Here is a 115343-nt window from a genome sequence, read left to right as displayed (position 1 = left end):
CGGTGCCTTGGTCGGGTCGGCAAAACCCTGGCTGTTGTGCCACTGGGCCAGGGCCGACAGGCGCAGTTTGAGGGTGTTGATCGACAGTACGCCGGCATGGGCCGCCAGGTAGCGCGCCACGCTGTCGCTGGTGGCCGGCAGGAAGCCGCCCCAAATGACTTCGAAGTGTTCGATGGCGGCCTGGTAGCTGCGGCGGGTGTTGTCCCGCGTGGCGGCGCGCAGATAGCGATCCAGCTCGCTCATGGGCAGAAATCCCGGCAGGTGTACGGAAAAAACCGGGCTGGAAGCGAAAAGCGCTTCTCACACGGGGTAATACCACTATATCCCATGTGAAAAATTCGGAATATCGCTTTATATTTTTTCGATTTATACTATGTATTTACATGCTACGTAACACAGTACGAAATCGTAGGAGAGAACATGGCTCGCGGCGGCGTGAACAAGGCGGTGGTGCAAACGGCACGTATGGCGATCCTCGCCCGCGGCGAATACCCCAGCATCGATGCGGTACGCATCGAAATGGGCAATACCGGCTCGAAAACCACCATCCATCGCTATCTGAAGGAGCTGGACGAAAGCGACCAGCGTCAGGCGGCCGCGGGCGAGCACCTGGATGACGAACTGACCGACCTGATCACCCGCCTCGCCCGCCGCCTGCAGGAACAGGCCCGCGAGCCGCTGGAGCTGGAACAGGCCCGCCATCGCCTGCTGGAGAACCAGTGGCAGGAGCAGTTGGGCGCCCTCACCCGCCAGTTCGAGCAGTTGCAGCAGGACTTCGAGGTGCAGGCCGCAGCCCTGGCCCAGGAGAGCGAGCAGTTGCACACCACCCGCTCGATGCTGCAGACCGAGCAGACCCGCAACGCCGGCCTGACCCAGGCCTGCAGCGACCACGAACTGCGCCTGGCGGACAAGGAAGCCCAGGTGCGCTCCCTGGAAGACAAACACCAGCACGCCCGCGACGCCCTGGAACACTTCCGCAACGCCGCCCGCGAACAGCGCGAGCAGGACCAGCGGCGCCACGAGGGGCAGTTGCAACAGGTGCAGATGGAATTGCGCCAGGCCCAGCAGAGCGCCCTGGTCCGCCAGGATGAAATCACCCAGTTGCACCGCGACAACGAGCGGCTGCTGGCGGAAAGTCGCGGCATTGCCAAAGAGGCCAGGCAGCTTGAGGAGCAACTGCACAAGGGCAGCAAGCGCGAGGAACAGTTGCAGAGCCTGATCTCGACGCGGGAAGGCGAACGTACCCTTCTCCAGGAGCGCCTGAGGGTGTCGCAGCAGGAAAACGACTCGCTCAGGCAGGGCCTGGAAGAGCAGCGGGCAACGAACAGGGAACTGGAACTCAGGCTGCGCGAGGTCGAAGCCGAACTGAGCAAGGTCCGGGAGAATGTGCGGGAAGCCGAGGCCGTACCAACCCGGACGATTGAAAAATAGGCTGTCGAATCAGTTATCCAGACAACGAACAAGGTCTGACCCGGCAATATCACCCAGGATTTCAGTGGTGTCGTACTCGACCCTGAAACTGTTTCCGTCGCAAGCCACCACCAGGACCTTGCGGGTGACGACATGGGTGACCCCCGGGGTCGATTCGAACCGCAGTTCATCCCCTACGTTGATGAACGGATCGAAGGAGATGCGCTGGGTTTTCTTCTGCTTGCCATCGGAAAAGTGGATCAGGTGAGTCTCCATGACGACCTCCTCCAGGGATGCAGGAAAGCCCCGGTCTCGCGATCGCCTGTCGATCGCCAAGTCCATTTCATGGCGTATCGACCTCGCCGGCTACTGTCAGAAATGACAGTAGCGACGAGCGGCACATGGCACCCTGCCTCATCGCTGCCGCCGGTACCGCATCAACGACACCAGAAAGAGCAGCAGCAGAATTACGTCGCCAACACCAACTCAAGCTGACTGAGCAGATACACGACCCGTTCATCCCCGTGATAAACGCTCACACGGCTCCTGACCCAACAGGAATTTGCCGGATCCGGCGTTATTTCAACACTGAACTTCAACACACTGTCAGCCCCCATCAGCTTCTCTGCCGACAACTGCGTATCCCGTACACAGAAGCGTGTTCCCATACCGTATTTTTTCCTGAGCAACTCGCCGGTAACCTGAAACGCCGTCTGCGAAATAATTGCTACCGGCCAGCACGGAAAACCGGGAAAGTGCCCGGCACATTGCTGCGCAGACAAAGGTCCCGCCAAGGCCTCCAACTGCTCATGCTGGTACATCAGGCTATAGATGGGCACCGGCCATTGATAAGGGGAACGGGAAGTAACACACCGACTGTCGTTGGCGTAGCTGCGGAAATTACGCTGAAACAATGCCGGCGAGAGAATGGCATATTCACAGATCAACTCTGCTATCGGCTCGCGGCCCCATGCCCGCGCTGAAACTTCCAGGGAGCGCTTATCGAGATTCACGACCTGGGCACTGGCGTGGAAACCTTCTTGAGCCATGGCCTGCTCAGTGCTCTTTCGTATGAAATGCGCTCTGGTTGCCAGATAATAGCCGTCAGCCCCGTTGTGCAATGCAACAGCCGCACAGCCACCCAGAATAGCCATATGCCGCCCCAACTCACCGGCTGTTATGGGGCCGACCTCATGGACAAGAGGCTGTTCGCAAGTGAACGTCCCGATCAGTGATTCCCCCTCCTGCCAAAGCGCCTGAAAGGCGAAATACGGCACTTGCAGCCTGATTCGCCGAGAGAGTTCAGCAGGATCAAAAGACCGCCTTTGCTCTTTCATACCCACGCACCCACGCCGTGTTTTCGAGAACGGATAATCGATGATCTCCTCGAACACCCAGACAGGGACAACACCGGCCCCGGGGTCGATACTCCAGGACTGGAGTTTGCAGACGGGCCTTACGCGGTCAGCCTCGCTGATCGCCTATCTGCCACTGGACCTATTTCATGGCCTCTCGGGGCCGTTCGCTACTGTCAGAAATGACAGTAGCGACGAACGGACGAGTCACTGCCTACCTCGATACAGCATCAACAGCACCAGGTACGGCCCACCCAGCAGCGTCGCCACCAGCCCCGCCGGCATCTGCTGGGGAAAGATCACCTGCCGGCCCAGCCATTCCGACACCAGCATCAGGGTCGAGCCCAGCAAGGCCGCCACCCACAACTGCTGCAATGGTTTGCGGGCACCGGCCAGGCGGGCGATATGCGGCGCCAACAGGCCGATGAAGGACAACGGCCCGACCAGCAAGGTAGCCAGGGTCGTCAGCACCCCGGCAAACAGCAGAATCAGCAGCCGTGCACGTGCCAACGGCACACCCACACTCGCCGCTGCGCCCTCCCCCAGCGACAGCGCCTGCAGCCAGCGCGAAAACAGCGGCGCCAGGCCCAGGCCGAGCAGCAGCACCACGGCGGCGGCCCAGGCCAGGCTCGGTGGGATGTAGTAGGTCGAGCCAGTCACCAGTTGCAGCATCAGCGACGCCCGGGGATCGCCGCTGGCCAATGTCGCGCTGACCATCGCCTGGAACCAGGCACTGACCGCCACGCCGATCAGCAGCAGGCGTTGCGGCGAAAAGCGGCCCCGCCCCAGCCACAGCAAGCCTGCCAGGGCCGTCAGGGAGCCGGACAGGCAGGCGGCGAACAACAGCGCCGGGGTCGGCTGGCTGACGGCGAACACCACCACGACAATGCCCAGCGCACCACCGGAACTGACCCCGAGCAGGTCGGGGCTGGCCATCGGGTTGGCGGTGGCCCGCTGCAGCAGCGTGCCGGCCAGCGCCAACAGGCCGCCGGCGGCCAGTGCCAGCACACTGTGGGGCAACTGCCAGAACAGCAGACCCCGGACCTCGGCCCAACCGGCCAGGGACCAGCCCTCGAGCCCTTGCGACACCGCCAGGGACAGAAACAGGCCGACGCTCAGCAACACCACCAGGCCCAGCCAGCGCCCCCGCGTGAAACCCGCACCGCTCGGCCAATTGGGCACCCACTGGCCGGCCATGCCGCTGCGCAGGCGCGGCAACATGGCGACCAGCAACGGCACGCCGAGCAACGAGGTGACCGTGCCGGTCGGAATCAGGTGCGCCGACAGAGCCTGGCTGGTGGAGGCCAGCAGCACGATCTGGTCGGTCGCCCAGAGAATCGCCGCGCCAATGCAGGTCGCCGCACACAGCCGTTGGTACAGGGTACGGGCGCCCAGCAGACGGCCCAGCGCCGGCGCCGCCAGGCCGAGAAAACCGATCACCCCGACCTGGGCCACCACCAGCGCGGTCAGCACCACCGCCACCAGCAGCGCCACCAGCCGAATGCGCTCGACCCTGGCCCCGAGGCTGCGCGCGGTGCTTTCGCCGCTGTCGAGCAGCGCCAGCGGCCGGCGCACCAGCCACACGGCCAGCAGCGAACCGGCCAGGCCCAGCGCCAGGTGCAGGCTGGGCTGCCAGCCGGCCTGCTCCAGGGAGCCGCCACCCCAGATCTGCAGGCCGAGCAGGAAATCGAAGTGCACCAGCGCGATCGCCAGGCTCACCGCACCGCAATAAAGATTGACCACCATCCCGCAAAGGATCACCGCCATCGGCGACAACCGCTGCGGCCAGGCCAGCGCCAGCACCAGCAGCACCGCCAGCCCACCGCCGCCGAGGGCTACCAGTTCGCGCCCGGCCGACCAGCCCTCGGGGGCATACAGGGTGTAGAGCGCCAGGGCCAGGTAGGCCCCGGGGAAAATGCCCAGGGTCATCGGCTCGGCCAGCGGATTGCGCAGCACCTGCTGGATCAGCGTACCGGCCAGCCCCAACGCGGCACCGCACAGCAGCGCCATGGCCACGCGCGGCAACAGCGACTCATGCAACAGTACCTGGGACAGGTTGTCGGGATCGGGCCTGAGCAGTGCCGACAGCCAGGGGCGCCCCCCCAGGGTCGCATTGACCTGCCACAACGCCAGCAGCGAAGCCACGGCGAACAGACCCAGGACCAGCAGCAGACAGCCGCGCGGGAGGAACGACAAACGCAAACTAGACACTTGCAGGCTCCTGATGGGCCATTTGATACAGGGCCGTTTCGACCGCCCGGGCAAAGCGCTGCTGGGACACCAGCCCACCATAGGGGGCAATCACCGGCAGCAAGGCCACCCGCCGCTCGCGCACGCAAGGCAGCGCCTGCCAGACCGGACTCTGCTCCAGCGCCGTGCGCACGCCCGGCGCCAGCGGTCCCACCAGCAACAGGTCGACCTCGGACATGGCGGCAATCCGTTGCAGCGCAACCAACGCATAGCCCGCCGAGTTGCCGGACCAACCGGCAGCCCTCACGGCATTGTTCACACCGATGCGCGACAGCACCGCATCGAACAGGCTGCCGGCGCCATACACCCGCAGGTGATGCTCATCCACCGCATCGGCGACCAGGACAGCCCTCCCCAGCAATTCCGGCCGTTGCGCCAGACGCTGCCGCAGCTCCTCCAGGCGTTGCCCGGTGGCATCGACCAGGGCCTCGCCCCGTGCAGGACAGGCGAGCAGCGCCGCCATACGCCGGGTCTCCTCCTGCAAGGCGGGATAAGGCTGCCCGGCGCCCATGTAGGCGCCAAAAGTCGCTGTCGGCGCCAGACGCTCGAGCATCGGTCTCAGACCGGCATGCCCCGGCGTCAGCAGCAGCAGGTCCGGCTGCAGCTGCTGCAACAGGGTAAAGCTGGGCTGGTACAGCAGGCCGACATCGATCACCCCGGCGGGCAACGGTGGCTCGACGATGGTCCGGCGGTACCAGTCCGGCAGCGGCAAGGCGATCGGCACCAGGCCCAGGGCCAACAGGGTCTCGGTCAACTCCCAGCTCAACGGCACGATCCGCGACGGCGCCCCCGTCGCCCGGGCTTGCCCGATGCCCGCCAGCATGGCGGCGCCTGCGACCCCTTGCAGCAGGCGCCTGCGACTGAACCCGGCGCTCATCGGGCGAACCCGATCAGGCGGCCGCTGGCGGGGTCGCTCAGCACCCCCATGGGGACCCCGTAGACCTGCTCCAGGTGGTCCTCGCGCAGCATCTGCCCGGCCGGAATCTGCAACTGCAGGCGCCCCTCGCGCAGGGCGATGATCTCGTCGCAGAAACGTGCGGCCATGTTCACGTCGTGCAGGATGATCACCGCACCCATGCCGCGTTGCCCACACAGATCGCGGACCAGTTCGAGCACCGCCAGCTGGTGGCCGATATCCAGCGCCGAGGTCGGCTCGTCGAGCAGCATGCAGCGGCAGTTCTGCGCCACCAGCATGGCGATCCAGGCACGCTGGCGCTCGCCGCCGGAAAGGCTGTCCACCGGCCGCCCGGCGTACCGGGCGACATCGGTGGCCTGCATCGCCTGCTCGACCCATTGCCGGTCCTCGGCACCAAAACGGCCGAGGGCGCCATGCCAGGGATGACGCCCCAACGCCACCAGCTCACGCACCAGCAGGCCATCGACCGCCGGCGGCTGCTGGGGCAGATAGGCAATCTGCCGGGCAAAGGCCCGCGACGACCAGCTCTGCAACGGCTGGTCGCCCAACAGCAGAGCTCCGGCACTGGCCGGGTGCTGGCGGGCCAGCAGCTTGAGCAGGGTCGACTTGCCCGAGCCGTTATGGCCGATCAGGCCATAGATGCGTCCCCGCCTGAGCGTCAGGTCCATGGGGTGCAGCAAGGTTCGGGCGCCGGCATTCACGCCGACGCCCTCCAAGCGGTACAGCGCTTCACGCTCAGGCAACACGACGGGCCTCGCAATCGCATGGGGTTCAGTCAGATTCATCGAACGAAGGGTTCCTCTGGGCTGGTGCCGGCGGCAACATCAGCAACCACCTGGCCGCTGTCGAGCTTGATGCAACGGTCGGCCAGGGTGAAATAGCGATCATCGTGGGTGATCACCAGCACCGCCTTGCCGCGGGCCTTGAGGTCCGGCAGCAGGGTCCGGTAGAACACCTCCTTGAACGCCGGGTCCTGGTCGGCCGCCCACTCGTCGAACACGTAGAAGGCCCGGTCCTCGAGCAGTGCCACCAGCAACGCCAGGCGCTTGCGCTGGCCCTGGGACAGGTTGAGCGTGCTGAAGGCGCCGTGCTCGATGCTGACCTTGTGCTCCAGTTGCAGCTCCCTGAGCAGGCGCCGGGCCTGGGGTTCCAGGTGCGGCGGCATCACCCCCAGCAGGGTATCGAACAGGAAGAAGTCGCTGAACACCGTGGAGAAGCGCTGGCGATAGGCATCGCGGTTGCCCGCCGTCACCGCCCGGCCATCGAGCTGCACGCTGCCGCCCTCGCCCTCGTACAGCCCCACCAGCAGCTTGGCCAGGGTGGTCTTGCCGCTGCCGTTGCCGCCGATCAGGTAGGTGAGCTGGCCCGGCTCGAAGGCCAGGTCGATCGGCCCAAGCATGAAGTAGCTGTTTTCCTTCTCGCGGAAATAGCGGTGCGTCAGCCCACGCAACTCGATGCGCTGGAAGTCGGCGCCCGCCTCCTGCTCACCAGCGGGTTCCAGCGGCAGTTGCTCCTGCAGCCGCGCGATCCGTTCCAGGGCGATCCGCGCCGAACCCAGGCTGGGCAAGGCCGCCAGCAGCCCCTCGATCGGCAGAATCATGTACAGGAAGATCATCGCGTAGCCGGACATCACCTGCTGGTCGACCCCATAGCTACGCGCCAGCACGAACAGGGTCAGACCGATGAAGGCGAACAGCACCAGGTTGCCCCAGCTGGAAGCGGCGCTGAACAGCACGTAGCCCAGGGTCCGCTGCACCCGCACCGACTCGATATGCGGCGCCAGCGTGTCGTCGACGAAGGCCTGCCGGCGGGCCCGATGCAGCTTGAGTTCCTTGGCACCGTCGAACAGTGCGCGAAACTGCTGGATCAGATCATCCTCGCGCTGGCGAGAACCGCGCAGGTGCCCGAGCGCCCGGCTGTTGACCAGCAGGAAGCCCGCCGCGCCGACAAGCACGGCCAGCAGGGCGAACAGCAGAATCTGCCATGACAGCCAGCCGAGGTAAGCCAGACAGCCGATGATCACCGTACTCTGCATCATGATGGTCGGCAGGTTGATGAACAGCACCACCAGCGTATCCAGGTCGCCGGTGAGCACCGCCAGCGGCCGCCCGCCGCCATAACGCTCCAGATCAGCGTAGGAGGCATTGGCGATATGGCCGATGGTGCGCAGGCGCACGCTGGCCTTGGCCCGTTGCCCCAGGTACATGAACAGGGTCTGCGAGAGCAGGCGCAAGGCCAGCACGCCGATGCCGATCAGCATGAAATGCAGGCCCAGTTCGCCCAGCTCATCGCCGCGCGCCGACAATGACTGGTTGATCAGCGCCACCAGCGCGGCACTGCCGAAACCGCTGGCGAGGCTCGCCGCCGCCGCGATCAGCAGCAGCCAGCGCGCGCCCCGCAGCAGGCTCAGCAGCAGCACGAACGGCGTGCCGGGGCTTGCCGGCCAGCGCGGCTGGCCGGTGGTGGGTGGAGGTGGGGTTCGGGTCGAAGTCATGGGCGGTCAGTACTTCACTCGCAGGGTCAGGGTCGCATTGCGCGGGTCGCCATACAGGCCGTAGTAGTTGGCCGGCACCCGCGCGTAGTAGGTACGGTCCAACAGGTTGTTCATGTTCAGTGCCAGGTCCAGGTGCTCGCTGACCTTGTAGCCGACCAGGCCATCGAGAACCGCGTAGCCGCCCTGGTAGCTGACCGCGTTGCGCGTGGTCCTGCTCTGCGCCCGTACCCCGGCGCCGATGCGCCAGTTGTCCAGCAGGCCACCGTCGAAGTGATAGGTGTTCCACAGCTTGAGCATGTGCTTGGGCTCCTCCGGGTCCTGGATGCCGTTGGAACCGGCCGCTGCCGCCCCCAGCAACTCGGTCTGCAGGTAGGTGTAGCCGGCCTGCACATCCCAGTTCGGCAGCACCTTGCCGGTGACTTCCGCCTCGAAACCACGGCTGCGGGCCTTGCCCTGGGCCAGCCAGCGTCCGGGATTGGCATCGTCGGCGATCGGCCGATTCTGGTCATCGATCTGGAACACCGCCAGCGTCGCGCCGAGCTGGCCGTCGAGGAACTCGCCCTTGAGGCCGAGTTCGGCCTGGTGCCCGGTGCGCGGCTTGAGCACCGAGCCACTGGCGGTGGTCTGGAAGGCCTGGGACGGCGTGAAGATGTCCGAATAGCTACCGTAGGCCGACAACCAGGAATTGATGCCATAGACCACCCCGGCATAGGGGGTGAACTTGTTCTGGTCGGGATCGTTGACCGTTGCCCCGTTCGATGGCAGCAAGCTCTGGCGGGAGCTTTCGTAGTGGTTCTGGCGACCACCGAGGATCAGCGACAGGTCGTCCACCGGCTTGAAGGTCACCTGGCCGTAGACACCGTACTGGCTGGTGTCGGAGGTGGTGCCGGTACGGTAGGGAATATCGCGGTTGGCCACGGTGATGTTGTCGATATCCACCACCCCGCCACTGTTGCCGCCCGATAGGCTGTGCTGGTGGCTCTCGGCGTAGTTGACGCCCAGCATCAGCTCATGGGTGCGCCCGAACAGCTCGAACGGGCCATTGACATAGGAGTCCACACCCACCCAGCGGTAGCGGTCCTGCTGGCGCTGCAGCCAATAGTTGGCGGTACGGTCGAGGTTGACCTGGCCATTGATGTAGCCGTATTTGGAGCTGATTTCCGAAGTGCGGTAGTTGACCGCCGTGCGGTTCTGCCAGCCGTTGGCGAAGTGATGTACCAGGTCGGCATAGATCTCGGTCATGTCGGTGTCGGCGTAACTCCAGTCGGTGCCGTAGAAGCCCGAGCGCTTGCCATTGACGAAGTTGCCGTTACTGAAGGTCGACAGACCATAGTCCAGACCATTGAGGTTGATCTTCTGCTGGGCCATGCCGACGGTCAGTTCGGTGTCCGGATCGAGATCGAAGGCCAGCGAACCGTAGATCAGCCCCTGCCCGGTCTTGCCGTCATCCTGGAAACCACGCTTGTCCTGGCTGCTGAAGCCGAGCCGGCCCTTGATGTTACCGCTGTCGGTCAGCGGCCCGGTGACATCCCAGGCGGTGCGATAGGTGTCCCAGGAGCCGGCCGAGATCGAGCCGGTAAGGCCGAACACGTCCTGCGGGCGCTTGCGCACCAGGTTGACCGTGCCGCCGGGATTGCCAAAGCCCTGCAGCAATCCGGCCGGACCGCGCAGCACCTCGACCCGGTCGTACAGCGCCAGGTCGAACTGCGGCAGGTATTGCAGGCCGTTGTTGGCCGGCAACCCATCGAACTGCACCTCGGCGGCATAACCGCGGGACTGGAAGTAGCTGGTGCCGTCGCCGTAGGTCACAGCGGTGATCCCGGGGGTGTTGCGCAACGCATCATCGACACTGGTCATGGCCTGATCGTCCATGCGCTGGCGGGTGATCACCGTCACCGAGGCCGGCACGTCCCTGGGCTGCGCCGGTACCTTGCCGACCGTCACCAGGGACGGTTTGTAGCTGTCCGAGCCTTCAGTCGTGGCAGCTTGCTGTGTAAGCTGATCGCCGACCACGCTGGTCTGCGGCAACTCTGTCGGGGGCGCAGCGTGGGCATGCCCGACCGCTACGGCTAGGGCCAGCGGAGCCAGCAGCAGCGGCTTGAGCGCCAGCCGGCGGGTGTCCCGGTCGATCGCCAGGGAATGATGCGCAAAACGTTCGGTCATACTGCTGCTCATGAAGGTTCGAGGCTCAAGTTATTGTAAATGCGACTGGTTTGCATTAATTTTGCCAGTCTGTTTACTGAGCTTCAGGACAACTTGTATCGATGAAAGGACAGAATTGGCGCATTTCTGCCGCTCATGAGCCTTCCGCGCAAAAAGCGGCCATCAGCCAGCACCGCGAGTTTCCCGAAGACGCCCCGCCGCTGGTGGTCCGGGCCTACGACTACGCCTCGGGTGCCAGGCAGCAGCCCCATTCCCACGCCCGTATCCAGCTGATGTATTCGCCACGTGGACTGATGCGCGTCAGCACCGAAACCGGCGCCTGGACCCTGGCACCGATGCGCGCCCTGTGGATTCCCGCCGGGGTCACCCACGAGGTGCGGATGGTCGGGGAAATCTCCATGCGCTCGGTCTATCTGGCCCCCCACGCGGTGCCCTGGTGCTGGGACGAATGCTGCGTGCTGACGGTGACGCCGCTGATGCGCGAACTGATCCTGATGCTCAACGACAACCCGGGCCTGGCCGAGACGCCGCGCCAGCAGGCCTCGGGGCTGTTGCTGCACCTGCTGGCCCAGGCCACGCGGCAGAACAACAGCCTGCCGATGCCCCTGGACCGACGCCTGCGCAAGGTCTGCGATGCCATCCTGCAAAGCCCGGACAACAACGACACCCTGGAGGAATGGGGTGAACGCATCGGTGCCAGCTCACGTACCCTGGCCCGGCGGATGAAGGAGGAGACCGGCGTGACCTTCCACCATTGGCGCCTGCAGGTGCGGGTCGACGAGGCGGTCTGCCGGCTGGTACAGGGCGTGTCGATCAACGAGGTGGCCCAGGCCCTCGGTTATCGCAGTTCCAGCGCTTTCATCTACATGTTCCGCAGCCTGCTGGGGAGCACGCCGGCGCAATATGTGGAACGGATCCTCTGCGGGGCACCGGGGGTGGTGAATGAAGAGGCCAGCGCCGAACGGGTCGGAACCGGCTCAATGGCCTTGGCAGAAACAACCCGCCAAGGCGCCGCCACCCGCTGAACACGGACAAACCGGGCTGCCCTTTCTCATGGCAGGCCAGGAAACCGCCGACTAGCCCGACCCGCCATGCCGGAGCAATCATCCAGGCTGGTTCGCTGTCGTCGACAGCACCTGTCCCACGTGGTCGCGATCTTCCAGGCCACGGTGCGCATTGCGCATTGATCGTCTGAAGTTCGCCCAGTATTCGGAAGCGCGAACGGTCGTCGATGCCCTCCTCGACCGAATACACCACACCCCCATGACGGAGACCCCAGCCGTCAGGTGGTGTCTCCGTTGCTCGCAAAGAAAAGGAGACACCATGGAAATGAAGACCTTGCTGCACGAACTTCTGGCGGCATTCGGTGCCGACCTCAAAGGCACGGAGAAACAGCTGAAGCAGTCGATCGCGGATGTAGGGAGCGAGTTTCGCGGCACCCTCAAGCGCGTCCAGACGTCACTCGGCGACAACAACAGCGGGTTGCGGACGCTGCTTGAACAACAAAGTGAGCAGATCGCCGCGCTGAATCTCAGCATCGACGACCGGTTCAACGAACTGCGCTCGTTCAGGGAAAAAACCGTTGACGGTCTTTCCGACAACGCCGGAGCGAAAGGCCATGAGCCTCTTGCACAGGGCGAGGAACCGGAGGAAGTCATCGACGAAAGAGACGTTCGGCTGGAGGCGGCCATCAGGCACCTCGACTCGAAGAGTCGACTCATCCAATGGCATCTGGGGATCATCAGCGTCGGCGTGGCCTTCCCGTTCATTCGGGGCGCGTTCGAACAGATCCTTGCGCTTTGCCAACGTTGATCCACCGTTGTGCCTCGGCCTGAGCGAGGCGGCTTGACCCTTTGCTCGCCCGCCCGGGCGAGCAAAGGTTTTCATCCCTTTACGCCTGGGCGGCGGCCAGCTTGTCTTCGGTGCGGGTGTCGAAGTCCGTGGCGTCATGCCGCTCGCGCAACTGGCTGGACAGTTCCCCGGACACGCGGTTGACCATCCGCCCGCGCTGCACGGCGGGACGGGCGTCGATGGCGTCGGCCCAGCGCCGGACGTTCGGGTAGTCCTGCACCGACAGGAACTCGGCCGCGTCATAGAGCCGGCCCTTCACCAGGCCACCGTACCAGGGCCAGATGGCGATGTCGGCGAGGGTGTAGGCGTTGCCGGCGATGTACTCGGTGACGGCCAACTGCCGTTCCAGCACATCGAGTTGGCGCTTGGTTTCCATGGCGAAGCGGTTGATCGCGTATTCGATCTTGATCGGCGCATAGGCGTAGAAGTGCCCGAAACCACCGCCCAGGTACGGCGCACTGCCCATCTGCCAGAACAGCCAGGACAGGCACTCGGCACGGGCCGCCGGTTCGGTGGGCAGGAACGCGCCAAATTTCTCCGCCAGGTACTGCAGGATCGCCCCTGACTCGAACACCCGGATCGGCTTGGCACCGCTGCGGTCCAGCAGCGCCGGGATCTTGGAGTTCGGGTTGACCTCGACGAAGCCGCTGCCGAACTGCTCGCCTTCACCGATACGGATCAGCCAGGCATCGTATTCGGCGCCCTGGTACCCGAGCGCCAGCAGTTCCTCCAGCAGGATGGTGACCTTCTGCCCGTTGGGCGTGGCCAGGGAGTACAACTGCAGCGGATGACGGCCGACCGGCAGTGCCTTGTCATGGGTCGCGCCGGCGATCGGCCGGTTGATGTTGGCGAACTTGCCTCCATTCTCGGTATCCCAGGTCCAGACCTTGGGCGGCTGGTAATCCGATGAATCACTCATGCTCGGTACTCCTTGGTTTCAATGGATGACGCGTTGGCGTGCCAGGGCTCGCGCCCCTAGCGCACCGATGAATTGTCGTTGCGACGCGAATACAGGCAGTCCTGCGCCAGGGTTGCGCGCATCTGTGTCGCCTCCTGCTCCAGCCGCTCGCACATGAAGTCGACGAACACGCGGATCTTGCGCGACAGTTGCCGGCTCGACGGCCAGACGATGCTCAACGTGTCCGGTGGAATCAGGTAGCCATGCAGCAGGCAGTACAGCGAGCCGTCGGCCAGCGCCTCGCGGGCCAGGAAGTCGGGAATGGTGCCCAGGCCGAAACCCTTGATCAGCGCCGCGCGAACCATTTCCATGTTGTTGCTGACCATCACCGTGCGGGTCCGCGGCTCGCGCGCGCCCTCCTCGCGCAGCAGCGGAAAGTCCAGCAGCTTGCCGTTCTTGTAGTAGCGAAAGCGCACCGCCAGGTGATCATCCAGCTCGGCCGGGGTCTGCGGTACGCCATGCCGCTCCAGGTAGGACGGTGCCGCGCACAGCACCGGCTGCACGCCGGGCAACGGCCGGTGCATCAGCCGCGAGTCCGGCAGCTCGCCGCTGCGGATGACCACGTCCATCCCCTCCTCGATCACATCCACCAGCTTGTCGCTGAAGTCCAGGTCCAGCTCGATATCGGGATACAGTTCCATGAAGGCGATCAACACCGTCTGGAACAGGTGATAGCTGGCCGCTGGCATGCTCACGCGCAAGCGCCCGCGCGGGATTTCGGTGGACTGCGACAGCGTCGACTGCGCATCGTCCAGGTCATCGAGGATGCGCCGGCAACGCTCCAGGAACACCCGGCCCTCGTCGGTCAGGCTGAGGCTGCGGGTCGAGCGCTGGAACAGCCGGACGCCCAGGCGCTGCTCGAGCCGGGTCACGCCCTTGCCCACCGCCGACGCCGACAACCCCAGCGCCCGGCCCGCCGCCACGAAACTGCCCAGCTCCGCCGTGCGGATGAAGGACATCAAGCCACTGAGTCGATCCATCTGCCGCCCCCATTCGATCATTTTATTCCGCTATAGACGGAATTCTTACCGTTTTTCACACGATTACCCGTTCCTTATCATCCTTGCACGTTCTGTCGACCCCGGTAAACCACCGGATAGTCGATGCAGTCACCTTTAACTGCGGGCGCCTTGACCGGCCCGACACCAGGATTTCATGTCATGTTCAACCTGCTGCTACAACAACGGCTGATACTGCTGGCGGTGTGTATCACCGCCATCACCATGCCCTTCAACTTCACCGCGCCCGCGGTCGCCCTGCCGGCCATCGGCCAGTCCTTCGGCGGCTCGCCCATGGAACTGAGCTGGATCACCAACGCCTTCATGCTCACTTTCGGCAGTTGCCTGATGCTGGCCGGCACCCTGGCCGACAGCTACGGTCGCAAGAAAATCTTCATCGGCGGCGTCAGTGCGTTCGCCCTTCTGGCCGCGATCCTGCCTTTCGCCCCCAACCTGGTCCTGTTCGATGTGCTGCGTGGCGCCCAGGGGGTGGCGGCGGCACTGGCCTTCTCCGGCGGCATGTCGGCCCTGGCCCAGGTCTTCGACGGTGCGGGTCGCATTCGCGCCTTCAGCTTCGTCGGCACCAGCTTCGGCATCGGCCTGGCCGTCGGCCCGGTCATCGCCGGCGCCATCATCGAAGCGTTCAACTGGCAACTGATGTTCCTGCTGATCACCGTACTGGCAGTCATTTCCCTGGTACTGGCCGGCCGCCACATGCCGGAGTCGCGCAACCCTGACGCCGCCGGCATCGACTGGCCTGGCGCGATCACGTTCACCTGGGCGCTGGGCATCTTTACCTTCGCCATTCTGGAAGTGCCGGAGAGCAGTTGGACCAATCCGCTGGTGCTCGGGCTGTTCGTCGTGGCCCTGCTGTCCTTCGTCGCCTTCGTGGTGATCGAAAAGCGCGTGGCGCAACCCATGCTCGACCTGAGCCTGTTCCGCTACCCACGCTTTGTCGGCGTGCAATTGCTCGCGGCCGCTCCAGCCTACTCCTTCGTGGTGCTGCTGATCCTGCTGCCGATCCGTTTCGTCGGCATCGAAGGCATGAGTGCGATCGCCGCCGGCTGGCTGCTGATCGCCCTGTCGGCCCCGCTGCTGGTACTGCCGATCGTCGCCGGCTACCTGACCCGCTGGCTGTCGCCGTCGACCCTGTCCGGCAGCGGCCTGCTGGTGTGCGCGGCCGGGCTGTACTGGCTCAGCCAGGTGCCGGTGGGCAGCAGCGCTGCCGAACTGGCCTGGCCAATGCTGGTAATCGGTGCCGGTATCAGTCTGCCCTGGGGCCTGATGGATGGCATGGCGGTCAGCGTGGTGCCCAAGGAGCGCGCCGGCATGGCCACCGGCATCTTCAGCACCACCCGGGTGGCTGGCGAAGGCGTGGCGATTGCCGTGGTCACCGCATTGCTGTCGGCCTATACCGCCAGCAACCTGGGCGTATTGGCGCAGGGCGACCTGAGCGAGGTGGTCGGGGCCGCCCAACACCTGGCCACCGGCAACCTGGCCGGTGCCGAGCAACTGCTGCCGGCGGCCGGACGTGAAGCCCTGGCGGCCGGCTACAGCGCCGCGTTCAGCAGCCTGTTGTGGGTACTGACGGTGATCACGGTGCTGACGGCCGCGGTGGTGTTCCTGTTCCTCGACCGCGGCCAGGTCGAGGACGGCGCGGCCGACGGCACGACCCTGGACCCGGCGGCCTGAGCCATCAGGCTCGGCCAACAGCCCCCAGGGTCTTCAGATAGGCACAGAACATGTCCGCCATGGCATCGGCATACACCTCGATTTCCGCCTCGGTCCGCGGGCTCTCCGAATAGGTCTTGCCCACGGAACCGAGGGTCATGCCGATCAGCTCACAGGCCAATGCCCGGGTGCTCGCCGAGGCTTCGGGCAAGGCCTCCTCAATGAACAGTTCGAAAGTCCGCCGCCCCGCCGCCCTCACCTCCCGGGCCTGGGGCGCATCGCGGTACAGCGGCGCCGCATCATTGAGCGCCACGCGCACCGCGGCCTCATCGCATTCGGAACGGACGAACGCCCGCACCAGGGTCCGTAGCCGCACCAGCGGCGGATGCGCGCGATCCTCGACAATGGCGCAGAGCATGTCGCTGGTCTGTTGCCATTCATCGCTCTGCAAACGGAAGAGGATCGCCGCCTTGTTCGGAAAGTACTGGTACACCGAACCGACGCTGACACCGGCCCGCTCGGCCACCCGCGTGGTGGTGAAGCGGCGCATGCCTTCCTTCGCCAAAACCTGAACAGCGGCCTGCAGAATCGCCGTCACCAGCTCATTGGAGCGGGCCTGCCGGGGCTGTTTGCGTGAGGTAATCCGCGGGCTTGGGCGTTCGCTCATGGGAATGGCTCGCAATGCGAATAGAAAATGTGAAGGTTCATTCGCATTATAACGGCTCACCTACCTGCACAGGAAAAGCCCATGAGCACCCTGACCCAAGCCCCGCTCGCCCCCCTGCTGGAACGCCTGTTCAGCCAGGCCGACGCGAGTTCGCCGATGAGCAGCCCGGCCTTCGCCAACGTCTCGAAGCAAGAGCGCGAGCGCCTGATGCGCAGCAAGACCGAATACCTGAGTCTCTATACACAGTTGAAGGACTTTCCGCTGGCCGTTTCCCGGGAGACCGGTAGCCTGCTCTACATGCTGGCCCGTAGCTGCGATGCCCGGAACATCGTCGAATTCGGTACCTCGTTCGGTATTTCCACCCTGCACCTGGCCGCGGCGCTGCGTGACAACGGCGGTGGACGCCTGATCAGCAGCGAGTTCGAGCCGTCCAAGGTGGAACAGGCAAGGCGCAACCTCGTGGCCGGCGGGTTGGCCGACCTGGTGGAGATCCGGCTCGGCGATGCCTTGCAGACCCTGGCGAACGACCTGCCGGAGCCTATCGACCTGGTCCTGCTCGACGGTGCCAAGGCGTTGTATCCGCAGATTCTCGCGCTGCTGGAAAGCCGCCTGAGGCCAGGGGCGCTGATCATCGCCGACAACGCCGACTACAGCCCCGAGTACCTGGAGCAGGTGCGCGGGAGCGGTTCGGGCTACCTGTCCGTGCCGTTCGCCGAGGACGTCGAGCTGTCCATGCGCCTGGGCTGACCCAGGCCGCGCCCCCATCGTTGTGGGAACCTGTACCCTGCCGTGCGTCGCCCTGATCGAGCGTATCGCCCACAGATCAGTCACAACCCTGAGCATCGCCGCTACCGAGGTGGGTAGTGGCATGCGGCAATCCCCCCGGTCATCAGGCAATCGTGCCAGGCCAATGATCTTTATCGTCAAGGAGACCCACCATGACCGTAAACATCAGCAATCTGACGATCGCGACCCCGGTCGCCACCTCCGCCACCAACCCCGCGGCCCTCGAACTCAACGGCGCACAGGCCATCGCGCAGTTCCCCAGCGTGATCCAGGTGCTGCCGGACGGATCCCTGCAGTTCAACGCCCCCACCCGGGGCGCCTCGAGCAAAAGCACCCACCGCACCCGCTGCGAATGGAAGGAATCGATCTACTGGGCGCTGACCAGCGCGACGGAACACATCAACGACCAGGAAATGACGGTGACCAAGGTCAACTCCGCACAAAAGGTCGTCGTGTCGCAAATGCACGTGAAGGGCGATGACAGCCCGGCGGTGAAGGTGTTCTGGAACAAGGGCAATATCACCCTGGGCTTTCGCCAGCGCTACAACCAGACCGACCCGGTAAACAGTACGCTGCTCAAGGGCGTTCCACTCGGAGCCAGGTTCAGGGTCAGGATCCGCGTGACGGCCCTGGGCGTGGTCAACGTGAGCGTCGAGAACAACGGCCTGTCAGGACTCTCGGGCGATCTGCAACTGGACAGCAGCTGGAATACCCAGCGATTCGACTTCCACGGCGGCGTCTACAACCAGATCGACTTCACCGACGCGACACCGGCCGATGACGGTTCGATCTGCATCATCAGCGACCTGCAGATCAGCCACCTCTAGGCTGTGTACGAAATTGTTTGAAACGCAGGTTAGGCAAGGCAAAAATCGGCGAGGAAGCGCAGTTGACTGGTTGTCAATGAGCATTCCGAGCCGATTTTTAACGCCGCATAACCAAGTTTCAAGCGATTTCGTACATAGCCTAGGTGATCGCCATTGCAGCGATGGCTAGGCCGCCGGCCCCTTCGCGGGCAAGCCCGCTCCTACGCGGCAACCGACCTGTAGGAGCGGGCCTGCCCGAGGATTCGAACCACAGGCCCGGAACCCAGCGGGCGTTATTTCGAAACGACCTGAAGAACTGTCAACTCTGACAGTAGCCACCCACGCCTTGGCAGCCCAACATGGAAGCGGATCAAGAACCTCAAGCAAAGCCGTATTGAGCCTGTGCCCCCCATGGTCCCCCGAGGACTGTTGCCATGAAGCCCACTACCTGCCTGCTACTGATGCTCTCGCTCATGCCCTGTGCCCACGCGATCGACCTGACTCCCGGCCAGACCAACGGCCGCGGCCGGATTCCCGGCGCCTATGGCAACACGCCCGGCGGCGACCCCGCCTACAACTTCCCCATGACCTTCCGTACCGGCGACGGCGACTGGGCGAGCGACCTGTCCCTGCCCGACCTGGCGCCCGCCGCAGCCCAGCTTACGGTCAGCACCGGCGCCAGCTACCCCAGCGTGCTGTCCCTGAGAAACACCGACATCGGCGTCCAGTCCATCTCCATGAACCGCGGCGATAGCCTGGCATTCCTCTACGACAGCGCCAGCCAACGCTGGAAGGTCCAGACCCATGAATACACCCCCAACACCGTCGGCGCGGTCATCCCCGACTTCACCTCGCCACGGGTCATTCGCTACAGCCTGGGCGATGGTGACTGGACCGACAACGTCACCCTGCCCGGCAATGCCGGCGACGGCAACATCGTCCTGGTCCGGTCCGATGCCACCTACTCGACCACTATTTCGCCACCGCCCGGTACCGGCGACCCCGTGGTCATGAACCGGGGCGAAAGCTACGCCTTCGTCTACCAGTACGCCAGCAATCGCTGGAACGGCACCCGCATACGCTATCTGTCCAACCCCATCGCCCAGCGCCTCAACGACAACTACAACGAGGTCAAGAACGATTGCCTGGAATACGGCAGCCGTGCGCGCCGGGGCCACTACTACTGCAGCGGGAACATCATCCGCGCCACCACCGATGGCAACTACAACCCCTGGGAGCGCCCCAGTACCGGATCGACCTCGTACTCATGGATCCGCAAGGACATCGGCACCGACCATCTCTACCGCCCCGTCGGCTTCATCCTGCGCTCGCCGCTGTATGCGGCCATCCGGGGGCTGCCGGGCATTTCCGTGGGCTGGACCTGCCTCTACCCTTTCGACGGCTGGACCAACAGCGGCAAGGACTGTGATGGCATTACCGCGCAAGTCGCCGCGGCGGCCGGCTGGCCCTTCAACCCCTCACCGGCCCCACGCCCGCCAACCGGCAACAGCGGCTACGCATTCGGCTCCTGCGACAAGCTGGGCATCACCACCCGGGAGCAATGGCTGCAGTTCTTCGCCGTCGGCCAGAACGCCCTGTGGAACCAGTGTTCCTGGAACGTCGACAGCCAGACCAGCTGGAATGCCATGCTGGCGATCCACCAATCCGACATCACCCCCTATTCCCAGATCGATCCGCAAAGCGGCATCGACGCCAGCTGGTACAAACCCGGCCACAACGAGCTGCGCCTGAACAATGCGGCCAGCAACACGACGCTGAACGCACAGGCCATCGAGGCGATCTATTTCGATGTCAACGCCCAACCCGGCTCACTCGATTCGGCCAGGAACTTCCAGCGCAAGCTGGGCCAGGCCGGCTACCCATCGGTGCCGATCGTCCAGCTGAATTTCCGCGCCGCGCCCAGCGAGCGTTTCAACTTTGCGGCCAGCGATCAGGCAGAAACCTACAATCGCGCCCAGTGCACCCAGTACATCGACTCGGCCACCTGGATCCAGCGCTACGACCCCGGCACCGGGAAAAATGAATGGACCCTGTCGGTGCTGCCCACCGAGTGCGGCAGAAACATCCAGTCGGACCAGAGCGACAAGGCCTATGCCGAACTGCTCCAGACCTACGGCAACGATCCGGCCTGGAAAAACAATGATGGCGGTGGCATGCGGCGCCAACTGATCTGTCACCTGGCGATCGCCCGCCAGAAGGCCCCGTGGAATCTGGAACCTTTCCGCCCTGACGTATCCCAGCAGGCGGCCATCGACGCGGGGTGCAATCCCGTCTCCCGGTAGCGCCGGGCACACCCTACCTATCTACCTCACGCCGGGCAGGCACGGCGCCTAGCGTAGCCGATTCGAATCACGTATCGGACCCACGCTCATGTCCAACGCCCCCACCAACCTGCCCGTTGCCCCCACCCGGCCGGAGGCCCTGTTGGCCGCCGCCAGCCAAAAATACGACTACTCCATCAGCAGCGCCGGCCACCTGCTGAACCTGATGGTCCCGACGGAGATACGCGAGGCCCTGAACAACGCGCGAACGGTCGACGAGGCCCGCGCCACGCTGTCCCGGCTGTGCCGTCAGCCGACCTTGCTGCAGGCCCTGAACGACATCAGCGGCACGCCCATCCCCTCCGGCGGGGCCGCCTGGGCCGCCCTGGCCAGCCTGGTGCGCGCCACCGGCATCAGCGCCGATTGGGCCAGGGATAACGGCCAGGCGTCGATCGCCGCCTTCATTGCGCCCGGGCTCGGCGAACAGCGGATCGACTTCCTGCAGGCCGTATTCATCCGCGTCCTGCTGACCCGGAACTACGCCGCCCCGGAGGCCCCCGCCGGCGGCGTGGGCACGCCGCCGCCCCCCCTGGAAAGCCCTGCACGGCTGGCGGACAGTGCCCAGCCAGGCGCCAACCTGGCGCTGCTCAGCGCGCTGCTGCCGGCGACCACGCCCCCACGACCACTGGCCTCGGCCCTGCTGGCGTACCTGGGGGTCTACGACCTGTCGACCCGTATCCCCACGCACTGGAGTACCGTGGAGGACTATCAGTTTCTGCGTGCCCTGCCGCACTTCCAGGCGCTGGCCGCAAGGATGGGCGACGGCACGACCGACACGCCGGTTTCGCCAGGGCAACAGGCCCACCTGCTGATCCAGGCGCTGCTGGCCACGGTGGAAGCCGACGTCAGCGACCTGTGGCCACTCGGTAGCGAATTGGGCACTGCGGATGCCGCCGCCGGCCAGGGCTGGCACATACTGCGCGACAGCGCCCTGCGCGACATCGGCCAGCAGTTGCTGGCCCGGCACAGTGTCGATGACCCGGAACAGGCGAAGTTCCTCGCCCGCCTGCTGCTGCAGCGCGAGCGCCCCGAATGGTTTCTCGAGGACGTCGAGACCATCCACAACGACTACGCCCGGGACGTGGCCTCCATCACCTGGCGCTACGTCACCCGCCTGTGCGAAGCGCTGGCGCCGCGCTCGACCCTGGGCAAGCCCCTCGGCGAAGTGGTGCGCCTGGCCGGCGCGCTGGAAAAGCTCGCCGGCGTCTGCGCGCTGGACCCGGGCACCGGCCAGGCAAGGCCCGCCGATGCCAATGAACTCGGCACCCTCAGCGGATTGCTGCTGGCCGAGTCCACCCAGGCCTGGGGCAGCGTCTGGCAGGCCAGAAACGCCGCGCAGTTGCTGGACACCCTGAACCGGGTCGAACAGAACCATCGGGGCCTGCTCGAGCACCTCGGCGCGGAAAAACCGCCGGACCTGACGAAACTGGCCAGGCAGGCCCTGCGCGCGCGCAAGGCCGACCCGGACGAACGGGTCCAGGTCACCGAACACGCGGACACCTATTTCAACTTCTCCCCCTCCCCCAATCAGGTGCTGCGCAGACCCGACCCGACCTGGACGGTGTCGGCCGTGCAGCGCTTGCTGATGAAGGATGCCGGGATTTTCGAGGAGGAGCGCGCCACGGTGGTCGGCCAGTACCAACAGCAGATCGCCCGGTACGCCAACGCGCGCCTGCCCCAGGTGGAAATACGCATCTCGCAGATCCTGCAGCAACTGGCGCCGCAAACCCTCAAGCGCCTCGACAGTGGGCGCTGGCGCGTGCACCAGCTGTCTTCGCGCAACGCCCAGCTCTATCAGGAAGGGATTTTTGCCGTGGTGGAAATGGCCCCCGAGGGCAAGCGGCCGGCCCTCTACCTGGCGGCCCGAAAGGACCCGTCCGGAGTGTTCTTCCTGCGCCCGGAAAATGTCCAGGACATGCGGAAAAAGGAACAGGGCGGCCCCCTCGACACGCTACTCAAATACAACCTGGTCGTGCACCTGGGCGGCAAGATCATCAAGGTCATCAGCGAAGCGGCCCAGGATGTGCCCGTCGAAGGGATAGGCCTGGAGCCCGGCGCCTGGCAGGACGGTAAACCGGCGGCGGACCGATCCAGCCTGCACCCCCTCGACCCCGGCAGCGCGGCCTGGCAACTGGCACGCCAGTTGGCCAAGCCCCTGTGGCTCGACCCCATGGTCTGGGAAGCCGCCCACGAGGTCGACCGCAAAGGCCGTGCCCCCTGGCAGAGCGGCGCCAGCTTCAGCCTGTGGTCGCTGATCCCGCTCTACGACTACTTCAAGAAACCCGTTGCCGAGCGCGGCGAGGAGGATCATCGCTCGGCCCTGTTCGACGTCGGCACCCTGTTCGCGCCCGGCGCCGGTCATGCCAGCCGGGCCATGTCGCTGCTGGCCCATGCGGCCTTGAGCGCCGCGCGGGCCGGCCTGCTGCGAACCCTCGGCCAGGGGCTCACGCTCAAGACCGTGATCGGCGGCCTGCAAGGGGTAATTAACGCCACCGCGTCGCCGCTGTTTCGCCAGGGCCTGCGGGCGGGTGGCCTGCAGTTGACCCAGGCCGCCGGGGAAACGCTGCTGAATATTTCTCCGGTCCCCCTGCCCAACACGCGCTGGTTCGGCAAGCGCAGCCAGCAGCTCTGGCAATGGCTGCCGGGCCTGCAACTGAGGGAAAAGGCCACGCGGCTGATCGATGAGGTGCTGACCAACCGCCTGCGGCCGGCGAACCTTGGCAACCTCAGTGCCTACGTCGTCGAGGATGGCGAAGCCCTGCTCCGTCAGGCCCGCCCGCACCGCTTCAATGGCAGCGCCAGCCTCTACCACGCCAGGGACAGCCGCAACGCCGACCGCTGGCTGATCCGCTACACGGATGACACGCGCCGCGAAAAGGTCTACGAGATCAAGGGCAACTTCAAGCCGAAAAACCACTACGTGGAGATCATCGACCCCATCAGCCGAAAAACCGTGCTGACGGTGGGCAACCAGGCCGGAACCTGGCAGCGGCTCGCGGCCAAGGGTGGCGTGCTGCCCAGCAATGGGCGCAAGATCACCTACCCGATCATCCAGCAGTGGCAGGAACTGGTCAAAATCGACAGCAGCAAGGCCACGCTGAAATTCCAGGCGCAGTTTGCCAAGTCCCACGGGCTGAAGGACAGAAGCCTGTGGGAGTACGTCTCGGTCAATGGCGAACTGGCCGATGAGGGGAAATTCCTCCAGGCCGAGGCCGCGGGCCGCACCTTCAGCCCGCCCACCGTACAGCAACTGCGGGAATGGCGGGACATGCCCGCCGCCGTCCGCCGCAAGACCTCGCAATTCCAGTTCGCCATGGACCACGGCATCCAGTTGCGCGCCCTGGCCCGCCAGGCCAGGAAAACCGGTGAACTGAACTGGCAGGGGCAATATGCCGTCGACCTGGATGAAGGCCGAATCTTCCACGCGCCCACTGCGGATGACCTCAACGCCTGGCGCAACCTGACCCCGGGCCATGCCATCCCCTGGTACGAGTTCGCCCGCGAGCACAGCATCAACCCGAAGACCTTTTCCCGCCTGATCAACCGCGGCCACAAAGCGGACGGTGCCCTGAGTGTGATGGGCGAACATTCGATCAAGCAGAAGACCGGGCAGACCTTGCGCGACGTCACCGCCGCGGATATCCAGGCCTGGCGCGACCTGTCACCGGCCGAACGCAAGCAAACCAGCCGGGAACGGTTCGCGGTGGCCCGTCACATCAACCCGAACATCCTCGGCAGGCACATCACCACACAGGGCGAACTCAAGCCACTCGGCGAGTTCCGGGTCAACCAGGCCGCCGGTATCGAATACCACGAGCCCACCGTGGAAGAGATCATCGAGTGGCGGGACCTGCCCAGGGCCGAACGCGAAAAGACCTCCCGCGACCGCTTCGCCCTCGACCGGCGCATCGACGTGCCGGGCTTCCAGATCCATGTGAAGGCCAACGGCGAGTTGACGGCGGTCGGCGAGGTCAAGATCCGGCCCGGCGATGAAACATTCCGGCCGCTCACCGCCCAGGACCTGGTCGACTGGCGCGACCTGTCGGCAGCGGAACGCAAGCAGACCAACCGGAAAAAGTTCGCCATCGCCCGCGAACTCAACCCCCGGGTATTCGCCGATGAGGCCCAGGCCTCCGGTGAACTCAAGCCTCCAGGGCAGTTTCGCGTCGACAAGGCCAATGGCGTGGAATTCCATGAGATGACCGCCGAAGAACTGGTCGCCTGGCGAGACCTGTCCAGGGCCGAACGCAAGCTGATGCCCTGGCACCGGTTCGCCCTGGAGCGCCAGATCGATCTGAAGAGCTTCCACCAGTTCAGCTACACCAACGGCAAACTCAAGGACATCGGGCTGTTCAAGGTCAACGCCGCCGCCCGGCAGCGCGCCGCCGCGCCAGACGGCCAGCCAGCGCTGCCGCCCGCCCAGGCGGCATCAGCCGAGGGACCGCCGGCCAAACGTGGCCGGTACGCGCCGAAGGCGGCGATGTCGCCGGCCGAGGCGAAAAAATACGTGGCCCACCGTGTGCTGGAGTTGCAATCGCAACTGCCGTCCTACACAAAGGACAAGACCACCATGGCCGTGGCGCTGCTGGACGACCCCGACGGTCGACAGATCACCGCCATCGCCTCCAGCAATCCCAGGGGCTACCTGCCCAAGGGGGTCACTGTGAAAAAACACGAGCACTTCGTCCGTGGCAATCTGCACGCCGAAGCCGACATCCTCGAATGGGCCGCCCAGCACCAGTACCAGGTGGCGGTGATCGGCGCCGGCCGGCCCATCTGCCGCCCCTGTGCCGAATTGATCGAAGCGGCCCAGGCCGTTCCCGCCACATCGCTGAAGAAGGTATGAACATGAACACTCGACTCGCCACGGTAGCGCCAGAACTGGTGAACTGGGCCGAAAGCCTGCCGGCAGCCCGCCGCCGAACGCTCGCCTGCGCGGTGGCGCAATGGGCCTGCGCCAGGACCGATGTGGCCGGGCTGCTGGGCGAAGGCCCGCTGCAACGCCTGCTGCAACCCGGCTACCATGCCACGGCGCAGGACCGCGCCCTGCTCGGCGCCAAGGCCGATGAACTGGACGAACAGTACTTTCGCCTCGCCGATGAAGGGGAGATTTCGGAGCAGGCCCTGGGCGGGTTCGAACAGGCCAGGGCGCTGTCCTCGCTGCTCTGCTCGTTCGATGCAGGCAACCTGCCGAGCCTCTGCGACACCCTGTACGAAGCGCAGGCGGTGACCGATGACCTGCCCGCCTTCGAGCAACTGTGTCGAAGCTACGCCATGCCATAGATACCTACCACATCCGCACGTGGCCCCGCCCCTAGTGTGTCCGATTCGAACCACGAATCGGACCACAGGCCATGCCCAATTCCCCCCAAGCCCCTCTTCCTGCCACCGCGACCCCTCGTTCGGCGCGCAACCGCCGCCTGATCATCGACCAATTGCCCACCTGGCTTTCCGGCGCCAGCCTCGAGCGGCGCCAGGCCTTCGCCGCCTGCCTCAAGCGCAGCCAGGCGTCCAAGGCCGCCCTGGCCAAACACCTCGACGGTTTCAAGAGCGTCAGGGAATTTGCCGCCCCGCTGCTGGCCCAGGCCCTGCTGAAACACTACGGCCCGGGCCTGGACGTGTACCAGGATCGGCTCAAGCACGTCCACATCCTTGCCGCCGCCACCCTCGGCAGCCCCCGCCAGGAACAGATCGTCAACCAGAGCCTGCTGCAGGCGGCGCTGCAGAATTTCGAAAGCAGCGAAACCGGCCATTTCGGTTTCGACCGCGGCTCGGCGATCCTGCGCACCAGCAGCCTGCCGCTCAAGCACGCGATCACCCCGCCGGACTTCGCCAGCCTGGCCCGCCAACTCGACCTGGGCGGCCAGTACCAGAAACACATCGAAGGCTTTCTGCTGTCTGCCGAGCCGGGTCAGCGCGCCGGCTACCGCCAGTTGTTCGAGCGCCAGCAACGCGACGAACTGGCCCTGCAGACGGAAATCGCCCGGCTGCAGGGCCAGCTGGACGAGGCCGCCTACCAGATGCTGCAGAGCCTGCTCGACCCGGATCGCACGCCCAGCTGGGACCAGCGCCCGATCAGTTGCAACACCCTGACCCTGCTCGACTTCGCCAACCCCAGCGGCAGCTACGGTGCCCTGCTCAAGGGGGTCCTGCTGATCGAACGCCAGGTGCCGTCGGGCAGCAGCGAGGCCCCCTGCGTGCTCTACCTCGCCGGTGAGCCGAAAGGGGCCGTGCGCCAATACGCCTCGCGCCAGGCCGTGCATGACGACCTGCGCGAACGCCTGCGCGACAGCCACTATCAGACCTTCTTCCGGCGCTACGTGCACGTGCGCAGCCAACCGGCGTTCTTCCAGGCGCTGGCCGAATGCCTGGCCCCCCTGGACCGCCTCACGGGCCAGCGCAAGCCGGCAACGAATGCCGACCTGCAATTGCAACTGGGCTCCCTCGGCGATGACCCGCTGGACGAATTCTGCGTGTTGCAAACCGTGAAGCGGCTCGACGACGCGCGGGTCACCGCGGTCCCCACCGACGACGAGGACCGGAAAACCCGCAACGCCCGCCTCAAGTCCCTGCTCAACTGGACCGAGAACCTGCTGTTCCTGGTTCCCGGGCTGGGCGAAGCCATGCTCGCGGTGGCCGGCGGGCAACTGCTGGTGCAGCTCTTCAACGGCATCGAGCAGTGGCGGCACCATGAGCAGGAACAGGCCGTGCTCGGTTTTCTCGGCGTGGTGCTGAACCTCGAACTGCTCGGCCTGGCGACCGCGATGCACGTCGATTTCGACGGCGCGGACTTCATCGAGGGGCTGCACCCGATCAGCCCCGAGCCCGGCAAACAGGCACTCTGGAAAGCCGACCTGGCGCCCTACGAACAGACCCTGCCCGAGCTCGGCCGGGCGCACCCCGACGCCACCGGCCTCACTCACCACCAGGGCGCCGCCTACCTGAAACTGGAAGGCCGCCACTACCGGGTCGGCCCCGACAACGGCCGCCATCGCTTCCGCCTGCGCCACCCCAACCGCGCCGAGGCCTACGCGCCGCTGCTGCGGCATAACGGCAAGGGCGCCTGGCAACTGGAATTCGAACGGCCCGAGCAATGGCAACAGCCGCAGCTGTTTGCCCGGCTGGACCCACAGGCCGCCAGCCTCGACAGCGAGTCGGCCAACCGCGTCCTGCAGGCCAGCGGCATCGACGAACACCTGCTGCGGCGCATGCACATGGACCGCCAGGCACCGCCCGCGCTGCTGCAGGACAGCCTCACCCGCTTCCGGCTCGACCAGGACCTGAGCCAGTTGATCCGGCGCCTGAGCAGTGGCGCCGCGGCCGACGGCTCGCTGAACGAGCTGCACATGGAACTGCAACTGCTCACCAGCGAACCGGTCTGGCCGCGCACCAAGGTCCTGCGCCTGCTCAACCGCCAGCGTGCGCAGATCCAGGAATACCCGGCCGGGCAGCCGCCGGAGGTCAGCCGCATCGACCTGCAATGGCCGGGCCTCGATGCCAACCGCCTGCTGAGCCACGTGCTGGAAAACCTCACCGAGGGTGAAATCCGCACCCTGCTGGACGAGGAATTCGGCGCCGGCCCGTTCAGCCTCCAGACCCGCACCGCCAACCTGCGGCGCAAGCTGGCCTCCCAGGCGAGCGTGCAGCGCCAGGCCCTGTTCACCTCGCACTACCGCTACCGGACCCAGTCGGAGCTGCCCGCGGCCGCGGTGATCCAGCGCGACTTTCCCGGGCTGTCGAGCCCCATCGCCGAAGAGCTGGCGAGCAACGCCCGCCCGCTCGAACTGCAGCAACTGCTCAACGCCCGCCGGGTACCGCTGCGCCTGGCCGAAGAGGCGCGCCACTACCTGCGCAACCAGCGCCTTACGCGTGCCGTCGAAGGGCTCTACCTCGCGTCCAGGCCCAACCCCGACAGCGACCGCCTGATCCTGCGCCTGTTGCAAAGGCTGCCCGGCTGGCCGCGGCAGGTGCGGCTGGAGATCCGCGAGCGCACCGTCAATGGCGCCCTGCTGGACAGCATCGGCGACGAGTCGGCGAGCATCCGCAAGATCCTGGTGCGCAACGGCGGCGGTTACGACACCTACGACGCCCAGGGCCAGGAACTGCACGCCGCCGACGACCTGTATGCCAGCGTCCTGCACGCCCTGCCCGATGCCGAACGCCAGGCCCTGGGCTTTCCCGGCACCCACGAGGCCGAGGGCCTGCGCCAGCGCCTGCTGCAACAGCCGCTGCCGCCGCGCCGGGAGCTGGAAAAACTGCTCGGCCTGCCGCCCATCCGCCCCGGTTACCAACCGCCCATGCGCCTGGCCGATGGCCGGCTCGGCTATCCTCTCAGTGGCAGCGGTGCCGGCGGACGGTCCCTGGGCTCACGCTCGGCGGCCTTCACCGAACTGGCCGAGCGCCTGTACCCGGATCACGCCTGGCAGGAAGTGCAAAGGTTTCTCGGCCTGCAGGGCCTGAACGAAGGCGCGGCCGTGCGCCGTCTCGAAGCGTTGGAGGCCGAATACAACACCCTCTGCGCCGAACTCGATGCCTGGTCGACGGCCGCCCCGGGGTCCATCGCCAACCAGCAGTTGCGCAGCCAATTGGCGGACAGTCTCATACGCTGCTGGCGCCGCGCCCCTTCCACCAGTTCCACCCTGGGCGGTGTCCAGTTCAACTTCCTCACCATGGGCGACCTGACGCCCCTGCCCACGCTCTCGGCGGACTTCAGCCATGTCAGCGAACTGACCCTGCTGCATGGTTTCCCGAATGCCCCGAGCAACATCGACGGGTTTCTCGCGCGCTTCCCCAGGCTCCAGCAACTGAGCATTCGCGGCGGCATCCTCCAGGAACTGCCTGCGCGCCTGGAATCGATGACGCAACTGACCCACCTGGACCTGAGCAGCAACCGCATCGTCCTCACCCCACAGGACGCCAGCCGCCTCGCCGCCCTGACCCGCCTGAGAAGCCTGAACCTGGGTCGCAACCCGGCACTGGGACGCACACCGGACTTCAGCGCGATGACCGAACTGGTCTACCTCTACCTCAACGACTGCGGGCTCGCGACCTGGCCCAGCGGTTTTGAACGACTGCACGGGCTGAACCTGCTGAACCTGCGCTCCAACCGCCTGACCCATGTACCGTCGGCGCTGCTGCGCACCAGCCAGGAAGGACAGCGGATCGCCAGGGCCCTCGACCTGTTCAACAACCCCATCGACAACCTCGATGACGTCGTCGAGTACTACGAAGAGACCGATATCGACTTCAACCTGGAGCTGCCGATCGACTCGGAGGACGATGACCTGTCACTCGACGATGAGCCCATCCACAACCCGCACCTGCCCCGCGGCCCGGTGTCCCGGGATGGGGAGGCCTGGCTGCAGGGGCTGGCGCCCCAGGAGCAGGAAGCCTTTCACAATGACTGGCTGCTGTTGGCCAATGAAGAGCCGGCGGAGCAGTCCGAGGCGTTCTTCCGGGTGATCCAGGACCTGCAAAAGTCCGCCGACTATCTGGACACCCACCTGCGCCCGCGGGTGCTGGACAAGGTCCGCCGCATGGTCCGCGCCATGGTCGCCGACACCGCGCTGCGCGAGAAGCTGCTGCTCAAGGCCAACGCCCCGGATACCCACGCCTGCGAAGACGGCATCACCGTGGTGTTCAGCGACATGGGCCTGGATGTGCTGGAACACGAGGCCTATGCCCAGCCCACCCCGCAGCAGATCGAAGCCAGCCTGCTGGAACTGGCCCGGGGCAAATCCCGCCTGAACCGGGTCAACCAGCAGGCGCGCGCGGAGATCAATCGGCGCAAGGCCGAGGGGCGCAACCCGGATGAGGCGGAAGTCTACCTGGCCTACCGCACCGGCCTGGTCGAACGGCTGAACCTGCCCTGGCAGGCCTCGACCATGCAATACGGCGAGATCGCCAACATCGACCAGGACCAGCTGGACCGGGCCTACGCCAGCATCCTCGACCTCGAACGACAGCCCCTGGACCGGGTCAGGGAAGCCTTGCGGCAAGGGTTCTGGCGGGACTACCTGGACATCCAGTACCTGCAGGAACTGGATGCGAAAAGAGCCCTGCGCGACAACAAGGGCGGCGCCCTGGATGACCTGCACAGCGCGCAACAGCGCTGGTTCGCCAGCGCCGGCCTGCCCGCGGCGGAAAAGGCCCGGCTGAAGTCGGCCATACAGGCCGCGGCCCGTATCCTCGGCATGTCGGACCAGGCGGTGTTCGCCCGCAGCATGACCGACGCCGAATACCAGGCCCTCTACGAGGCAATCGCCCGCGAATACGAAGACGAACTGGAGCGCCTCACCCAGCAGGCCCTGCAGGAACTCGAGCCGAGGGTCGCCTGACATGCCGCGCACACCTCAAGCCCCTGCCGCCTTGCCTTACGGACGCTTCATCTGGCGTCGCCTACCGGACTGGCTGAAGAACACCTCCGCCGAACAACGCGCCGACCTGCGTGAAGCCTTGCTCACCTGTTATCAATCCGCAACGCGGGCCGCCGAGTTCCTGGCCCCCCTCATGAGCCTGGATGCCTTTGCCGAACCGATCCTGGAACTGGACCTCAAGGCGGACCACCCCGAACTGCACGACATGCAACGGGCCACCCTGGACAAGACCTGGCACCGCGACAGCTTCCTCTGGCAGCCCATCTACGATGCCAGCCCCGAGCACAGCCTGCTGGAAGCCGCCCTGCTCAACTTCGAAGACTGGGAAACGCGCAGCACGGCGTTCGGCAGCGGTTCGGCCATCTACCTCACGGGCAAGGCCAAGGGCGTCAAAAGCAGCCTGCGACCCGAAGTGTTCGCCCGGCGTTGCCGCCACCTCGACCTGGGCGGCAAGTACCTGCAACACCTCAGGCAGACACTCGACGACAGCAGCGAGGCTAACAAACCCCGGCCTTCCGGCGAAAAACACCAGCTGTTCATCGACCACCAGCGCAACCGCTTCAATGCCGAGCTGCAGATGGCCTACCTGAGTGGCCACCTCAGCCTTGAGTGCACCAAGGCGCTCAAGGTCTTTCTGCTCCCTCGCAACCAGACCTTCGGCAAGCGCCTGCTGTGCCATCGGGTCAGGCTGTTGGGCCAGGTGCTGCCGGGCGTCATCCATTTCGCGGCCGACCCGGAGAATGACCGGGGCCGGTGCGCCGTGTACTTCCCCGGCCACCCCGAGTATCCCCTTCAGGAATACAGCTCGCTGCTGATGTTTCAGGTGGCACTCGTAGCCCACTTGAAAACGGCTCGCACTCGGCAGCGGATCAGCCAGCTCCTGCCGATCGATCACCAGGAACCCCTGCTGCGGGAAAAACTGAAAACTGCTCTGCACGCCTCTAGCGAAGCGCACATTCATATCGTCGACCTTTCCAGTTGGATCGAGGTGGAGCTGTTCGAGGAAATCCACCGACTGCGCCTGCTGCACCTGATGAGCGACCTGGGACGGCTGGCGCCCTCCGCGGAAGACGTGAAGGCCGCCGAGCGGGAAAAACTGCTCGACGAATTTCAGTTGGCCGGGTTGAACCTGCTGTCCAGCCTCAAGGACTCCATCCCCAGGTTCAAGCGAACCCTCTCGGACCCCTTGGACATGATCGATACGAACCTGGTCTACCAGGACATCCACACCTGGAGCAAGGCGCAACGACAGGCCGGCGCCCTGCATCTGCTCAATATCATCGAGGCCCGGGCAGGTGGCCAGGTGACCCCAGCGATGCACAGGGAAGCCCGCTCGCTGCCCGACCTGATCCCCGTTCGTGCACACGGCCATACCCGCCTCTGGAACCCCGACCCCAGTCACTACCGGGTGGCGCTGCGCCTGCCCGATGGCCAATGGCAAACCAACGCACTGGGCCTGCATGAGTGGACCAATAAATACTACCTGTTGCTCAATGACACCTATTACGAAGTCCGCTACAACGACGCCAGCGGTCATTGGCATATCGTCAGCCCGACCCAGCCGACGCTCTATTCGCCGCCGCTGCTGCACAACGGCGTCGGCGCCTGGCGAACGATACACGAGGACACCAGGCAGTGGCCCAAGTCGACGCTGCTCGCCCGCCTGTCGCCCCGGGCGGCACAATTGCCGCGACCGTTGGCCGATGCCCTGTTGCTGCTGGGACACGTCAGCCTGGAGACGTTGCAGCAACTCCATCGACACAGCCGTCGTGCCTCGCCACAGTTGCTCGACAGCCTCAAGCGCCTGTGGATCGTCAAGGAAATCGAGGGTTCCAGCCTCGATCGGGGGTCAGACAGCCACTGCGCCGAACTCTGCTCGGCAATCCGTTCGCTGCTGGTGCAACTGCTGCCGGATGCGCCTGCGCAAACCTCGCTGCGCATCAGGAAACAGAAATCACGCAAGTTCATCCAGTACCCCAAGGGCTCGCAGTGGATCGAGGTCGATGAAATACAGTGGATGCCCGAGCTGTTCGACCAGTTGTATCGACAGCTCGAGCAACCCGACACCTCACAGCAGCAGCGCCTGCGGGTCCTGTATCCCGAGCTGCCCTTGAGCTTCCTGCAGGATCTGGATTTCACCCTGGCGCTTCTGGAGCAGAGCCAACCCACGCTGCCATGCCTTGCAAGGGAGATCGAGCGGGCCCTGGAGCAGCTTCACGTTTCACGGGTATTCGAAGGCCTGCACCCGGACTGGCCCCATGCCCGGCACAGCGAACACCTGGCCTTCTCGCTGTTCGAAACCCTGGCCGGCTGGCCGGCGGATATGCGCCTTGAGTTCATGGAAGCCGAAGCCGCGCGGTGCACGCCCATCCAGGGAATCGGCACGGACAGCAGTCTGAACTACCGCCGGTTGCTGAAAAGGAACGCCCTGTACGAGATTCAGGACCGCCAGGGCAAGACCCTGGCGAGCGAACCCGATTTCTACAAGGCCCTGTGGCAGGCTCTGCCCACCCGGGCACAACGGGACCTGGGCCGGCGCAATGAGATCAGCCTGGAGGAAGACCAGACCACCACCGACCTGAAACGTGCACTGTTTCGCCAGGCCACCAGGCTGCGCGATCAGGTGCCCGCGGTGCGTGCCCTGCAACGCTTCCCGGAACCGCCGATGAGCGCTTCCGCCGCGCCCCTGCCGGTGCAGTTCGCGGTTCCCGGCCGGGTGGTCTCCGGCCTGCAGCCGGGCGACGACGGGGTCTACCGGAACCTCAATCGCCGCCCCCTCTCCAACCATGCCCACCCCTACTACATTCTCGAACGTCACCGCTATTACCCGGTGGCCTGGACACCCGAAGGCTGGCGCCTGCTCAACGCCAGCAACCCCTACGGTTTCTATCAACCGCTGCTGCAACGCCGAAGCCGATCCAACCCCAGGTGGACGCTTCATGACCCGGACCACAAGCACCGCCTGCTGGACAAGGCGCAACGCCTGCCGGTACCGACGGCCAACGACAGCGCCGACGAGCCGGCGCAAAACAGCCTGTTCACCCAGGCACAGCACAAGCGCCTGGAGACGCCCAAATCCTACCGTACCCAGCTGAATTCACCGCTGACCTACGATCGTATCGACAATGCCCGCTACCCCCTGCGGGACCTGGATGGACAGGCGCTGACCGTCATCGCGCTGCACTACTCCAGTACACCCGGCAGCGCCCAGTCCCAGGCACGAGCACAACAACTGCTGCCCTACCTCGCACAGGGGATAGAAGTGGCACGGCTGTACGAAAGAAAGCTCGGCATCAGGCGGTTCAAGGCACAGCACATGCGCTCCGCCGACGAACAGCACCTGGTCGGCCGCTTCCACGTCACGGCCCGCCGCGACCTGGCCAGCGGCGAACTGCTCGGTGTCTATGGCGGCATGCTGATTCCGCTGATCGTCTGCCAGCATCGCCTGGACCCCTTCGCCACCTGGGTCCAGTATGAGCGCTCGCTGGAACTGATCCGCTTTCGCGACGGCCAGCCACGAACGGCCCTGCCGTGCCTCAGTGGTGACAACATCCTGTCGCGGATCAACACGATCTTCGAGTACGAGGACGGTGTGCCCGCCAGGCAGGCCCGCAGTGGCTACAACGTCGAGGCCGTGGCCTTTCCCGTCGACATCCGCACCCATGACGGCTGTATCGAGAAGGACCGTTATTTCCTCACGGCACTGTTCACCAGCCAAACCGTCAAGGCGGATGAGGAACTGCGTCTGAACCACGGCTACAGCGATGAGCAGATCCGCACGCTGAACAGTGCCGAGGCGCCGCAAGCGCAGGGACTCGCCAGCCCGCCCGACGACCTCGATGTCGAGCCAGGCAGCATGCATACCTACCGCAGCCCAGGATAAGACGGCGCCTAACCTGCCCGTTCGAATCACTCAACGGGCCCGTGCCAATGACTGTACCCACTACAACCCTTACGAGCGGCGCCACCCCTGGTGCCGCCTCCCCTGCCCCCCAGTTGAACCGCCACCAGGCGTTCATCGCCAGCCGCCTGCCGGCGCCGCTCAAGCAACGGCATTCGGCCTGCCTCAAGCCGCTGCTCGACATCCCCCCCACCACCCCGGCCTGGTACAGCCAGGCCGACGCCAGCCTGCGTGGCGCCTTCGAGGCCAGCCAACTGGCGCGCTGCGCCAGCCAGCACCCGTTCGAAAGCCTGCTCGGCCAGATCACCCCACTGGCAGCCTTCGCCGCGCCGCTGCTGCAACTGGCGATCCGGCAGACCTTCAGGCTGGAGCTGGATGTGCGCGACACCTATTTCGTGCGCCGCCTGCAAACGCCGCGTCCGGCCAGGCTGGGCGGGCTGCTCGACTTCTCCGCCGGCGACCCCAAGGTCAGTGGCTGGTACTGGGATGTCACGCTGCTGGAAGCGGCGCTGCACAACTTCACCGCCGACGAAGCGGCCAAACCGCCCGCCGAAGGCGACGAGTTCATCACCCGCGACCACAGCACCGAGCAGGTGCGGATCGCCGCCTATGACCGGGAGCGCGCGCTGTCCCTGCGCCCCGAGCAGTTCGCCACGCTGTGCCGCCAGCTCGACCTGGGGCAACGCTACCAGGAACACCTGCACGCGGTACTCAACCCGGCCGATGCCACGCAAAAGGCCCAGGTCCGCCAGACCTGGACCACCCACCTGCACAACCAGTTGGCCGAGGCGGTGCACCTGGCGCGGATGCAGGCGCACATCCCGGACGATGCCTACCAGATGCTCACGCACTGGCTGGCCGGCGGCACGGACCTGCGCCTGGGCGGCCACCCGGTGCAGCCCGCGCGCCTGCGGATGCTCGGCGTCGACCTCGACGAAGTCCTGTTCCTGCGCCCCGACGCCGGCCCGTCACCGCGGCGCTGCCTGGTCTACCTGCCCAACGACGACCTGCATCCGCTGCGCCACTACGATTCCAGCACGGACTTCATGATCGACCTGCGCACGCGCCTGCACAGCGCCCGGTTCCGGCGTTTCTTCGCCGGGTTCATTGCGTTGCGCGAACAGCCGGCGTTCTTCAGCGCGCTGAAAAAACGCCTGGACCCCGGCGACCGCCATGACCTGTGGGACGACTACGCCGTCGATCCCGAACGGCGCGTGGGGCTGGACCTGATCGAACTGTACCTGCCGACGGACAGCCGCCCCTCGCTGCCAAACCTGCTCCGGGAGCAGTGCGAATCCAGGATCGAGCGCCTGCTCGGCGACGCCCGGGCCCTGGCGGTGCCCACCGACGACGAGGATCGCCAGGCACGTATCGCGCGTTTCCTCGGCTTCGCCGACGCGGCCATGGACCTGCTCAACCTGCTGGTGTTCATCCCCGGCGTCGGCCAGGTGATGCTGCTGGCCATGGGCACCCGCCTGCTGCATGAGGTCTACGCCGGCATCGAGGCCTGGGAGGCCGGGGAAACCCGCCAGGCCTGGGCCCAACTGCTCGGCGTGGTGATGAACCTGGCCTTCATCGGCAGCGCCGGCGTGGTACTGCCGCATCTGGACAGCTCGGCCTTCGTCGACGGGCTGATCCCGGTCAGCGTGCGCCAGGGCATCACCCGGCTGTGGAAACCCGACCTCGGCCCCTATCGGCACCCGCTGCAACTGCCGGCCCGCTCCCAGCCGGATCGGCTGGGCTTGCACGAGTACCTGGACCATCGCTATCTGCCGCTGGACGACGGCTACTACCAGTTGCACGCCGACCCGCGCAGGGCCGGACGCTATCGTGCCCGCCATGGCCGCGCCGAGGAACTGCTGCACCCCTACGCCCCCGAATTCCACAGCAATGGCGCCGGCGCCTGGCGCCACGCCTTCGAACGGCCCCTGGGCTGGTCCGACGCCCGCCTGTTCCAGCGCCTCGGCCCCGAAGCCGCGCGCCTCGACGCCAGCGCCGCGCAGCGTGTCCTGCACATCAGCGGCGTCGACAACGACGTGCTGCGCGCCCTGCATCACAACCGCGGGCGAACCCCCGCACTGCTCAGCGACAGCGTGACCCGCTTCGCCCTCGACCGCGAGCTGGCGCACCTGCTGCAACGCCTGGAGAACGGTGGCAACTCGGGCGGCACCCTCGACGAACTGCACATGGAGCTACAACTGCTGACCAGCGACCCGGTCTGGCCGGCCACCCGGGTCCTGCGGCTGCTCGACGATGCCGGGCGCACGCTTCAGGAATACCCGGCGGGCATCGACGCCCAGGTGCCACGGATCGAGGTGAGCTGGCCGCAGCTGGAGGCCGATGACCTGCTCCGCCAGGTGCTGGACCCGCTCGACGACAGCGAAATCCGCCTGTTGCTGCGCGAGGAGTTCGGCCAGGGCAGCACCAGCCTGGCGGCCCGGGTCGCGGCCCTGCGCCGACGCCTGGCCGGGGCTGCGCTCAAGCGCCGCCAGGACCTGTTCGAATCCCACTACCGCCACCGCACGGCCGCCAGCCGTGGCGAACCGGGGGCCGCCCTGTTGCAGCGCGATTTCCCCGGCCTGCCGGACCGCCTGGCCGAGGAGCTGGCCCGCGCCGCCGACGGCAACGAAAGCAAACGCCTGGCCGCCGGCCGGGTACCGCTGCGCCTGGCCGAGGAAGCCCGCTACCTGTTGCGCAACGTGCGCCTGGCGCGCCTGTACGAGCCGCTGTACCTCGACTCGGTCAGCCAGGCCGAGGGGTATCGCCTGGTGCTGCTGATGCTCGGCAAGTTGCCGGGCTGGTCGAGCCAGGTCCGCCTGGAGGTACGGGACCGCTTCTTCGCCGGCCCCCTGCTCGACAGCCTCGGCCCCGAGACGGCGCCGATCCGCAAGGTGCTGGTGAGAAACGGCGAACGCTACGAGGCCCATGACGATCAGGGCCAGGAACTGCACGGTGCCGACGACCTGTACGCCAGCGTGCTGCACGCCCTGCCCGATGCCCAGCGCCAGGCACTGGGTTTTCCCCATGTCGGCCAGGGCGCGCAACTGAAGCAGGCCCTGCGCGCCCTGCCGCCGCTGCCCCGCGCGGAACTGGCGCGGCACCTGTCGCTGCCGCCCATCAGGCCACGCTGGCGTTCGCCACTGCGCCTGGCCGATGGCCGGGTCGGCTACGCCCTGAGCGGCCGCGGCGCGGGCAACGGTCCGGGCACATCCCTCGTCAGCCGGCTGGCCCGCGAGCTGTACCCGAACCTGTCGCTGGCGCAGGTGGAAACCCTGCACGGCCTGCGCGACCTCGGCCAGGGCGCGGCGATCGGCCGGCTGCGCGCCCTGCAAGGCGAATACCGCACCCTGGAAAACGAGCTGGAGGCCTGGGTCGGCGAGCCCCAGGGCGCCGAGGGCAACGGCAAACTGCGTTTCGCCGTCCAGCTCAAGCGCTGCTGGCGCCACGAAACCGATCGCGCCATCGACCACGAGGGCGACCCGATCGTCCTCGACCACCAGGGCACGCGCGTGCCCGGCCATGAACTCACCCTCACCGGCTACCCGCTGGACAGCCTGCCGCTGCTGTCCGGGCGCTTCGTGCATGTCGCCGAATTGCACCTGCGTTCGATCACGCTGCAGAACTCGCCATCGCTGGAGCGGTTTCTGGGAGCGTTCCCCAACCTGCTGCGGCTGAACCTCTCGGGCAACCTGCTCACGCGCCTGCCGGCGGCCCTGGCGCACATGAGCCGGCTGACGCACCTGGAGCTGAGAAACAACCAACTGGTCATCCCCGCCGCCGGCACGAGCCCCCTGAGCCCGTTGCGCCACCTGCAAACCCTCAACCTGGAAAACAACCCGGACCTGGGCAGCCTGCCCGATCTGCGCCCGCTGGCCGCCCTGCGCTTCGTGAACCTGCGCAATACCGGCCTGCGCGAGATCCCACAGGGCTATGACCGCTTGCCCGATCTGCGCCGCCTCGACCTGCGGGACAACCGCATCAGCCAGGTTCCCGACGAAGTCTTCGGCCTGAGCGCCGCCCGCCAGCAACTCAACCTGTCGATCAACCTCGACGCCAACCTGATCCCCGCCGACCTGCATCGACGCATCGCCCGCTACCGCCAGCAGACCGGCATCGACCTGGGTCTGGAAGTGCTGCCCGAGAGTGACGACCTTTCCGAGTCGAGCAACAACTCGCGCCCGCACTCCCAGGCCAGCCAGCACCACAACCGCTGGGGCAGCGCCTCGCCGGTGCCGCGTGACAGCGCGCCCTGGCTGCCGGGCCCGGACACCGCCGAGCACGAACTGCGGCGCGACACCTGGCTGCGCCTGGCCAGCGACGATATCGAGGCCTCCGAAGCCTTCTTCAAGGTGCTGGCCGACCTGCGAAACTCCGCCGACTACCTCCAGGGCCACGGCGCCCACCGCCCGCAACTGCTCGATCGGGTCTGGCGCATGGTCAAGGCCGCCGAGCAGGACAGCAGCCTGCGCCACCGGCTGTACCTCATGGCCAACCGCGCGGTCGACACCAGCGGCAGCATGATCGAGGCCGATACCTGTGAAGACGGCATGACCGTGACCTTCGACGACATGGGCCTGGAAGTGCTGCTGCACGAGGCCCGGGCCCTGCCCCTCGAACAGCGCGAAGAGCCGTTGTTGCGGCTGGCGCGCGGCAAGGCCCGCCTGGCCCAGGTCAAGCAGCGGGCCCGCCAGGTGATCGAGGCGCGCCGCAACAGCCAGGAAGCCGTGCATGAAGCGGAAATCCACCTGGCCTTCCGCATCGGCCTGGCCGACCGGCTGGACCTGCCCTGGCAGGCCGGGAGCATGCTCTACAGCCAGGAGGCGAACGTCGACCGGGCGACACTGGAACAGGCCAGTCGGGCCATCCTGGCCGAAGAGCGCCTGCCCGGCGAAGCGGCCAGGCGCCTGCTGGAGCAGCCGTTCTGGGAAGAATACCTGCTGGAGCGCTACGGCCAGACCCGGCTCAAGGAACCCAGGGAGCAACGCGACGACATGATCGGCGCGCTCGATGACCTGCTGGACGCCCAACGCGAATGGTTCACCGGCGATGCCCTGGACCTGGCACGCAAGAACGCACTGCAACAGACCATCAGCCAGTCGGCGCGGACCCTGGGCCTGACCCAGACCGAAGCGTTCCTCCGGGCCATGAGCGACAGTGCCTACAAAAGCCACGCCGAACGTATCGCCAGGACCTACCAGCGGGCATTGGCGCAGTTGACCGAGCAACTGCGCCAACAGCACGGGCTGTGAGCCAGCGCCAGCACTATCTACCGCCCCGCCCGCGCCGGTCGCGGTAGCGTGGCCGGCATTCCAGCGGCCCCGCCCCGCCTCCGCGCGGCGTGGCCGCTCCCCCCATCAAGGTACCCTACATGCCCGATCAACCTCCCTTTTACCTGCTGTCCCAGGCCGCGGAGTTGCGCAGCACCCTCAGCGCCGAAGAACAGGCGCTGTCCATCGGCAGCGCCGAGCGCAATTGGCTGAGCAACCTGTACCTGGCGAACCAGGACGCCCGCGAGGCGCTCGATGAGCCGATGTACGTCGACAAGCTGCTCATCGTCGCTCAGGGCGCGACCACGGCGGACCTGGCCGGCAGCTTCCTGGCCAGCGGCGCCGCCGGCCACGCGGTGTTCCTCTGCACCCCGGCATTCGGCCTGGAACGCTTCGGCTCCCGCGACCTGGCCCTGGCCAAAGTACGCGAACGCCTGGCCGTCCCGGCCCAGCGCGATGAACTGCTGCGCTTCGTCCCGCTGCACATCCGCAACGCCATCGGCCTGGAGCCACTGCCGGCGCTGATCACCCGCCCGATCCATGGCATCGTCCTGGATGACCGGCGCCAGGCCATCAACACCTACCTCGACATCACCCTCAAAGACCTGCAGGACGAACTGCTGGAACTGCCCAGCCTCAAGTCCCTGCTCAATCAGTTGTTCGACAGCACCCTGGGCAAGCGCTTTCCCCAGGCCAACCTGAAGGCCCTGCGGGTGATCAGCCACCAGGCCCCCAGCGCGGCGGAATCGACCAGCGGGCTGCCGCTGCGCGCCCTCTCGACCCACTCCCTGACCGAGACCCTGCTGGAGCGCTACAACCACGGCCCGTGGCCCGGCGACCAGGTCCACGAGTTCCTCGCCCCCGGCTACACCGCGCAGGCAGCGGACACCGCGGTCTGGGAAAATACCCTGCTCACCCTCGCCGGCCAGTTGCCAGGCCACCTGCAAAGCCGGCTCAACGCCTTCTGGGACGCCCCGCTGGCTATCGGCCAGCCGCGCCGGCACTTGTTCGTCGACGCCCTGGGCAGCCGTTTTCGTGCCGAGCTGCTGCACCGGGAACAGGACCTGAATGAAATCGCCGCCGACGACTACCCGGTGCTGAGCGCCCTCTATCCGCTGGACCGCTCCCGGCTCGGCGCCGTGGCGCTGTACACCCTGATGGTCCAGTCCAGCGCCGGCTCGTACCCGCTGGCCAACGCCTTCGTGGTCCACAACCTGGGCCGCCGCTCCGCCGAATACCTGCTGTATGGAGCCGATCGGCTGCAGGCCTTCGACAGCCAGGCGGCGCTGCTGGAATCGGTGAGGACGCAACTACAGCAGCCCGGGCAAGACCCAGACTGGCACCTGGGCCTGTCGCTGCGCGAACGCGCCGAACTCCAGAGCGCGTCCCTCACCGGCGTCGCGCTGATCGCCAGTTCCCTGTCGATTTTCGATACGCTGTTCAGCCGCGTCATCAGCAAGCTGCTGGACAATGTCAGCTACGTGCTCAAGCGCTATCGCGACAGCGACGGCGCCCTGGTGCTGCCGGCGGCCTTCGACAGCGCACTGGATATCCGCGGCCTGATCTCCCTCCGGCTGCCGGCCCTGGCCACGGGCCCGCGCTGGAGCCATCGGCTGGATCTGTCACCCAGCGAAAAACCGGCGTCACAGCCGCTGATCAAAACCCTGCGGCCAACCCTGGAGACCGCCCGGCACCAACTGGCGACCCTGGAACAGCTCAAGGCCCGGCTCAGCGAGGGCCTGCAAAAACGTCCGTCACTCAAGGACTTCATCCGCGGCGAGCTGTCCAGCGCGCTGAAGCAGGCGAAACTGCACAATCTCTCGCCCGACAACCTCTACCTCAACCACTACGCCTCGGCACTGCCCGAGGTCGGCGACCCCAGCCTGCCCCCGCTGACGTCGCGGAGCGTGGTGGACCATGTGCTCGAACGCCTGACCGACGGCAGCGGCGAACCCGACCAGACCACCAGCGGCCTGTTCAGCAAAACCGCCGACGGCGGCTGGTCACGGGTGACCAACCTGGAGATCGAACCGTTCAACCGGATCGTCGCCACCCTGCTGCCGGACCTGCTCGGCCAGTACCTGCGCCGGCAACGCTCGCTCTATGGCGAGCTGTCCGGCACCCTGCACGAGGCGATCCGCAGTGGCTTGCGCCAGGAAGTGCAACTCAAGGAAATGCGCGGCGCCCTCAACGCCGGCGACCTGGACCTGCTCGACAACCTGCTCGACAGCCATCGCCGCGACGAGCGCCCGGGCCTGCACGGGTTCATCCCGGACGCCTTCGCCCTCACCTACAGACCCGACACCGCAGCCGCGCCGATCAGGCTGCACAACTGCTTCCTGCTCACCGCCCACGGCGGCCTGGACCAGGAGCACTCCGGCAGAACCCTGCTCTGGACTCCGGCCCAGGGCGCCGAAGCCTTCGACTCGCTGCACAGCGCCGACAACGAGTTGCAGCGGCGCCTGCATGACCCGGTGGAGCGCCTGTCCCTGCTGGAAAACACCACGCAAGAGCAAAGCCCCCCGCATTTGCCCATCGTCACGCCGCAGCGCGGCAACCGCCGGACCTACCCGAGCCTGGGCTTCGAGCTGATCCACAACGGCCTGCAGAACAATCGCTACAACTCACTGATCGACAAGGCGCTGGCCGACTTGAACCATGCCGTCACCTCGGATTACAAGGGTGACAACCTGCACCAGCACCTGCAAAGCTGCCTGGACAGCCACGCCACCGTGCCCATGCTCGAACGGGCGCTGCAAGCGGCGCAGAACAGCGCCACCCACCTGGCGCTGCCGCCCTGGCTCAGGAGCGCCGGCGACAGCCAGCAGTTCGCCCTGGCCGCCCTGCTCGACCGCTATCGCCAGGACGCCGCGACCACCGATGATTACCACCAGGGCATTCCCGATATCCGCGAGACCGCCCGCACCAAGCTCAAGAGCCTGCTGGCGCGGGACTTTCCCCAGGCCAGGCTGGACCCGCAGCGGATCACCGTCTGGCTGACTCCGCGCGAGGCGGCGCTGCCGCTCAGCGAACCGTTGAGCGAATTCGCCCTGCGCCATGTCGACGACATCAGGCCGCGCGCGATCAGCCTCAGCAGCGACGCAGGCAGCCTGCCCGGCACGTTGACCGACGAGCGGATCAAGGCCCTGGTGCAGGAGGCGGACATCGGCCAGCACTACGCCGCACTGCTCGAATCGCATCTGTCGCCCGAGGTGCTGCACAACGCCCATCGCCGTCCGGCGTTCAGCCGGCACAGCTTCTGGCAGGGCCTGCTGCACGCCTTCGTGCAACGGCTGCGCAACACCCTCTCGCAAAAGGCCCACGCCTACATCAAGCACCTGCTGGCCATGCCGGACGGTGTCGCGCGCCTGCCGCTCGATGGGCAGCACATCGAACTCAAGCCACTGCAACTGCAAAGTGGCGCGCAGACGCCGGCCGACCCGGTGGCCGGGTTCTACCTGATCGGTCCGCACGCCAGCCAGCCGGGCCCGCGTGTCCTGTTCTGCCCCCAGGGCGATCGACCGGTGTTCCAGGAATACCCCAGCGAAGCGGCGCTGCTCGGCGACCTCGGGCACTCCACCAGCCTGCAGCAGCAGGTCCTGGAACGGCTGCCCCTGGCACGCTACGCGTACTACGCGCAGCAGGCGTTCAAGGGCGCCCTGACGCTCGGCGACCACCCCGAGCGCGGCAATCTGTTCCATCGGCTGTACCAGGACATGACCGGCCTGTTCAAGCACCTGCTCGGTTGCCAGTACCTGGCAGGCCGGGGCTCGCTCTGGAACAAGGCGCTGTCCTGGCTCAAGGGTGAACTGCAACAGGGTGCGACCCAGCTGCTGGGCCGGCTGCGCCTGCCGTGGCTGGTCTGGCAGTCGCTCTCGCAACTCAGGGACGCCGGGCAGAAAGCCTGGCAAGGTCGCTGGAGCGAGGCCATCGAGGCGTTCGCCATGACCCTGGCCAAGCTGGCGATGGCGCGCCGCGGCTGGGTCCAGTCCGACCTCGGCGGTGCCGCGCGGCCCCCCGCCAGCGCCCCCGCCGAATCGCCCTTCCCCAGCCCGGCCTGGGGCGACCAGCGCCTGACACCCGGGCAGAAGGCCATGCTCCTGGGCCTGCAGGCCCAGCGCGTCGCCCTGCAGCACATGACCCCGAACAGCGCCGGCGACCTCTACACCGACCCGGCCAGCCAGCAGACCTTCGTGGCGATCGGCGGTCGGGTATTCCGGGTACGCCAGGAGCAACAGCGCTGGCGCATCGTCACCGACAGCGGCCAGGGCCCCTGGCTGCGCCAGGATTCCCGGGGACAGTGGTCATTCGACCTGGCCGACCGCTGCCTCAAGGAGGCTCACCATGAAAATGCTTGATCATTGCATCGGCCAATGGGCGATCCGCGAAGAACTGCGGGTGGAGGCCGTCGGCATCCACGACATCCGGCAACTCTATCCCAACCGCGCCCGCATGCTCGCCCATGCCCATCGCCAAGCCGTGGCATACCTCAACAACGCCCTGTACAACGTGGACCGGCTGTTCAACGGCCAGCGGCTGGACACCAAGCGTCGTCGCTTCATCGAAAAATGCCTCGGCGTTGCCCAGGTCGACAACGACATCATCCGCAAACTCAAGATCCGCCTGGGCGTCATGCTCGACGAATTGCTCAAGCCCTCGCTCAACCCGCAGCACTCGTCCCGCTACATCGTCGGCTCGGGACGGCAGCCGGATCACGGCAACCAGGCCTTTACCGTGAGGCGGGAAAGGGGTGGGAACATCTATCTGACCGAACGTTTCTTCGAGCCAGGCCTGGAGGTGTACCTGCCCATACGCCCGCGCACCTTCGACGCCTATGGGCACCACATGGCCACGGTGCTTTTGCACGAAATCAGCCACATGACCCTCCAAACCCTGGACTTCGCCTACCTGGACCCCAGCCGTCCGTTCGTCGACCTGATCGATACCAGCACACCCGATGGACGGCTTCGCCACCTGGTGCTCGAAGAACTGCAACGGAATGCCTTGTCCGCCACCACACCGGGCAACGAGCTGTTCAAGACCCTCGATGATTACGAGCTGCGCTGGAACGATCTGGAAGGCGACCTCAGGCAGCGGGCATTGAGCCTCACCGGCACCCGCGACCTGGACAGCGCCCGGCGGGTCTTTTACTCCGACGCGGGCAAGCGCACCGATGTGATTCTCAACAACGCCGACTCCCTGGCCCTGCTGATCACCCACCTGGGCCGGCCAGTGGAGTTTCAGCCCCTGGAAGAGCCCCGCTCCAACCCGTCAACCTGAGCCACGAAGCCGCCCACATGAACCACGAGAACCGCAGCACTACCCTGGCAGCGGAGCTGTCCGCTGTCAGCTCGGCCTTTGAGAGCCACGTCATCGAGCTCCCGCCGGGCGACAACCTTCTCCCCAGCCCGGCCTTCAAGGCCGATGGCACCAGCATCGCCGAACTGACGCTGAAGTTCCTGCAATCGGCGCTGCCCCATCGGACGTTCTCGCAGGACAGCCTCGCCAACCTGAGCCCTTCGCAGTTGTTGTGGGCCTGGCTGAGCCCTGGCGAGGTGAACAGCCAGAAGGCTGCGGCGCTGGTGCAGAGTATTGTCCACTCGGCACTCGACGACAGTCCCGGGGTCGAGAACAACCCCAGGGTCCAGGCCTTCGTCACCCTGCTGTCACGGCACTTCGCCTCGGAGCACCCGTCGACGCCCATCGGGCTCACGCCGGATATCCGACAAGTCCAGGCCGACATCATCCACGGCAGCCTCACCGCGCAACCGCCCACCCCGGGCCTGACCCTGGCCGAACGCGAACGGCGCCTCGACGCCTACGCCACCCGCGTGCGTACCAGCCTGGCCAACACGGAAAAAGGCAGTGAAGCGCAGAGAAACAGCCACTTCATGACCCATCAGCCCTTCACCCGGCCCGAGGGCTATATCAGCGCCGGGCTGCTCGCCGCCAGCCTTGATCCCCAGGAAAGGATTCCCATCATCTACACCAGCGCCACCCGCACCCTCGCCAACGAGGAACGCACCTCCAGCCGCTACGAGCGCACCTATGCCGCCTGGGAGATCGCCGCCGGCCTGCACCAGCACGACGCCCCGGACAACAGCGGCAGCGTGCTGAACTTCCAGTACGAGCAGTTCAGGTCGGAACAGGACCGGCAGCGGGTCAGGGACCTGGAATCGCTCGGCCAGGGCCTGAGGGACCACTGGCAGGAGGACGTGCTGGCCGCCCTCGACGACGTGACGGACGCCCAGGCCAGGCGTTCCGGGGAGGCCGATGCGTATCAGGTCAAGGCCATGCTGGCGAGCCTGCGCCGGGACCTCGTCCTGTTCGGGAAAACCTCCGCCGCCACGCAGAAAGCCGTGATCCGCACACTGGATTACAACGGGCAGGTGATCATTCCCAATCTCTATGGTTATCCGCTGGAAGGCTATGCCTTCATTCCCTACCAGCCGTATGACCAGGTCCACCGCCCCAATCGCGGGCTGATGCTCGACCTGCGCAACGTCACCATCAGCGCCATCAACGGCGACCCGGCGTTCGCGCACTGGGCCCGAAACCACAAGGGCACGCTGCTGCAACGCTTCAACAGCTGCGACGCCCAGGGCGGCCGGGATGCGCACTGGCCCAGCGCGCCGAACCTGCTCGACACGCTGATCGACAACCCTTCCGCGCAACTGGAGCGCCCAGTGTTCCAGGGCAGTTTCCCGGTGCGGCAGGCCTTCAACTACACAGGGTCGGCGACCGCCGGATACCGCTTGAAGTATGCGCCCTTCGACACCATCGCCAGCCTGTATACCCAGCTCAACGCCAGGAACGCCCAGGCCCGCAGCCAGACCCAGCTGTTCAGCAGTACCCAGCGCAACTGGCGCACGGCGCAAAAGATCTGGGCCAGCACCTTCGGCTACATTCCCGTGGTCGGCAACATCGGCAACCTGGTGTTCGGCGTCCATGAGCTCACTGCCGGCATGAGTGCCCAGGAACGCCTGGGCGGCAGTGTCGCCATCCTGATCTCGACCCTGCAGTTGGCCCATGAAGTGCCAGCGATCGTCGCTGGCACCACCCCCCTGGAAGACACCGGCAGCCCCGGGTTCGGCTGGAAGGCGAACCCACAGGGCAGCGAGTGGCGTTTCAGCCTGGAGGCCGAAACCCTCGACCTCGTCGGGGTCGAATCCGCGGTCGAGGACCGGGAAACCGGCGTCGAGCCCGACACGCAGCAACCGCCACCCGCCCTCCCGTCCGTGGTCGTCACCGAAACGACGGTGGTGGCACAGGTCAAGGATGACGGCTCGGTGTTCGAGCTGGCGGGCAAGTCGTATATCCGGGTGAAGGAGCAGGTCTTTCAAAGCCGAAGCAGCCTGCTCGGCCCGGAACAGCGCACGGTCATCGACCCGCACAGCGAAAGCCCGCTGTTCCAGGTGCACAATGGCAGTGGCAGGTGGCAAAGGCTGCGCGGGCTCCAGGGGGGCGGGCATTGCCTTGGAAAACTGTGCTACGCCTCGGTCAGCGAAACCGAGGTGGGCATCGAGATGCACCCCGCCCCCCCCGCGGACGAGTCTGCGGCCAGTGACACGGTGCTGTTCGCGCTTTCCAAGACCCAGCGCCAGCAAGCCTTCGCCGCTGAGGTGGTCAACCTGGAAACCTGGCTGAGCCATGAGCAATCACTGGCCGAATTCAAGGCCATCTACACCCGGGAACGAGCGAATCCCCATGGTTTCTGGGGCCCGGCCCAGAGCTACACCGACTGGCAAGCCATCCGCCGCATGGTCCGCGACGACGCCTCCCGGCTCCCCCTGCAGGACATCGACCACCCGCTGCCGAATGAAATGCTCGATGAAATCAGACAGCAGTTCACCCGCCCACCCCATCCGACGCTGCACCTGGATGAGGAGGCCAGCACCCGGGCGCTGTTCGACAAGATCCTGGTGCCGCCCAGCAGTGCCGATGACCTCACCTTCCTCGTCGGCCGCCGGCAGAGCCTCAGGCTGGCCAGCTATACCCGGCACATCCTGTTCAAATACGGCTTGACCGCCCGGCAGCTGCGCCTGCTCCTTTCCGAGCGGGCCACGGTGCGCGACACCGTGAGGACGGTGATCGACGAACGTTATCCCGACCTCCGTGAGCGTGCGGAGATTCTCTTCAGCTCACACGAATTCGACCTGCAGCACCTGCCCTTGAGCCAGAGGAAGCTGGATACCTTCTTCGAGTGCCTGGAGGACCAGAGCATTGCCGTGGAAAAATTCCGCCTCATCGTCCAGTGCATCGATACCGATACCCTCCCGCTCCCCAGCTCGGCCATCTACCTGTTCAGCAACAGCCGCAAGATCAACATCCTCAAGGCCCTGGACGAGCCACAACTGCGGCAACGACTGCAAAATGCCTCGACCCTGGTCGAAAGGACTTCCAGTTTCTGGAGACGCCTGCGGCATCGTAACTACGTGGTCGAAACCTCCGCGACCGGAGACCCGGTTGCGATCCTCAACTGGTCGTTCTTCAAGCTCAAGAGAACCCCCGTCCTCAGGGACGCGGGCCAGTGGTACGTCAAGGAGCAATGGTGGCCGGATATGCTGGACAAGCGCTATGCCAGCTTCGATGAACTCGAGCAGGACCTGCAACGGCGGTTCGGCGGGTTCCGGCAGACGCTGGCGACGGAAAATATCACCCTGGTCTCCACCCCCGCCCTGGCCGCGGCCAGCTACGAGGTCGAACGCTCCCCGCAAGGCGCGCCGATCGCGGTTTTCTACCGGGCCTTGCACGAGGCACAAACGAAAAGGGTCCCTATCGTCAGCGAAGCCGGCAAGCTGTTCGTGGTCAACAGCGACCCCAATTGGTCGGCGGTGAGCGACAGGGCCTTTTCCACCCTCGGCGACCTGGAGCGGGCCATCCGGGGGGCCTTGACCGAGCCGCTGGAAATCTGAGGTACGCCCCCCGGACGGCGCCATGCACAGTTACCGCAGGCCCTGGCGGCGGGGCACCTACCCTGGCCCTTCGAATCAACAATCGGGCCCGCTCCCATGACCGCAACGACCGCAACAACCGGCAGCGACCACGCTGCCGGCTCCCCTGCCCCGGCTCTCAACCGCCACCAGGCCTTTATCGCCAGCCGCCTGCCGGCGCCGCTGACGCAACCCGGCTCGGCCTGCCTCAAGCCGCTGCTCGACATCAACCCCACCACCCCGGCCTGGTACAGCCGGGCCGACGCCAGCCTGCGCAGCGCCCTGGAAAACAGCCAACTGGCGCGCTGCACCAGCCAGCACCAACTCGAAAGCCTGCTCGGCCGCATCACGCCCCTGGAGACCTTCGCCGCCCCGCTGCTGAAAACGGCCATCCAGCAGGAAACCGGCCTGGACCTGGACGTGCGCAACACCTATTTCGTGCGCCGCCTGCACGTACGGCGCCCCTCCAGCCTGGGCGGGCTGTTCGACTTTTCCGCCGGCGACCCCAAGCGGCGCACCTGGTACTGGGATGTCTCGTTGCTGGAGGCCGCCCTGCACAACTTCACCGCCGGCGAAGCGGCCCAGCCGCCCAACGAGGGCGACGAGTTCATCACCCACGACCACAGCACCGCCGACGTGCGGATCGGCGCCTACGACAAGGACCGTACCCTGCCCCTGGCGCCGGAGCGCTTCGCCACGCTGTGCCGCACCCTCGACCTGGGGCAACGCTACCAGACGCATCTCACCGCGGTGCTCAATCCCGAAGAAGCCGCGCAAAAGGCCCTGGTACGCCAGACCTGGACCACGCACCTGCACAACCAACTGGCCGAGGCTGTCCACCTGGCGCGGATGCAGGCGCACATCCCGGACGACGCCTACCAGATGCTCCGGCAGTGGCTGGCCGGCCGCACCGATATCCGCCTGGGCGATCATGCCGTGACCCCCGGCTGCCTGCGCATGCTCGGTGTCGACCTGAGCGACATCCTCTTCCTGCGCCCCGAGTCCGGCCCGTCACTGCGGCGCTGCGTGGTCTACATCCCCGGCGACGACCAGCATCCCGTGCGCCACTACGACTCCAGCGCCGACTTCATGGTCGCCTTGCGCACGCGCCTGCACCAGGCCCGCTACCGGCGCTTCTTCGCCCAGTTCGTGCCAGTGCGTGAACAGGCGGCATTCTTCATTGCCCTGAAAAAGCGCCTGGACCCCGCCGACCGCCACGCGCTGTGGGACGACTACACCGTCGACCCAGCACGGCACGTCGGGCTGGACCTGGTCGAGCAGTCGCTGCGGGTCGGTACCCGCCCGTCCCTGCAGACGGCGCTCAAGGATCAGTGCGAACTGAAGATCGGCCGCCTGCTCGGCGACGCCCGCGCCCTGGCCGTGCCCACCGACGACGAGGATCGCGAGGCGCGCATCGCCCGCTTCCTGGGCTTCGTCGATGCGGCCATGGACCTGCTCAACCTGCTGGTGTTCGTCCCCGGCCTCGGCCAGGTGATGCTGCTGGCCATGGGCACCCGCCTGCTCCACGAGGTGTACTCGGGCATCGAGGCCTGGGAAGCCGGCGACACCCGCCAGGCCTGGGCCCACCTGCTCGGCGTGGCGGTGAACCTGGCCCTGATCGGCACCGCCGGCGTGGTGCTGCCCCATGTCGACACCTCGGCCTTCGTCGACGGACTGATCCCGGTGAGTGTCCGTGAAGGCGTCTCGCGGCTGTGGAAGCCCGACCTCGCCCCCTACCGGCACCAGCCGAACCTGCCAGCCCGCAGCCAAGCCAATGAACTGGGCCTGCACGAGGCGGCGGACGGGGCCTACCTGCAGTTGGAGGGCCACTACCACCGCCTGGACGCCATCGGACCGGGCTATTATCGCGCCCGCCACAGCCAGGCCGCCGAACTGCTCAACCCCTATGCCGCCGAATTTCGCAGCAACGGCGCCGGCGCCTGGCAACACGAACTCGAGCAGCCCCTGGGCTGGAGCGACGAGCGCCTGTTCCAGCGGCTGGGCGCCGAGGCTACCAGCCTCGACGCCGCGACCGCCCGCCGCCTCCAGCACATCAGCGGCGTCGACAGCGATGTGCTGCGCGCCACCCACCAGAACGTCGAGCGGCCACCGGCCCTGCTCAGCGACAGCGTGACCCGCTTCGCCCTCGACCGCGACCTCGGCCGCCTGGTGCAACGCCTGCAGGACGGCGGTGCGTCCAGTGGCAGCCTCGATGAGCTGCACATGGAACTGCAACTGCTGACCACCGACCCGGTCTGGCCGCGCACCAAGGTGCTCAGGCTGTTCAACGCCGCGGGCCGGACGATTCAAGAATACCCGGCGAGCGTCGACGCCCAGGTCCCGCGGATCGACGTGCGCTGGCCGGACCTGGACGCCGACGGCCTGCTCCAGCAGGTGCTGGGCAAGCTCGACGAAAGCGAGATCCGCAGCCTGCTGCGCGAGGAATTCGGCCAGGCCACCACCAGCCTCCCGGCCCGGGTCGCGTCCCTGCGCCGGCGCCTGGCCGGGGATGCGGTGAAGCGGCGCGCCGACCTGTTCGAGTCGCACTACCGCTACCGCACCGCCGGCAGCCGTGGCGAACCGGGCGCCGGGGTGCTCAAGCAGCACTTCCCCGGCCTGCCGGACCCGATCGCCGCGGAGCTGGCCCGTGGCGCCGATGCCCTGGAACGCCAACGACTGATCAGCGGGCGCCTGCCGGCGCGCCTGGGCCGGGAAGCCCGCCACTACCTGCGCAACGTGCGCCTGGCGCGTCAGTACGAATTGCTGTACCTCGACTCGGCCAGCCAGGCCGAGGCCTACCGTATCGTCCTGAGCATGCTGCGCAAGCTGCCGGGCTGGTCGAGCCAGGTGCGCCTGGAAATCCGCGACCGCTTCTTTGGCGGCCCGCTGCTCGACAGCCTCGGCCCGGACACGGCGCCGATCCGCAAGGTGCTGGTCAGGGACGGCGAGCAGTACCTGGCCCATGACGCCGACGGCGAGGAACTGCACGGCCCGGACGACCTCTACGCCAGCGTGCTGCACGCCCTGCCCGATACCGAACGCGCCGCGCTGGGCTTTGCCCATGTCGGCCAGGGCGCCCAACTGAAACAGGCCCTGCGCGCCCTGCCGCCGCTGCCGCGCGAGGACCTGGCCCGCCTGCTGGCCCTGGCGTCGCTGAAGCCGGGCTTTCGCCCGCCGATGCGCCTGGCCGACGGCCGGGTCGGCTACGCCCTCAGCGGGCGCGGCGAAGGCCTGAGCCGACGCGACGGCCTGGCGCGCCAGCTGTACCCGAACCTGTCCGTCGAGCAGGTGGAGGCCCTGCACGATCTGGGCACCTTGCGCCCGGCCGAAGCCCTGGCCCGGCTGGAGGCCCTGCAAGCCGAATACCGCGCCCTGGAAACCACCCTGCAAGCCTGGCAACGCGAACCGCAGAGCTATATCCAGGCCTTCAACAGAGGCCGGGCCATGGCCGGGATCCTCCGCTGCTGGCGCCATGAAATGGAGCCCGGCGCCATCGGCCTGCTCAAGCTCAAGGGCAACCTGGGCCACCTGCCGGTGCTCCCGGCCAGTTTCGACCAGGTCACTGCGGTGCACCTGGAACACCTGGAGCTGGAGGACTGGTCGACGCTCACGGATTTCCTCGGCCACTTCGCCAAGCTGGAACGCATCGACGCCTCCAGCCACCTGCTGCCGCACCTGGCCCCGCCGTTTCGGCAGTTGCCGGGCATCCGCTACCTGCGGCTGCTGGACAACTACGCGACCGCGCTCGGCCCCGACAGCCAGGGTTACTACCGCTTCAACGGTGGCAGCGACACGCTGTATGCCTTCAAGCACGAGGACGGCAGCTGGGCCCCGGTCACCCCACCGCCGGGCCGCTTCGATGCCACTGGCCAGTTGGTTTCCCCCAGGCAGCTGCCGTCCTGGACCGACGGCGAAATCTGGCAGCACTACCGGCTGCAGGGCACGGCCGCCGACGCGTTCCGCAACCAGGCCGCCCTCACCGGCAAGAGCCCCGCCTGGGAGTATCCGGGTTCGCGCGAGCGCGCCCGGACCCGGCTGCTGCGCGACCTCAAGTGGGCGTTCCCGGAAAAGACCACCCCGGAGCGTGCCGAGCTGCTCAAGGGCTACAACCTGCTGCCCAGCCAGTGGCCGCTGCTGAAAAAGGCCCTGCAGGACACCGGCCGGATCCCCGACTGGGCCGAAAGGCACAAGATGCAGATGCAGGATGCCGGCAACCTGCAACGCTTCGACCTGTTGCAGGCCGAGGTGGTCCCGCAGATCCGCCATCTGCGCAACTTCGAGCTCGCCAAGCTCGAACTCGACCGGGATTTCCCCGACTACTACACCCAGGATTTTCTCGACGCCTTCCTGCTCAAGATCGGCTACCAGCGCAATATCCGCAATTGCCTGTACCGCACGGACATCCCGGCGATGTTCCGCAGCGACGACCGCACCCCGTTCGAACTGGCCCGCGACAACACAATGCTGGCCCGCGAGGCACCCGGCGAGGAACGCGCGACCACCGAGGAGGCCCTGAGCGCCAGTTTCAGCCTCGACGATGCCAAAAGTTATGGCCTGGGGGGCGGCCCGGGTGAAGGGCAATTGCGCTACAACAGCCAGTTCGACCGTTACCCGGGCGGCCGCGATTCCGACTCGGACATGCAGACCGAGGGCGACGCCGACAGCCAGATGGAAAGCGGCTCGGACGCCGACAGCGATGAGCCGTGGAACCGCGAGCGCGGCTACAGCCCACGCCGTCTGCGCCAGAGCGTGGCGTTCCTTTACATGATCGACACCCGGGGCATCGAGGTGGTCCCCGGCCAGGAGAACGAGTTCTTCAACAGCGCCGGTCCCCAGGGGCTGTTTCCCAACGACGACATCGAAGGCGAAATCTCCGTGCCGGCGCTGGGGCTGAGTGCCGACCGGGTCTGGCTGGTCAACTCTAGCCATACCCGCGCCGCCAATGTGCACGCGATCAACGAGGCGGCGGGCGAACAGGCCGCCGGCATCGAGCACGACACCTGGGACGGCGTCGAGAACCAGACCGTGTACGACGACCTGATCGACCAGGTCGCGGTGTCCGGCGGGCAGGTGGTGACGGCACCGCCCAACAGCTCGATCTTCTCCGATGACGTGGTGTGGCCGCATCCGCAGCCGTCGGCCTGAAGCTGAACGGTGGCTTCTGGCCGATCATGGCCAGAAGCCCAGGCGCCGCGAATCAGCCGGCCGGCAAGCGCTGGCCGGACGCCCAGTCGCCTTCGAGCAGCGAATCCACCACCGCTCGTGCCATTTCCACCGAGTGCAGCAGGCTCCAGAACAGCGAACGTTCGAAGGGGTCGGTGTGCAGGCTGAGTTCGTCGCCATTGAGCTGCGCCGATTCGAGCAGGCGCGAGACGTGGGTCAGCGCGTCATAGGCATTGACGCCTGGCTGGATGGCGAACAGCGAAGGTTTGCCGGGGGATTCGGCGGTGACGGGTTTGGCGCGGGTGACGGTGAGGGGGGCGAGTGAGTCGTCGGCGTCGTGTTCTGACGGGGGATCGGGGGTGAGTTTCTTGGTCATTGCGTAAAGCTCCTCAAGCAATAAAGGAGCTTGTCACCCACGCTGCAACACGGAAGGTGGCAAGCCATGCGCAGGTTTGCAGACCGGTGCTTGAGGAACCCTCCCGGTAGGCCGAAGCCTCCTGCGCACAGCTCGCCATGACACGAGCGTAAAAATGCCGCTTTCGCGGCGCTGTGCGCCTCAAGCATCCGGGCTGCAAAACCCGCGTCGCTGAATTTGCAGCGACCTGCGGACTGTATTCCCAGCACCTTGGCGCACACCATAGTGTCCCACGCCTGATTGTCGTGGGACATATTGGATTGTGTTGAAGGTTGTTTCTTACAGGATCAGCCCTTGGCCAGCGACCCCGACACCGGCAGGCTGTCCAGCAGCCGCAAGCCAGTGGTTTTCACGAAGGTCGCGTAGTCCATCGGCCGCTCGATGCGGGTTTCGGCGTTCGGCAGCACGTAGGCCCAGGCGCGGCCCGAAGCGCTGTCATAGACCAGCTTGAACAGGCGCGTCGGCACCCAGACATTGTTGTCGCCGACCGTGCCATGGCCTTCGTCGAACAGCGGGCCGGTGAACACATAGACGTTGCCGCCCGCACGCTGGGCGAACTTGCGCACGTCGGCCTCGACCTTGCTCCAGATCTTGCGATTGTTGGTCGGGTCCTGCGGCACCATGTTCGACAGCGCGAACGATTGGGCCATGGCATTCGGCGTCGGCGCATCGGCCGCCGGCGCCTGGTGCCCGCGGTCCACCGCCGGCTGCTGGGCGCGATAGTCGCTCAGCTCGGCGCGGCCGCCCTTGGGAATGCGCGGGTCGGGGTAGAACTGGTTGGTGCGTTCCTCACCCTTGGCGTCCTTGAGCTGCGCGGCGTTCAGGCGCTCGACCACCACCAGTGGGGTCTTGCTGGTTTGCGAATACAGCACCGCGAAGGTGTCGGAGCACAGCGCCATCGGTTTCATGCTCGCCGGTACGCTGCCGAGGTTGATCGGCCGCGCGTTCGGGAACAGTTGCGCGCAACCGTCGAACGAGGCCTGGCGCTCCTGGCTGGAATACAGGTCGAGGGCCGCGCTCTGGCTGATGGAGCCTGCGCGGTGCCCCGACTTTTCGTGTGCCGCGGGCGTGTCGAGAAAATCCAGCACACTGCGCGCCTGCACCGCGCCGCTGGTAAACAACAAAAGGGCTGACAAACCAACTGCTAACTTGCCTGGTTTCATGCGTCGCTTCTTTACTCGGGAGGGTCGAAAAAAATCCTGCAAAGCCCTCTAGGTCGGGGCTCGGCGAGGCTTCTACCATCCACTGCCGGCAAAGGACAAGAAAATCCTGCAACGAGCGTAGGAATCGGCGAAAAGCTGGCAGACTGACAGTACCTAACCCGGAAAACCCGACGATTTTCCGCCGCCATGGCGTTAAACTGCCCGGCCCTTTCCGACTGCCGACGTTAGCCCGATGAATCCGCAAGCCCTGTCCACCCTCCATGCCCACCTGCTCGACGCCCTGGCGAACCCGCCCACGGAGACCCGCAGGCTGTTCCATGGCCGTGGCCGTTGCTGGCCGGGGCTGGAGCAACTGACCGTGGACTGGCTGCAGGGCGTGCTGATGGTCTCGCTGTTCCGCGAGGCGGAGGCCGCGCAACTGGACGCGCTCAAAACCACGCTCGGCGAACTGGGCCGCTCGCCGGCCTGGCAGGCCAGTGGCGCCCATACCCTGTTGCTGCAGCACCGCTACCTGCCGCTGAGCCCGGCCGAATGGCTGCTGGGCGAGCCCATCGACGAGTGGACCCTGACCGAAGGCGGCCTCAAGTACCGGGTCGACCTCGGCAAGAAGCAGAACAACGGCCTGTTCCTCGACATGCGCTACGGCCGCGACTGGGTCCGCGCCCAGGCCGGTGGCAAGCGGGTGCTCAACCTGTTCGCCTACACCTGCGGTTTCTCGGTGGCGGCCATCGAGGGTGGCGCCGAGCGCGTGGTCAACCTGGACATGTCCCGCGCGGCGCTGAGCCGCGGTCGCGACAACCATCGCCTGAACGGCCACGACCTGGGCAAGGTGGCGTTTCTCGGCCATGACCTGTTCAAGTCCTGGGGCAAGGTGATCAATGGCGGCCCCTACGACCTGGTGATCATCGACCCGCCGTCGTTCCAGAAAGGCAGCTTCCTGCTGACCAAGGACTACCAGCGGGTACTGCGCCGCCTGCCGGAACTGCTGGCCGAAGGCGGCATGGTGCTGGCCTGCATGAACGACCCGTCGCTGGGTCCGGACTTCCTCATCGAGGGCGTGACCCGCGAGGTACCGGGCCTGCGCTTCGAACAACGGCTGGAGAATCCGCCGGAGTTTCCCGACAGCGATGCCGATTGTGGCCTGAAGGCCCTGGTGTTCCGGCTACATCCCGGCCAGGCCTGAACATGCGGGGCGAGCCGGCTGGCCCGTTCGCCCGATACGCCCAGGCGGTTTGCGTCACATGTCGCGAATCGGCAAGCTGTCGACCAACAAGAAACCTATATTCAACCGATCGTTCCCACGCTCCGCGTGGGAACGCTCATTAATCTATCTGCCCAACCGCGAGGCTGTTGTGTCCAGAGGCATCGTTTTATCGGTATCGGCGTCCTGCCTGTTCGCCGTCATGTATTTCTACACCTCCCTGCTGTCGCCGCTCAACGGCGAGGACATCTTCGGTTGGCGCATGCTGCTGACCGTGCCCTGCATGACCGTATTCATGCTGATTTCCGGCGACTGGAAACTGGTGCCGACTCTCGTCGCGCGCATCGCCCGGCAGCCGGCGCTGCTGCTCACGCTGATGGCCTCCTCGGCGCTGCTCGGCGTGCAGTTGTGGATTTTCCTCTGGGCGCCGCTCAACGGCCACAGCCTGAACGTGTCCCTGGGCTACTTCCTGCTGCCGCTGACCATGGTGCTGACCGGGCGCATCGTCTACGGCGAACGGCTGTCGCGGCTGCAACTGCTCGCCGCCCTGCTCGCCCTCGGCGGCGTGCTCAACGAGCTGTACCAGGTGGGCCGGGTATCCTGGACCACCCTGGTGGTCGCTGGCGGCTATCCGGTGTACTTCGTGCTGCGCCGGCGCATCGGCACCGACAACCTCGGTGGCCTGTGGTTCGACATGGCGCTGCTGCTGCCGGTGTCCTGGTGGTTCGTGCACAGCGGGGAGCAGGGCTTCGCCGTGGTCGACCAGCGCCCGGCGCTGTATGCGCTGATCCCCGGGCTGGGGCTGATCAGCACCGCGGCGCTGATCTGCTACCTGCTGGCCAGCCGCAAGCTGCCGTTCGGCCTGTTCGGCCTGCTCGGTTATGTCGAACCGGTGCTGCTGGTGTTCGTCGCCCTGCTGCTGGGCGAAAGCATCGCCCCGGGCGAATGGCTGACCTACATCCCGATCTGGCTGGCGGTGGCGGTACTGGTGCTCGAAGGGGTCAAGCGCCTGCTGAGGCAGCGCCGGGCCCAGTAGCCCCTGCACCGTGTCCACCGGTGGAAGAGCGGAGGGTCTTGCGGCACGGGCTGTTGCCATTCGGTCCGAGAGGCGGCGGATTGATACCCGCCGCCTTCGCCTGGACGACTGCCGCCCCAGCCTGCCTGGCTCAGAGGGCCGCAAAGCCGCGCTGCAGATCCTCGATCAATGACTCCACCGCCTCCAAGCCGATATGCAGGCGAATCACCGGATGGCTCGCCGCCACCGGGAACTGCCGATCGCCCAGGTCGGCCAGGGTCACCAGGCTCTCGTAACCGCCCCACGATGCCCCCAGCCCGAACACTTGCAAGGCATCGATGAACGCCTCGGCCTGGCGCCTGTCGGCTTCGGCGAACTCGAATGACAACAACCCATTGCTGCCACTGAAGTCGCGCCGCCACAGCGCATGCCCCGGATGCTCCGGCAACGCCGGATGGAACACCCGCCGCACCTGCGGCTGCGCCTTGAGCCACTGGGCAATTTCCAGGGCCTGGCGCTGGTGCACCTCCAGCCGCGCCGCCAGGGTCCGCGCACCGCGCAGCACCAGGTAGGCGTCGTCCGGGCTGACCGTGTTGCCGAAGCTGTCGCTCATGCGCGCCAACGCCGGCCAGGCCGCCTGGGTGGTGCAAACGCTGCCCATGACCACATCGCTGTGGCCGGCCAGGTACTTGGTCAGGGCCATGATCGAGATGTCCGCACCGAGCGCCAGCGGCCGGTACTGGTAGGCCGAGCCCCAGGTGTTGTCCACCGCCACCAGGATGTTGCGCGGCTTGCACAGGGCGACGATCGCCGGCAGGTCGGCCAATTCGTACAGCAAGGAACCGGGCACCTCGCAGTAGACCAGCCGCGTGTTGGCCCGCAGCCGCGCGGCGAGGTCCTGGCCATCGGCCGGAAAGTACTCGACCTCGATGCCGAACGGCCCGAGAAACTCTTTCGCCAGTGTGCGCACCGGCCCGTATACGCCGTCGGTGATCAGCACATGATCGCCCGGCCGCAGGTAGGCCAGCAGGGTCTGCGCCACCGCCGCCAGGCCGGTGCCGAACAGCCGCGTGCGGTAGCCGCCTTCCAGTTCGCTCACCAGGTCCTCCAGGGCGAAGGCCGTGGGGTTGCCACGGGCGCCGTAGCTCAGCACCTGTTCATGGTCGCGCCGACGGCGGGCATCACGCATCTGCGCGACGTTGTCGAACAGCACCGTGCTCAGGCGCGTCACCGGCACGTTCACCGCCCGTGCCCCGCTGCCCGCCGCAGTACGGGCCGCGTGGACCAGGCGGGTGCGCACAGCGCTGGCAGCCGCCGGTTTCAGCGGCTTCAGGCTGGCGATTTCGGCCGCGGTCATCTGCCCCAGCAGGCCGGTCTCCCAGGCCAGGTACTGGCGCGCCGCGTCCTTGTTGCCCGAGTGGCGGTCGTGGGTGAAGAACAGAAAGTCGATACAACGCTCATCAGGCAAGGCGGCCGCGTCGCTCACCAGCGGCAGGCCGGCCGCCTGCCAACGGGCGAGGTCGCCCGCCAGCAATCGGGCAGCGGCCTGTTGCGCCGCCGGCAGTTCCAGCAGTGCCAGGCGCGCCACTGCCGGGTCGTCGGCGATCAGCACCAGTGGCCGCCCTTCCCCGGCCAGCTCGGCGGCCAGCAACGGGCGGATCGACCACTGCGAACCGGCCACATGGTTTTTGCGAAAGCTCATGCTCGGCCGCAGGTCGATCAGCGCCACCCGCCGTTCGGCCCACTCACGCACCAGCACCTCGGGCTCGATCCGCGGCAGCTCGGGCAACGACGGCAGCGTCGTCACCGGCAGTTGCAGGCCGCTGTGCAAGCCCTCCGCCAACACCTGGGCATTGTGCCCCAGTTGTCGCAGCCAACTGGCAACGATCGGCGCCCGCACACCATCGTCGTCGAACAGCACCAGCCGCGCCTGGCGCACGCCGATATACAGGTCGGTGGCCTGGATCAGTTGGCCGCCAGGCGTGTGCTGCGCGCCGGGCAGGCTGCCACGGGAGAATTCCTCGGCACTGCGCACATCGCAGAGAAACAGGCTGCCCGCGGCGCTGGCGGCCCAGGCTGCGACCTCGGCGGCGCTGACGCTCGGCACGCCGGCACGCTGCGCCAGATGCCGGGCGGCGGCGCGCTGTTGCTCGACGCCAGCCGGCGCCTGCTCGTCGCGGTAGCGCCGGGTGCTGCCATGTTCCAGTGGCAGGTCGGCCAGGTACCAGCCCTGGGTGCCGTTTTCCAGGGCGTAGACCGGGTTCTTCACCCCCAGGTTGATCAGCGTCTGCGCGCCGATGATGCTGCGGGTGCGGCCGGCGCAGTTGACCACCACCGGCGTCGACTCGTCCGGCACCAGGTCGTGCAGGCGGTAGCCCAGCTCGCCGTTGGGGCAGCAGATGGAACCGGGGATGGTCATCTTGCGGTATTCGTCGAACGGCCGGCCGTCGAGCAGCACCAGCGGCTTGCCCTCGGCCTGCCAGGCCGCCAGTTCGCCGGCGCTGAGATGGGGCGTATGGCAGGCCTCTTCCACCCGTTCGCCAAAGGCCTTGGACGGCACGTGGACACCGGCGAACAGTTGCAGGCCGGCAGCCTGCCAGCCATCGGCGCCGCCTTCGAGGCGATGCACCTGGCGGTAGCCGAGGTCGGCCAGGCGCCGGGCCGCGCGCAACGACAGCTCGCCGCCGTCCTGGTCGTAGATCACCAGGCGCACCGCCGGGTTCGGCGCCAGGCGCCGAGCTTCCAGTTCCAGGCGGCTATAAGGCAGGTGCACGCCATGGAACAGGTGCGCCTCGCCGTACTGGCCGTGTTCGCGGAGGTCGAACAGGGCGATTTCCCGGCCATCGAACAGCCACGTCTGCAACTGTGCCGGGGTAATGGTTGTGCTCACGAAAGCCTCGTCTCGGGATAAAGATGTCATTCCAGCACCAGCGACCGTTCGGCCGGCGCCACCTCGCGGCCGCGGACATAGGCCCGCTGCACCGCCGGCCGGGCCTGGATGCGCTCGCGCCAGGCCCGGATCGCCGGGTAGTCGGCCAGGTCGAAGCCCTGGCGGCGCGGCTGGATCCAGGGAAAGATCGCCATGTCGGCGATGCTGTAGTCGCCGGCCACGTAGTCGCGCCCGTCCAGGCGCCGCTCCAGCACCTCGTACAGGCGGGTCGCCTCGCCCTGCAGCAGGTCGAGGGCGAACGGAATCGGCTCCGGGGCCTTTTCCCGGAACAACTGCCACTGGCTCAGGTACGGGGTGACATGCCCGACCTGCCAGAACAGCCACTCCTGCACGCGCTGGCGCTGGACGCTGCCGGCCGCGGGCAGGAAGCGCCCGGCCTTGTCCGCCAGATACGTCAGGATAGCCCCGGATTCGAACAGGCTCAGCGGCTCGCTGCCGGTGCTCGGCGTGTGGTCGACGATCGCCGGAATGCGGCCATTGGCGCTGATCTGCCGGAATGCCGCGGCGCGCTGCTCTCCAGCGCGGATGTTCACCGGTTGCAGGCGGTGGTCCAGGCCCAGCTCTTCGAGCAGGATGCCGATCTTCAGGCCATTGGCGGTCGGCCAGTAGTAGAGGTCGATCATCAGGCGTAGGCCTTGATCGAAGGCGCCATCTGCGACTTGTTGTAGTTGAGGACGGTGCCGTCGTCCTGCACGCCGTAGCGGCCTTCGAGGGATTCCAGAGGGCGCCCGTAGAGGTGGAAATGCAGGGTCGCCTGTTCGCCGTCGACGCGGATGCTGTGCAGGTCCTCGCCGAGGAAGGCGATCGAGGTGCCGGGCTGCACCACCACCTCGCGCTCCAGTTCCAGCACCGCGCGGGCCGGGTCGCGGCCATCGTCGCGGCGGGTGTAGACACGGTTCAGTTCCTGGCCCTCGACGGCGCTGATCACCGCCCAGGTCTCGTGGTTGTGGGCGATGGTGCTCTTGCCCGGCAGCAGCGAGTTCAGGTACAGGGTCGGGGTTTCGCCGTCGTCGTTGAGGCGGTAGCGGAACGCGGTGTTGCCCTCGCCCGCCACCGGCGCCGGGAAATGATCGAAGTTGAACAGATCGCGGCGCTCGGCCAGTTCTTCCAGCAGGGCAACGATGGCTTGCAGGGCCGCGCGGTCGACGCCACGCTGGTGGATGGCGCGGATCTTCACCAGGAAGGTTTCGATCACGTTGGCGCGTTCGGTGGTGCTCATGGCAGGCTCCTTGTAGGTGCGTCAGATGGACAGGCTGAAGGGGCTGATATTGGTCAGGCGGTACGGGTCGGCCTGTACCGGACGACGGTTGTCGCCCAGGGCATGCCGGAGGAACTCGCGGGTCCGCTCGCTTTGCGGCTGCTGGAAAATCCGTTGCGCACTGCCGGATTCGACGATCCGGCCGTTCTCGGTGAAATACACCACGTCGCTGATCTCCTCGGCGAAACGCATTTCGTGGGTCACCAGCACGCAGGTCATGCCTTCCTCGGTCAGCTCGCGGATCACCGTCAGCACTTCGCCGACGGTTTCCGGGTCGAGGGCCGAGGTCACTTCGTCGAACAGGATCAGTTCCGGGCGCATCGCCAGGGTGCGGGCAATCGCCACCCGCTGCTGCTGGCCGCCGGAGAGCTGGCCGGGGTAGGCCTCGGCCTTGTGCTCCATGCGCACCTTGGCCAGCAGTTGCCGGGCCTGCCGCTCGGCCTCGGCACGGCTGCGGCCGAGCACCTTGCAGGGGGCGATCAGCAGGTTCTCCAGCACCGACAGGTGCGGGAACAGGTTGTACTGCTGGAAGACGAAACCGACCCGCTTGCGTAGCTCGATCAGTTCGGCCTCGCGCTGCAGGCGGTGCACCTCGGTGTCACCGACACGGATGCTGCCGCGCTGCGGCTTGAGCAGCCCGGTGATGCAGCGCAAAATGGTCGATTTGCCCGAGCCGGACGGGCCGATGACCGACACCGCCTGGCCGCGCTGCACGTCCAGGTCGATGCCCTTGAGGACCGGGTTGGCGCCGAACGACAGGTGCAGGTCGCGCAGGCTGACCAGGGGTTCAGTAGAAGGCATAGCGGCGCTCCAGGCGTTGGGTCAGGCGGGAAATCGGGTAGCAATAGGCGAAGAACAGCGCCAGCACGCTGAAGTAGATCAGCACGGTGAAGCCGGTCCGGTTGACGGTGTTGCTGGCGATCTGCGCGGTGTCGATCAGGTCGTGCACGCCCACCAGCGAGGCCAGCGCGGTACCCATGGTGATCACCGCATAGAGGTTCATCCACGGCGGCAGCATGCGCTTGAAGCACTGCGGCAGGATGATCGAGCGAAACAGCTGGCCGCGGCTGAACGCCAGCGAACGCGCCGCTTCCCACTGGGTCGACGGAATCGAGCCGATGGCACCGCGAAAGATCTCGGCGACGTTGGCGCTGGCCGGCAACGCCAGGCCGAGGGTGACCTTCACCCAGTCGGGGAATGGCAGGTAGTAGCCGCCGACGTGGATCTCGAACGGGAACACGTAGGTGGTGAAGTAGATCAGCACCAGCCACGGCGCGTTGCGAAACAGTTGCACCCACAGCCGCGCCGGCAGGCGCAACAGCCGCAACGGCGACAGGCCGAGGGCGCCGATCAACAGGCCGAGCAGCGAGCCGAGGGCGATCGCCAGCAGGCTGATCAGGATGTTCTGGCCGAAGCCCGCCGCCAGCGCCGGGCTCCAGCGCAGCAACGATTCGACCACCGCGGTTTCAATGGCCATAGCCGGGCATCCTCAGGCGCGCTTCCAGGTAGCGGCCGACACAGTTGACGATAAAGCTGAGCAGGCCGAAGAAGCTGAGGATCAGGATCATCAGTTCCAGCACGTTGTCGCTCTGGGTCCAGATCATGATCGAGGCGTAGGTGATATCGCCGACAGCGATGGCCGAGGCCACGGCGGTCATCTTCACCAGGTCGATCAGGTTGTTCACCAGCGCCGGCAAGGCGAAGCGCAGGGCCAGCGGCAATTGCACGTTCCACAGCAATTGCCGGCGGCTGAAGGCCAGGGAGCTGGCGGCTTCGAGGGTCACCGGCGGCACCGCCTCGATCCCCGCACGCAGCGCCTCGGCATGGAAGGCGCCCTTGTGCAGGGAGATCACGATCACCACCCAGGCGAACGGCGTCAGCGGGTTGGCCGCGCCCACCGCCTGGGTCAGCAGCATGTTCAGCACCAGGAAGGCGCAATACAGCTGGACCAGGGTCGGCGTGTTGCGCGTGACCTCGACGAAGACCCGCGCCGGACGCGCCAGCCATCGGCTGGCGCTGGTGAGCATGGCGGCCAGGACCACCCCGGCCAGCAGGCTGCCGACAAGGGTCAGCCCGCACAGCAGCAAGGTGGTCCAGGCCCCCTCCAGCAGGCTGCCGCGCTGGTAGGCGTCGAGCAGGAAGCGATAGTTGAGGCCCAGTTGCGCGGCCCATTGCACGAACGTTTCCATCAACCGCGATCCTCGACCAGCCGGGCGCAGGCCGCAGCGATCCGCCGGCCGGCTTCACGGACGCTGTCGGTGGCGGTGGCGATCGACAGCCGCAGCCACGGCGACAGGCCGTAGGCGCTACCGGCCACGGCGGCCACGCCCGCCTCCAGCAGGTAATCCACCAGGTCGTTATCGCTGGCGATCAGGCCCCCGTCGGGACGGCGCCGGCCGATCAGGCCGGCGCAGCGGATGAACAGGAAAAAACCGCCTTCGGGCACCAGCACCTGCAAGCCGTCCACCCCGCTCAACGCGGCCACCAGCACGTCGCGCCGCTCGCGATAGGCCGCCACCTGCGCCGGCAGGAAATCCAGCCCGCCCTGGTAGGCGGCCAAGGCCGCGGCCTGGCTCACCGAGGACGCCCCGGAAGCCGACTGCGACTGCACCACCGCCATGGCCGCGGTGAGCACCTGCGGGCCGGCGCCGAAGCCGATGCGCCAGCCGGTCATGGCGTAGGTCTTGGACACCCCGCCCACCAGCAGGCAACGTGGCTGCAGGTCCGGCGCGACATTGAGCAGGTTGAGCGGTGGCTGGCCGTCGAAACGGATGTGTTCGTAGAGTTCGTCGAGCAGCACCAGCACCTTGGGATGCCGGCGCAGCACCTCGGCCAGCGCCTGCAGCTCGGCGGCGCTGTACACCGCACCACTGGGGTTGCCGGGGCTGTTGAGGATCAGCCAGCGGGTACGCTCGCCGATCAGCGCTTCGAGCTGCGCGGGCGTCAGCTTGCAGCCCTGCTCCAGGCTCGACTGCACGAACACCGGCTCGCCGCCGTTGATCCGCACGCTGTCGGGAAACGACGGCCAGTACGGCACCGGCACCAGCACCTCATCGCCCTCGTCTAGGGTCGCGGCGAAGGCGTTGAAGATGATCTGCTTGGCACCGTTGGCGATGACGATGCCGGCCAGCGGGTAGTCCAGGCGGTTTTCCTCGGCCAGTTTGCGCCGTACCGCTTCACGCAGGGCGCGCACCCCGGGGGTGGCGGTGTACTTGGTGGCGCCGGCGGCAATCGCCGCGCAGGCGGCCTGCTTGATGTGCCCGGGGGTGTCGAAGTCCGGCTCGCCGGTGGTCAGGTCGAGAATGTCCCGCCCGGCCTCGCGCAGCTCGGTGGCGCGGGACTTGGCGGCGGCATTGGCCGACAGCGAGACCTTCTGTACCCGCCGGGAAAGTTGAACGGTCATGGCAGCACCTTGCCTGGGTTGAGCAGCCCGCGGGGGTCGAGGGCCTGTTTGATCCGACGCATCAGGTCCAGCTCCACCGGGCTCTTGACCTGCGCCAGCAGCTCGCGCTTGCGCTGGCCGATACCGTGTTCGGCGCTGATGGAGCCGCCGAAGGCGTGGGTGTTGCGGTGCACCAGCTCGCTGAGGGCGGCGTAGTGGGCCATGTGCGCCTCAACCGGCTGGCCCAGGGGGGCGGCGACGTTATAGTGCAGGTTGCCGTCGCCCAGGTGGCCGAAGGTCAGGTTGCGCACGCCGGGGAAATGTTCCTGCAACAAGGCATCGGTGCTGGCGACGAACTCGACGATGCGCGAGATCGGCAGCGAAATGTCGTGCTTCATGTTGCGCCCTTCGCGGGCCTGGGCCTCGCTCATGTTCTCGCGCAACTGCCACAGCGCAGCGCTCTGGGCCAGGCTCTCGGCGATCAGCGCATCGGCCAGCAGACCGGCCTCGAAGGCCTCGCCCAGTACCCGCTCGAACGCCGCGCGGGCGTGTTCGGCGCTGTGGTTGTCGGACAGTTCGAGCAGCGCGAACCACGGCTGCCGCGCCGTGGCGAACGGCTGCGGGCCGTCGGGGAACTGCTGGCGCAGCAACGCCAGGCAGGCCGCGGACATCAGTTCGAAGGCGGTCAGGTCGGCGCCGAAACCGGCGCGGGCATGGGACAGGAAACTCACCGCCTGGGCCAGCGAGTCGAAGGCCAGCAAGGCGGTGCTCCGGGCCTTGGGCAGCGGGAACAGCTTGAGGGTCGCGGCGGTGATGATACCCAGGGTGCCTTCGCTGCCGATGAACAGGTCACGCAGGTCGTAGCCGGTGTTGTCCTTGCGCAAGCCGCGCAGGCCGTTCCAGATCTCGCCGTCGGCGGTGACCACTTCCAGGCCCAGGGTCAGCTCGCGGGTATTGCCGTAGCGCAGTACCCCGGTACCGCCGGCGTTGGTGCCGAGGTTGCCGCCCAGGGTGCAACTGCCTTCGGCGCCCAGGCTCAGGGGGAACAGACGGTCGGCCTGGCGGGCGGCATCCTGCAGGTGCTGCAGGATGCAACCGGCCTCGACGGTGACGGTGTCGTTGTCGGTATCGAGCTGGCGGATGCGGTTCATCCGGTCCAGGCGCAGCAGCACGCTGCGGCCGCTGTCGTCCGGCGTGGCGGCGCCCATCAGCCCGGTGTTGCCGCCCTGCACCACCAGCGGCGCGCCATGGTGGGCACACACACGCACCACGGCGGCGACTTCCTCGGTGCTGGCCGGGTGCACCACCGCCACCACCTTGCCGTGATAGACCCGGTGCTTGTCACTCAACCAGGCCGCCCCGTCGGCACCGTCGCGGACATGGGCGGCGCCCAGCAACTGCTGCAACTGGCTGAACAGCAGGCTCATGGCGCGGCCGCCAGGGGGGCGCTGTTGCGGTACTGCTCATGCAGCTTGAGCAGGGCCTGGGACGGCGGCATGCCGGTGCGCTTGCCCAGTTCGATCAACCAGCCGCTGCGATGCCAGTCGCGGACGATGGCGTCCAGGCGGGCCTGGGTGTCCCGCTCACCCTTGCGGACCCAGATCACCGACGGCGACGGGATCAGGTCGTCGGGCAAGGGAATCTCGTAGCCGCTCCACTCGGCCTCGTCGAGCAGGCTGTGCATGGTCGGGCTGACGTGCACCGCCGCCACGCAACCGTTGCCGCGCAGCGACAGCAGCGACTCGGACTGGCTGCGGAAGGCCTTGATTTGCGCGCCGTAGGTTTCCTGCAGCGGCTTGATGAAGTTGCTGCCCTGGGACACGCACACCGGCTTGCCCTTGAGGTCTTCCCAGCGAGCGATGCCGGCGCCCTTGCGGATCAGCGCGGCGCCGCCGACTTCCTCGTAGGGGGTGGGCACGTAGTCGAGGATTTCGGCGCGTTCTTCGGTCAGTTGCATGTTGGCGACCAGCACGTCGACCTTGCCCTGCTGGAGGAATTGCACGCGGTTGGGGGCCAGGACCGAGACGGTTTCCAGTTCGACGCCCAGGCGTTCGGCGATGCCCTTGGCCAGCTCGACGTTGTAGCCCTGGTGGGCACCGGTGGCGGGGTCGATGGTGCCGAACGGCGGACCGCTGAGGATCACCCCGACACTGATCCTGTGGCGTTGCTGGATTTTGTCCAGGGTGGCGTCGGCGTGGGCCAGGCCGGTGAGCAGCGCCAGGGCCAGCGGCATGTACTTGAGCATCGCGGTATGTCCTTTGGATGGTGGGGAGGACCCGAGGGCCTCTTCGCGGGCAAGCCGCGCTCCTACAGGGTCCGTGTCGTACATAAGGCGTTTGTACGCCGCAGCTTTGTAGGAGCGTGGCTTACCCGCGAAGAGGCCCCCAAACCTCACAAACACTCAGCGGCTGAACATCAGCCCTTGTATTTCTCGTGCAACTCCACCAGCGCCGGCGACGCCGGGGCGATGTGGTTGCGCGTCTCGGCCTCGATCAGCCAGCCGCTGCGGTGCAGGCCCTGCACCACGCTGTCCAGGCGCTTCTGGGTGTCGGTCTCGCCGGTGCGGGTCCAGATCACCGACGGCGCCGGGTTCAGCTCCGGGGTCAGCACGCGGTAGTCCTTCCACTCCGGGTTGCCGGCCACCAGCGGGTTGATCAGCGTCGAGTCGTGCACCGCCGCCACGCAGTTGTTGCCGCGCAGGGCCAGCAGGGACTCCGACGAGCTCTTGAACGCCTTGATGTCCGCGCCCAGTTCGGTCAGCGGCTTGACGTAGCTGCTGCCCTGGGAAGTGCACACCGGCTGGCCCTTGAGGTCTTCCCAACGGGCGACCTTGCTGTCCTTGGGCAGCGCGGCGGCACCCCCGATCCTGTAGAACGGCGTCGGCACATGGCCGAGGATCGCATCGCGTTCCTGGGTCCATTCCATGTTGGCGATCAGCAGGTCGACCTTGCCCTGCTGCAGGAACTGCACGCGGTTGGCCGGCAGCACCGGCACCAGTTCCACCGCCACGCCGAGGTCCTTGCCCAGGGCGTTCGCCAGGTCGACGTTGAGCCCCTTGGGGTCCTGGGTCGCCGGGTCGATGGAGCCGAACGGGCCACCGGACAGCACCACGCCGACCACCAGCTTGTGCCGCTGCTGGATCTTGTCCAGGGTGGCATCGGCCTGGGCCGCGGCGCTCGCGCCAAAGGCCAGCAAGGCGCCGAGCACGGTGGGCAGGAAGCGATGGATCGGTGTGCGCGTGAACTGCATGGTTATCCCCTCGATGGCGGCCGGCGTCTCCCGGCCTCGTTGCCCCGCATGCTAGGGACGGCCCTCCACGAACGGAAATGCAAATATCTAATATTGTTATAACTTTCTGGTTATTAGTTTTTTGAAAAAATGGCATAACCCGTATTTACAGGGACTTTATTGGGGACTTGCATTTTTATCTCGCCATATACATAAGAATCCGTAATCTATTGCGAACCACCCTTGATATGAATTCGAGCCGCCCATGCCCTCGCCCACCCTCGATCTGGAACTGCTGCGCACCTTCGTCGCGGTGGTCGACCACCACACCTTTGCCGAAGCCGGCCAGCACCTGGCCCGCACCCAGTCGTCGGTGACCCAGCAGATGCAGCGCCTGGAGCACCAGGTGGGGGTCAGCCTGTTCCAGAAACAGGGGCGGCAGAAACAGCTCACCGAGCCGGGCCGGCAGCTGCTGCGCCATGCCCGGCAAATGCTCTCGCTCAATGATGAAGTGCTCAACTCGCTGCAGGAGAGCCATCTGAGCGGGGTGCTGCGCATCGGTTCGCCCCACGACATCGCCGACACCATCCTGCCGCCGATCCTCAGCCACATCGCCCGCTCGGCCCCGCGCCTGCGCCTGGAGATCGACGTGGGCCGCAGCCCCTACCTGATGGAAGACCTGCACCGGGGCAAGATCGACATGGTGATTTCCACCCGCGAGGACTCGCGGCTGCAGGGTTTTGCCCTGCGCACCTCACCGGTGTGGTGGATCTGCTCGGCGCAGTACATCCATGTGCCGAGCGAGCCATTGCCGCTGATTCTGGTGGAGGAACCGAGTATCTATCGGCGTTATGCCATCGAGGCGCTGGAACGCGCCGGGATCGCCTGGCGCCAGGCATACCTGGCGTCGAACCTGATCGGCATCAAGGCGGCGATACGCGCGGGGCTGGGGGTGACGCCGCGCAGCATGGAACTGCTGGGGCCGGATATGCGGGTGCTGGGCGAGAACGACGGATTGCCGCGGTTGCCGGATGTGACCTATCACCTGTGGATCCGGCCGAATACGGTCAACCCGCTGGTGCGCCGGGCCTATGATCTGATCCGCGCGAGCCAGGGGTTGTAGATCCCTCCCGACCTGCTCTCACACCCGATCGTTACCACGCTCCGCGTGGGAACGATCAGGTTACCGGTAGCCAGAGGCGGAATCGGGCTCCACCCAGCGGCGATTGCTCGACCGTCAGCGTCCCCCCCTGGGCCTCCGCCGCGCGCCGGCTGATCGCCAGGCCCAGGCCAAAGCCGCCCGTGGAACGATCACGACTGCGATCCAGCCGATAGAACGGCTCGAAGATCCGCTCGCGTTCCTGCTCGGGAATGCCGATCCCATCGTCATCCACCCACAACTCGCAGCCCTCGGTCGTCGCCTGGATGCCCACCTGGATGCGCCGCTCGCAGTAGCGCATGGCATTGCGCAGCAGGTTCTGTACCGCCCGCGCAGTCAGCCGCGGGTCCAGGGAGAAATGCTCCTGGGAACCCTGCATCAACACGTCGAGCACAATATCCGGCGCCTCCAGTTCTTCGTCGAAACTGCCGAGGATGCTGTCGACGAACTCGTGCAGCGGCACCAGCACCCGCTCCGGCAGCCGCCCGGGATTCTGCAGGCGGCTGTAGGACAACAGTTCCAGCACCAGGTCATCCAGCTCGCGGATGTGCCCGACCAATCCCTGCAGTCGCTCACGTGAAGCCGGCGGCAACTCGTCGGACAGCGCCAGGGCCAGGCCGAAATCCAGCCGGGTCAGGGGCGTGCGCAACTCGTGGGACACCGCATTGAGCAGGTCACGCTGCTGGTTGAGCAGGCATTCGATGTCGTTGGCCATGGTGTCGAACACCTGCGCCAGTTCGCCGATGTTCGAGCGCGGCGAGATCCGCGTGCGTTCGCTCAACTGGCCCTGGCCGATCTGCCGGGCGGTCTGCTTGAGGCGCTCCAGGTCCCGCCAGTGCGGGCGCAGCCAGAACAACAGGCAGCCCAGCAGCGCCGCGCCGACCAGCACGTTCATGCTCCAGTACAGCAGCTTCACGTCCAGCGGGTCCGGCGGTATCACCACCTGCACCGCCAATTGCCCATCCAGCGGCGAGGCCACCAGGTCCGGCGCGCCCCAGTCGCCGACACGGATGGCGTTCTCGCCATGGCGCAGGCGCTTCTGCTCCGGCTCGCTGAAGCTGATGTCGTCGATGCGGATCAGCGAGACCCGCAGCGGCGCGAAACTCTGGTCCAGCTCGGCCGCCACCGCCGGCCAGCGCGTGTTCGGCACCGTCTTGAACTGCTTGACCAGGAGGTCCTGCATGCCCCGCGCCTGGTCGATGTTGTAGTTCAGGAAGCGCTCGTGAAACACCCCGACCACCAGGTCCGGCACCAGGTAGATCGCCGCGCTGAAGGTGATGATGGTCATCAGGTAGAGCCGGATGAGGATCTTCAGCATCGGCTCAGCATTCCCATTCGGAACGGCTGAACAGGTAGCCCTTGCCCCAGACGGTCTTGATCTTGCGCGCCTCGCCGGCGTGATCGTCGAACTTGCGCCGCAGCTTGGAGATCGCCACGTCCACCGAGCGGTCGGTACCGTTGAACTCGATACCGCGCAGGCGCTGCAGGATCTGGTCGCGGCTGAGCACTTCGCCGGCATGCCGGGCCAGCACCACCAGCAGGTTGTATTCGCCGCTGGACAGTTCCACCTGCTGGCCACGCCAGGTCACGGTGCGCTCGGAAAGGTCGATGCACAGGTTGCCCATGAGGATCTGGTCGCTGGCCACCTGCGGTTCGCTGAGGCTGCTGCGGCGCAACAGGGTGCGGACCCGCGCCAGCAGCACCCGCGGCTCGCAAGGCTTGGTGACGTAGTCGTCGGCGCCCATCTCCAGGCCCAGCACCTGGTCGTGGCTGTCGTCGCGGGCGGTGAGCATCAGGATCGGCAGGCTCGCCGAATCGGCGCGCAGCAGGCGGCACACTTGCAGGCCGTCGAGGCCCGGCAGCATCAGGTCGAGGATCACCAGGTCCGGCGGCTCCTGCCGGGCCCGCTCGCGCACCTGGTCGCCACGGGCCAGCACGTTGACCTGATAGCCGTTGCGCTCCAGGTAGCTGGCAATCAGTTCGGCAAGGGCGGTGTCGTCTTCGACCAGGAGAATCGTCGGCATAAATAACTACGAAATGAAGGAAAAGGTGAAGGATATACGCCCTTACGCGTGCGCGAGCATTCGCTTCACACTTTTTCACCAACCACCTACATTGCTTCACAGCAGCGCTTGACGGCCGCCCTTAGCATGCCCGGGTCATCATTGGGACTCGATTATGTTGAAGAAGCTGTTTGCCCCGCTCTGCCTGTCGGCACTGGCCCTGGCGCTGACCGCCTGTGACCGGTCCGCCGGCGAGCCCGAGACCATGCCCGCACCCAAGGTCCGGGTCGAGACCATCCACACCCAGCCCCTGTCGATCAGCAGCGAGCTGAGCGGCCGCATTGCCGCACCGCGGATCGCCGAAGTACGCGCGCGGGTCGCCGGCGTGGTGCTCAAACGCCTGTTCCAGGAAGGCAGCGACGTCAAGCAGGGCGACGTGCTCTTCCTGATCGATCCGGCACCGTTCAAGGCCGACCTGGACAGCGCCGTGGCCGCCCTGCAGAAGGCCGAGGCCAATGCCTTCCAGGCCAGGCTGCAGCACCAGCGCTACCGCGAACTGGTGGAGAGCAACGCCATCAGCCGCCAGGACTACGACAACGCCCAGGCCGCCGCCCGCCAGAGTGCCGCCGACGTCGCCGCCAACCAGGCGGCGGTGCAACGGGCCCGGCTGAACCTCGGCTACGCCACCGTCACCGCGCCGATCTCCGGGCGTATCGGCCGTGCGCTGGTCACCGAGGGCGCGCTGGTCGGCCAGAACGAGACCACCGCCCTGGCGCTGATCCAGCAGTTGAACCCGATCCATGCCGACCTGACCCAGTCGACCCGCGAACTGAACGACCTGCGCCGGGCCTTCCGCGCCGGCCAGTTGCAGCAGGTCGGGCAGAACCAGGCCAAGGCCACGCTGATCCAGGACGACGGCAACGCCTACCCGCTGCCGGGCAAGCTGCTGTTCACCGACATCAGTGTCGACCCGGGCACCGGCCAGGTGATCCTGCGCAGCGAATTCCCCAACCCGGAACTCGACCTGCTGCCCGGCAGCTTCGTGCGGGTGCGCGTCGAACAGGCGGTCAACCGCGAAGGCATCAGCATCCCGCAGCGGGCGGTCCAGCGCGACAGCGCCGGTGTGCCGCAGGTGCTGCTGGTGGACGGGAACATGCAGGTCAGCCTGCAATCGGTGAGCCTCGGCGCCGCGCAGAACGACCGCTGGATCGTCAACGCCGGCCTCAAGCCCGGTGACCGGATCATTGTCGAAGGCCTGCAGCACGCCCGCCCCGGCGAGCCGGTGCAGATCGATGACAGCCCCCTTTCCCTCGCCCAGTCCAAAGGACAGTGAGCATGCCGCACTTCTTTATCGACCGCCCGATCTTCGCCTGGGTGGTCGCCCTGTTCATCCTGCTGGCCGGCGTCCTCGCCATCCCGCAGCTACCGGTGGCACAGTACCCCAACGTCGCGCCGCCGAAAGTGGAAATCGTCGCGACCTACCCCGGCGCCTCGGCCCAGACCCTGGACGAAAGCGTGGTCAGCCTGATCGAGCAGGAGCTCAACGGTGCCGACCACCTGCTGTATTTCGAGTCCCAGAGCAGCCTGGGCAGCGCCACCATCACCGCGACCTTCCAGCCCGGCACCCACCCCGAAATGGCCCAGGTCGACGTGCAGAACCGCCTCAAGGCGGTCGAGCCACGGCTGCCCGCCGCCGTCACCCAGCAGGGCCTGCAGGTGGAAAAGGTGTCCGCCGGCTTCCTGCTGCTGGCGACCCTCACCTCCAGTGACGGCCAGTACGACGACACCGCGCTCAGCGACTACCTGGCGCGCAACGTGATGAACGAGATCAAGCGCCTGGACGGCGTCGGCAAGGCCCAGTTGTATGGGGCCGAACGCGCCCTGCGGATCTGGATCGACCCGCAGAAGCTGGTCGGTTTCAACCTCACCGCCGCCGATGTCAGTGCCGCCGTCGCGGCGCAGAACGCCCAGGTCTCGGCCGGCAGCATCGGCGACCTGCCGGGGCCGTCGACCCAGGAAATCACCGCGGCGGTGCTGGTCAAGGGCCAGTTGTCGACGCCCCAGGAATTCGCCGACATCGTCCTGCGGGCCAACCCGGACGGTTCCACCGTGCGCATCGGCGATATCGCCCGGGTGGAGATCGGCAGCCAGGAGTACCAGTACTCGACGCGCCTGAACGGCAAGCCGACCACCGCCTTCAGCGTGCAATTGTCGCCGGGCGCCAACGCGCTGAAGACCGCGACCCTGGTACGGGCGAAAATGGATGAACTGGCGCGCTACTTCCCGGCCGGCGTTGAGTACAAGATCCCCTACGACACCTCGCCGTTCGTCAAGGTGTCGATCACCAAGGTGATCTACACCCTGCTCGAAGCCATGGTGCTGGTGTTCGCGGTGATGTTCCTGTTCCTGCAGAACATCCGCTATACGCTGATCCCGGCGCTGGTGGTGCCGGTGGCGCTGATGGGGACCTTCGCCACCATGCTGGCCCTGGGTTTCTCGATCAACGTGCTGACCATGTTCGGCATGGTGCTGGCCATCGGCATCCTGGTGGATGACGCCATCGTCGTGGTGGAGAACGTCGAGCGGATCATGGCCCATGAAGGCCTGCCGCCCAGGGAAGCCACCCGCAAGGCCATGGGCCAGATCGGCGGCGCGATCATCGGCATCACCCTGGTGCTGGTGGCGGTGTTCATCCCGATGGCCTTCATGCCCGGCTCGGTGGGGGTGATCTACCAGCAGTTCTCGTTGTCCATGGCGACCTCGATCCTGTTCTCGGCCTTCCTCGCGCTGACCCTCACGCCGGCGCTGTGCGCGACCCTGCTCAAGCCGATCGCCCCGGGCGAGCACCACGCCAAGGGCGGCTTCTTCGGCTGGTTCAACCGGCGTTTCGAACAGATGAGCGACGGCTACCAGGGCTGGGTGGTCAGTGCGCTCAAGCGCAGCGGCCGCTACCTGCTGCTGTTCGGCCTGCTGGTGGTGCTGCTGGGGCTGCTGTTCAGCCGCCTGCCCGCCTCGTTCCTGCCGGTGGAGGACCAGGGCTACACCATCACCGACATCCAGTTGCCGCCGGGTGCGAGCAAGAACCGCACGGTCAAGGTGGTCGAGCAGATCGAGGCCAATGACGCCAGCGAAGCGGGTGTCGGCGACACCACGATGATTCTCGGCTTCAGCTTCTCCGGCAGCGGGCAGAACGCCGCGTTGGCCTTCACCACCCTCAAGGACTGGTCGGAACGCAGTGCCGAGGATTCGGCGGCGGCCATCGCCGAGCGGGCGAACATCGCCTTCAGCGAACTGAAGGATGCGGTGGCCTACGCCGTCCTGCCGCCACCGGTGGATGGCCTCGGCACCTCCAGCGGCTTCGAGTTCCGCCTGCAGGACCGCGGTGGTGTCGGCCACCCGGCGCTGATGCAGGCGCGCACCGAACTGCTGGAAGCGGCGCAGAAGAGCAAGGTGCTGGCCAACGTCCGCGAAAGCGCCCTGGCCGAAGCACCGCAGGTACAACTGGAAGTCGACCGCAAGCAGGCCAATGCCCTAGGCGTGTCGTTCGCCGATATCGGCGGCATTCTCTCCACTGCCGTCGGCTCGGCCTATGTCAACGACTTCCCGAACCAGGGCCGCATGCAGCGGGTGGTGATCCAGGCCGAAGGCGACCAGCGTGCCCAGGTCGAGGATCTGCTGAAGATCCACGTGCGCAACAGCAACGGCAAGATGGTCCCGCTGTCGGCCTTCGTCCAGGCGCGCTGGACCCAGGGCCCGGCGCAGTTGACCCGCTACAACGGCTACCCGGCGATCGCCATCTCCGGCGAATCGGCACCGGGCTACAGCACCGGCCAGGCCATGGAGGAGATGGAGCGGCTGGTGCAGCAACTGCCGCAGGGCCTGGGCCTGGAATGGACCGGGCTGTCGTTGCAGGAGCGCCTGTCCGGCGCCCAGGCGCCGATGTTGCTGGCGCTGTCGCTGCTGGTGGTGTTCCTGTGCCTGGCGGCGCTGTACGAGAGCTGGTCGATCCCGACCTCGGTGCTGCTGGTGGTGCCGCTGGGGGTGCTCGGTGCGGTGCTGGCGGTGACCTTGCGCGGGATGCCCAACGACGTATTCTTCAAGGTCGGGCTGATCACCATCATCGGCCTGTCGGCGAAGAACGCGATCCTGATCATCGAATTCGCCAAGAGCCTGTACGACGAGGGGCATGACCTGCTGGAAGCGACGGTCCAGGCTGCGCGGCTGCGGTTGCGGCCGATCATCATGACCTCGCTGGCGTTCATCCTCGGCGTGGTGCCGCTGGCGATCGCCACCGGCGCCAGCTCGGCCAGCCAGCAGGCGATCGGCACCGGGGTGATCGGCGGGATGATCACGGCGACATTGGCGGTGGTGTTCGTGCCGGTGTTCTTCGTGGTGGTGATGAAGCTGGTGCGGCGCAAGGCTTCATGATGCTTCGCTGAACCTGGGGCCCCTTCGCGGATTTATCCGCGAAGGGGCCCCACCAGACAGCATAAATCCCGGTTATTGCACCAACTGGTTGATCTCGATGATCGGCAGCAACACCGCCATCACGATCACCAGCACCACACCGCCCATCACCACGATCATCAACGGTTCGAGCAACGCCGTCATCCCCATCGCCCGCCGTTCGATATCCAGCGACAGGGTCTGCGCCGCCCGTTCCAGCATCGGCGGCAAGGCACCGGTCTTCTCGCCACTGGCGATCAGGTGGATCAGCAACGGCGGAAACACCTTCTCCACCTTCAGCGCCGCCGCCAGGTTCACCCCTTCCCTGACCCGCGCCGTGGCCTCGCTCACGCTCAGGCTCAAGCGGTCGTTCGACACCGTCTGCCGCGCCGCCTCCAGCGCCCGCAGCAACGGCACCCCGGCGCCGCCGAGAATCGCCAGGGTCGAGGCGAACCGTGCGGTGTTCAGCCCCAGCACGAAACGACCGATCATCGGCAACCGCAGGATCCGGCTATGCCAGCCCAACCGCGCCGTCGGCTGGCGCAGGTACAACCGCCAGCCCCAGAAAGCCCCCGCCAGCCCGGCAAAGCACAACGCGCCCCATTCACGGATGAAGTCGCTGGCGTTGAGCATCACCAGGGTCAGCCCCGGCAGGTCCTGCCGTGCCTGGGAAAAGGCGCTGACCACCTGCGGCACCACGTAGCTGAGCAGGAAGATCACGATGCCCACCGACACCAGCCCGACCACCGCCGGGTAGATGAACGCCGTGAGCACCTTGCCGCGCAGGTTGTTGCGTTCCTCGATGTAGTCGGCCAGCCGTTCCATGACCTGGGCCAGGTCGCCGGATTCCTCGCCGGCGGCGATCAGCGCCCGGTAGATTTCCGGAAAGTCCCGGGGCCGCCGGGACAGCGCGTCGGCCAGGCGCATGCCGCTACGCACATCGGTGCGCACCGCACTCAGGGTCTGAGCGATGTGCTTTTTTTCCGCCTGTTCGACCGTGGCGCTCAACGCCGCCTCCAGCGGCAGGCTCGCTCCCAGCAGGCTCGCCAGTTGACGGGTGGCCCAAGCCAGGTCGTTGTCCGAGAGTTTTGCGCTGAACAGCCCGCCGGCCGTCTCGCCACTGTCGCCAGCCTCGGCCTTCAGCGACAGCGCGGTCAGCCCACGCCCGCGCAAGGTGGCCATGGCCGCGCCCTGGCTGTCGGCCTCCAGGTGGCCGGACTCGATCTTGCCCTGGGCATCGGCCGCTTCGAAGCGATAGCGGTTCATCAGGCGTCCCTCGTCACACGCAGGATTTCTTCCGGCGCCGTGGCACCCGCGCGGACCCAGCGCTCACCGTCCTCGCGCAGGCTCAGCATGCCCGCCGCCCGTGCCGCCTGGCGCAACGCCTGCTCGCCGGCGCCCTGGTGGATCAGGGTGCGGATCTCGTCGTCGATGCAGAACAGCTCGTGGATGCCGGTGCGGCCGCTGTAGCCGGTGTGGCTGCAGGCGCTGCAGCCGACCGGGCGCCAGGTGCCCGGCGTGGCCGGATCGGGCTGGCGACAGTGTGGGCACAGCCGCCGCACCAGGCGCTGGGCCAGCACCCCGAGCATCGACGAGGCCAGCAGGAAAGGCTCCACGCCCATGTCGATCAGCCGGTTGACCGCCGACACCGCATCGTTGGTGTGCAGGGTCGCCAGCACCAGGTGCCCGGTCAGCGAGGCCTGCACGGCAATCTGCGCGGTTTCCAGGTCGCGGATCTCGCCGATCATGATGATGTCCGGGTCCTGGCGCAGGATCGCCCGCAGCGCCAGGGCGAAGGTCATGTCGATCCTGGCATTGACCTGGATCTGGCTGATACCCGGCAGGTCGTATTCCACCGGGTCCTCGACGGTGAGGATGTTGCTGGTGCTGGCGTCGAGCCGGGCCAGGGCGGCGTAGAGGCTGGTGGTCTTGCCACTGCCGGTGGGGCCGGTGACCAGCACGATGCCGTGGGGCTGGCGGATCAGGTGGTCGAGCCGGGCCAGCAGGTCCGGGTCCATGCCCAGGGTTTCCAGTTGCAGGCGCCCGGCCTGCTTGTCCAAAAGGCGCATCACCACCCGTTCGCCGTGGCCGGTGGGCACGGTGGAGACGCGGATGTCGATCGGCCGTCCGGCGACCCGCAGGGCGATACGGCCGTCCTGGGGCAGGCGTTTTTCGGCGATGTCCAGTTGCGCCATGATCTTGATCCGCGACACCAGTGCGCCGTGCAGCGCCTTGCGTGGCGAGACCACGTCGCGCAGGGTGCCGTCGACCCGGTAGCGCACCACCGAATGGGTCTCGAACGGCTCGATATGGATATCGCTGGCCTCGTCGCGCGCCGCCTGGGTCAGCAAGGCGTTGATCATGCGGATCACCGGCGCGCCGTCCTGGGTGTCGAGCAGGTCGGTGACTTCCGGCATGTCCTGCATCAGCCGGTCGAGGTCCACCTCGTTTTCCGCGGCACCGACCACGGCGGCGGCGCTGCCGGTGTCGGCATAGGCCGTGGTCAGCAGGCTGTCGAGTTCCTCATCGCGTACGCGCTCCAGCCGCGCCGGCCCGAACTGCCGGCGCGCCTCGCTGATGGCCCAGCCGGGGGTCGAGGGACAGGCGGTGAGCACGCCGTCGACCAGCACCAGCCGCTGGGCCTTGGCCCAGGCGTACGGTAATGCGCTCATGGCTGCGCCTCATTCAGCGACACCGGCACCGCGCGGATCGGCCTGGGTGCCTGCGGCACGGGCACCGGCTGCGAGCCCGGAATGGCGTGGGCCGCACTGGGCAACTGCGGGGCCTGCATGTCCGGCAAGGCCCAGTTGCGTTCCGGCGTCAGGCTGCCCTGGGCACGGCGGATGAAGTCGTAGCGGTTCAGGGTGATCGCCCGCCCCGCCGCGCCGTCACGGATGATGTACGGCCGCAGGAACACCATCAGGTTGGTCTTGTTGCTGTCGCGCCGCTCATGGCGGAACAGCGCGCCGATGCCGGGGATGCTCGACAGCAACGGCACGCCGTCGTTGCTCTGGCTGTAGCCGTCCTGCAGCAGGCCGCCCATGACCATGATCTGCCCATCGTCGAGCAGGATGCTGGTGTCGATCGCGCGCTTCTTGGTCACCGTGCCCGCCGCCGTCGCGGTGGCGCGGTCGTCGACGCTGCTGACCTCCTGATACACGTCCAGCTTCACCGTGCCGCCCTCGGAAATCTGCGGCCGGACGTTGAGCTTGAGCCCGACCTCCTCGCGCTGGATGGTCTGGAACGGGTTGTTGCTCGAACTGCTGCCGTTGGTCACGTAGCTGCCGCTGACAAAGGGAATGGTCTGGCCGACGAAGATGCTCGCCACTTCGTTGTCCAGGGTCAGCAGGTTCGGCGTCGACAGCACGTTGGAGCCGCCCTTGCTCTTCAGGGCACGGGCCAGCACCTTGAGGTCCATCACCTGCCCCACCCCGGGAATGTTCACCGATCCGCGCACCACGCCGACGCTCAGCCCCTGAGGCAAGGCGTCGATGCTGTTTTTGGCGGTGGTGACAATGCCAGCACCGCCCAGGTTGGTGCCGGCGAACACCCCGCTGCCCCCCAGGTTGCCGCTCTGCCACTGTACGCCGAACTCGTTGGCCTCGTCCTCGCTGACCTCGACGATCAGGCTCTCGATCACCACCTGGGCACGGCGCTGGTCGAGCTGGTCGATAACCTCGCGCAGGTTGCGGTACAGCGGCTCCGGCGCGGAGATCAGCAGGGTATTGGTGGTGGCATCGGCCTGGATGGTCACGCCGCCGGCGGAAAACGCCAGGTTCTGCTCCTTGCCCGGCCCCGTGCCGGAAGCCTGGCTGGAACCGTTGCGGGCGGATTGACCGTAGAGCGAATTGCTGCCGCTGGTGCTGCTGCCGGTCTGGGGGGTGCTGTTGACCTGGCTGCCGTTCTGGCTGTTGTTGCTGTTACTGCCGCCGCCGAGCATGGCCCGGGTCTGGTCGCCCTCGCCGCTGCTGTCGCTTTCGCCGGTGAGCAGCCCGCGCAGGGCCTGGGCCAGCTTGCCGGCCTGGGCGTTGCGCAGGTACACCACGTGCAGGTTGCTCGGGTTGCTCTGGGCGTTGTCGAGCTTGTAGATCAACTCCCGGGCCAGTTGCGTGCGCTCCGGGCTGCTGGCGCGGATGATCACCGAGTTCGAGCGCGGATCGCCCAGTACGCTGATTTTCTGCGTCGGGTCGTTGCCCTGGTTCTCCAGCAACTCCGAGACCATGCTGGCGATATCGCTGGCGATGCCGTTCTGAATGTTCACCACATCGGTGTCGATGGCGCTCGGGGTGTCGATGCTGGCGATCAGGCTGGCCACCCGTTGCAGGTTCTGCGCGTAGTCGGTGATGACCACGGTGTTGTTGCCCGGGTAGGCGTTGATCGGGTTGTTCGGTGAAACGATCGGTCGCAGCACCGGAATCAGGTTCACCGCGTTCTCGTACTGCAGGCGGAAGGTTCGGGTGACCATGCCGTTTTCCGCCGGCTTGTCCGAGCTATAGACCGGTCCGCCGAGCAGCTTGGCATCGGCCTCCGGTACCACCTGGGCGACCCCGCCGACATCGACCACGCTGAAGCCCTGCATGCGCAGGGCCGAGAGCAGCATGTCGTAGGCCCGGTAGGCCGGTACCTCACCTTCGGAGACCAGGGTCAGGTTGCCCTTGACCCGTGGATCGACCAGGAACTGCCGTCCGGTGGAACGCGACAAGGCGCGCACCACCGCCTGGATATCGGCGTCGACGAAATTCAGTTGCACCGGCTGGTCGCCCAGCGGGTTGCTGGCCGGGAGCGCCTTGCCCGGCCCATGGCCGGCCCGTGCCGAATTGCCCACGGGATGCAACACGCGCCGCGGCTGCTCGGCCTGGGCCTGGGCCCGCTGCCGCTCCGCCAGGACGTCGCCGCTCTTCACGGTCGAACCCAGTGGCCGCCCGAGTTCGCTTTCGGCCAGCAACGGAGCCTGCGGCGCCGTACCGCTACTGCACGCTGTCAATGCCAACAGCAACCACGGGGCCGCCGCCTGGCGGCAGCGCACCCCATACAACCAGCCTGAGCACTTCATGAAGCTTCCTTAGCGCCAAGCGCCTGATCCATGCGAACGGTTCCCGACAGTCTGCCCGCCGAGCCTTCGGGTTCGGCTGCGGCCGCCCGTTGCAGGCGGGCCTCGACCACATCCAGGGAGAATGAGCGGGGTTTGCCCAGCAGCCAGTCCAGCAGCACGTCGGCCGGTGCGTCGTCGACGGTCAACAGCCAGCCGGCGCCACGGCCCTGCAACCGGTAATGCCCGGACAACCCGCTGGCTTCGAGGCTGGCGCGCAGCCCCGCTTCCAGGTCAGCGGTGGCCGGTCGGGCAAGACCTTGCAGCAGGCCTTCCAGGGTCTGGGCCTGGGTTTTGAGCCTGGGTGTTTCGGCGGCCCAGTAATCGAGCCTCTTCAACGGCGGCTGGATCAGCACCAGCCAGACCAGCAGCCCCGAGACGCCGAGGGCCATGCCGCCGACCAGGCGTCGCTCCCGTGGCGCCAGACTGCGCCAGTAGCCCTGCGCCCGGGCCGACAGGGCCTGCCAGCGGGCCCGGTACTGCGCCAACCTGGGGTTATTCATTTTCCGTCTCCGCCAGCGGTTGCCCCGGTTCGGCCTGGGCCTTGAGGGTCCAGCCCTCGGCGGCGGCGCTCGCCAGCACCCCGGCCTGGGCCAGTTCGGCCTGCCAGGCGCCGGCCGCCCCCGGCTTGCGGTTGTCGGGCAGCAGGTTCAGGTGCAGTTCGCCGTTTTCGAACACCAGGCCCTGCACACCGCCGACCACGAACGGCATCGCCAGGCCGGCCTGGCGTACCAGTCGGGAGAAATCGCTGTCGCCGGCAGCGCCGGCCTCCCGCCGGGCCAACTGCTGGCGCGCCTGCTGCAAGGGGTTGAGCACCACCGGCAGCGCCGGAAAGGCCTGCCTGACCCGCTGCACCATCCACGCCTTGAGCTGTTCGCCCTGCTCGGCCTGCCGCGCCGCGTGGAGGTTCAGGCCTGCGGTCCAGACCACCACCGCCAGCGCGCAGCAGGCCAGCGCCCGTCCCCAGTGACCGGCACTGGCGCCCGGCTGCCACAGGGCACCGTGCAGCCCCCAGCCCGGTGCCTGGCCGGTCCAACGGCGGTCGGCGGGCACTGCCTGGAACAGCGGATTCGCCGCCGGCGCTTCACCCAGCCAATGCAGCACTTCGCCGCGGCCCTGCCATTGCGCCAGCGCCTGGTCGATATCCGGGTGCACTTCGGCCAGGTCCACCCCCTGGCGAATCAGCAGATGCTCGTCGCGGGCCTCCAGCACCGGTTCGCCGGCAATCACCGGCAAGCAATAGGCCGCCGGATACAGGCCACGCAGGCCCAGACCGGCCTGGCGCACCAGGGCGCCGAAACGTTCGAGCACCTCCCGTGGCAACCAGGCGACCGGCACCCGGCCCTGGGCATCGCGCGGGCCATGGGCGATGTGCATCGACTCGCAGGCGCCGAGGATCAGCGCCTGGGCCGCGCAGTCGACCGCCGCGCGGATCTTCGCTGGCGGCAGCGCCGGCAGTTCGAGGCTGGCCAGCAGGCTGTCCTGCGGGTGCAGGTAACATTCCACGGCCACGCCCTGGTTGGCCTGCCCCAACTGCCTGAGGTTGGCCCGGCCGGTTTCAGCAAGCCGGCCCTGGCGGTCGAGCCGGGCGAACGCCAGCGGGCTGTCGAGTTCCAGCGCCTGCAAGGGCGGCAGGACGATACGCAAGAGGCTCATACGCCCACCCGCGACCAGATCACCTGGGGCATTTCCAGTTCGCTACGGTGCAGCAACGCGGCCAGATTGACCCGGCGCCGGTCGTTGCGTACCTGGCCGACCAGCAGGAACCACTCGCTGGTGATACCGACCTTGATGTCGGCAACCGCCACTTGCGGCATGCGCAGGCGGTTGACGAAGTCGCCACGATTGATGAACCACTGCCCCGCATCACGCTCGCCGATCAGGCCCCGGGCCCGCTGCGGCGACAAACCCGGCACCTGGGAAGCCAGCACCTCGGCGCTGGCGGTATTGCCGTTGACCCAGGTGTTGGCCGGCAGGATGGTCACATGGGGCGCCAGCCGGGCGAGGGTCTCGTCGTCCACGCCGTCGACGCTGCGCAGGTCATCCAGGCTGCGCAGCATCGGCCGGCTGGCGGGCAGCGGCTTGTCGGCAGCTCCCGGCGAGGTCAGGCGACCGCTGTCGAAGGTGCCCTGCACCTTCGCCGCGGCCTGGCGCTGCGGATTCGGCAGGCGCGGGTAGGAACTGATCACCCGCTGGGCAATGCGCTGGGCGACCGCCGCCTTGACGCCGAGCATTTCGCACAGGCGGGCAAAACCCTCCATCTGTTCGTCATCGACGCGCTCGTCGCGCACCAGGTTGCGCAGGTTGAACTTGCCCTGCTCATCCTCCAGGTGGCCGTCGAACTGGCCGCCACGTTCGCCGAGGATCGGCCGGGCCCAGGCCTGGGCCTGGTGGGTCAGCGGGTCGCGCTGGCGGGCCTCCCACAGCCGTTGGCGGCTGATTTCGAGGCCGCCACGCAACTGCCAGGCGCCCTGGACCCGCGATTGCTCGGCCTCCAGGCTGCGGGTGAACACGGTCTCGCGGGTGAGCATGCCGGCGGCGATCACCGCCACCACTGCGGCGATCAGCAGCGCGCTGATGATCGCCATGCCCTCCTGCTTCGCGGCCATCGGGGAATGAGCCTTCATGACCGCGACTACAACTGCCAGGAGCCGATATCGGCATTGACCCCGTCACCGTCCGGCTGGCCGTCGGCACCGAGGGAAAACACGTCGACTTCACCGTTGGCGCCCGGGTTCAGGTATTGGTAAGGACGTCCCCAGGGGTCGTTGGGCAAGCGTTCCAGATAGGAGCGCCAGTTGCTGTCCTTGGCGTTGGCCGGCCGCTCGACGAGGATCTTCAGGCCCTGGTTCTGGCTCGGGTAGCTGCCGTGATCGAGGCGGTAGAGCTTGAGCGCCTGCATCAACCCGCCGATGTCCTGCCTGGCCGCGGTGGCCCGCGCCTGGTCGGGCCGGTCGAGGACCTTGGGCACCACCATGGCGGCGAGAATCCCGAGGATGACCACCACGACCATGATCTCGATCAGCGTGAATCCCTGCTGTGCCCGACGACCTCTGGAACGGGAATTGATACGCGCGATATCCATCTCGACAGTCCTTGGCTTGATTCGATTCGCGGCGGATTGTTGCAAGAAGATATGTCACCGATATTGAAAATCCTCGGGTGAATCGCCCGGGCAAAAACTCGGGAGCTTTGGTCAGCAAGCGGTCAAACAGGCACGCTAGGCTGTGTACGAAATTGTTTGAAACGCAGGTTAGGCAAGGCAAAAACCGGCGAGGAACGCCCGGGGTCGCGCCCGACTTGACTGGTTGTCAATGAGCATTCCGAGCCGGTTTTTAACGCCGCATAACCAAGTTTCAAGCGATTTCATACATAGCCTAGGCTCCGGACTCGCTTCCCCATGTCGAGACAGCCCATGCAGCGCCCGTTCCGCCAACAAGGCTTCACCCTCATCGAAGTGCTGGTGGCGCTGGCGATCATCGCCGTGGCGATGTCCGCCGCGGTGCGCGTGGCCGGTCTGATGACCCAGAGCAACGGCCTGCTGCGCGATCGCTCCGTGGCCCTGCTGGCTGCCCAGAGCCGGCTGGCCGAGCTGCGCCTGGAGGGTCGGCTGGGCACGGGACGCAAGTCCTTCGAGTGCGATCAGGGCCGCCTGGCCCTGCGCTGTGATCAGACCATCGGCCCGGCTGGCAGCCCACGGCTGTGGCGGGTCGAGATCCTGGTAGTGGACCGGCGCCACGAAGGGCCGCCGCTGGCGCGCCTGGAAACCCTGATGAGCCTGCCCGACCTCAAGGCCGGGTCAGTTGCGGCAGGAACGGCGCTTCGCTGAGCCGGGTCACCGCCAGGTGCAACTTCTGCGAGCCCTGCTCGATCAGAATGCCGTCGCGCTCGATCGCCAGCAGCCGTACGCCCTGGCCCAGCCGCTCACCGGCGAGAAAGCTGCGCGGCGGGCCATCGTTCAGGCTGAGGATCGCCACCGCGCCACGCGAGCTGGCCATCACCCCGGAGACCTTGATGTCGAGCCGGACCGGCTGGTTGGAAAACCACTGCAAGGCCGGATTGTCGCTGCGCGTCGCCGCCACCGCCGGCTGAGCCGCGGGCACCTGGGACACGGCCGGCGTCAGCAGCAGCGTCGACCAGACCAGCACACCGGCCAGGGCGGCGAGCAGGGCCGCCGACTGAACGATCTGCACCGGGGAAAAGCGCGGGGTCCATTGCATGCTTGAGGCTCCTTTTCTATCGGTCTGCGCCACAACGAAGGGCCCACAGGGGCACGTCCGAACAGCCTACCGGGCAATTCTCACGTTTTTATTTCACACGCCCATCATCTTTGCCAGGCAGCATGGAGCCAGCCTCGAGGAGCCTTGTCGAATGGATGCCCTACGCCCCGCCCAGGCGGGTTTCACCCTGATCGAACTGATGGTGGTGCTGGTGATCGTCGGCATCGCCAGCGCCGCCATCAGCCTGAGTATCCGGCCCGACCCACGGCAACTCTTGCGCAAGGATGCCGAGCGCCTGGCCCAGGCTATCCAGGTGGCCCAGGCCGAAGCCCGCGCCGATGGCCGGCCGATTCTCTGGCTGAGCGACCGCCAGGGCTACCAGTTCATCCGTACCGATGGCCAGGGCGGCAAGGAGCAGTTCGACGGTGACCCGCAACTGCGTCCGACCCGCTGGCAGAGCGCATCGATACAGGTGCAGCGGGATCGCGACAGGCCCCTGATACTCGACGCCGAGTGGATTGCCCAGCCCATGCGCCTGTCGCTCTCCGATGGACTGCACAGCATTGGCGTGGTACGCAGCGCCAACGGCGAGGTGCACGTGCAATGAAGCGCCAGGCCGGTTTTACCCTGATCGAGGTGATGATCGCGCTCATGCTCATGGCGGTGGTCAGCCTCATTGCCTGGCGTGGCCTGGACAGCGTCAATCGCACCGACGAACACCTCAGGCGCAGCAGCGCGCAGACCCAACAGTTGCTGGCCGCGCTGGGCCAACTGGAGCGTGACGTGGCGCTGCGCGCCGGGATCGAGCTGGTGGAACCGCTGCGGCCAGACCGGGAGCCTTCGTCGTCGGCCGGGCCAGTTCCGTTGAGCGTGCGCAGCGCCGAGGGCAAGGGCTTTCGGCTGGACCTGATTCGCGCGTCGCCGCAGCAGGATGGCCGCCTGCAGAGGGTGCGCTGGTGGTTGAAGGGCGGGACGCTTTACCGGTCGGCGGCAGAGGCGCGCTCGAGGTTTCCGCTACCGGCCCCGCAGGACGGAGTGGCGGTGCTGGAACAGGTGACCTCGATGGACCTGCGGGTGTGGCAACCGGGCAAGGGTTGGCGGCCGTTGAGTGGCAATCGCCAGGACAATCCGACAGGGCTGGAGATCAACCTGGTGCGGGATACGCCACAAGGCGGGGAGCGCTATCGGCAGGTGTTGGGGCCGTTGGAGTGAATCCGGGAAGTGGGTGGAAGATGGGCGGGCCCACAATACTCAACTGAGCAACACCACCCCACCCGGCAATTCGGTGCACTTGGCCCCATACGCATCGCGAATCAGCAACGCCACCCCCGCCAACTGATCCAGGCTGAACCGCGCCTGCACCTTGCGCTTGCCCAGTTCGCTGTTGAGCAGCACCAGCATGCCCGGTCGATAGCGGTTGATCTCGCTGATCACCGTGGCCAGGGTCGCATCGTTGAACACCAGCATCCTGTTGCGCCAGGCAATCACCGCCGTCGGGTCGACAGTCTGCGGCTCGCCGGCCTGGCGGGTGTCGTACACCAGTTGCCGGCCGCCCTCCAGGCGGAAACGCCGGCCCAGCACCTCCACCGTCAGGGTACCTTCGATACAGGTGACACAGACGCTCCGGTCGAGGTTGCGCAGATTGAAGCGCGCCTGTTCGGCCGTCATCAGCCCGCCGCCGGCCTGGACTTTGACCGGTCCCCGGGTCCGCGCCAGCACCTCGACCTCGCCGCTGAGCAGTTCGATCCGCGCATCACCGTTATTCGATGGCAGCCGGTTGATCCGGGTCTGGGTGTTGAGCTCCAGGCTGACGCCATCGGCGAGGTCGACGCGCCGTTGCTCGCCGACCTCGGTGCGATAGTCCGCCCCCAGGCCGGAGAAACCGCCCGGCACGGTGCCGCGGACCAGGAAAAACGCCGCCGATGCGGCAATCGCCCCCCCCAGGAAGGCCCGGCGCCCGAAATGCCGGGCCCGTGGTGGATGCTGCAGGTGTTCGAGAGCCGGTTTGAGCGACTGCCACAAAAGCTTGGCCTGTTCGAAGGCCCGGGCGTGCTCGGGGCTCTGTTCGCACCATTGGCGCAAGGCCCGCGCATCGGCGACGGTGGCCTGGCCGGAGGTCAGGAGAATCAGCCAATCCCGGGCTTCGCTCTGCAGGCGGGCGCTCGGGCCGGCCCGCAATGGGGTGATGGAAGTCGTGTTCAAGCGCACAGATACTCACGAAGATTTCGCTGATGTATGACTAAGACGGTTTTCCCGCCCCGGGACCGAACCGCTGAATCACTTTTCTTTCCAGACGGGCCGCACAATGCCCCAGGGCGGCCTTCAGTTCCTTCTCGACCATGCGCGTGGAAATACCGAAACGCTGGGAAATCTCCAGGTGAGGCGCCTCCTCCAGGCGGGCGGCCATGAAGATCCGCCGGCGTCGGGCCGGCAGTTCGTACAACGCGTCGAGCAGCGCCTGAATCTCCTTCTGGCCACCGACCACCCGCTCCGGGTCAAGGGCCTCGTCACTCAGGTGCAGCAGTTCCTCGACCTCTTCGCCGGTGAGCAGGCGCGCATCGGCCTGGCGGCGGTCGGCGGCGATGTTCAGGGCCATGCGGTACAGGTAGGCGTTGGGCTGGGTCAGGTTCAGCGGCGGCTCCATGCGGTCGACCCGCAGGTAGGTCTCATGCAGCACGTCATTGGCCAACTCCTCCGACCCCAGCCGGCGGCGCAGGCGCAGCTTGAAATCGTCGTAGGAGGTCAGGAACAACCGGACCATCGGACTGTGCCCGATATTCTTCATACCCCAGCGGCTCCCTTTGGTGCTGTGCAATCCATGCTCGTTCCTGCTGAATCCGGCGTTAAAAGAAGGGTCACCGGCTGGCGCAGCGACGACGGGGCCGAACGCTCGACCCGCACCGTACGCAAACGCTCGACCAGCGCCCCATCGCGCTGAACATCCCCGGTCGAACTGACCAGACGGCTGTGCTGCAGGGCACCGTCCTGGCCGATCCAGACCTGCAATACCGCCCGGTAGGTGCCGGGACGGGTCAAGGGGACGGCGCACAGGGCCTGCTCGATGGCCTGCTGGATCGCCCGTGCGTAACTGCCGGCCAGGGCCCCGCCCTTGCCGGCCGGCGCCCGGGCCGACGACTCGCTGACCTGGGCCACCTGCAGGGTGAAGGCGTCGGCACGGGCATAACGCGCCATCAACCCGCTGCCGGTGAGCAACAGGGCCAGGGCCTCGCCGGCCCGGTAGTGGCCGTGTACCGCCAGGGAGCGGCGGGCCCGGGTCAGGTCGCGGTCGACCAGCACCGCCATGCCGGTCTGGCGACTGAAGGCATCCAGCGCACCGGCCAGGTCCTGGGCAGCGATATCGAACTCGACACGGGCCTGTGGATCGACCTTCAGCGGCTCGGCCGCCAGGCAGACGGGCGCCTGCCCGGCCAGCAGCGCAGCCAGGGCGATGAGTAGCGGACCCAGGCGAAAAAACGACAGACGCACGGCCACGGATCGAAGTCCCTGCACTGCTGACGTGTCCCTGAAAACCGTCATCCTGAGGGCTGTTTATGAACCTGGTATGACGGTCGCCGCAAAAAAACCATCACCCAGGCCGGCCGGGCTTTGCACTAGACTTCAGGGCACCAGGACCGCCGTCGCGCGGTCAGCCAGGAGGCCACATGAAAGCCCTTTCACGTCTTGCCAGCATGCTTCTGCTCGCCACCCTGCCCGGCCTGGGCCACGCCGCACAGGTTGAGCCGAGCGGTTGCGTCGAAGTCAGCGTCGACGGCTACAAGGCACCGGACTACCCGTGTCTGAGCCAGCAGATGAGCAGCCCGGAAAACCGCGAAGCCAGGCGCCGCAACCTGGAAGCGACGAGCCCGGATATCCGCACAAAGGCACCGAACCAGGTCGGCCTGGCCACGCCAGCCGCCACCCACATACGCATGGGCAATACCCTCGGCACCTCGGTCAAGCCGCAGCGGCCGGTTTCGGGCCAGTAGCACCACCGCAATTGGCCCGTGGGTTTTGCCGGAAATTGGCTATAGGTGCGCTCGCCTGCCGCCTCTACTCTTGTTCACGCCGCCCTGCTTATCGGGGGGGCCGTCCAAACAGGAGAACCGCCAATGTCTGTCCAGGCGACCAATACCCTTCGATTCAAGGCCGCCCCGGGGTGCAGCGCCGAACTCGGGCGGCGCCTGGAAACGCTGGCCGAAACCCTGCGCCATGCCCCCGGCTGCCTGGACTACGCAGTGACTTGCGCGGGCGAACCCGGCGAGTGGACCGTCACCGGCCACTGGCAGTCCGCCGCAGCGCTGCAGGCGCATTTCCAGTTGCCGGCCCTGCAAGGCTTCATCGACCTGCTCGGCACCCGACTGGCCTGGCGCATCGACCTGCAGCACTGAAGTCGGTACCAGCAGCGCTTTGAAGCAGGCAGCAGGGAGAAGCCTGGGAATTTTGCAGTGACCGCGAAGCTTTTGATCTTCGGCCCCGTTCCCGGCAGGCTGCGTGGAGGTCAGTCGGCAACCCCCAACCGCCCCACCCCGACCCGCTCCTGGCGAGTCCGCGTCGCCAGGCAGTAGTACAGCGGACAAGTCACCACCAACCCGACCAGCCACGACAGATCCGCCCCCTCGACCAGATTGGCATAGGGCCCGACATACAGCGACGTATTGGCAAACGGCAACTGCACCAGAATCCCGATGAAATACGCCACGATCGCATGCAGATTGAAGCGCCCGTAGATCCCCCCATCCGCACTGAAAATCGAGGCAATGTCGTACACCCCGCGCTTGATGAGGTAGAAGTCGATCAGATTGATCGAAGCCCACGGCACCAGCACCAGCAGCAGCGCCAGGATCAGGCCGATGAAGTGCGAGATAAAGTCCGCCGAAGCGCCCAGCGCCACCAGGCAGCAACCCGCCAGGATCACCCCGGACAACAGCACCCGTACCTTGATGCTCGGCGTCCAGTGCCCGGCGAAGGTCTGGATCGAGGTGACGATCGACAGCACCGCGCCATACAGGTTGAGGGCGTTGTGGCTGATGATGTTGAGCAGGAACAGCACCATCAGGATCGGCCCCAGCCAGCCGGTGGCCTGTTTGACCGCCAGCATCGCCTCGGTGCCCTCGGGCGTGGCCAGTGCCGCCACCGCGCCAAAGGAGAACGACAGGATGGTCCCCAGGGACGCGCCCAGGTAGGTCGCCCAGAACGGCCGGCTGATGCCGATGTCGACCGGCAGGTAGCGTGAGTAGTCGGAGACATAGGGCGAGAAGCTGATCTGCCAGATCACCCCCAGCGATACCGTGGCCACCCAGCCGGACAGGTTGAAACCGCCCCGGCTGAAGAAGTCCGCCGGCAGGTCGTGGGCGAAGATGTAGATGAACCCGGCCAGCAAGGCGCCGCCCATGACCCAGGTACCCAGGCGGTTCAGGCTGTGGATGAAGCGGTAGCCGATCACGCCGATGGCGGTGGCGCCCAGGGCACCGATCAGCAGGCTGGCCGACATCGGCATAGACGGCACGATCCCGGTGATCGACTTGCCCGCCAGGACGATATTGGAAATGAAGAAGCCGATGTAGATGATCGCCGCGAAGAACACGATCAGCAGCGCACCGTAACGGCCGAACTGGCCGCGGCTCTGGACCATCTGCGGAATGCCCATCCTGGGCCCCTGGGCCGATGCCAGGGCGATCACCAGGCCGCCGACCAGGTGCCCGAGGGCGATGGCGACCAACCCCCAGAACAGGTTGAGGTGGAACACCTGCACCACCATCGCCCCGGTGACGATCGGCAGGGGCGCGATATTGGTACTGAACCACAGGGTAAACAGGTCACGCGCCTGGCCATGGCGCTCGGCCAACGGCACGTAGTCGACCGTATGCTGTTCGATCAACGGATCTTGCTGGGACATAGTCATGAACTCGGTTCTGTCTGTTCTTATCTTTGTACGAAGCCAAACCAGGGGGTGCTCTGCGGCACCACCCAATGAACACCATATTATGGTATTCCAAAAAATCCACAAGACTGATCCGCATTTCCTGACGGCATCTGATCCGCAATTCTACTCCGAAAAAACCCGGTAGAATCAACTGAAAGCCCCGTAAACATTGGGATTTCGTCAATGATTAAACGTTTGTCGGCCTCCTGAAAAAGCCCTTGCAAAGACAGAATTACGGTATACCATCAGACAATAATTCAACAAAAAATGCCGCTGGCGGCGGCCGAGGTTTCTCCAATGATCGACGCAACCCTCTACAAGCAAGTCATGGGCTCGTTCCCGTCCGGTGTCACCGTGATCACCACCCTGGACGACGACGGCCAGATCGTCGGCCTGACCGCCAGCGCCTTCAGTTCGCTGTCGATGGAACCGGCGCTGGTGCTGTTCTGCCCCAACTACAGCTCCGACTCGTACCCGCACCTGATCAGGAGCAAGCGTTTCGCCATCCACGTGCTGTCCGAAGCCCAGCAGAAGGAGGCCTATGCCTTCGCCCGCAAGGGCAAGGACAAGGCGCAGGGCATCGAGTGGAGCCTGAGCGAGCTGGGCAACCCGCTGCTGGGCAACGCCACGGCGATCATCGAGTGCGAGCTGTGGCGTGAATATGAGGGTGGCGACCATGCGATCATGGTCGGCGCGGTGAAGAACCTGATCGTGCCGCAACGTGACTGCGGCCCGCTGGTGTATTGCCACGGCAAGATGGGCTCTCTGCCCGCCGTGGCCTGATCGACCGGCCTCGCTGCGGCAGTGCCCGTGGGCACCGCCGCGTCCCCCGCCTCAGGTCCGGAAGCGCCGGACCCACTGATTCAGGGTCTCGGACAGGTGCGTCAGGTTCTGCGCATCCTGACTGGTCGAGTCCGCCAGATCCGCCACCAACTGCGCATCGCCATGAATCTGGCTGATGTGCCGGTTGATGTCCTCGGCCACCTGGTGCTGCTCTTCGGCCGCCGTGGCGATCTGGGTGTTCATGTCGCGGATGACGTCCACCGACTCACGGATCAGCTCGAAACTGGCCCGCGCCTCATTGATCGACACCACGGTTTCCTGGGACACCTCCAGGCTGGCGTGCATCTGCTGGCCCATTTGGTGGGTACGACGGGCCAGGGTGCCGAGCAGCTCATCGATCTCACCGGTGGAGTCGGCCGTGCGCTTGGCCAGCGCCCGCACCTCGTCGGCGACCACGGCAAAACCGCGACCCTGCTCACCGGCACGGGCGGCTTCGATCGCCGCGTTGAGCGCCAGCAGGTTGGTCTGCTCGGCAATCGAGCGGATGGTGCCGAGAATCGACTGGATGTCATTGCTGTCCTGCGCCAGTTGCTGCATGGCCTCGGCCGACAGGCCGATCTCCTGGCTCAGCCGGTCGACCTTGTTCACCGCCGTCTCGATCTGCTTCTGCCCGCTGTGGGCCTGGCGCTGGCCGTTGTCCGCCGAGTCGGCGGCCTGGTTGCAGGAGCGCGCGACCTCATTGGAGGTGGCGACCATTTCATGGAAGGCGGTCGAGACCATGTCCACCGCCTCGCGCTGGCGCGCGGCGACCTCGGCCATTTCCCGGGACACCTCGGTGGTGCTGCCGGAGGTGCTGTGGATCTGCACCGCCGCCTCGCCGATACGCTGGATCAGGCTGCGGATCGCTTCCAGGAACTGGTTGAACCAGCCCGCCAGCTGCGCGGTTTCATCGCGCCCGCGCACCTGCAGCCGTGCAGTCAGGTCACCCTCGCCCTGGGCGATGCCCTCCAGGCCATTGGCCACCCCACGGATCGGCCGCACGATCAGGCCGGCGAAAAACGCCCCGGCAAAGGCGAACAGCACGGCGCAGACGACCGCGATGGCGGCGATGATCCAGGTCAGGCGTGTGACGCCGGCCATCACCTCGCTTTCGCGCACCAGGCCGACGAAGCGCCAGCCCAGGGCCTCGGAAGGCTGGACGTTGGCCATGTAGCGCTCGCCGGCCAGTTCGACCTCGACCAGCCCCTTGCCGGCCTTGGCCAGGGCCGCGTAGCCATCGCCCAGTTGGCTGAGGTTCTTGAAGTTGTGCTCGGGCTGTTGCGGGTCCACCAGGACCTTGTCGCTGCCTTCGGTGAGCATCAGGTAGCCACTGTCCCCCAGGCGGATCTGCTTGACCAGGTCGGTCAGTTGCTTGAGCGAAACGTCGATGTTGACCACCCCGCCCTGCTCGCCCAGGCGATTGGCGAAACTGCGCACCGTGCTGACCAGCACCACGTTATCCGCAGCCCAGTAGTAGGCACCGGTGCGCAGGGTCTTGCCCGGTTGGGCCATGGCCGCCTGGTACCAGGGACGGCTACGCGGGTCATAGTTGGCGAGATTGGGATCGCCCGGCCAGAACACATAGCCGCCCTCACGGGTACCGAGGGACAGATAGCTGTAGGCCGGATGGCTCTTGGCCAATTGCGCGAACAGCCGGAACACCTGCTGGTCCTGCTCGCCCATGGCGACTTTCGGTGCCTCGGCATCCAGATAGCGTTTGAGCTGGCCATCCACATTGTGCAGTTGAGGGGCTTCGGCGAGGAACTCGACGTTCTGGGTGATGCCCTCGAAAAACAGCTGCATGGCGTTCTCGACCTGGCGGATTTCCCGGCCACTGCTGTCCAGGAACGCCTCGCGGGCCTCGTTGCGCAGGTTGATGATGATCAGGACTGCCACGAGGATGACAGGCAAGGCGGCAATTGCGGCGAATGCCAGGATCAGTTTTTGTTTTATGTTCATCGGGTAGGACGCGTTCCTTGTCAGGTGAGTGCGAATCGTCGGTGAGAAAACTTTTGCAGACATCCCATATTATGGTATACCAATAACCTATCGATGAGCCAGTTTCTCTGGCCGACTCGAACCCGCTTGAACATATCCGGCAGCGCCCCGCGCGCCATCCAGGCAACAGGCCCGCAGTCGACCGGCCAACTACAAGAGACCCGAGGTAAGCGTCATGAAATTTTCCCTGTTCGTGCACATGGAACGCTGGGACGAAAGCGTCAGCCACCGCCAACTGTTCGAAGACCTCACCGAACTGACGCTGATGGCCGAAGCCGGTGGTTTCAGCACCGTGTGGATCGGCGAGCATCACGCGATGGAATACACCATCTCGCCCAGCCCGATGCCGCTGCTGGCCTACCTCGCGGCCCGTACCACCACCATCCGCCTGGGCGCCGGCACCATCATCGCGCCGTTCTGGCACCCGCTGCGGGTCGCCGGCGAATGCGCCCTGCTGGATGTGATCAGCAACGGCCGGATGGAAGTCGGCCTGGCCCGTGGCGCCTACCAGGTCGAATTCGACCGCATGGCCGGTGGCATGCCGGCCTCCTCCGGAGGCCTGGCCCTGCGGGAGATGGTCCCGGTGGTCCGTGCCCTGTGGCAAGGCGACTACGCCCACGATGGCGAGATCTGGAAGTTCCCGACCTCCACCAGCGTGCCCAAGCCGGTCCAGCAGCCCAACCCGCCGATGTGGATCGCCGCCCGCGACCCGGACTCGCACAACTTCGCCGTGGCCAACGGTTGCAATGTCATGGTCACGCCGCTGATGAAGGGCGACGAGGAAGTGCTGGACCTGAGGAACAAGTTCCAGACCGCGCTGGACAACAACCCCGGCGTGCCACGGCCGCAACTGATGGTGCTGCGCCACACCCACGTGCACGCCAAGGACGATCCGCAAGGCTGGAAAGTCGGCGCCACGGCGATCAACCGGTTCTACCGCACCTTCGATGCCTGGTTCGGCAACAAGCAGGTGCCGCAGAACGGGTTCCTCGCCCCGAGCCCGGAAGAAAAGTTCGCCGAGCGCCCGGAGTTCGAACTGGAGAACATCCGCCGCAACACCATGATCGGCACGCCGGAGGAGATCATCTGCCGCCTGCGCTACTACCAGGAACTGGGGGTCGACGAGTTCAGCTTCTGGTCTGACAACAGCCTGTCGCATGCCGAGAAGAAGAAGTCCCTGGAGCTGTTCATCCAGCACGTGGTGCCGGCGTTCCGCTGAAGTCCTCCATAGCCCCCCTTGCGGGAGCCGGCTTGCCAGCGAAGGCGCTCTCGAGTGCGCCAGAAGCTTCGCGGGCAAGCCCGCTCCCCCAGAGGAGTTTCTCTCGTCACAGGGGTGTGATTTTCCGGCCAGGCTGCTGCGCTATGTCACACCGCCGGCCGCTGCGCAGGTGCTATATTCCCGTCACTCCGCCAGCGCCCCGGGCCTTGCCCCGAGGCGCTGGCGATCTTTTGGCTACAGACGACGGTGACGCATTCCATGAGCAATCCCCTTCCCCTCGCCCGCGATATCGACGGCAAGGCCATTGCCGCCCGGGTACTCGAAGAAGTCCGCGAGGATGTCGCGGCCCTGGCCGGGCAAGGTGTCGTGCCGTCCCTCGCAGTGCTGCTGGTCGGCGACGACCCGGCCAGTCATGTCTACGTGCGCAACAAGCTGCTGCGTGCCGGGGAAGCCGGTATCCGCTCCCTGGAGCATCGCCTGCCGGCCAGCGCCAGCCAGGCCGAGGTCCTGCACCTGATTGCCGAACTCAACGCCGACCCGACCGTCAACGGCATCCTGGTGCAATTGCCGCTACCGGCGCACATCGAGGAACAGGCGGTGATCCACGCCATCGACCCGATCAAGGACGTGGACGGCTTTCATCGGGAAAACGTCGGCGCCCTGGTGCAGGGTGCCGAAGTGCTGACGCCCTGCACACCGAGCGGCTGCCTGCGCCTGCTGCAGGAAACCTGCGGTGACATCAGTGGCTTGCACGCGGTGGTCATCGGCCGTTCGAACATCGTCGGCAAGCCGATGGCCACCCTGCTGCTGCAGGCCCACTGCTCGGTCAGCGTGATCCACTCGCGCAGCGTCGACGCCGCCGCCCTGTGCCGCCTGGCCGATATCGTGGTGGTCGCGGTCGGGCGGCCGCAGCTGGTCGACGCCAGTTGGCTCAAGCCAGGCGCCGTGGTGATCGATGTGGGGATCAACCGCATTGAAACCGAAGCGGGTGCGCGGCTGGTCGGAGATGTCGACTATGCCAGCGCGCGCACGGTGGCCAGCGCGATTACGCCGGTGCCGGGCGGCGTCGGGCCGATGACCATTGCCTACCTGCTGAAGAACACCGTGATCGCCACCCACCTGCAAGGCGCCCGCCGCCCCCTCGCCGCAGTAGCGGGCTGATCGCGCCTAGAGGGCGCCGGCAAAGGCCCGGCGCCCAGCCTGCATCTCGGTGCGCAGTTCGCCGATGAAGTTGGCGACCGACCTGATGCTGGTGAAACTGCTGATGGCGACACCATTGAGCTGAAGGTCCACGCGTCCGGACACCGGGTCGAAGATCTTGATCATCAGCGCACCGCTGCCGTTGGCGGTGCAGGTGCAGGACAACGGGAGAAAACCGGACTCAATGATCTGGCACAGTTCACGTTCTGGAAGCATGGCGGTCATCCCTGAAGGCGAGCTCGAGGCAGCTCTTGCCGAACCAGCGTAGACCACCTGCCGCAAAGTGCCTGCGGCGTGACGGTCTGGAACCGTTCCTGGCTCACCACTTTAAGGAAATGTGAACCCCGTCACGCTATCAACCCCGAATCAGTGCTTGGCCGGCAGTGCCACCAGGGCGAACGCCTTGCGCAGGCGGGCCATTTCCTCTTCCTTGCCGACGGTGACGCGCATCCAGGTCGGCCAGTTTTCCCAGGTTCGCGCCACCCGTACTCCGTGCTGCGCCAGGGCCTGGGCCACGTCACTGGCCGGGCGACGCAGGTCGACCATGAAGAAATTGCCCTGGGCATCGGTGCAGGTGAAGCCGCGGTCGCGGAACCAGGCCATGTTCTCACTGCGGATACGGGCGTTGGCCTGCCGGCGCTCCGGCAGCAGCGCACGGTCTTCCAGGCTGGCGATGCCACCCAGCAACGACGAAGCGGCGGCGACATTCTGCTCGCCCAGCACGTTCAGCTTTTCCAGCAGCGCCGGCTGGCCGACGGCATAGCCCAGTCGCGCCCCCGCCATACCGTAGATCTTGGAGAAGGTACGCAGCACCAGCAGATCGGGATGGTCCTTGACCAGCGGTACGCAACTGGGGGCATCGCAGTAGTGGATATAGGCCTCGTCGACCACCACCAGCGCACCGGCAGGCTTTTCCCTGAGGGCCCGCTCGATCTGCACCATCGGCGTGAGGGTGCCGGTCGGGTTGTTCGGGTTGCAGATATAGATCGCGCCCAGGTTGGCATCCGCCGCGAGCATGGCGCCGATGTCATGGGCATGCCGGGCATCGAGGTCGATCTCATGCACGGCCGCTCCCTGTGCCCTGGCGGCCAGAGCCGGTGCCTCGTAGGTGGGTGTCGCCAGCACCAGGCTGCGGCTGCCACCGGTAAAGGCCATGACCGCCTGCTGCAGGGCGACCTTGGAGCCGGCGTAGATCTCGATGTGTTCTGCGGGCACCGACAGTTGCCGCGCCAGCAGGTCAACCAGCTGGTACTGGAACCGGTAAGGGTAGCGTCCGGACAGGGCGACGCCCTGCTCCATGGCCCGCCGAGCCGCCGCCGAGGGCCCCCAGGGGTTCTCGTTGAAGTCGAGACGGACCTCGCTGGACGAAGCCTTCGAAGCGGCGGGCAAGGCCGCCGAAAATGCCCTTGCCGAACCACTCAACAACGGCAGTGCTGCCATCAACCCCACCACCGAACGACGTGTTACATCCACCATTTACCCGATCTCCCTTGATCTCCAGGCTGGATGGCCTCCAGGCCACTTGTTATCAAAGGGACGAAACGGGAAAAGTACGATTTATCGGCAATCGGGTATCGGTCATTCTACAAATAGTGGCATATTCGAACCATTCCAACCTGCCTCCCCGGCACGCCCGCACGATTGGGCTAGAGTTTTTATCCGCATCAGCCTAATTCTTTTCATAGAGTCGGCAGATAGCTTTGTATGGAAGACAGGAGCAGTCGGAATGAGAAACAACCAGCCTGTTACACAGCGTGAAGTCTCGCTTGCCCCGCAACAAAAGCTTATCTCGACGACAGACGCCCGAGGCGTGATCACCTACTGTAATGACGCGTTCGTGGAAATCAGCGGTTTCGATCGGGCCGACCTGATCGGCGCACCCCAGAATATCGTCCGCCACCCCGATGTCCCTCCAGCGGTATTCGCCCATATGTGGGGTGCCCTCAAGCAGGGGCGGCCCTGGATGGGCATCGTCAAGAACCGCTCCAAGGCTGGCGATCACTACTGGGTCAACGCCTACGTGACGCCGATCTTCGAAGGCAGCCAGGTGGTGGGCTACGAATCGGTCAGGGTCAAGCCGACGGCCGAACAGGTCCGTCGTGCCGAGTCGTTGTACCGGCGTATCAGCCAGGGCAAGACCGCCGTGCCGCGCCAGGATACCTGGCTGCCGCTGCTGCTCGACTACCTGCCCTACCTGGGACTGGGCCTGGCGGCCGCCGTGAGCGGCCTGTTCCTCAGCGCACCGCTGGCGATCGCCGTGACCGTGGGCCTCTCCGTGCCGATCGCGCTGCTGTCCTCACGTTGGCAACGGCAAGGTCTGCAGCGTCTGCTGCAACTGGTCGAGCCCTCGACCAGCGATGCACTGCTGGCGAAGATGTACAGCGATGCGCGAGGCCACCAGGCGCGCCTGGAAACCGCCCTGGTCAGCCAGGATTCGCGCCTGAAGACCTGTCTCACCCGCCTGCAGGACACCGCCGAGCAGGTCAGCGAACTGGCCGGGCAGTCCGACCTGCTGGCCACCGACAGCTCCAAGGGCCTTGAGCGCCAGCGCCTGGAAACCGAGCAGGTGTCGGCCGCGGTCAACCAGATGGCCACGACCACCCAGGAAGTGGCCAGTCATGTCCAGCGCACCGCCGATGCCACCCAGCAGGCCAACCAGCTCACCCGCCACGGTCGCGATGTGGCCCGCGACACACGCCAGGCCATCGAGCGCCTTTCGGCGGTGGTCGGCGAAACCGGCATGACCGTGGCGCAGTTGGCCAGGGACAGCGACGAGATCGGCACCGTGGTCGACGTGATCAAGGGCATTGCCGACCAGACCAACCTGCTGGCTCTGAACGCCGCCATCGAGGCGGCCCGCGCCGGCGACATGGGCCGCGGCTTTGCCGTGGTGGCCGACGAGGTTCGACAACTGGCCCAGCGCACCTCGCAATCCACCAACCAGATCCACGAACTGATCACCAAGCTGCAGACCTCATCCAGCAATGCCGTGCAGACCATGGAGAACGGCAATCGCCAGGCCGAGGAAGGCGTGGCCTGGGTGCTCGAGGCGGACAAGGCGCTGGTGGGGATCAGCGAAGCCGTCGCCCATATCACCGACATGACCTCGCAGATTGCCACCGCCACGGAAGAGCAGACGGCGGTCGCCGACGAGATCAGCCGCAATATCAGCACGATCGCCCAGCTGGCCGATCAGTCCTCGGAGCAGGCCATCCTCTCCACGGAACTGAGCAAGGACCTGACCAGGACCGCTTCCACGCAATACTCCCTGGTCGAACGATTCAATCGATAGCCTGGTTGCACAATGGTCGGTCAACGCCGAAACTCAGCGCCAGGGCTGAAGCGATCATGCACGCCGCTGTGTCAGCGGTCTGTACGAAATGTTTTCGAGCGAGGGCCAGGCAAGGCAAAAACCGGCGAGCAAGCCCAGTTGACTGGAGTCAACGAGCATGGCGAGCCGGTTTTCAACGCAGCCTGGGCCAGCGCAGATCCATTTTGTACAGAGCCTGGCCGCGTCAGCTCTGGCACGTTGATCCTCATCTGACTGACACAGAAATGCCGCTCTCTCAGGAACGTTTTATGTCGCTCAAAGCAACCTTTGCCGCTGTGCTCAAGGCCATGCGCGCCACCCGTGGACTCTCCCAGAAAAAACTCGCCGAAGTCAGCAGCCGGACGTACATCTCGAAGTTGGAACGTGGGCAATGCTGCCCGACCCTGGAGATGATCAGCGCACTGAGCGTCCCGCTGAACGTCAGCCCGCTGACGCTGATGGCTGTCACGCTTGGCGCGCAGACCGGTGAACCGATCCAGGTGCTGCTCGGCCGCCTGGAACGCGAAGCCGCCGAGCTGGCGCAGTCGGGGGTGCTCAAGGAACTGCAGATTCCGTTCAGCGAGGAACCACGGGTACCGCCGCGTCGTGCCCAGCCCCGCCTGCGCGATTCATCCCAGGCCATTCGGCAAACCGAGTTCTGCTTTGCCGAGTAGCCCTGGAACCTTGCGTTTGCCTCAGCTGTTGCGCAGGGCGTTTTCGAGGTCGGCAATCAGATCCGCCTCGTGCTCCAACCCGATCGAAACACGGATCAGTCCCTCGGACACACCGGCCTTGGCACGCAGTTGCGCGGGCACGCCGGACTGGGTGGTCGAGGCCGGATGGCAGATGAGCGACTCGGTGCCCCCCAGGCTCACGGCGGACTTGAACAGGGTCAGCGCATTGATGAACTTGAACGCCCGCTCGCGGCCACCGTCGAGGATGAACGAGAAGGTGGAGCCCGGCCCGCTGCACTGGCGCTCGTACACCGCCTGATAACGCGAATCGTCAATCAGTTCCGGATGCAGCACCTTGATCTTCTGATAGGGGTTGTTCGCCAGCCAGTGGGCAATGGCGCTGCCGCTGCGAGCCGCCTGCTTCATGCGCAGCACCAGGGTTTCCATGGAGCGCGAAATCATCCACGAGGAATGCGGGTCCAACTGCGAACCGAAGGCGCTGCGGATCGCCCGCACCTTGGCGATCAGTTCCCTGCTGCCGGTGATGCCGCCGGCGACCAGGTCGCTGTGCCCACCGACGTACTTGGTCAACGAGTAGACGCACAGGTCGGCGCCATGGCGGATCGGCTGCTGGAAGATCGGCCCCAGCAGCGTGTTGTCGCACACGATCAACGGACGGTAGCCATGCCGGGCCGTGAAATCATCGACCTCCGTCCGGATCGCCTCGAAGTCCACCAGGGTGTTGGTCGGGTTCGCCGGCGTCTCGATGTAGCAGATTCGCGCAGCGCCATGGCGCGCGGCGGCCTCCAGTGCCTCACGGATCGATTCGCGCGACAGGCCGTTGTCGATGCCGTGGGAACCGATGCCCCACTCGGGCAGGATCTTGGCGATCAGGGTTTCGGTACCGCCATACAGCGGTGCCGACTGCACGATCTGGTCTCCTGGCCGCAGGAAGGCGAGCAGCACCGCGGCAATGGCGGCCATGCCGCTGGAGGTCACCGCGGCCGCCTGCGCGCCATCCAGCACCGCCAGGCGGTCCTCGACCATTTCCAGGTTCGGATGGTTGAAACGGCTGTACACCAGCCCGGCGGCCTCCCCCTCGGGCAGCGGCTTGCGGCCGGAAACGATATCGAAGAACTGCGCACCGTCTTCAGCGGTACGGAAGGCAAACGTGGAAGTCAGAAAGACCGGCGGCTTGACGGCGCCCTCGGACAGAAACGGGTCGTAGCCGTACGACATCATCAGCGTTTCCGGGTGCAGCTCGTGATCGGCAATTTTCTTCTTGTGGTAGCTGGAGTAGGACATTCGTGAGTCTTCCCTGAACTGAAATAGAGCCCACGCACCTCGTCTCAGCCACGCGAGACACGACGAACCGAGCGGGTGGTGAACCCATCCAGTGTATCCACTGCCCACAAAAAGATTCTTTCCATTTCCATCACGAAAAACCTAGTATGGGAAATATTCTTCCATAAAAAGTCAGAATGATGAAAACAAGAACTGCGAAGATCGAACTGGACGACACAGACCTGAAAATCCTGAAGATCCTCCAGGACGATGGTCGACTCAGCAACGCCGAACTGGCGGAGCGCGTTTCCCTTTCGCCCTCGCCCTGCTGGAAACGCCTCAAGCGCCTGGAGTCGATCGGTGCAATCAGGGGCTACCAGGCCATCCTGGACAGGCACCTCATGGGCCTGGGTGTCGTCGCCTTCGTCAGCATCCTCCTGGACAACCATACCGAAGCCACCTGCCGGGTCTTTGAAGAGCGGGTCCGGCAAATGCCCGAGGTCACCGCCTGCCACAACATTTCCGGGCAGCACGACTACCTGCTGCAGGTGCTGGCCGATGACCTGGAAAGCTTCTCGGCGTTTGCCCTCAACCGCCTGCGCACCATCCCCGGCGTCAAGGAGATGCAGTCGAGCTTCTCGTTGCGCGAAGTGAAGGCGTCCAACAGGATCAGCGTTCGCCAGGCGTGACTCAGCGGGCCTGGCTGAGAATGATCCGGTCGAACAGACGATCACCCAGCCATACCCGCAGGCCAATCAGCAGCCTGGCGAACTTGCCGGCCGCGTAGCGCGTGCGTGGATTGCGGCTGGCGACGGCCCGGGAGACAACGTCCGCGATCACGCCCGGATCACTGGCCGTACCCTGGCCGTAGGTCTGTCCGATCAGCCTGGCGACCACCTGCACCAGCCGTCCATAGGGCCCCTCGGCCGAACGCTTGACCAGGCTCTGGCTGGCGCCCTCGCCGAAGCCCGTTTCGATAACGCCGGGCTCGACGATCACGACCTTGATGCCGAACTCGGCGACTTCCAGGCGCAGACAGTCCGACCAGCCCTCCAGGGCATGCTTGGTGGCGTGATACCAGGCCCCCAGGGCGCTGTACATCTTGCCGCCCATCGAAGTGATGTTGACAATGTAGCCTGAGCCCCTGGCACGCATCGAGGGCAGCAGCAACTGCGTCAGGCGCGCCGCGCCGAAGACATTCACCTCGAACTGGTAGCGGGCCTCGTCGATGCCGATTTCCTCCACCGGCCCGTACAAACCGAAGCCGGCATTGTTGACCAGCACCTCCACGCCGCCGGTCTGGGCGAGGATGGTTTCAACGCCGGCAACGATCTGCCCGTCGCAGGAAACATCCATGCGCAGGACCTGAGCGCCCAACCGGGCCAGATCGGCCATCTTCTCGACACTGCGCGCAGCGACGTAGACCTGATAACCCTCCTCGATCAGTTTCCTGGCAATGGCCTTGCCCATGCCCGACGAAGCGCCGGTGACCAAGGCGGTTTTCTTTGTGTGGGTGAACATGTCGAACCTCGCTTGTCTGGATGGAACCCATTATCCGGATACCGCCAGGCAGCTCACTTGCCATCGGTGCCAGGAGGCCGACAGTTCGCGCCAACGCTGAACGAGTTGTCCTGTCGCTCAATTCAGGCGCATGGCATGGCGGACGCGCTCGGGCGTCTGCCCGGTCCAGTCCTGGAAGGCGCGGTAGAAGGAATTGGGATCCTCGAAGCCGAGCAGGAAGGCAATCTCCCCTCCGGACATCGTGGTACTGCCCAGGTAGTGCCGGGCCAGGCTCTCCCTCGTGGCATTGACCAGGGCACGAAAGTTTTCCCCTTCGTCCTCGAGACGGCGCTGCAGCGTGCGTTTGCTCAAGCCCAGGCGCTCGGCGGTTTTCTCGATGGTGGCGGCGTTGCCTGGCAGCAGTTCCAGCAACACCGCCCGCACACGCGCCACCGTCGTCGCCGTGGCATCGAGTTCGCTGAGTCGTCGGCGCAGATCGGGCTCGAATACCCGCCACATGCCTTCGTTGACGGTGAGGAATGGACGCAGCACATCCGCTGCGTCAAAAGTGACAGCGGGACATTCCGCGTACTGCACGGGCGCACCGAAGAAGTGCTCGTAACGCCGCGCATAAGCGCCGGGGGGCGACTTGGGAAGAGCGACCCGCAGCACCCTGATCGGTTCGCGGGTAGCGAGACGGGCCAGGTGCAGGAAGAATGCCACCTCGGCCACCTGCAACGAATACGGCACCGCGCTCTGCGCCAACAGCCAGCGAGGCGATAGCGTCAACTCCCCCGCCTCCCCCACGACCACCTCAAGGCTCATGGGAGCCACCAGTTGCTTGTACTTGGCCAGGCGCTGTACGGCCTGCATGAGATTGGCGCTGCACAGGGCCGCGAACAACGGTGGACTGAAGGTCTCCGCCGACACGGTTTCGACCAGGCGCAGGGGAAACATCAGATCACCCGATTCCGCCTCCAGAGCACTCCAGAAACGGAAATACTCTTCTGTGCTGAGCCCGGGCCCTGCCCGGGAAAACAGGTCGTCGGGGAGACCGGCCCGACGCAGGACATGAACGGGTTGCAGGCCAAAGTCCCTGAGCAGGACCTGCCAGCCGATGTCCAGCCCAAAGGTTTTGTTCTGCATCGTCAGTCCCTGTCGTGGGTCCTGGGTGGCGACATGCCGCCCTTTCAAGCATGCCCCAGTATAGAGAGATGGCGCATTTTCCATTCATGCAAAACGCGCCACGACCTATTCAAGTGGCGCCACGGCCTCATGCCTTTGCCAATGGCAATATCTCCTGGCTATGCGTCCATCCGGGCAAGCAGCCGCGGCAGAATGTCTGCCGCCTGGCCGACAAGGGCGAACTCGTTTTCCCCTTCGACCGACTCCGGCTGCAGGTTGACATGCACGACGACCGCGCCCTGTTTCCTGGCGACCTGGGGGATCTGCGCCGCAGGCTGCACCACGCCCGAAGTGCCGATTGAAAACAGCAGATCGCAATCGCCGGCCGCCGCCAGTGCGTCACGCCAGGCCTGTGCCGGCAGCGACTCGCCGAACCAGACCACACCGGGGCGGATCTTGCCATTGCATTTGTGGCAGCGTGGCGGCTCGATCCTGCGCCCCTCCTCAGGTTCAGCCAGTGGCCCACTGACGCCCTGATACGGCCGCGTGCACGCAAAGCAGCGCGGCGAATGGAGGCTGCCGTGCAAGTGAATGACGTCCCGAGACCCCGCACGCTCATGCAGATCATCGACATTCTGGGTGATGACCGTCAGCCGGGGGACCCGTCTGGCGAGTTCGGCAATAGCCAGATGGGCGGGGTTGGGGCTGGCGGCGAGGACCTTCGAGCGTCGCCACTCATACCATCCCCAGACCAGCGCAGGATCGTTGCGAAAGGCTTCGGCGGTGGCCAGGGCCGCCGGGTCGAAGCGGCTCCATAAACCGGTCAAGGCGTCGCGAAATGTCGGGATGCCACTCTCCGCCGAAACGCCCGCACCGGTGAATACCACCACATGGCGTGCATCACGCAAGCGTTGCTCCTCAAACTCGATCATCACCTGTTCCTGTCTGCGTAATCGATCTGGCCAGTGTACCCGCCTGCGAGCCAAAGGCCTCGCCAAAAGCCACGATTGCCTGACGATTCACCCCGGAGTTTATCGCCGCCAGGACTGCGCTCTGGCACAATGGCAGCATGACGTTCCTGCCCGATCCCCAGCCGCTAACCCCGCCACAGCCTGATGCGCTGACCAGGAGGACGTGACTCATGCCCCTTGTCACCGACGACTGGCAAGTTGGCACGTTGATCGAAGCCTCATGGGTGCGTGCCGATGCCGCGAGCTTCCCCCGCCATACCCATGATGAGTATGTGCTGGGCACGAACCTCAAGGGCACCGAACACATCTGGCTCGATGGCCGGACGCTGACCGCCAGGCCCGGCGAGATCACCCTGTACAACCCGCTGGCCATGCAGGCCTCGGAGTTTTGTCCGACCGGGGTCGAGTATGTGAGCCTGCATCTGGACCCTGAGGGTATTTCCCGCGTGGTCAGGGACAACAACCTGGCCAGCAGCACCTTTGAGCAGGGCGTTTTCAGTCACCCCGACCTGCACCAGGCCCTGCTCGACTTCGCTCGGACACCGGCCGCTCATCGCAGGCAGCGGGAGGAAGCCTTCCTGTGCCTGCTCTGCCAATGGCTGGAACCCCGCAATACGCGGTTCGGCGAACAGCACGCCGCCGTCTCGCGGGCCGTCGAGTACCTGCGTGACTGCCTGACCCGCAAGGCCGATCTGGATGACCTGGCCGCAGCCGTGGGTCTGAGCAAATACCACCTGGTGCGATGTTTCAAGAAGCAGATCGGACTGGCGCCCCTGCAATACCAGATGCAACTGCGGCTGATCGAGTCGCGCCGGCGGCTACGTGATCGGGCCAGCGTGCTGGACGTCGCCACCGAACTGGGCTTCTACGACCAGAGCCACTTCATCAACGCCTTTCGCAAGGTGATGGGCGTCTCTCCCCAGGCCTACTCGGACGCTTACAGGGACAGCCCGCGAATGCCACGCAAGGGCCCACGGCGTTAGGCGACAGGCTGCCCGAGGATGAACTCCTGGTACCCCGTTGCGATCACGTACACCGCGAACCAGGCGAAGATCAGTGCCGAGGCGATGTAGCTGTACCTCAGCATGCGGTCACCCAGCAGCTTGCCGCCGTGGCTGGCCGCGGTGCACAAACCGACGCTCCAGCACACGCCCGCCACGAAAAAACCGGCGAGAAACAGGGATGCATTGCCCAGCCCACCGGCACCGGAGCGGGAGATGAGCGTGCCGCCCACCGCCGCGAACCAGAGGATGGCGCTGGGAGAAGAGACGGCCATGAATATTCCCCGCAGGAACGCCTTGATCGCCGAGCGCTCCACGACCTGCCCCGCGTTCTGCATGGTGCCATGGCTCTGCCAGGCATTGATGATCATGCGCACGGCGAAGTAGATCAGCAGCGCCGATCCTCCGATCCACAGGCTCCATTTCACCCAGGTGAACTGGAGCAGGACGGTCATCCCGACCAGGGCCAGGATCGCGTAGATCAGGTCGCCGAAGCAGGTACCCAGCCCGAGCCAGAAACCCTGCAGAAAGCCCCGCTGCATCGCCAGGGTGATCATGGCGATATTGGCCAGGCCGATGTCGAGACAAAGCGAAAGACTGATAAGAAAACCACTGGTGAACTGCACGGACAAACCCAGGCAAACGTAAACAGGTCGCTGATTGAGCCAGAACGCGGCGGCGGAATATTGGAAAAAATTGCTGTTGCCCAGGTATCTGCCAACACCGCCCGGGCCAGGGCGGCCACAGACCTGACTCGTGGAGCCAGGGTTGCGCTCGGCGCTGTAGGCCGGCGGGCAAAACGCCGAGGCAAGCTGCCGCCATGTTCCGACAGAGCGCTGCTACACTGATGAGGTCGAACGGAGGATCCCATCATGTCCGAACGAGAACTCACCAACCTGCTGTCGTTGATGAACCAGCGCCAGGCCTGCCTGAGCAGTGCCTGCAAGGAGATAGCCGACTGGATCGACCGCCAGGGCGACATGCCGGCGGCCGGCAAGATCCGCGCGAGTCTCAAGGCGCTGGAGGCCGAGGATGCCCAGGTGCGCAAGACGCTCACCTCGCTGAGCATCGAGCGTCCATTGCCCAGGTTTCGCAGCTGACTGAAAACAGGTGAATGGATCCGTGTTTTCCGGCAGCGGCACGGGACAAGCCTTTGTTGACACGAAGGCTACGGTATGCTGTTGTCCGCTCGCCGCCGCCCCTCCCCGGCTATAGCTACAGGCTATACCCCACGAACGCGCCCTACCTGGCCTTTGACAGGCCGGCCTTGCTCAGCCCCTTGGCATTGTGATCGCCCGGCGTGGTGGCCGAAATGGCGGTCGCCTTCGACAGGCCCTGGGTCGCCTTGGAGTGGGCGACGCCGGAAGTGGCAACGCCATGTCCCTTGGAACCGTTACGGGCCAGGCCAGTATGTTGGCCGCTCACCCCATGATCCCGAACCGCCTTGCCGACATGATCGCTCTGGTGACCCAGTGCCTGGCCTCGCCCCTCGGCGCTCGCCGAGCGCCCGGCACCGGCGTGACCGCCGCCCTCTCCCCCATGCCCACCGTGGCCGCCACCGCCGTTGCCACCTCCACCGCCACCGCCCTTGGCATACGCGGAGGTCATGAGGGAGAGTTGTGCCGGTAGCAGCGGAGCAGTTGCAAACATCATGAAGCAGGACATGACGGCAATCAGGTTGGTTTTTTTGAAACGCATGATGGCTTCCAGTTGAGTGAGTCTTTTGCACTGCCTGGGACTCGATCAATGGGTTGCCGTTCAATGGAAGACGACAGACGGAAGCCTTCATGGCCTTTTATAAAGTGAATGAGAACGCCTCTCCCTGGATCCCTTCGACAACCGGCCACCGCCGAAGCGAATGGCCGGTGGAGCGGGTCAATTGAAGGCACCACTGAGCACTTCATAGATGATCCCGCTGGCAATCGAAACCAGGATCAGGTCGGCCCCTGCCTGTTGCCATTCATAGCCGTCGTAACGCGGCAACTGCCCCAGCAGTCGACCATCGAGCTTCCTGGCGATACCGGGTGGCAGCGGCTTGCCCCGGGCCAGGTTCTTGCGAATCCCCGGCGGCAAGGCAGGCCCCGGGCTCCAGTAGTCACGGTATCCACCCAGCACGACGAGCACCCCATTGCGGTCGATGCTGGGACCCTGCGCCCGATCGCCATGAGCGGATTTCCTGCCTTTACCGTGACCGCCCTGATCGTCCTGGCCCTGAAAACCCTGGGAAAACTTCTTGCCGTTTCCCTGGCCATTGCCCGGATCTGCCCAGGCGGAGCCGGCAGCCAGCACCAGAGCGGTGGTCAGGGCCGTCAACAAGCGAGCGTTACGCATGGTCGTCCTCCTGAAAAGGAAATGTCTCACCGCTATCAATGTAGCTGCCCCGAAGCCGGTGCGCCGTGCCAGCAGAGGCTCAAACCGCTTGCGGCCCGCCTCCCAGATGAACCAGCAGGCTTTGCATCGGCGCCGCCAATTCATGCCACTGCCGAAAGCAGAGGCAGAGCTGCCGCCGTGCCCAGTCATCGTTCAAGGCAAGCAGCCGAAGGGGGTACCGCCGTTTGTAACGCCGGGCGATGTCCCGGGGCACGATCCCGACACCGACGCCATGGGCAACCATTTCGCACAAACCTTCGAAGGTTTTCATGCGAACCCTGAGATCGAGAGGCCTGCCCGCGGCATGGGCATGGTCGTTGAGGTGATCCTGCAGGGCATTTCCGGGGGACAGGCCGACGAAGGGAAGATCCACGACCTGCGAGAACGTGACGTCCTTGCCTGGCGGAAACGGCTGCCCGGCCGCCGCGATCAACACCAGGTGATCCTTCGCCACGGCCTGCAACTGCAGGCCCTGCGCGTCAACGGCATCCGAGACGACACCGGCCTCGACCAATCCGGCCGCCACCGCGCTGACGATGTCGGCACTGGTGCGCTCCCTGAGTTCGAGGCGTAAACGGGGGCGCTCGGCCAGCCACGGTGCAAGGCGGTTCGGCAGAAACCCGGTGAGTGCGGCGGTGTTGGCATACAGGTGGATCGTGCCCCGGACACCGGTGGCAAAGTCCTGCAGTTCGCCCTTGAGCCTCTCCTGCTGCCGAAGCATCAGCCGGGCGTGATGCGCCAGCACCTCGCCCGCCTCGGTGGTCACCACTCCTCGCGGGCGTCGATGCAACAGGGCCACGCCGGCAGCGCTTTCAATGCTGCGCAATCGCTCGCTGGCCGAGGCCAGGGCCAGATTCGCCCGGGCCGCGCCGGCGGTGATGCTGCCGGCATCCACGACACACAGGAACAACTGCAGGTCCGCCAAGTCGAAACGCATGGATCACCTCGCTCCTGCCTTCGGATCATCCGAAGGCTGTGCTGATATTTCCGCATTGTGCAGCGTTCCGCCAGAGGCTTCAATTCAGCCCTGTTCCCCCCTCGAAGCGGATCACTCATGCACGATCACACGCTGTACATTGTTCTGTTGGCGGGCACCTTCCTGGCGGCCGGCCTGGTCAAAGGCGTCACCGGCATGGGGCTGCCAACGGTGGCCATGGGATTGCTCGGCACGGCGATGCCGCCGGCGGCCGCTGCCGCGATGCTGCTCATACCGTCTTTCGTCACCAACGTCTGGCAACTGTTTTGCGGCCCATCGATAACGCGCCTGCTGCGCAGGCTCTGGCCGATGATGCTGGGCATCCTGCTCGGCACCGTGGGCGGCTCGGCATTACTGGTGAAGGCAGACCCCGCCTGGTCAGGCTTCGGCCTGGGCATGGCGCTGATCGTCTATGCCGTCTACGCCCTGGTTGCGCCCACCCTCGCGGTGCCGGGCCGGGTGGAAAAATGGCTATCGGCGGTCATCGGCCTGATAACCGGGGTGGTGACAGGGGCAACAGGTGTGTTCGTGATGCCTGCGGTGCCCTACCTCGGGTCACTGAACATGAACCGTGAGGAACTGGTTCAGGCACTGGGCCTGTCCTTCACTCTCTCCACGGTGGCCCTGGCCATCGGGCTGTTCTCCCACGGCGCCTTTCACGTCGAGCAGTTCGGTATGTCGACAGCAGCCGTCGTGCCGGCACTGATCGGCATGTGGGTGGGCCAACGTGTACGGAGGCGGATCAGCCCCCTGCGCTTCCGCCAGTGTTTCCTGCTGTTGCTCCTCGTGCTTGGCCTTGAGCTTTGCTCTCGGCCGTTGCTCTGAGGCAAGCTGGAACAGGGTGGCTGCGCTCAGGCAGACGACTCGCCGTCCTGTGCCGAACGCAGGTGCAGATAGACGGTGTTCCTGGAAACCCCCAGGTCCTGGGCAACCCGAATGACGGCGCCCTTGAGCTTGAAGATGCCCTGCTCGTGAAGCAGGTTGATGACCGCCTTGTTGTAGCCGCCCGAGGACACCGCCATCGTCTCGGCGACCTTCCTGCGCGCCGTGCTCAGCGCCACCAGCACGGTTTCATTGACGTCAGCGCCAAAGTTCTCCGACAGCACCTCGGGGGCGCCGGCGGGCAGTTGCGTGAAACTGCCGAGGATCTCGTGCAGCGGCGTGTTCAGGTGGAAGTTGATGCACAACAGCCCTATCGGCGTGCCCTGCTCGCCGCGGATGACGAGGGTGGTGGACTTGAGCGGTTCACCGTTGCGATTGCTGCAGAAGTAGCTCATGCCGGAGCGGTTCGGCGAATCGTTGATCTCGGCGAGCATGCGCAAGGCCAGGTCGGTGATCGGCGCCCCCGCCTGCCGCCCGGTCAGGTGCCCGTTGATGATCTTGATCACCGAGGCGTCCAGGTTGTCCAGGCTGTGGAGGACGAACTCGAAGCCCGCCCCCAGGTAGGCTGCCAGGCCGTCCAGCAGCGTCGAATGGGACTGCAGGATGGCCTGGTCTGCCGGCGAAAGCTTGACCATGCTCCGGGGCATCAGGCCGAGACGGCGATCGCCTCGATCTCGACCAGCACACCTTTTGGCAGGGTCTTGACCGCCACGCAGGAGCGTGCCGGCTTGGACACGAAGAACTGCTCGTAAACCTCGTTGAAGACGGCGAAATCGGCCATGTCATGCAGGAAGCACGTGGTTTTCATCACCTGCTCGAAGCCGACCCCACCTTCCTTCAGGACAGCTTCCAGGTTCTTGATGGTCTGCAGCGCCTGCTCGCGAATGCCGCCTTCCACCACCTGGCCACTGGCAGGGTCCAGCGGAATCTGGCCGGAGGTGAAAATCAGATTGCCGAAAGCCTTGGCCTGGGAGTACGGGCCGATTGCAGCGGGGGCATTGGCGCTGGTGATGGTCTTCATGAAAGGGGCTCCGATAGCGATTGGTGTGACCCATGAGGGTAAGCCCAGGATGCTAAAATGAACAAATGCTCATTCGCAATACTTTTATTCACTCTGCAGCATCATGCCGAAGCGCGGCCCTGCCATTGCCCGAGCAGCAGTCGACGTTACAAAACCGGGGGCTTCAGACGAGGACCAGCGGGTTTTCACACCATCGGCGAAGGGCTGCTCCCCGTCATTCAGCGTCAAGCTCCGCATTGGAAGGCTTGTAGCCCAGGCTGCGCATCAGATCGCGCGCCGTTTCGAAAAACACCTGCTTGAAGCTGTCCGCACATTCCTCCGTCAACCGGCTGGCAGGCCCGGAGATGACCAGCGCGCCCATCAATTCATGCTGCGCACCATAGATCGGCAAGGCCATGGATGAGGCATGCGGGTCGGTCGCACCACAGGAATAATAGGGTTTCTCCAGGGCAATGCCGGTCTGGAACGGCGCGCGCAGGGCCTGGGCACCGGCGGCCTCGTCCATGGGCCGCATGTCGCCTGGCTGCATGTTGAGACGAAGGCGATGGGAGGAGTTGACCCGATACTGGCACATCCGATAGGCGCCATGACGCACGTAGAACGAGGCGGTCTCGCCGGACTGCTCGGCCAGATAATGCAACCGAGGCATGACATGCCGCTCAAGGTCGAGGGTTTCCTGGTACACCGCGTTCAACCTCATGACCTCACTGGCCAGTTGATAGCGGCCATCGCTCATTCGAGTGATGAAACCGTGGTTCTCCAGCGACACCATCAGCCGCATGATCGTGCTTTTGATCAGCCCCGTACGCTCCGTGAGTTCCACCAGGCTCAACGCCGAATCGCCCATTTGAAACGCTGAGAGCACAGTCAATACACGGTCGGCCGAAGCCACACCGTTTACCGCTGGACGCGGCCGCGCTTTTACCATCAGAAAGACCTCACGTGATAGGTGCCCTCATGTTTCGCAAGGGCTAATGCACGCATTATCCGACAACCCCCTGCTCCTCGCCATCCTTGTGCCGCCGATGCGGCCCTGGATGGATTCGGGCAAGAAGAAGGCCAGCCGTCCCTGGCCTCGGCGTAATCGGTGGACTGGCGTTGAAAAACCTCTTCGCGCTGGCCCACATGAGGCCCGGCCCCCAACGGCCCGCTGGCGCTGCCGGAGGCTATGCCGCCAAAATATTAGAACAACATTCCTTTTTTTTAATCCACCTACAACCACACCACTCTTCACCGCATCCTTACCACGCAGTTAAATCGGGAAATACCGGACGCCAGGCATCGCATTTTTGAAACTTATGATTTATTTTGAAATAGCATTTCATTAAATTGCAAAACACAACAACAACCAGGCGCCCTGTTGCGCCCCTGTCGCCCGGAGCCTCCATGAGCTTCTTCGCCGCGCCACCGCGCACCGAAACCACCGTTTTCACACGCCTGCCCGATCGCTACCGCGATGTCCGCCCCACTGCGTGGGCCAATGCCAATCGCCAGGGCCGGGCCATCGACTCGTTTCTCGAAGGCCCGTCCTTTGATCGTCAAGGCAACCTCTACGTGACCGACATCCCCAACGGCCGGATTTTTCGCATCTCCCGCCAGGGAGAATGGGAACTGGTCTGCCAGTACGACGGGTGGCCGAACGGCCTGAAAATCCACCAGGATGGGCGAATCTTCATCACCGACTACAAGCGCGGCATCATGGTGCTCGATGCGCAGAGCGCAAGGATCGAGCCATTGCTGGAGTCCGCAGGCTCGGAAGGTTTCAAGGGCGTCAATGACCTGGTGTTCGCCCCCAACGGCGACCTGTACTTCACCGACCAGGGCCAGACCGGCCTGCAGGATGCCAGTGGGCGCGTGTACAAGCTCGAAGCCGGCGGCAATCTCACCTGCCTGCTCAATACGATCCCCAGCCCCAACGGCATCGTCTTCGACCCGCACCTGAACCACCTGCTGATCGCGGTGACCCGCGCCCAGCAGATCTGGCGAATCCCCCTGGGCAACGGCTCGATCATCGGCAAGGTGGGCGTCTTCGCCCAGTTGCATGGCGGCCTCGGCGGCCCGGATGGCCTGGCCCTCGATGCCCAGAGCAACCTCTATGTCGCCCACACCGGTTTCGGTTCGGTCTGGAAGCTGTCCAGAGTCGCGGAGCCCCTGGAGCGCATCGTCTCTTGCGCCGGGATCAGCAACACCAACCTGGCCTTTGGCGGCGACGATGGACAGACCCTGTTCATCACCGAATCCGAGACCGGCAGCATCCTCCAGGTTCGTACCGCCAGCCCTGGGCTGCCCCTGTATTCCCATAGCTGACAGCCATACGGCTCACACAACAATTACAAAAAGAGTAATGACATGTCCCACGACACTCCCAACGCTGCGGCGCCGCTCGACGACGCCGAGGGCGAACGCCTCATGCGCCGCGTTCTCTGGCGACTGATCCCGTTCATCTTCCTCTGCTATGTGATCAGCTACCTGGATCGCACCAACGTCGGCTTCGCCGCCATCAGCATGAACCAGGACCTGGGCCTGACCGCGACCCTGTTCGGCTGGGCCGCAGGGCTGTTTTTCTTCGGCTACTTCATCTTTGAAATACCCAGCAACCTGCTGCTGCAACGCTTCGGCGCACGCGTGTGGATTGCGCGGATCATGATCACCTGGGGCCTGGTCTCCATGGCGACGGCGTTCGCCACCGGCCCCATCAGTTTCAGCATCGCACGCTTCCTGCTGGGCCTGGCCGAAGCGGGCTTCACCCCCGGGGTGTACCTGTACTTCACCTACTGGTTCCCGGGCAAATGGCGGGCCAAGGCGACTGCGGCATTCCTCCTGGGAATTCCCGTTGCCAACATCGTCGGCTCGCCGCTGTCCGGCTGGCTGCTGGAACAGCACGGCGTCTGGGGGCTGAAGAACTGGCAGTTGCTGCTGGTGACCGAGGCCATGCCGGCCATGCTGCTGGGCGTTGCCTGCCTGTTCGTGCTGGTCGATACCCCGGCGAAGGCCAAGTGGCTGACCGCGCGCGAAAAAGCCTGGCTCAGCGAAAGGATTTCCAAAGAGCAGCGGACCATTGGCGCATCGCACGGCAATACCCTGCGCGCCGCCCTGACCAACCCCAAGGTGTTTACCCTGGCCGCCATCAATTTCTGCTGTATCGTCGGCTCCATCGGCATCGGTATCTGGCTACCCCAGATCATCAAGGGCCTGGGCATCAGCAACGGGATGGTTGGCCTGGTGGTGGCC

Annotated in this window: 87 protein-coding genes and 2 pseudogenes (2 of these 89 cut by a window edge); 37 read left to right on the top strand and 52 right to left on the bottom strand. The window is 66.0% G+C overall.

All coding sequences use genetic code 11. The features are described from left to right. Positions 1 to 243 carry the beginning of a site-specific integrase gene (locus tag ACMGT0_RS14810; RefSeq protein WP_054057499.1) on the bottom strand. 699 nt of this gene lie to the left of the window's left edge, so 243 of the gene's 942 nt are visible here — the first part of the coding sequence; the start codon lies at positions 241 to 243; its stop codon lies off the left edge, out of view. Positions 244 to 420: 177 nt separating this feature from the next. Between ACMGT0_RS14810 and ACMGT0_RS14805 the strand changes: the two genes are divergently transcribed. Continuing rightward, positions 421 to 1431, top strand: a complete 1011-nt coding sequence (locus ACMGT0_RS14805) for a DNA-binding protein (RefSeq protein WP_416773221.1) — start codon at positions 421 to 423, stop codon at positions 1429 to 1431. 9 nt (positions 1432 to 1440) lie between these two features. Here the strand turns inward: ACMGT0_RS14805 and ACMGT0_RS14800 are convergent, their stop codons facing one another. The 7 genes from ACMGT0_RS14800 to ACMGT0_RS14770 all read right to left on the bottom strand — a co-directional run bounded on the left by ACMGT0_RS14800 (position 1441) and on the right by ACMGT0_RS14770 (position 10588). Beyond that, entirely contained in the window at positions 1441 to 1686 is a 246-nt protein-coding gene (locus ACMGT0_RS14800) for a hypothetical protein (RefSeq protein ID WP_054057497.1), read from the bottom strand. A gap of 191 nt (positions 1687 to 1877) precedes the next feature. Then, positions 1878 to 2747, bottom strand: a complete 870-nt coding sequence (locus ACMGT0_RS14795; RefSeq protein ID WP_152974296.1) for a hypothetical protein — start codon at positions 2745 to 2747, stop codon at positions 1878 to 1880. Between the two features lie 225 nt (positions 2748 to 2972). Beyond that, positions 2973 to 4976: a Fe(3+)-hydroxamate ABC transporter permease FhuB gene (fhuB, locus tag ACMGT0_RS14790; protein ID WP_416773220.1), complete on the bottom strand. Its 2004-nt coding sequence runs from the start codon at positions 4974 to 4976 to the stop codon at positions 2973 to 2975. Next, complete coding sequence (locus ACMGT0_RS14785) at positions 4969 to 5892, bottom strand: ABC transporter substrate-binding protein (protein ID WP_054060526.1); 924 nt, start codon at positions 5890 to 5892, stop codon at positions 4969 to 4971. The genes fhuB and ACMGT0_RS14785 overlap by 8 nt, the downstream gene beginning before the upstream one ends. Further along, positions 5889 to 6656, bottom strand: coding sequence for an ATP-binding cassette domain-containing protein (locus ACMGT0_RS14780; RefSeq protein WP_054062429.1), 768 nt, complete (start codon positions 6654 to 6656; stop codon positions 5889 to 5891). The genes ACMGT0_RS14785 and ACMGT0_RS14780 overlap by 4 nt, the downstream gene beginning before the upstream one ends. A 56-nt stretch (positions 6657 to 6712) precedes the next feature. After that, positions 6713 to 8425: a cyclic peptide export ABC transporter gene (locus ACMGT0_RS14775; RefSeq protein WP_416773219.1), complete on the bottom strand. Its 1713-nt coding sequence runs from the start codon at positions 8423 to 8425 to the stop codon at positions 6713 to 6715. A 6-nt stretch (positions 8426 to 8431) separates the two neighbouring features. Further along, complete coding sequence (locus ACMGT0_RS14770) at positions 8432 to 10588, bottom strand: TonB-dependent siderophore receptor (RefSeq protein WP_416773218.1); 2157 nt, start codon at positions 10586 to 10588, stop codon at positions 8432 to 8434. Positions 10589 to 10689: 101 nt separating this feature from the next. Between ACMGT0_RS14770 and ACMGT0_RS14765 the strand changes: the two genes are divergently transcribed. Continuing rightward, complete coding sequence (locus tag ACMGT0_RS14765) at positions 10690 to 11613, top strand: AraC family transcriptional regulator (protein ID WP_416773216.1); 924 nt, start codon at positions 10690 to 10692, stop codon at positions 11611 to 11613. A gap of 298 nt (positions 11614 to 11911) precedes the next feature. Then, positions 11912 to 12400: a hypothetical protein gene (locus tag ACMGT0_RS14760; protein WP_416773214.1), complete on the top strand. Its 489-nt coding sequence runs from the start codon at positions 11912 to 11914 to the stop codon at positions 12398 to 12400. Between the two features lie 79 nt (positions 12401 to 12479). Here the strand turns inward: ACMGT0_RS14760 and yghU are convergent, their stop codons facing one another. Both yghU and ACMGT0_RS14750 read right to left on the bottom strand, forming a co-directional pair. Beyond that, positions 12480 to 13358, bottom strand: coding sequence for a glutathione-dependent disulfide-bond oxidoreductase (gene yghU / locus ACMGT0_RS14755; RefSeq protein ID WP_416773213.1), 879 nt, complete (start codon positions 13356 to 13358; stop codon positions 12480 to 12482). A gap of 56 nt (positions 13359 to 13414) precedes the next feature. Then, positions 13415 to 14377, bottom strand: coding sequence for a LysR family transcriptional regulator (locus tag ACMGT0_RS14750; protein ID WP_054061215.1), 963 nt, complete (start codon positions 14375 to 14377; stop codon positions 13415 to 13417). 180 nt (positions 14378 to 14557) lie between these two features. On the opposite strand from ACMGT0_RS14750, the gene ACMGT0_RS14745 reads away from it, so the two are divergent. Beyond that, positions 14558 to 16087 (top strand): MFS transporter, encoded by a 1530-nt coding sequence (locus ACMGT0_RS14745; protein WP_416773212.1) that lies wholly within the window; start codon positions 14558 to 14560, stop codon positions 16085 to 16087. A gap of 4 nt (positions 16088 to 16091) precedes the next feature. On the opposite strand, the gene ACMGT0_RS14740 is transcribed toward ACMGT0_RS14745, so the two are convergent. Continuing rightward, positions 16092 to 16733: a TetR family transcriptional regulator gene (locus ACMGT0_RS14740; protein ID WP_054061099.1), complete on the bottom strand. Its 642-nt coding sequence runs from the start codon at positions 16731 to 16733 to the stop codon at positions 16092 to 16094. A gap of 81 nt (positions 16734 to 16814) precedes the next feature. Between ACMGT0_RS14740 and ACMGT0_RS14735 the strand changes: the two genes are divergently transcribed. The 12 genes from ACMGT0_RS14735 (at position 16815) to ACMGT0_RS14680 (ending at position 54289) form a co-directional block, all read left to right on the top strand. Next, complete coding sequence (locus ACMGT0_RS14735) at positions 16815 to 17480, top strand: O-methyltransferase (RefSeq protein WP_416773211.1); 666 nt, start codon at positions 16815 to 16817, stop codon at positions 17478 to 17480. Between the two features lie 191 nt (positions 17481 to 17671). Beyond that, positions 17672 to 18346 carry a polysaccharide lyase family 7 protein gene (locus ACMGT0_RS14730; RefSeq protein WP_416773209.1) on the top strand — a complete coding sequence of 225 codons (675 nt, stop codon included), beginning with the start codon at positions 17672 to 17674 and terminating at the stop codon, positions 18344 to 18346. Between the two features lie 413 nt (positions 18347 to 18759). Further along, positions 18760 to 20628, top strand: a complete 1869-nt coding sequence (locus ACMGT0_RS14725; RefSeq protein ID WP_054061144.1) for a DUF2599 domain-containing protein — start codon at positions 18760 to 18762, stop codon at positions 20626 to 20628. Between the two features lie 88 nt (positions 20629 to 20716). Beyond that, complete coding sequence (locus ACMGT0_RS14720; protein WP_416773207.1) at positions 20717 to 25513, top strand: hypothetical protein; 4797 nt, start codon at positions 20717 to 20719, stop codon at positions 25511 to 25513. A 2-nt stretch (positions 25514 to 25515) separates the two neighbouring features. Beyond that, positions 25516 to 25950 (top strand): hypothetical protein, encoded by a 435-nt coding sequence (locus ACMGT0_RS14715; protein ID WP_054062338.1) that lies wholly within the window; start codon positions 25516 to 25518, stop codon positions 25948 to 25950. A gap of 71 nt (positions 25951 to 26021) precedes the next feature. Then, positions 26022 to 31004, top strand: a complete 4983-nt coding sequence (locus ACMGT0_RS14710) for a dermonecrotic toxin domain-containing protein (RefSeq protein ID WP_416773205.1) — start codon at positions 26022 to 26024, stop codon at positions 31002 to 31004. A gap of 1 nt (position 31005) precedes the next feature. Next, the gene (locus ACMGT0_RS14705) at positions 31006 to 34926 is read left to right on the top strand and encodes a dermonecrotic toxin domain-containing protein (protein ID WP_416773204.1); all 3921 of its coding nucleotides are present in this window, start codon (positions 31006 to 31008) and stop codon (positions 34924 to 34926) included. 47 nt (positions 34927 to 34973) lie between these two features. Continuing rightward, positions 34974 to 40193: an NEL-type E3 ubiquitin ligase domain-containing protein gene (locus ACMGT0_RS14700; RefSeq protein WP_416773202.1), complete on the top strand. Its 5220-nt coding sequence runs from the start codon at positions 34974 to 34976 to the stop codon at positions 40191 to 40193. A 119-nt stretch (positions 40194 to 40312) separates the two neighbouring features. Then, on the top strand, positions 40313 to 44569 hold the full coding sequence (locus ACMGT0_RS14695; protein WP_416773201.1) for a dermonecrotic toxin domain-containing protein: 4257 nt from the start codon (positions 40313 to 40315) through the stop codon (positions 44567 to 44569). After that, positions 44556 to 45491 carry a hypothetical protein gene (locus ACMGT0_RS14690; protein ID WP_416773199.1) on the top strand — a complete coding sequence of 312 codons (936 nt, stop codon included), beginning with the start codon at positions 44556 to 44558 and terminating at the stop codon, positions 45489 to 45491. The genes ACMGT0_RS14695 and ACMGT0_RS14690 overlap by 14 nt, the downstream gene beginning before the upstream one ends. Before the next feature lie 17 nt (positions 45492 to 45508). Then, positions 45509 to 49126 carry a hypothetical protein gene (locus ACMGT0_RS14685; RefSeq protein WP_416773197.1) on the top strand — a complete coding sequence of 1206 codons (3618 nt, stop codon included), beginning with the start codon at positions 45509 to 45511 and terminating at the stop codon, positions 49124 to 49126. A 96-nt stretch (positions 49127 to 49222) separates the two neighbouring features. Continuing rightward, the gene (locus ACMGT0_RS14680) at positions 49223 to 54289 is read left to right on the top strand and encodes a dermonecrotic toxin domain-containing protein (RefSeq protein ID WP_416773195.1); all 5067 of its coding nucleotides are present in this window, start codon (positions 49223 to 49225) and stop codon (positions 54287 to 54289) included. A gap of 52 nt (positions 54290 to 54341) precedes the next feature. Here the strand turns inward: ACMGT0_RS14680 and ACMGT0_RS14675 are convergent, their stop codons facing one another. After that, on the bottom strand, positions 54342 to 54683 hold the full coding sequence (locus ACMGT0_RS14675) for a hypothetical protein (RefSeq protein ID WP_416773193.1): 342 nt from the start codon (positions 54681 to 54683) through the stop codon (positions 54342 to 54344). A 326-nt stretch (positions 54684 to 55009) separates the two neighbouring features. Then, positions 55010 to 55885, bottom strand: a complete 876-nt coding sequence (locus tag ACMGT0_RS14670) for a DNA/RNA non-specific endonuclease (RefSeq protein WP_054058291.1) — start codon at positions 55883 to 55885, stop codon at positions 55010 to 55012. A 232-nt stretch (positions 55886 to 56117) separates the two neighbouring features. Here ACMGT0_RS14670 and ACMGT0_RS14665 point away from each other — a divergent pair, with 232 nt between their 5' ends. Next, positions 56118 to 57068 (top strand): class I SAM-dependent methyltransferase, encoded by a 951-nt coding sequence (locus ACMGT0_RS14665; RefSeq protein ID WP_416773191.1) that lies wholly within the window; start codon positions 56118 to 56120, stop codon positions 57066 to 57068. A gap of 169 nt (positions 57069 to 57237) precedes the next feature. Then, positions 57238 to 58122: an EamA family transporter RarD gene (gene rarD / locus ACMGT0_RS14660; protein WP_054058294.1), complete on the top strand. Its 885-nt coding sequence runs from the start codon at positions 57238 to 57240 to the stop codon at positions 58120 to 58122. Positions 58123 to 58252: 130 nt separating this feature from the next. Here the strand turns inward: rarD and metC are convergent, their stop codons facing one another. The 10 genes from metC to ACMGT0_RS14610 all read right to left on the bottom strand — a co-directional run bounded on the left by metC (position 58253) and on the right by ACMGT0_RS14610 (position 68940). After that, on the bottom strand, positions 58253 to 60991 hold the full coding sequence (gene metC, locus ACMGT0_RS14655) for a cystathionine beta-lyase (RefSeq protein ID WP_416773189.1): 2739 nt from the start codon (positions 60989 to 60991) through the stop codon (positions 58253 to 58255). 26 nt (positions 60992 to 61017) lie between these two features. After that, the gene (locus ACMGT0_RS14650) at positions 61018 to 61674 is read right to left on the bottom strand and encodes a glutathione binding-like protein (RefSeq protein WP_054062348.1); all 657 of its coding nucleotides are present in this window, start codon (positions 61672 to 61674) and stop codon (positions 61018 to 61020) included. Beyond that, the gene (locus ACMGT0_RS14645; protein WP_054061546.1) at positions 61674 to 62270 is read right to left on the bottom strand and encodes a cysteine dioxygenase; all 597 of its coding nucleotides are present in this window, start codon (positions 62268 to 62270) and stop codon (positions 61674 to 61676) included. Before ACMGT0_RS14645 ends, ACMGT0_RS14650 begins: the two co-directional genes overlap by 1 nt. Before the next feature lie 21 nt (positions 62271 to 62291). Beyond that, on the bottom strand, positions 62292 to 63110 hold the full coding sequence (locus ACMGT0_RS14640) for an amino acid ABC transporter ATP-binding protein (RefSeq protein ID WP_054062349.1): 819 nt from the start codon (positions 63108 to 63110) through the stop codon (positions 62292 to 62294). Beyond that, positions 63097 to 63786, bottom strand: a complete 690-nt coding sequence (locus ACMGT0_RS14635) for an amino acid ABC transporter permease (protein WP_054061548.1) — start codon at positions 63784 to 63786, stop codon at positions 63097 to 63099. The genes ACMGT0_RS14640 and ACMGT0_RS14635 overlap by 14 nt, the downstream gene beginning before the upstream one ends. Continuing rightward, positions 63776 to 64498 carry an amino acid ABC transporter permease gene (locus ACMGT0_RS14630; protein ID WP_054061549.1) on the bottom strand — a complete coding sequence of 241 codons (723 nt, stop codon included), beginning with the start codon at positions 64496 to 64498 and terminating at the stop codon, positions 63776 to 63778. The genes ACMGT0_RS14635 and ACMGT0_RS14630 overlap by 11 nt, the downstream gene beginning before the upstream one ends. Further along, the gene (locus ACMGT0_RS14625) at positions 64498 to 65712 is read right to left on the bottom strand and encodes an aminotransferase class I/II-fold pyridoxal phosphate-dependent enzyme (RefSeq protein ID WP_416773187.1); all 1215 of its coding nucleotides are present in this window, start codon (positions 65710 to 65712) and stop codon (positions 64498 to 64500) included. Before ACMGT0_RS14625 ends, ACMGT0_RS14630 begins: the two co-directional genes overlap by 1 nt. Next, a complete protein-coding gene (locus tag ACMGT0_RS14620; RefSeq protein WP_416773186.1) occupies positions 65709 to 67118 on the bottom strand; it encodes an FAD-binding oxidoreductase in 1410 nt (469 codons plus the stop codon). Before ACMGT0_RS14620 ends, ACMGT0_RS14625 begins: the two co-directional genes overlap by 4 nt. Then, positions 67115 to 67936, bottom strand: a complete 822-nt coding sequence (locus tag ACMGT0_RS14615) for a transporter substrate-binding domain-containing protein (protein WP_416773185.1) — start codon at positions 67934 to 67936, stop codon at positions 67115 to 67117. Before ACMGT0_RS14615 ends, ACMGT0_RS14620 begins: the two co-directional genes overlap by 4 nt. 170 nt (positions 67937 to 68106) lie before the next feature. Further along, the gene (locus ACMGT0_RS14610) at positions 68107 to 68940 is read right to left on the bottom strand and encodes a transporter substrate-binding domain-containing protein (protein WP_416773184.1); all 834 of its coding nucleotides are present in this window, start codon (positions 68938 to 68940) and stop codon (positions 68107 to 68109) included. A 244-nt stretch (positions 68941 to 69184) separates the two neighbouring features. On the opposite strand from ACMGT0_RS14610, the gene ACMGT0_RS14605 reads away from it, so the two are divergent. Next, positions 69185 to 70042, top strand: a complete 858-nt coding sequence (locus ACMGT0_RS14605) for a LysR substrate-binding domain-containing protein (RefSeq protein WP_054060662.1) — start codon at positions 69185 to 69187, stop codon at positions 70040 to 70042. Positions 70043 to 70097: 55 nt separating this feature from the next. Here the strand turns inward: ACMGT0_RS14605 and ACMGT0_RS14600 are convergent, their stop codons facing one another. Then, positions 70098 to 71396 carry an ATP-binding protein gene (locus tag ACMGT0_RS14600; protein WP_054062353.1) on the bottom strand — a complete coding sequence of 433 codons (1299 nt, stop codon included), beginning with the start codon at positions 71394 to 71396 and terminating at the stop codon, positions 70098 to 70100. A 4-nt stretch (positions 71397 to 71400) separates the two neighbouring features. Further along, on the bottom strand, positions 71401 to 72102 hold the full coding sequence (locus tag ACMGT0_RS14595; RefSeq protein ID WP_054060660.1) for a response regulator transcription factor: 702 nt from the start codon (positions 72100 to 72102) through the stop codon (positions 71401 to 71403). A 154-nt stretch (positions 72103 to 72256) separates the two neighbouring features. On the opposite strand from ACMGT0_RS14595, the gene ACMGT0_RS14590 reads away from it, so the two are divergent. Together ACMGT0_RS14590 and ACMGT0_RS14585 are read left to right on the top strand one after the other, a co-directional pair. Next, positions 72257 to 73414: an efflux RND transporter periplasmic adaptor subunit gene (locus ACMGT0_RS14590; protein WP_416773183.1), complete on the top strand. Its 1158-nt coding sequence runs from the start codon at positions 72257 to 72259 to the stop codon at positions 73412 to 73414. 2 nt (positions 73415 to 73416) lie between these two features. Beyond that, positions 73417 to 76509 (top strand): multidrug efflux RND transporter permease subunit, encoded by a 3093-nt coding sequence (locus tag ACMGT0_RS14585; RefSeq protein ID WP_416773182.1) that lies wholly within the window; start codon positions 73417 to 73419, stop codon positions 76507 to 76509. A 72-nt stretch (positions 76510 to 76581) separates the two neighbouring features. Here ACMGT0_RS14585 and gspF read toward each other — a convergent pair whose 3' ends face one another. Genes gspF through gspG form a run of 7 tightly spaced genes read right to left on the bottom strand, consistent with a single transcriptional unit; the run spans position 76582 to position 84701 of the window. Continuing rightward, positions 76582 to 77793: a type II secretion system inner membrane protein GspF gene (gene gspF, locus ACMGT0_RS14580; protein WP_416773180.1), complete on the bottom strand. Its 1212-nt coding sequence runs from the start codon at positions 77791 to 77793 to the stop codon at positions 76582 to 76584. Continuing rightward, positions 77793 to 79199 (bottom strand): type II secretion system ATPase GspE, encoded by a 1407-nt coding sequence (gspE, locus tag ACMGT0_RS14575; protein ID WP_416773179.1) that lies wholly within the window; start codon positions 79197 to 79199, stop codon positions 77793 to 77795. The genes gspF and gspE overlap by 1 nt, the downstream gene beginning before the upstream one ends. Beyond that, on the bottom strand, positions 79196 to 81580 hold the full coding sequence (gene gspD, locus ACMGT0_RS14570) for a type II secretion system secretin GspD (RefSeq protein ID WP_416773178.1): 2385 nt from the start codon (positions 81578 to 81580) through the stop codon (positions 79196 to 79198). The genes gspE and gspD overlap by 4 nt, the downstream gene beginning before the upstream one ends. Beyond that, the gene (gspM, locus tag ACMGT0_RS14565; RefSeq protein ID WP_416773177.1) at positions 81577 to 82119 is read right to left on the bottom strand and encodes a type II secretion system protein GspM; all 543 of its coding nucleotides are present in this window, start codon (positions 82117 to 82119) and stop codon (positions 81577 to 81579) included. Before gspM ends, gspD begins: the two co-directional genes overlap by 4 nt. Next, a complete protein-coding gene (gene gspL, locus ACMGT0_RS14560) occupies positions 82112 to 83272 on the bottom strand; it encodes a type II secretion system protein GspL (RefSeq protein ID WP_054062360.1) in 1161 nt (386 codons plus the stop codon). Before gspL ends, gspM begins: the two co-directional genes overlap by 8 nt. Next, positions 83269 to 84243 (bottom strand): type II secretion system minor pseudopilin GspK, encoded by a 975-nt coding sequence (gene gspK, locus ACMGT0_RS14555; protein ID WP_416773175.1) that lies wholly within the window; start codon positions 84241 to 84243, stop codon positions 83269 to 83271. The genes gspL and gspK overlap by 4 nt, the downstream gene beginning before the upstream one ends. A gap of 8 nt (positions 84244 to 84251) precedes the next feature. After that, a complete protein-coding gene (gene gspG / locus ACMGT0_RS14550; protein ID WP_054062362.1) occupies positions 84252 to 84701 on the bottom strand; it encodes a type II secretion system major pseudopilin GspG in 450 nt (149 codons plus the stop codon). Between the two features lie 330 nt (positions 84702 to 85031). Between gspG and gspI the strand changes: the two genes are divergently transcribed. Continuing rightward, positions 85032 to 85445: a type II secretion system minor pseudopilin GspI gene (gene gspI / locus ACMGT0_RS14545; protein WP_416773481.1), complete on the top strand. Its 414-nt coding sequence runs from the start codon at positions 85032 to 85034 to the stop codon at positions 85443 to 85445. Here the strand turns inward: gspI and ACMGT0_RS14540 are convergent. Beyond that, on the bottom strand, positions 85405 to 85836 hold the full coding sequence (locus tag ACMGT0_RS14540) for a general secretion pathway protein GspC (protein WP_054062364.1): 432 nt from the start codon (positions 85834 to 85836) through the stop codon (positions 85405 to 85407). The two genes, gspI and ACMGT0_RS14540, sit on opposite strands and share 41 nt — an antisense overlap. A gap of 151 nt (positions 85837 to 85987) precedes the next feature. Here ACMGT0_RS14540 and gspH point away from each other — a divergent pair, with 151 nt between their 5' ends. Together gspH and ACMGT0_RS14530 are read left to right on the top strand one after the other, a co-directional pair. Beyond that, on the top strand, positions 85988 to 86443 hold the full coding sequence (gene gspH, locus ACMGT0_RS14535; protein WP_054061532.1) for a type II secretion system minor pseudopilin GspH: 456 nt from the start codon (positions 85988 to 85990) through the stop codon (positions 86441 to 86443). After that, the gene (locus ACMGT0_RS14530) at positions 86440 to 87048 is read left to right on the top strand and encodes a prepilin-type N-terminal cleavage/methylation domain-containing protein (RefSeq protein ID WP_273826460.1); all 609 of its coding nucleotides are present in this window, start codon (positions 86440 to 86442) and stop codon (positions 87046 to 87048) included. The genes gspH and ACMGT0_RS14530 overlap by 4 nt, the downstream gene beginning before the upstream one ends. 39 nt (positions 87049 to 87087) lie before the next feature. Here ACMGT0_RS14530 and ACMGT0_RS14525 read toward each other — a convergent pair whose 3' ends face one another. The 3 genes from ACMGT0_RS14525 to ACMGT0_RS14515 are packed head-to-tail and all read right to left on the bottom strand — an operon-like array spanning position 87088 to position 89328. Continuing rightward, entirely contained in the window at positions 87088 to 88038 is a 951-nt protein-coding gene (locus ACMGT0_RS14525) for a FecR family protein (protein WP_416773172.1), read from the bottom strand. Between the two features lie 37 nt (positions 88039 to 88075). Continuing rightward, positions 88076 to 88621, bottom strand: coding sequence for an RNA polymerase sigma factor (locus ACMGT0_RS14520; protein WP_416773170.1), 546 nt, complete (start codon positions 88619 to 88621; stop codon positions 88076 to 88078). Continuing rightward, complete coding sequence (locus ACMGT0_RS14515) at positions 88618 to 89328, bottom strand: STN domain-containing protein (RefSeq protein ID WP_273826458.1); 711 nt, start codon at positions 89326 to 89328, stop codon at positions 88618 to 88620. Before ACMGT0_RS14515 ends, ACMGT0_RS14520 begins: the two co-directional genes overlap by 4 nt. Before the next feature lie 170 nt (positions 89329 to 89498). Between ACMGT0_RS14515 and ACMGT0_RS14510 the strand changes: the two genes are divergently transcribed. Both ACMGT0_RS14510 and ACMGT0_RS14505 read left to right on the top strand, forming a co-directional pair. Continuing rightward, the gene (locus ACMGT0_RS14510; protein ID WP_416773169.1) at positions 89499 to 89822 is read left to right on the top strand and encodes a hypothetical protein; all 324 of its coding nucleotides are present in this window, start codon (positions 89499 to 89501) and stop codon (positions 89820 to 89822) included. A 123-nt stretch (positions 89823 to 89945) separates the two neighbouring features. Beyond that, complete coding sequence (locus ACMGT0_RS14505) at positions 89946 to 90224, top strand: putative quinol monooxygenase (RefSeq protein ID WP_054062367.1); 279 nt, start codon at positions 89946 to 89948, stop codon at positions 90222 to 90224. Positions 90225 to 90334: 110 nt separating this feature from the next. Here the strand turns inward: ACMGT0_RS14505 and ACMGT0_RS14500 are convergent, their stop codons facing one another. Further along, positions 90335 to 91732 carry a purine-cytosine permease family protein gene (locus ACMGT0_RS14500; protein ID WP_054056750.1) on the bottom strand — a complete coding sequence of 466 codons (1398 nt, stop codon included), beginning with the start codon at positions 91730 to 91732 and terminating at the stop codon, positions 90335 to 90337. A 324-nt stretch (positions 91733 to 92056) separates the two neighbouring features. Between ACMGT0_RS14500 and ACMGT0_RS14495 the strand changes: the two genes are divergently transcribed. Next, a complete protein-coding gene (locus tag ACMGT0_RS14495) occupies positions 92057 to 92542 on the top strand; it encodes a flavin reductase family protein (protein ID WP_054056759.1) in 486 nt (161 codons plus the stop codon). Positions 92543 to 92593: 51 nt separating this feature from the next. Here the strand turns inward: ACMGT0_RS14495 and ACMGT0_RS14490 are convergent. Both ACMGT0_RS14490 and ACMGT0_RS14485 read right to left on the bottom strand, forming a co-directional pair. Continuing rightward, positions 92594 to 93193: pseudogene (locus ACMGT0_RS14490) on the bottom strand (methyl-accepting chemotaxis protein); the annotation flags it as partial. A 306-nt stretch (positions 93194 to 93499) separates the two neighbouring features. Beyond that, positions 93500 to 94384 (bottom strand): annotated as a pseudogene (locus tag ACMGT0_RS14485) (cache domain-containing protein); the annotation flags it as partial. Positions 94385 to 94754: 370 nt separating this feature from the next. On the opposite strand from ACMGT0_RS14485, the gene ACMGT0_RS14480 reads away from it, so the two are divergent. Continuing rightward, positions 94755 to 95798 carry an LLM class flavin-dependent oxidoreductase gene (locus tag ACMGT0_RS14480; RefSeq protein ID WP_416773167.1) on the top strand — a complete coding sequence of 348 codons (1044 nt, stop codon included), beginning with the start codon at positions 94755 to 94757 and terminating at the stop codon, positions 95796 to 95798. Between the two features lie 258 nt (positions 95799 to 96056). Beyond that, the gene (locus ACMGT0_RS14475; protein ID WP_054062369.1) at positions 96057 to 96959 is read left to right on the top strand and encodes a bifunctional 5,10-methylenetetrahydrofolate dehydrogenase/5,10-methenyltetrahydrofolate cyclohydrolase; all 903 of its coding nucleotides are present in this window, start codon (positions 96057 to 96059) and stop codon (positions 96957 to 96959) included. 6 nt (positions 96960 to 96965) lie between these two features. On the opposite strand, the gene ACMGT0_RS14470 is transcribed toward ACMGT0_RS14475, so the two are convergent. Both ACMGT0_RS14470 and ACMGT0_RS14465 read right to left on the bottom strand, forming a co-directional pair. Next, complete coding sequence (locus ACMGT0_RS14470) at positions 96966 to 97214, bottom strand: DUF1652 domain-containing protein (RefSeq protein WP_054056758.1); 249 nt, start codon at positions 97212 to 97214, stop codon at positions 96966 to 96968. Positions 97215 to 97364: 150 nt separating this feature from the next. Next, entirely contained in the window at positions 97365 to 98474 is a 1110-nt protein-coding gene (locus ACMGT0_RS14465; protein WP_416773165.1) for a pyridoxal phosphate-dependent aminotransferase, read from the bottom strand. A gap of 250 nt (positions 98475 to 98724) precedes the next feature. Here ACMGT0_RS14465 and ACMGT0_RS14460 point away from each other — a divergent pair, with 250 nt between their 5' ends. Together ACMGT0_RS14460 and ACMGT0_RS14455 are read left to right on the top strand one after the other, a co-directional pair. Continuing rightward, the gene (locus tag ACMGT0_RS14460) at positions 98725 to 100290 is read left to right on the top strand and encodes a methyl-accepting chemotaxis protein (RefSeq protein WP_416773163.1); all 1566 of its coding nucleotides are present in this window, start codon (positions 98725 to 98727) and stop codon (positions 100288 to 100290) included. 287 nt (positions 100291 to 100577) lie between these two features. Continuing rightward, a complete protein-coding gene (locus ACMGT0_RS14455) occupies positions 100578 to 100982 on the top strand; it encodes a helix-turn-helix domain-containing protein (RefSeq protein WP_054062372.1) in 405 nt (134 codons plus the stop codon). Positions 100983 to 101003: 21 nt separating this feature from the next. Here ACMGT0_RS14455 and ACMGT0_RS14450 read toward each other — a convergent pair whose 3' ends face one another. After that, positions 101004 to 102287, bottom strand: a complete 1284-nt coding sequence (locus ACMGT0_RS14450) for a cystathionine gamma-synthase family protein (RefSeq protein WP_054056744.1) — start codon at positions 102285 to 102287, stop codon at positions 101004 to 101006. A gap of 176 nt (positions 102288 to 102463) precedes the next feature. On the opposite strand from ACMGT0_RS14450, the gene ACMGT0_RS14445 reads away from it, so the two are divergent. Further along, complete coding sequence (locus tag ACMGT0_RS14445) at positions 102464 to 102955, top strand: Lrp/AsnC family transcriptional regulator (protein ID WP_416773160.1); 492 nt, start codon at positions 102464 to 102466, stop codon at positions 102953 to 102955. Between the two features lies 1 nt (position 102956). Here ACMGT0_RS14445 and ACMGT0_RS14440 read toward each other — a convergent pair whose 3' ends face one another. From ACMGT0_RS14440 to ACMGT0_RS14430, 3 genes are all read right to left on the bottom strand, one after another. Beyond that, the gene (locus ACMGT0_RS14440; RefSeq protein ID WP_054056743.1) at positions 102957 to 103787 is read right to left on the bottom strand and encodes an oxidoreductase; all 831 of its coding nucleotides are present in this window, start codon (positions 103785 to 103787) and stop codon (positions 102957 to 102959) included. 117 nt (positions 103788 to 103904) lie between these two features. Then, positions 103905 to 104912 carry an AraC family transcriptional regulator gene (locus ACMGT0_RS14435; protein ID WP_054056742.1) on the bottom strand — a complete coding sequence of 336 codons (1008 nt, stop codon included), beginning with the start codon at positions 104910 to 104912 and terminating at the stop codon, positions 103905 to 103907. A 158-nt stretch (positions 104913 to 105070) separates the two neighbouring features. Then, the gene (locus tag ACMGT0_RS14430) at positions 105071 to 105823 is read right to left on the bottom strand and encodes an SIR2 family NAD-dependent protein deacylase (RefSeq protein WP_416773158.1); all 753 of its coding nucleotides are present in this window, start codon (positions 105821 to 105823) and stop codon (positions 105071 to 105073) included. 209 nt (positions 105824 to 106032) lie between these two features. Here ACMGT0_RS14430 and ACMGT0_RS14425 point away from each other — a divergent pair, with 209 nt between their 5' ends. Then, positions 106033 to 106845, top strand: a complete 813-nt coding sequence (locus ACMGT0_RS14425; protein WP_416773156.1) for an AraC family transcriptional regulator — start codon at positions 106033 to 106035, stop codon at positions 106843 to 106845. Here the strand turns inward: ACMGT0_RS14425 and ACMGT0_RS14420 are convergent. Next, positions 106842 to 107489 carry a LysE family translocator gene (locus ACMGT0_RS14420; RefSeq protein WP_416773154.1) on the bottom strand — a complete coding sequence of 216 codons (648 nt, stop codon included), beginning with the start codon at positions 107487 to 107489 and terminating at the stop codon, positions 106842 to 106844. The genes ACMGT0_RS14425 and ACMGT0_RS14420 overlap by 4 nt on opposite strands. Positions 107490 to 107735: 246 nt before the next feature. Between ACMGT0_RS14420 and ACMGT0_RS14415 the strand changes: the two genes are divergently transcribed. Beyond that, the gene (locus ACMGT0_RS14415; RefSeq protein WP_054056739.1) at positions 107736 to 107963 is read left to right on the top strand and encodes a hypothetical protein; all 228 of its coding nucleotides are present in this window, start codon (positions 107736 to 107738) and stop codon (positions 107961 to 107963) included. 142 nt (positions 107964 to 108105) lie between these two features. Here ACMGT0_RS14415 and ACMGT0_RS14410 read toward each other — a convergent pair whose 3' ends face one another. The 3 genes from ACMGT0_RS14410 to ACMGT0_RS14400 all read right to left on the bottom strand — a co-directional run bounded on the left by ACMGT0_RS14410 (position 108106) and on the right by ACMGT0_RS14400 (position 110170). Continuing rightward, positions 108106 to 108561, bottom strand: a complete 456-nt coding sequence (locus ACMGT0_RS14410) for a hypothetical protein (RefSeq protein WP_416773152.1) — start codon at positions 108559 to 108561, stop codon at positions 108106 to 108108. Positions 108562 to 108738: 177 nt separating this feature from the next. Then, positions 108739 to 109194, bottom strand: coding sequence for an anti-virulence regulator CigR family protein (locus ACMGT0_RS14405; RefSeq protein WP_054056737.1), 456 nt, complete (start codon positions 109192 to 109194; stop codon positions 108739 to 108741). Positions 109195 to 109273: 79 nt separating this feature from the next. Further along, a complete protein-coding gene (locus ACMGT0_RS14400; RefSeq protein WP_416773150.1) occupies positions 109274 to 110170 on the bottom strand; it encodes a LysR family transcriptional regulator in 897 nt (298 codons plus the stop codon). A 117-nt stretch (positions 110171 to 110287) separates the two neighbouring features. Between ACMGT0_RS14400 and ACMGT0_RS14395 the strand changes: the two genes are divergently transcribed. Further along, a complete protein-coding gene (locus ACMGT0_RS14395) occupies positions 110288 to 111034 on the top strand; it encodes a sulfite exporter TauE/SafE family protein (protein ID WP_416773148.1) in 747 nt (248 codons plus the stop codon). 26 nt (positions 111035 to 111060) lie between these two features. Here ACMGT0_RS14395 and ACMGT0_RS14390 read toward each other — a convergent pair whose 3' ends face one another. The 3 genes from ACMGT0_RS14390 to ACMGT0_RS14380 all read right to left on the bottom strand — a co-directional run bounded on the left by ACMGT0_RS14390 (position 111061) and on the right by ACMGT0_RS14380 (position 113040). Continuing rightward, on the bottom strand, positions 111061 to 111726 hold the full coding sequence (locus tag ACMGT0_RS14390) for a helix-turn-helix transcriptional regulator (protein ID WP_241494289.1): 666 nt from the start codon (positions 111724 to 111726) through the stop codon (positions 111061 to 111063). Between the two features lie 11 nt (positions 111727 to 111737). After that, a complete protein-coding gene (locus ACMGT0_RS14385) occupies positions 111738 to 112112 on the bottom strand; it encodes a RidA family protein (protein ID WP_054056733.1) in 375 nt (124 codons plus the stop codon). 214 nt (positions 112113 to 112326) lie between these two features. Further along, entirely contained in the window at positions 112327 to 113040 is a 714-nt protein-coding gene (locus ACMGT0_RS14380) for an IclR family transcriptional regulator (protein ID WP_081005870.1), read from the bottom strand. Between the two features lie 458 nt (positions 113041 to 113498). On the opposite strand from ACMGT0_RS14380, the gene ACMGT0_RS14375 reads away from it, so the two are divergent. Both ACMGT0_RS14375 and ACMGT0_RS14370 read left to right on the top strand, forming a co-directional pair. Next, positions 113499 to 114419, top strand: a complete 921-nt coding sequence (locus ACMGT0_RS14375; RefSeq protein ID WP_416773145.1) for an SMP-30/gluconolactonase/LRE family protein — start codon at positions 113499 to 113501, stop codon at positions 114417 to 114419. Positions 114420 to 114461: 42 nt separating this feature from the next. Beyond that, positions 114462 to 115343, top strand: the 5' portion of a protein-coding gene (locus tag ACMGT0_RS14370) for an MFS transporter (protein WP_416773143.1). 459 nt of this gene lie beyond the right edge of the window; the window shows 882 of its 1341 coding nt (coding positions 1–882); the start codon lies at positions 114462 to 114464; its stop codon lies off the right edge, out of view.

This window comes from Pseudomonas sp. RHF3.3-3 (genome assembly GCF_048069595.1).
Taxonomy (GTDB): domain Bacteria; phylum Pseudomonadota; class Gammaproteobacteria; order Pseudomonadales; family Pseudomonadaceae; genus Aquipseudomonas; species Aquipseudomonas fuscovaginae_B.
The sequence above is the reverse complement of the archived record's forward strand: the minus strand, read 5'-3'. Positions and strand labels throughout refer to the sequence as shown.

Bases quoted from the DNA above. Each gene is read 5' to 3' on its own strand.
- ACMGT0_RS14805 (WP_416773221.1), top strand. From the start codon at position 421: ATGGCTCGCGGCGGCGTGAACAAGGCGGTGGTGCAAACGGCACGTATG.
- ACMGT0_RS14800 (WP_054057497.1), bottom strand. From the start codon at position 1,686: ATGGAGACTCACCTGATCCACTTTTCCGATGGCAAGCAGAAGAAAACC.
- ACMGT0_RS14795 (WP_152974296.1), bottom strand. From the start codon at position 2,747: ATGAAAGAGCAAAGGCGGTCTTTTGATCCTGCTGAACTCTCTCGGCGA.
- ACMGT0_RS14785 (WP_054060526.1), bottom strand. From the start codon at position 5,892: ATGAGCGCCGGGTTCAGTCGCAGGCGCCTGCTGCAAGGGGTCGCAGGC.
- ACMGT0_RS14775 (WP_416773219.1), bottom strand. From the start codon at position 8,425: ATGACTTCGACCCGAACCCCACCTCCACCCACCACCGGCCAGCCGCGC.
- ACMGT0_RS14770 (WP_416773218.1), bottom strand. From the start codon at position 10,588: ATGACCGAACGTTTTGCGCATCATTCCCTGGCGATCGACCGGGACACC.
- ACMGT0_RS14765 (WP_416773216.1), top strand. From the start codon at position 10,690: ATGAAAGGACAGAATTGGCGCATTTCTGCCGCTCATGAGCCTTCCGCG.
- ACMGT0_RS14760 (WP_416773214.1), top strand. From the start codon at position 11,912: ATGGAAATGAAGACCTTGCTGCACGAACTTCTGGCGGCATTCGGTGCC.
- yghU (WP_416773213.1), bottom strand. From the start codon at position 13,358: ATGAGTGATTCATCGGATTACCAGCCGCCCAAGGTCTGGACCTGGGAT.
- ACMGT0_RS14750 (WP_054061215.1), bottom strand. From the start codon at position 14,377: ATGGATCGACTCAGTGGCTTGATGTCCTTCATCCGCACGGCGGAGCTG.
- ACMGT0_RS14745 (WP_416773212.1), top strand. From the start codon at position 14,558: ATGTTCAACCTGCTGCTACAACAACGGCTGATACTGCTGGCGGTGTGT.
- ACMGT0_RS14740 (WP_054061099.1), bottom strand. From the start codon at position 16,733: ATGAGCGAACGCCCAAGCCCGCGGATTACCTCACGCAAACAGCCCCGG.
- ACMGT0_RS14735 (WP_416773211.1), top strand. From the start codon at position 16,815: ATGAGCACCCTGACCCAAGCCCCGCTCGCCCCCCTGCTGGAACGCCTG.
- ACMGT0_RS14730 (WP_416773209.1), top strand. From the start codon at position 17,672: ATGACCGTAAACATCAGCAATCTGACGATCGCGACCCCGGTCGCCACC.
- ACMGT0_RS14725 (WP_054061144.1), top strand. From the start codon at position 18,760: ATGAAGCCCACTACCTGCCTGCTACTGATGCTCTCGCTCATGCCCTGT.
- ACMGT0_RS14720 (WP_416773207.1), top strand. From the start codon at position 20,717: ATGTCCAACGCCCCCACCAACCTGCCCGTTGCCCCCACCCGGCCGGAG.
- ACMGT0_RS14715 (WP_054062338.1), top strand. From the start codon at position 25,516: ATGAACACTCGACTCGCCACGGTAGCGCCAGAACTGGTGAACTGGGCC.
- ACMGT0_RS14710 (WP_416773205.1), top strand. From the start codon at position 26,022: ATGCCCAATTCCCCCCAAGCCCCTCTTCCTGCCACCGCGACCCCTCGT.
- ACMGT0_RS14705 (WP_416773204.1), top strand. From the start codon at position 31,006: ATGCCGCGCACACCTCAAGCCCCTGCCGCCTTGCCTTACGGACGCTTC.
- ACMGT0_RS14700 (WP_416773202.1), top strand. From the start codon at position 34,974: ATGACTGTACCCACTACAACCCTTACGAGCGGCGCCACCCCTGGTGCC.
- ACMGT0_RS14695 (WP_416773201.1), top strand. From the start codon at position 40,313: ATGCCCGATCAACCTCCCTTTTACCTGCTGTCCCAGGCCGCGGAGTTG.
- ACMGT0_RS14690 (WP_416773199.1), top strand. From the start codon at position 44,556: ATGAAAATGCTTGATCATTGCATCGGCCAATGGGCGATCCGCGAAGAA.
- ACMGT0_RS14685 (WP_416773197.1), top strand. From the start codon at position 45,509: ATGAACCACGAGAACCGCAGCACTACCCTGGCAGCGGAGCTGTCCGCT.
- ACMGT0_RS14680 (WP_416773195.1), top strand. From the start codon at position 49,223: ATGACCGCAACGACCGCAACAACCGGCAGCGACCACGCTGCCGGCTCC.
- ACMGT0_RS14675 (WP_416773193.1), bottom strand. From the start codon at position 54,683: ATGACCAAGAAACTCACCCCCGATCCCCCGTCAGAACACGACGCCGAC.
- ACMGT0_RS14670 (WP_054058291.1), bottom strand. From the start codon at position 55,885: ATGAAACCAGGCAAGTTAGCAGTTGGTTTGTCAGCCCTTTTGTTGTTT.
- ACMGT0_RS14665 (WP_416773191.1), top strand. From the start codon at position 56,118: ATGAATCCGCAAGCCCTGTCCACCCTCCATGCCCACCTGCTCGACGCC.
- ACMGT0_RS14650 (WP_054062348.1), bottom strand. From the start codon at position 61,674: ATGATCGACCTCTACTACTGGCCGACCGCCAATGGCCTGAAGATCGGC.
- ACMGT0_RS14645 (WP_054061546.1), bottom strand. From the start codon at position 62,270: ATGAGCACCACCGAACGCGCCAACGTGATCGAAACCTTCCTGGTGAAG.
- ACMGT0_RS14640 (WP_054062349.1), bottom strand. From the start codon at position 63,110: ATGCCTTCTACTGAACCCCTGGTCAGCCTGCGCGACCTGCACCTGTCG.
- ACMGT0_RS14635 (WP_054061548.1), bottom strand. From the start codon at position 63,786: ATGGCCATTGAAACCGCGGTGGTCGAATCGTTGCTGCGCTGGAGCCCG.
- ACMGT0_RS14630 (WP_054061549.1), bottom strand. From the start codon at position 64,498: ATGGAAACGTTCGTGCAATGGGCCGCGCAACTGGGCCTCAACTATCGC.
- ACMGT0_RS14625 (WP_416773187.1), bottom strand. From the start codon at position 65,712: ATGACCGTTCAACTTTCCCGGCGGGTACAGAAGGTCTCGCTGTCGGCC.
- ACMGT0_RS14620 (WP_416773186.1), bottom strand. From the start codon at position 67,118: ATGAGCCTGCTGTTCAGCCAGTTGCAGCAGTTGCTGGGCGCCGCCCAT.
- ACMGT0_RS14615 (WP_416773185.1), bottom strand. From the start codon at position 67,936: ATGCTCAAGTACATGCCGCTGGCCCTGGCGCTGCTCACCGGCCTGGCC.
- ACMGT0_RS14610 (WP_416773184.1), bottom strand. From the start codon at position 68,940: ATGCAGTTCACGCGCACACCGATCCATCGCTTCCTGCCCACCGTGCTC.
- ACMGT0_RS14605 (WP_054060662.1), top strand. From the start codon at position 69,185: ATGCCCTCGCCCACCCTCGATCTGGAACTGCTGCGCACCTTCGTCGCG.
- ACMGT0_RS14600 (WP_054062353.1), bottom strand. From the start codon at position 71,396: ATGCTGAAGATCCTCATCCGGCTCTACCTGATGACCATCATCACCTTC.
- ACMGT0_RS14595 (WP_054060660.1), bottom strand. From the start codon at position 72,102: ATGCCGACGATTCTCCTGGTCGAAGACGACACCGCCCTTGCCGAACTG.
- ACMGT0_RS14590 (WP_416773183.1), top strand. From the start codon at position 72,257: ATGTTGAAGAAGCTGTTTGCCCCGCTCTGCCTGTCGGCACTGGCCCTG.
- ACMGT0_RS14585 (WP_416773182.1), top strand. From the start codon at position 73,417: ATGCCGCACTTCTTTATCGACCGCCCGATCTTCGCCTGGGTGGTCGCC.
- gspF (WP_416773180.1), bottom strand. From the start codon at position 77,793: ATGAACCGCTATCGCTTCGAAGCGGCCGATGCCCAGGGCAAGATCGAG.
- gspE (WP_416773179.1), bottom strand. From the start codon at position 79,199: ATGAGCGCATTACCGTACGCCTGGGCCAAGGCCCAGCGGCTGGTGCTG.
- gspD (WP_416773178.1), bottom strand. From the start codon at position 81,580: ATGAAGTGCTCAGGCTGGTTGTATGGGGTGCGCTGCCGCCAGGCGGCG.
- gspM (WP_416773177.1), bottom strand. From the start codon at position 82,119: ATGAATAACCCCAGGTTGGCGCAGTACCGGGCCCGCTGGCAGGCCCTG.
- gspL (WP_054062360.1), bottom strand. From the start codon at position 83,272: ATGAGCCTCTTGCGTATCGTCCTGCCGCCCTTGCAGGCGCTGGAACTC.
- gspK (WP_416773175.1), bottom strand. From the start codon at position 84,243: ATGAAGGCTCATTCCCCGATGGCCGCGAAGCAGGAGGGCATGGCGATC.
- gspG (WP_054062362.1), bottom strand. From the start codon at position 84,701: ATGGATATCGCGCGTATCAATTCCCGTTCCAGAGGTCGTCGGGCACAG.
- gspI (WP_416773481.1), top strand. From the start codon at position 85,032: ATGCAGCGCCCGTTCCGCCAACAAGGCTTCACCCTCATCGAAGTGCTG.
- ACMGT0_RS14540 (WP_054062364.1), bottom strand. From the start codon at position 85,836: ATGCAATGGACCCCGCGCTTTTCCCCGGTGCAGATCGTTCAGTCGGCG.
- gspH (WP_054061532.1), top strand. From the start codon at position 85,988: ATGGATGCCCTACGCCCCGCCCAGGCGGGTTTCACCCTGATCGAACTG.
- ACMGT0_RS14530 (WP_273826460.1), top strand. From the start codon at position 86,440: ATGAAGCGCCAGGCCGGTTTTACCCTGATCGAGGTGATGATCGCGCTC.
- ACMGT0_RS14520 (WP_416773170.1), bottom strand. From the start codon at position 88,621: ATGAAGAATATCGGGCACAGTCCGATGGTCCGGTTGTTCCTGACCTCC.
- ACMGT0_RS14510 (WP_416773169.1), top strand. From the start codon at position 89,499: ATGAAAGCCCTTTCACGTCTTGCCAGCATGCTTCTGCTCGCCACCCTG.
- ACMGT0_RS14505 (WP_054062367.1), top strand. From the start codon at position 89,946: ATGTCTGTCCAGGCGACCAATACCCTTCGATTCAAGGCCGCCCCGGGG.
- ACMGT0_RS14500 (WP_054056750.1), bottom strand. From the start codon at position 91,732: ATGTCCCAGCAAGATCCGTTGATCGAACAGCATACGGTCGACTACGTG.
- ACMGT0_RS14495 (WP_054056759.1), top strand. From the start codon at position 92,057: ATGATCGACGCAACCCTCTACAAGCAAGTCATGGGCTCGTTCCCGTCC.
- ACMGT0_RS14480 (WP_416773167.1), top strand. From the start codon at position 94,755: ATGAAATTTTCCCTGTTCGTGCACATGGAACGCTGGGACGAAAGCGTC.
- ACMGT0_RS14475 (WP_054062369.1), top strand. From the start codon at position 96,057: ATGAGCAATCCCCTTCCCCTCGCCCGCGATATCGACGGCAAGGCCATT.
- ACMGT0_RS14470 (WP_054056758.1), bottom strand. From the start codon at position 97,214: ATGCTTCCAGAACGTGAACTGTGCCAGATCATTGAGTCCGGTTTTCTC.
- ACMGT0_RS14465 (WP_416773165.1), bottom strand. From the start codon at position 98,474: ATGGTGGATGTAACACGTCGTTCGGTGGTGGGGTTGATGGCAGCACTG.
- ACMGT0_RS14460 (WP_416773163.1), top strand. From the start codon at position 98,725: ATGAGAAACAACCAGCCTGTTACACAGCGTGAAGTCTCGCTTGCCCCG.
- ACMGT0_RS14455 (WP_054062372.1), top strand. From the start codon at position 100,578: ATGTCGCTCAAAGCAACCTTTGCCGCTGTGCTCAAGGCCATGCGCGCC.
- ACMGT0_RS14450 (WP_054056744.1), bottom strand. From the start codon at position 102,287: ATGTCCTACTCCAGCTACCACAAGAAGAAAATTGCCGATCACGAGCTG.
- ACMGT0_RS14445 (WP_416773160.1), top strand. From the start codon at position 102,464: ATGATGAAAACAAGAACTGCGAAGATCGAACTGGACGACACAGACCTG.
- ACMGT0_RS14440 (WP_054056743.1), bottom strand. From the start codon at position 103,787: ATGTTCACCCACACAAAGAAAACCGCCTTGGTCACCGGCGCTTCGTCG.
- ACMGT0_RS14435 (WP_054056742.1), bottom strand. From the start codon at position 104,912: ATGCAGAACAAAACCTTTGGGCTGGACATCGGCTGGCAGGTCCTGCTC.
- ACMGT0_RS14430 (WP_416773158.1), bottom strand. From the start codon at position 105,823: ATGATCGAGTTTGAGGAGCAACGCTTGCGTGATGCACGCCATGTGGTG.
- ACMGT0_RS14425 (WP_416773156.1), top strand. From the start codon at position 106,033: ATGCCCCTTGTCACCGACGACTGGCAAGTTGGCACGTTGATCGAAGCC.
- ACMGT0_RS14415 (WP_054056739.1), top strand. From the start codon at position 107,736: ATGTCCGAACGAGAACTCACCAACCTGCTGTCGTTGATGAACCAGCGC.
- ACMGT0_RS14410 (WP_416773152.1), bottom strand. From the start codon at position 108,561: ATGCGTTTCAAAAAAACCAACCTGATTGCCGTCATGTCCTGCTTCATG.
- ACMGT0_RS14405 (WP_054056737.1), bottom strand. From the start codon at position 109,194: ATGCGTAACGCTCGCTTGTTGACGGCCCTGACCACCGCTCTGGTGCTG.
- ACMGT0_RS14400 (WP_416773150.1), bottom strand. From the start codon at position 110,170: ATGCGTTTCGACTTGGCGGACCTGCAGTTGTTCCTGTGTGTCGTGGAT.
- ACMGT0_RS14395 (WP_416773148.1), top strand. From the start codon at position 110,288: ATGCACGATCACACGCTGTACATTGTTCTGTTGGCGGGCACCTTCCTG.
- ACMGT0_RS14390 (WP_241494289.1), bottom strand. From the start codon at position 111,726: ATGGTCAAGCTTTCGCCGGCAGACCAGGCCATCCTGCAGTCCCATTCG.
- ACMGT0_RS14385 (WP_054056733.1), bottom strand. From the start codon at position 112,112: ATGAAGACCATCACCAGCGCCAATGCCCCCGCTGCAATCGGCCCGTAC.
- ACMGT0_RS14380 (WP_081005870.1), bottom strand. From the start codon at position 113,040: ATGGTAAAAGCGCGGCCGCGTCCAGCGGTAAACGGTGTGGCTTCGGCC.
- ACMGT0_RS14375 (WP_416773145.1), top strand. From the start codon at position 113,499: ATGAGCTTCTTCGCCGCGCCACCGCGCACCGAAACCACCGTTTTCACA.